Raw genomic sequence first — 115343 nt, forward strand, 5'->3', positions numbered from 1 at the left:
CCCTGGCCCGCCGGGTGCGGGACGCCGAGCTGTCCCAGGCGGCCGAGCGCGACGGGCTGAAGTCGATGCGGTCCTGGCTGGGCGGGCACTGCCGGCTATCGGCCGCCGCGGCCGCCCGGGTCGTGGGCAACGGGCGGGTGCTGGCGCATCTGCCGGCGCTGGCCGAGGCGCACGACGCCGGGCTCGTGTCGGCCGAGCAGGTCGCGGTCGCCGCCACTGCGCTGACGCCGGAGCGCCTGCAGGCCGCCGCCGAGCAGGGCGTGGAGCTCGGCGAGGTCGACGCGGTGCTCACCGGGCTGGCCGTGGAGCAGCCGCACACCGACTTCGTGCACGCGGTGCGGCACTACCTGAGCCGGCTCGATCCCGACGGCCCGGAGCCCGATCCGACCGAGGGGCGCCGGCTGAGCCTGGCCAAGCACGCCGACGGCACTCTGAGTGGGCGCTTCGAGCTCGACGCGGTGGGCGGGGAGAAGCTGCAGGCCGCGCTGGAGTCCTTCGTGCAGGCCGACCGCCCCGCCGGGCACGAGCGCAGCCGCGCGCAGCGGCTCGGCGATGCGCTGGTGCAGCTGTGCGACACCAGCCTGGCCGCCGGCCGCCTGCCCACGCTGCGCACCGTCAAGGCGCACCTGGCCGTCGTCATCGACCTCGACGACCTCGCCGGCACCGCCACCGGCCCCGAGGCCGCGCGGATGGGGTTCGGCGCGGTGATCTCCGCCGCGAGAGCCCGCTGGCTGGCCTGCGACAGCACCGTCTCCCGCGTCGTGTTCGGCCCCGACGGCGCACCGCTCGACCTCGGCCGCGAACAGCGCCTGGCCGACCGCCACCTCCGCCGCGCCGTCGAACTCCGTGACGGCGGCTGCGTCTTCGCCGGCTGCCACGCGCCGACCTGGTGGGCGGAGGTGCACCACCTCGTGCACTGGCTCGACGGCGGCGAGACCAACCTGCAGAACTCCGCGCTGCTGTGCGAGCGGCACCACACCAAGGTCCACCACGGCTTCCGCGTCGAACGACAACCCGACGGCCGGTGGCGCACCTGGCGACCCGACGGCACCGAGATCACCACCCTCGCACCGCTCGCGCCAGCCGCCTGATCCGCCGCCGCCCGGCGGCGCGGCGTCGCCCGAGCGGGTGGGTCATGCCCCTCCCCCAGACGGGTTGGTGGGGCTGATGCGGACGCACCCGTCCGGCTTACGTTCACCCCATCGCACGTGGACGTGGGCAACGGAGCCGGTCCGTGCGGTCACCCGATCGCCTCACGAGGGGGAACCCGTGCCTCCAGGTACACCCACGCTCCGCGCCCGCGCCGCCGGGGCCGCAGCACTGGCCCTGTCGGCGGCCCTGCTGGCCGGCTGCCAGCTGCCGGACGTCAGCATGAGCCCCGACCTCACGGCCCGGGAGGAGGCCGCCGCCCCGAGCCGGGCCGCGACCACCCGGGCCGCCGTCCGGACCGAGGCCGCCCCGGCCACCACCGCGGCGCCGGTCACGCCGGCCGCCCCGGCCCGCCCGGCCGGCGACCTCGACACCGGCGCGCTCACCCACGCCCTGCCGGCCGGGGACCGCACCGTCGTCATCGACTACTGGACCACCCAGCAGGCGACCACCTGGACGGCCGGGGACGACAAGACCGTCCAGCTGTCCGCGCACGTCGAGGGGGGCGACGAGGACACCGAGGTCCTGGTCACCCGCTTCGCCGTCACCGTCGACGACGGCACCACCCGGGCGCTGGCCACCGAGGACCGGGGCGAGTTCGCCCTCATGCCGCCCTACAGCTACTCGACCGCGCTCACCCTGCCCGGCACCGACTCGACCGCCGGGGCGCTGGCCCTCGAGGTCCAGTTCGACCTGCTCGTCGAGACCGAACCCGGCTCGCAGCGCTGGTTCCGCCAGACCGTGCTCGACACCCTCGCGCTCCCACTGCTCCAGGAGGACCCCTCGTGACCCAGCTCGTCGTCCCCGGCATGCGGCGCTCCACCGACCGCGTGCACCTGCTGGCGCGGGGCGGCCAGGAGGTCCCCGACATCAGCTCGCTGGTGCCGGAGGAGTTCGGCGGTCCCGCCGTCCGGGACGAACAGCGGCACGCCACGATCAGCTGCATCATCCCGGCGTACAACGAGGAGTCGACGATCGCCGACGTCCTCACCTCGCTGCTGTCGCAGACCCGCCCGCCGGACGCGATCCACGTCGTCATCAACAACACCGACGACGACACCCCGGAGATCGCCGGCCAGTACGCCGGCGAGCACACCCGCGTGGTCAAGGGCGAGACCTACACGACCGTCGTGCACGTGCACGACATCGGCGACAACCCCGACAAGAAGGTCGGGGCGCTGAACTTCGGCTACTTCGTCAGCCGCGGCTACGACTACATCCTGGGTGTCGACGGCGACACCACCCTCGACCGGCGCTGCGTCGAGTGGCTGGAGAAGGAGATGGTCACCGACCCGCGCATCGGCGGCCTGTCGGCGATCTACACCTTCGACAAGGGCCGGGTGCACGGGGCGATGGCGAAGTTCCTCGTGGCCGGCCAGCGCGCCCAGTTCGCCGGGTTCAACATGGACAACCTCGTGCGCGGCCGGAACATGGCCGTCCTCGGCGGGCAGTGCAGCCTGTTCAGCGTCCGCGCGCTCGAGGCCGTCATGTACCGCCACCACCAGACCGCGCCCTGGGTGCGCGACTCCGAGGTGGAGGACTCCAAGCTCTCGCTGCAGATCAAGGACGCCGGCTTCAACACCAAGATCAGCGCCCGGGCGCGGGCGTTCGTCGGCCCGATGACCACCCTGCGCGCGCTGCACGGCCAGCAGGTCAAGTGGAACTTCGGCGGCATCGACCTGCTGTGGCCGGGGCAGCGCGGCGACACCAAGGGCCAGCCCCTCCACCCCAACCTGCGGCTGCGCTGGTACGAGAACATCTCGATGCTGTTCAACATCAGCGCGCGGATGGGCTTCCTGCTGCTGCTGGCCGCGGCGCTGTCGATCGACGCGTTCGTGTTCAACCCGATCTGGCTGATCCCGCCGGTGGTCGCCACGCTGCTCAACCTGCGCACCGCCCTGTCGATGCACGACAAGAGCGCGGTCGACATCTTCTACGCGCTGCTGGTCGCCCCCGCCGAGCTCTACATGTGGGTCCGCATGGGGCACTTCCTCACCGCGTGGGTGCAGTTCTTCGCCCGGGTGGAGAAGGACAACTGGGCGGCCCAGGCGGCGGCCGAGCGCGGCCGCGGGTCGGCCTACGTCATGCCGGCCGTGTGCGCGGCCGTCACGTTCGCGGTGCTGATCTTCGCCTGGAGCCAGCAGAGCATCGCCGTCCAGTCGGCGATCCTGTCGATCGGCTGGCCGGTGCTGTACCTGCTGACCATCCTGCAGACGGTCTTCATGGTGAAGAAGCTGGTCCGCCGCCAGCGCGGCTTCACCGTGTGAGAAAGGACCCCCCTGCCCCCACCGCTCGCACGCTCGGGGCGGGGCCCTGCAGGGGGGGCCGGTGGAGAGGCCCGGGGCCGCCGGGGGACGACGAGGTCCCCCGGCGGCCCCGTCGTCGTCGGCTACCGGCCCGGCGGGGCCGCCGGCCGCCGCCCCTCGCCGGGCGGCCCGGCGAACGCCTGGGCGACGTCGAGCCAGTGGTCGGCGGCGGGACCGGTCGCGTCCAGCGCCAGGTCGGCGCGGTGCCGGCGCTGGGTGACCAGCAGGCAGAAGTCCAGCGCCGGGCCGGTGACCCGGTCGGCGGCGTCGGCCGGTCCCCAGGTCCAGGTGCCGCCGCCGGGCGCGGTGAGCTCCACCCGCACGGGCACGTCCGCGGGCTCCTCGCCGCGCACCCGGGAACTCCAGGCCCGGGTGGCGACGCCGAGGTGGGCGACGTGGCGCAGCCGGTCGGTGGGCCGCCGGGTGACACCGAGCGCGTCGACGACGTCCTGGCCGTGGGCCCAGGTCTCCATCAGCCGGGCGGTGACCGCGGAGGCCGGGCTCATCGGCGGGCCGTACCACGGCAGCGACGCCGCGGGGTCCAGCCCGGCGAGGACGCGCAGGCACTCCGCCCGCGTGGCCCGCCACCACGCCAGCAGGTCGGCCGGGGCGCGGCCGCGGTGGGCGGCGGTGACCACCTCGACGAACCGCTCCCCGTGGGCGGTCAGGGCCGCGGCCCCGGCCCGGAAGCCGGCGGGGTCGACGGCGGCGCGGGTGGCCGCCTCGTCGAAGAAGGCCAGGTGGGCGACCTGGTCGGCGACGTCCCAGCCGGTCGAGGGGGTGGGCGTGGCCCACGCCGCGTCGTCCAGGGCGGCGAGCACCCGGTCGAGGTCGGCGGACTCGGCGGCCAGGTCGGCCACGAGCACCGCCAGGTCCACGGCCACGAGTGGTCGCCCCCGGCGTCAGAAGAGGCGCTGCAGGCGCCAGGCGGCCAGGCCCAGCCCGCAGGCGAGCAGCAGCGTGGACACCCGCACGAACCAGTACGAGACGTCCTGCGGCTCGGTGGTGTAGCCGATCTGGCTGCCCAGGTCGTCGTAGACGGCCTCCAGCTCGGCCCGGCTGCGGGCCTCGTTGTACTGCCCGCCGGTCTCCTCGGCGATCTGCCGCAGCGCGTCGCGGTCGATGGGCACCGGCGTCACCTCCCCGCCGATCTCGATGGAGCCGTAGTCGGTCCCGAACGCGATGGTGGACACCTCGACGCCGGCCCCCTGCGCGGCCGCGATCGCCTGGGTGTTCTCCCGGCCCACGGTGTTGTAGCCGTCGGAGAGCAGCAGGATCCGCGCCGGCGGCAGCTCCTCCTCCTCGGCGACGTCCAGCGAGGACTGGAAGGTGCTGATCGTGGTGAGCGAGGTGAAGATCGCCTCGCCGATCGCGGTGGCCTCCGACAGCTCCAGGTTGGCGATCGCGCCGCTGACCTGCTCGCGGTCGGTGGTCGGCGCCACCAGCGTGGAGGCGGTGCCGGAGAACGACACCAGCCCCAGGTTGATCCGCGGCGGGAGGATGTCCACGAAGTCGGAGGCGGCGTCCTTCATCGCCTCGAACCGGCTCGGGTCGATGTCCTCGGCCTGCATCGACAGCGACACGTCCAGCGCCAGCACGACGGTGGCGGTCTCCCGCGGCACCCGCACCTCGGTGCTCGGCTGCGCGAGGGACAGCACCAGCCCGAACAGCGCCGCCAGCGTCAGGCCGAACGCGACGTGCCGCACCCAGCCGGCGCGCTTGGGCAGCAGGCTCTGCGCGAGCCCGGTCTGGGAGAACCGCGCCGCGTACACCCTCCGCCGCAGCTGCTTGACCACGTACAGCGCGCCCAGCGCCAGCGCGGGGACGAGCGCGGTCAGCCACAGCGGTGACTGGAAGCTCACGGGTGGACCTCTCTGCTCCGGCGGGTGGGGGCGCTCACCGGGACGCCCCGCCGCTGCCGGCGCGCCGCCGGTCGGCGACGAACCGCACGACGTCCATCAGCCAGTCGCGGTCGGTGCGCAGCTGCAGGTGCCCGGCGCCGGCGCGGCGCAGGCCCGCGGCGACGGCCCGGCGCTGCTCGGCCGCGCCCGCGGCGAACCGGGCGCGGAACTCGGCGTCGCCGGTCGGCACCTCGAGGGTCTGCCCGCTCTCCGGGTCGACGACGGTGAGCAGCCCGACGTCGGGCAGCTCCAGCTCGCGCGGGTCGACCACCTCGATGGCCAGCAGCTCGTGCCGGGCGCCCAGGCCGCGCAGCGGGCGCTCCCAGTCGGCGTCCCCGAGGAAGTCGCTGACCACGACGACCAGTCCCCGGCGCCGCGGCGGGCGGCGCAGCGTCTCCAGCGCGGCGGCGAGGTCACCGCGCCGTCCGGTGCCGGCGCGCGGGGTGGCCACCACGGCGCGCAGCAGCCGGTCGGCGGCCAGCCGGCCGGCCTGCGCCGGGTAGCGGTCGACCCGCTCGCCGGTGGTGACGACGGCGCCCAGCCGGTTGCCCCCGCGCACGGTGAGGTGGCTGACGGCGGCCAGCCCGGCGATCGCCAGGTCGCGCTTGTCGCACAGCCCGGTGCCGAAGTCGAGGCTGGCCGACAGGTCGACCACCGCCCACGTCTCCAGCTCGCGGTCGGCGACGGTCTCGCGGACGTGCGGCACCTGGGTGCGGGCCGTCACCGGCCAGTCCATCCGCCGGACGTCGTCGCCGGGGTGGTAGGTGCGCGAGTCGCCGGCCTCGCTGCCCGAGCCGGGCACCAGGCCGAGGTGGTCGCCCTGCAGCAGCCCGTCGAGGCGCCGCCGCACGGTGAGCTCGAGGCGCTGCAGCAGGACGTCGGCGGGGCCCTCGCCGAAGTGCGGCGGCCCGCCGTCGTCGCCGGCGCCGGGGTCGACGCCCGAGCCGGGGGTGGGCGCAGCCGCCGTCGCCGTCCCCGTCCCGCCGCCGTCGACGGGTGGTGCCGGGTCCGCGGACGCCCGGGACCGGCCGCGACGCAGGATCACGCCGGGGGGTTCCCGGGGACGTGCCCGTTGCCGCCGGCCGGGCCGGCGGGCTGGCCACCGTGCTGGCCACCGGGCTGGCCGTTGCCCACCGACGGCGGCTGCTGCAGGGCGGGCTGGCCGTTGGGTGCGGCCGGCGGCGGGTAGCCGGGGCCGTAGGGCGCGCCCGGCGGCGGGCCGTACGGCGGCGCCCCGGGCGGCGGGACGGTGGGACCGCCGGGCGCCGCGGGACCGTAGCCGCCGGCGCGCTGGCGCGGGGTGACCTGCGGCAGCGGCACGGTCTGCAGGATCCGCTTGACCACGTGGTCGGCCGGCACGCCGTCGGCCAGCGCGTCGTAGGAGAGCACCAGCCGGTGGCGCAGCACGTCGGCGGTGACGTCGAGGACGTCCTGCGGGAGCACGTAGTCGCGGCCGCGGACCAGCGCCAGCGCGCGGCCGGCGGCGACCAGGCCGAGGGAGGCGCGCGGGCTGGCGCCGTAGGACACCCACGAGGCGACGTCGTCCATGCCGTGCTCGCGCGGCTGCCGGGTGGCCACGACGAGCCGGACGACGTAGTCGACCAGCGCGTGGTGGACGAACACCTGCGAGGCGGTGCGCTGCATGCGGCGCAGGTCCTCCGGGCCCAGCACGGTCTCGGCCACCGGCGGCGTCGAGCCCATCCGGTAGATGATCTCGCGCTCCTCCTCGGGGCTCGGGTAGTCGACGAGCACCTTCATGAGGAAGCGGTCGCGCTGGGCCTCGGGCAGCGGGTAGACGCCCTCGGACTCGATCGGGTTCTGGGTGGCCAGCACGAGGAACGGGTCGGGCAGCGGGTGGGTGACCCCGCCGATGGACACCTGCCGCTCGGCCATGACCTCCAGCAGCGCCGACTGCACCTTGGCCGGCGCGCGGTTGATCTCGTCGGTGAGCACGAAGTTGGCGAACACCGGGCCGAGCTCGGTGTCGAAGGCGTCCTGGCCGGCCTTGTAGATGCGGGTGCCCAGGATGTCGGCCGGCACCAGGTCGGGGGTGAACTGCAACCGGGCGAACCTGCCGCCCACCACCGTGGCCAGCGTCTCGACCGCGAGGGTCTTCGCCACGCCGGGCACGCCCTCGAGCAGCACGTGGCCGCGGGCGAGCAGCGCGACCAGCATCCGCTCGACCAGCCTGTCCTGGCCGACGATGACCCGCTTGATCTCGAACAGCGCCCGCTCCAGCCGCGCGGCGTCCGCCGAGGGCGGGACCGGAGCGCCGGAGCCCGCCGCCGAGGAACCGGCGGTCTTCTCGAGCGGGGTGCTGGCAGCGCTGGTCACGGGGCTCCCTGTCGTGCCGGACGTGGCCCTCCGTCGGTCCACGGCGAGGCCGGGGACGGACTCACCGCCCGTCCCCCCGGCCAGTGTCCCACCACGACCTGGGGGGACGTCCGCCGTGCGGGGACGCCGCGCCGGACGCCGCGCCGGACGCCGCCCGGTGCGCTCCGCGACGACGCGAAGGGGATCGGCGAGCCGCGCGCGGCACGCTGCGTCCGGGGTGCTGCGGCTGCTAGCGTGAGCGCTGCGTCGGGCAGCTCCCCCCGTGGCTGCCCGACGCCCCACTCCTCCGGTCCACCCCCGTGCGCGGACCGGTCACGCGGTCGGCCGGACCGCCCCGAAGTAGTCCCGGCCGAACCACATCGGCGACACCCTGACCACGTCGCCGCTCTGCGGGGCCTGCACCACCGTGCCGTCGCCGAGGTAGAGCGCGACGTGGTAGATCGACGTGTACGAGCTGCCCGAGCCCCAGAAGACGAGGTCACCGGCGCGCAGGTCGGCGCGGGCGACGGTCGCGTCGCGGAAGCGCCACCACTGGTCGCGGCTGGTGCCGCCGATCCGGATGCCGGCCTGCGCGTAGGCGTACTCGGTCAGCCCCGAGCAGTCGAAGCCCCAGATCCGGGTGTCCGGCGGGATGCCGTAGCCGGGGCCGTTGCTGCCGCCACCGCCCCAGCTGTAGGGCAAGCCGCGCTGCGACAGCGCCGCGTCGATCGCCGTCTCCACGGCCGAGGCGGTCGGCGCACCGGCCGTGGTGACCGAGGGCGGGGTCGGGTCGGACTGCGGGGTGCTGGGGGCGGGCGACGGCGTGGCGGACCCGCCCGGCGACGGCGTGGCCGGCGGGGCCGGTGCCGGGGCGGGCGCCGGCGCGGCCGCGGGGGCCGGCGCGGAGGGAACCGGCCGGGCCGCGGCGGCCTCCGCGGCGGCCTGGGCAGCGATCTGGGCGGCGGCCTCGGCGGCGGCCTGCTCCTGCTGCAGGCCGGCGACCTGCTGCTCGGCGGCGGCGGCCTGCGCGGCGACGGCGTCGCGCTGCTCGGCGAGGGCGGCGGTCTGCTCCCGGGCCCGGATCTCCTGGGCCTGCGCGCCGGCGAGGCTGGCGGCGGCCTCGGCCTCCAGCGACCCGGCCCGCGCGGACGCGGCGTCGGCCTCGTCGTGGGCGGTGGCGGCCTGCGCCTGCAGCACGGTCAGCTCGGCGACGACGTCGACCCGGTGGGTGCCGGCGGCCTCGAGCAGCGCGGCGCGCTCGACCAGCTGGGCCGGGCCCGCGCTGCTGAGCAGGGCGACCGCGCCGGGGGCGGTGCTGCCCTGCACGTAGCTGTCGCGGGCGAAGGCGGCGACCTGGGAGCGGCCGGTGCCGAGGTCGGCCTCGGCCCGGGTCGCGGCGGCCGCGGCGGCGTCGGCGGCCGCGCGGGCGGCGTCGGCGGCCGCCTGCGTCTCCTCGTAGTCCTGCAGCGCGATCTGCGCGTCCTGGTGCGCGGTGGCGGCGGCCGCCTCGGCCTCGGCCAGCTGCGCGCTCAGCACGCCGACCTGCGCCGCGGCGGCGTCCCGGGTGGCCTGGGCGGCGGCGATCTCGTCGTCGCCGGGCGCGGCGGAGGCCACGCCGGGGGCCAGGCCGAGCACCATCAGCGCGGCGAGCACGGTCCCGGCCGCGCGGGCGGCCGGGCGGCCCTGTCGGTGTCGGGTGCGCCCTCGCGTGCCCACGTCCGGCCCCTCCCGGTGCGGCCGGCCGGCGCCGGCCGCACGTGCTCTCCGGGCACCCGGCGTGGGCGCCTCCGGACCGGGATCGACCCGCCGGAGGGGGCGGTTGAGGCCGCCTCCCCCGCAGGAGTGGACCGCCACCCCTGCGGAGGCGGCCGGTGGCGCTAGTTGACCTGGCGCTGGCCGGGCTCCCAGAAGGCCTCGCGGAGCTTGAACTTCTGGATCTTGCCGGTGGCGGTGCGGGCCAGCTCGTCACGGAACTCGACCCGCTTGGGCGCCTTGTAGCCGGCCAGCCGGGCCTTGCAGTGGGCGATGATCTCGTCCTCGGTGGCGCTGTGGCCCTCGGCGAGCACGACCAGCGCGGTCACCAGCTCGCCCCACTTCTCGTCGGGGATGCCGATGACGGCGACCTCGGCCACGGCGGGGTGGCTGAAGACGGCGTCCTCGACCTCGATGGAGGACACGTTCTCCCCACCGGTGATGATCACGTCCTTCTTGCGGTCGGAGATGGTGAGGTAGCCGCCGTCGTCCAGGCTGCCGCCGTCGCCGGTGTGGAACCAGCCGCCGTCGAGCGCCTCGGCCGAGGCGTCGGGGTTCTGCCAGTAGCCGGCGAGCACCGTGTTGCCCTGCGCCAGCACCTCGCCGGACTCGCTGACCTGGATGCGGGTGCCCAGCGCCGGCACGCCCGCGCGCGAGAGCAGCTTCGCCCGCTCCTCCCGGTCGAGGCCGTCCCACTCGGCGCGCGGCCGGTTGACGGTGATCAGCGGCGCTGTCTCGGTGAGGCCGTAGATCTGGTTGAACTCCCAGCCGAGCTCGGCCTCGACGCGGGCGATGGTCCGCGAGGGCGGCGGGGCGCCGGCGACCACGATGCGCACCCGGTCGCGGCCGGGGACCTCGCCGTCCCAGTCGGCGGCGGCCTCGAGGACGGCGTTCCAGACGGCCGGGGCCCCCGACATCATCGTGACGCCGTGCTGCTCGACGCGGCGCAGGATCTCCGCGCCGTCGACCTTGCGCAGCACCACCTGGCGGGCGCCGACGCCGGCCATCGTGTACGGCAGGCCCCAGCCGTTGCAGTGGAACATCGGCAGCGTGTGCAGGTAGACGTCGCGGTCGCTGACCTGCATGTGCATGCCGAAGGTCACCGCGTTGACCCAGAGGTTGCGGTGGGTCATCTGCACGCCCTTGGGCCGCGCCGTCGTCCCGCTGGTGTAGTTGATCGTGGCGGTGGCGTCCTCGTCGGGCTCGGCCCAGGGCCGCGGCTCCGCGTCGAACCGGAGCAGCTGCTCGTACTCCTCGCCGGTGCCGAACCGGTGCTCGGCCTCGACGCCCTTGAGGCCGGCCTCCAGCTCGGGGTCGACGAGGAGCACGCGGGCGCCGCTGTGGCCGACGATGTAGGAGACCTCGTCGGGGCTGAGCCGGAAGTTGACCGGCACCGCCACCCGGCCCGACGACGGGACGGCGAGCAGCACCTCCAGCAGCCGGGCGGCGTTGTGGCTGACGATCGCGACGCGCTCGCCCTCCCCCACGCCGAGCGCGTCCAGGCCGGCCTGCAGCGCACGGCCGCGGCGGGCCACCTCGCGGTAGGAGACCTCCCCCAGCGACGGCGCCGGCTGGTTCGGCTCGTCGACGATGCCGACGCGGTCGCCGTAGACCAGCTCGGCGCGGTCGAGGAAGTCGCGGGTGGTGAGGGGGACGCGCATGCCGGACTCCCGGTTGCCAGGACTGGCCGGCCCGCCCGGTCAGCCGCTCGACGTGGTCCACCTCACGCTAGCGGTGTCGGCGACGATCAGGTCACCTGATCGTGCAGCGTCCCACCCGACGGTGGGCGGTCCGGTCGGACGCGCTGCGGTCGGGTCGGACGCGCTGCGGTCGGGTCGGACGCGCTCAGCCGAGGACCAGCCACCCGGCGGCCACGGTCCCGGCGGTGGCCGCCAGTGCCCGCACGGTGTCCACCCGCAGCAGCGCGCGGAACGCGTGCTCGTCGAACCCGGCGTCCAGCCGCCGGTGCAGCGGCACGGCCAGCAGCCCGGTGACCCCGAGGACGACGGCCAGGCAGCCGGCGCCGGCGAGCACGGGCAGCAGCGGAACGCCGTCGGGGCGGGCCAGCAGCAGCCACAGCGTCGTTCCCCCCTGCCCGGCGAACAGCGGCCCGACCACCCGGCTGACCCGCCGCTGGTGCGCCCGCTCGTACCCGGGGAACGCCGCGCGCGGGACCATCGCGAACTGCGGGTACACCAGCCCGCGCACCGTCCACTGGAACCCGGCGTAGGCCGCCGTCAGCGCCAGGTGGACGACGACCAGCGTCACCGCCGCGTCGTCGGCGGCTTGGGCGGCTTCCCGCGCCAGGTGAGGCTCTGCGCGTCCAGCTCGCGCAGCAGCGGGTCCCCCTCGGCGAGCACCCGTTCGGCCAGCGCCACGGCCCCGGCCAGCTGCTCGTCGGAGAGCTGGGCGAACGCCGGCGAGCGACGCCGGTCGAGGTGGTCGTACCAGCGCCCACCGACGGCGTGGTCGAGCACGATCCGGCCGAAGCAGTGGTCGTCCGTCACCGCCCAGCGCCCGGCCCGCGCCCGCTTCGGCAGCTCGCCGAGCACCAGCTCGCGGTAGCGCCGCTCCCGCTCCGCCCGGCTCACCCGGCCGCCACCAGCCGGGGCAGCGCCGTCGAGATCGGCTCGCGGACGACGAGGTCGGCCAGCCCGTCGTACGGCGTCGGCTCGGCGTTGACGACGACCACGCGGGCGCCGTGCGCGGCGGCCACGTCGACCAGCCCGGCGACCGGGTACACCACCAGCGACGTGCCGACGGCGAGCAGGACGTCGCAGTCGGCGGCCGCGTCCGCCGCGGCGTCGAGGACGGCGGCGTCGAGGGCCTGCCCGAAGCTGACCGTCGCCGACTTGAGGATCCCGCCGCAGACGAGGCACGACGGGTCGGGGTCGCCGGCGTCGATCCGCGCCAGCGCGTCGTCCATCGTCGTCCGGTCGCCGCAGGACAGGCACGCGACGGCGTGCACGGTGCCGTGCAGCTCCAGCACCCGCTCCGGCGAGGAGCCGGCCGCCTGGTGCAGCCCGTCGACGTTCTGGGTGAGCAGCGCCCGCAGCCGGCCCTGCCGCTCGAGGTCGACCAGCGCGCGGTGCCCGGCGTTGGGGGCGACGTCGGCCGCGCGGACGTCGGCCCGCATGCGCCAGGCCTTCCGCCGGATCAGCGGGTCGGCCAGGTAGTAGGACAGCGTCACGAGCTTCTCGGCGTCGGGGTCCTTCGTCCAGACGCCGTTCGGACCGCGGTAGTCGGGGATGCCGCTGTCGGTCGAGATCCCGGCGCCGGTCAGCACGGTGACCCGCCGGGCGCCGCGGAGCCAGTCCGGCAGCGGGTCGGGGACGGCGCCGGTCACGCGCCCACGGTAGGCACGCCGCCCGCACCGGGCACGTCCGCGCAGTCGCCCGGTGCCGGCCGTGAGACGCAGCTCACCGGGTGGGGGAAGGGTCGCCTTCCCAGCGGTGCGCGCGCGCCACCTGGGATGATGGAGGGTGGCAGATCAAGCCCGATGGACACGCGAGGGTGAGGCGCACGCAGTGGCAGCCAGCAAGGACAGCTTCGGGGCCCGGTCGACGCTCAGCGTCGACGGCACCGACTACGACATCTACCGGCTCGACGCGGTCGAGGGCGCAGACCGGCTCCCCTTCAGCCTGAAGGTCCTGCTCGAGAACCTGCTGCGCACCGAGGACGGCGCGGACATCACCGCCGACCACATCCGGGCGATCGCGAACTGGGACCCGTCGGCCGAGCCCGACCAGGAGATCCAGTTCACCCCGGCCCGCGTGGTGATGCAGGACTTCACCGGCGTCCCCTGCATCGTCGACCTGGCCACCATGCGCGAGGCCATGGCCGAGATCGGCGGTGACCCGAACCGGATCAACCCGCTCGCCCCGGCCGAGCTGGTCATCGACCACTCGGTGATCGCCGACGTCTTCGGCACCCCGGAGAGCTTCGAGCGCAACGTCGAGATCGAGTACGAGCGCAACGGCGAGCGCTACCAGTTCCTCCGCTGGGGCCAGGGCGCCTTCGACGACTTCAAGGTCGTCCCCCCGGGCACCGGCATCGTCCACCAGGTCAACATCGAGCACCTCGCGCGCGTGGTGTTCCCGCGGCAGGAGGGCGACCGCGTCGTCGCCTACCCCGACACCTGCGTGGGCACCGACAGCCACACGACGATGGTCAACGGCCTGGGCGTCCTGGGCTGGGGCGTCGGCGGCATCGAGGCCGAGGCGGCCATGCTCGGCCAGCCGGTGTCGATGCTCATCCCGCGCGTGGTCGGCTTCAAGCTGACCGGCGAGCTGCCCGACGGCTCCACCGCCACCGACCTGGTGCTCACGATCACCGAGATGCTGCGCAAGCACGGCGTGGTCGGCAAGTTCGTGGAGTTCTACGGCGAGGGCGTCTCCGCCGTCCCGCTGGCCAACCGCGCCACGATCGGCAACATGAGCCCGGAGTTCGGCTCCACCGCGGCGATGTTCCCCATCGACGGCGAGACGATCGACTACCTGCGGCTGACCGGCCGCTCCGCCGAGCAGGTCGCGCTGGTCGAGGCCTACGCCAAGGAGCAGGGCCTCTGGCACGACCCGTCGCGCGAGCCGGCCTTCTCCGAGTACCTCGAGCTCGACCTGTCCACGGTCGTCCCCTCGATCGCCGGCCCGAAGCGGCCGCAGGACCGGGTCGCCATCACCGACGCCAAGCGCGCCTTCCGCGCCGCGCTGGCCGACTACGTGTCCGCCGACGAGACCGGCGGCGACGACCGCGCGCCCGGCGTCCCGCAGAACACCCAGCCCTACGGCGTGGAGTCCCGCGTCGACGAGGCCTCGGCGGAGTCCTTCCCGGCCTCCGACCCGGCCACCTCGGCCCCGGGCAGCGAGCGCGGCAACGGCAGCGCCGGGCAGCCGCACCACTACGAGGACGACGAGGTCTCCGGGCGGCCCTCGAAGCCGACCCGGGTGGTCATGGAGGACGGCACCGAGACGACCGTCGACCACGGCTCGGTGGTCATCGCGGCCATCACCTCGTGCACCAACACGTCGAACCCGTCGGTCATGATCGGCGCGGCGCTGCTCGCCAAGAACGCCGTCGAGCGGGGCCTGACCACCAAGCCGTGGGTGAAGACGACGCTGGCTCCCGGCTCCAAGGTCGTCACCGACTACTACGAGAAGGCGCAGCTCACCCCGTACCTGGAGAAGCTCGGCTTCTACCTGGTCGGCTACGGCTGCACCACCTGCATCGGCAACTCCGGCCCGCTGCCGGAGCCGGTGAGCAAGGCGGTCAACGAGGCCGACCTCGCCGTCGTCTCGGTGCTCTCGGGCAACCGCAACTTCGAGGGCCGGATCAACCCCGACGTCAAGATGAACTACCTGGCGTCCCCGCCGCTGGTCATCGCCTACGCGCTGGCCGGGTCGATGGACGTCGACCTGAACAACGACGCGCTGGGCCAGGACGCCGACGGCAACGACGTCTTCCTGCACGACATCTGGCCCTCGCCGCACGAGGTGCAGCGGGTCATCGACGAGGCCGTCTCGGCGGAGATGTTCAGCAACGACTACGCCGACGTCTTCGCCGGCACCGAGCAGTGGCAGGCGCTGCCCACGCCCACCGGCGACACGTTCGAGTGGGACCCGCAGAGCACCTACGTCCGCAAGCCCCCGTACTTCGAGGGCATGCAGGACCAGCCGGCCCCGGTGCAGGACATCGCCGGCGCCCGGACGCTGGCGGTGCTCGGCGACTCGGTGACCACCGACCACATCTCCCCCGCCGGGTCGATCAAGGCCGACAGCCCGGCCGGGAAGTACCTGTCCGAGCACGGCGTGCAGCGCCGCGACTTCAACTCCTACGGCTCCCGGCGCGGGAACCACGAGGTGATGATCCGCGGCACCTTCGCCAACATCCGGCTGCGCAACCAGCTGGTGCCCGGCACCGAGGGCGGCGTCACCAAGAACCACCTGACCGGTGAGACGACGACGATCTACGACGCCTCGCAGGCCTACCAGGAGCAGGGCATCCCCCTGGTCGTGCTGGCCGGCAAGGAGTACGGCTCGGGCTCGTCGCGCGACTGGGCGGCCAAGGGGACGGCGCTGCTCGGCGTCAAGGCGGTCATCGCCGAGAGCTACGAGCGGATCCACCGCTCCAACCTCATCGGCATGGGCGTGCTGCCGCTGCAGTTCCCGGAGGGCGAGAACCGGGAGTCGCTCGGCCTGACCGGCGACGAGGAGTTCACCATCACCGGGATCACCGCCCTGAACGACGGCGAGACCCCGCGCACGGTGAAGGTCACGGCGGGCGACGTGGAGTTCGACGCCCGCGTCCGGATCGACACCCCCGGTGAGGCGAACTACTACCGCAACGGCGGGATCATGCAGTACGTCCTCCGCTCGCTGCGGCAGGGCTGATCCGGCGATGGACCTGGGCCTGGGCGGTCGCGGGTACCTGCTCACCGGCGCGAGCCGGGGGCTGGGCCTGGCGACCGCCCGGGCCCTCGTCGCCGACGGGGCCCGGGTCCTCGTCAGCTCCCGGTCCGCCTCCTCCGTGGACGCCGCCGTCGCCGGGCTGGGCGAGGGCGCGTCCGGGGCGGTGGCCGACCTCGCCGACCCCGGTGCCGCCCAGACCCTGGTGTCGACGGCGCTGGAGCGGCTGGGCCGGGTCGACGGCCTGTTGGTCAGCGTCGGCGGGCCCGCGCCGGGCACGGTCCTGGGGACGCCGGAGGAGGCCTGGCGGGCCGGCGTCGACAGCGTGCTGCTCGGCCCGCTGCGCCTGGTCCGGGCGCTGGTGCCGCACCTGGGCGACGGCGCGGCCATCGCGTTCGTGCTCTCCACCTCCGTCCGCTCGCCCCTCGACGGCCTGGCGGTCAGCAACGGGCTGCGCCCCGGCCTGGCCATGACCGCCAAGGGCCTGTCCGACGAGCTCGGCCCGCGCGGGATCCGGGTGGTCGGGCTCATGCCGGGCACGATCGCCACCGACCGCGTCGCCGAGATCGAGGCCGCCTCCGGCGACCCCGCCGCCGCCCGCGCCCGCACCGAGGCCGGGATCCCGCTGGGCCGGGTCGGGCAGCCCGACGAGTTCGGCCGGGTGGCGGCCTTCCTGCTCTCCCCCGCCGCCTCCTACGTCACCGGCACCATGGTCGCCGTCGACGGCGGCAAGCTGCGGGTGCCGTGAAGGCACCGGTGCTCGTCGCGTGTGCCCACGGCACGCGCAACCCCGCCGGACGCCGGCTGGTCGCCGAGCTGGCGCTCGCCGCCCGCGCCCTGCGTCCCGGCCTGGTCACGACGGCGGCCTTCGTCGACGTCCAGCCGCCCACGGTGGTCGACGTCGTCGCGGGGCTGGCCGCCGAGGGCCGGCCCGCCGTCGTCGTGCCGCTGCTGCTGTCGGGCGGCTACCACGTGCACGTCGACATCGCCGGGGCCGTGGCCGCGCACGACTCCGCCGTCGCCGCCCGCCCGCTGGGACCCGACCCGCGGCTGGCCGGGGTGCTGTCCGACCGGCTCGTCGAGGCCGGCGCCGACCACCGCGACCCGCTGACCGCCGTCGTGCTGGCCGCGGCCGGGTCCAGCGACCCGCGCTCGGTGGCCGACGTCGAGGACACCGCCGACCTGCTGCAGCGCTCCTGGGCCGGCCCGGTGACCACCGGCTACGGCTCGGCCGCGCAGCCACCGGTCGCCGACGCCGTCGCCGCGGCGCGCCGGGCCGGCGCCGACCGGGTGGTGGTCGCGTCCTACCTGCTGGCGCCCGGACACTTCCACGGCAAGCTCGCCGAGGCCGGCGCCGACGTCGTCACCGCTCCCCTGCTGCCCGACGAGCGCGTGGCCGCCGTCCTGCTCGACCGCTACGACGCCGCGCTCGGCTGAGCCCACCGCCCGGCGCCCACCGGGCCCACCACGCCGTCAGCGGGCGGTGGCGAGCAGGCCGCGCAGCTCCTGGGTGAGCGCCTCGCGGGCCTCGGGGTGCTGGTGCCAGGCCGCGGGGGTGGCCTGCAGCAGCGAGATCCGCCACCGGCCGTCCTCCTCGACGGCGACCAGCGTGTGCACCGTGTGGAAGCGCGGGTCCACGTCGGCGGCGCCGGGCGGGATCATCCCGGCGTGCGCCATGAGCACCGCGACGCCGGGCGCCACAGGCCGCACGCTGCGGATCACCGCGACGTAGGTGGCCGTCTGGTGCCCGCCGAAGATCTGCCGGAAGTCGGCGGCGATGGCCAGCCGCCCGTGGTGGTGGGTGCCGTCGTAGCCGACCATGTCCCCGTCGTCGGCGAACCCGGACGCCACGGCCGCGCCGCTGCGCCGGTTCCAGCCGTCGAGGAAGGCGGCGTAGAGCGCGCGGATCGAGGTGTCGTGCGGGTGTGCGGACGTCACGGAGTTCCTCCTGGTGCTGCTGTGGCAGCAGGAACGCTAGTTGCTACGCCGCACCGACCGTTCGACGCTCGCCGTCGGCGAACTGGGTGCGGTAGAGGTCGGCGTAGCGTCGTCCGAGCGCCAGCAACTCGCTGTGAGTACCCGACTCCACGATGCGACCGTCGTCGACCACGAGGATCTGGTCGGCGCTGCGGATGGTCGACAGCCGGTGGGCGATCACCAGCGACGTCCGGCCGGCCAGCGCGGTGTCGAGCGCGTGCTGCACCGCCACCTCCGACTCGCTGTCGAGGTGCGCGGTCGCCTCGTCGAGGATGACGATGCCCGGCGCCTTGAGCAGCACCCGCGCGATGGCCAGCCGCTGCTTCTCCCCGCCGGAGAGCCGGTAGCCGCGGTCGCCCACCACCGTGTCCAGCCCGTCGGGGAGGGACGCGATCAGCGCGGCGATCCGCGCCCCGGTGAGCGCCGACCACAGCTCCTCCTCCGTGGCCTCGGGACGGGCGTAGAGGAGGTTGGCGCGGATGGTGTCGTGGAACAGGTGCGCGTCCTGGCTGACGACGCCGATCGCGTCGCGCAGCGAGGCGAGCGTCGCCTGCCGGACGTCGACGCCGCCGACGCGCACCGCGCCCGCCGTGACGTCGTAGAGCCGCGGCACGAGGTTGACGATGGTCGACTTGCCCGCGCCGGAGTGCCCGACCAGCGCCACCATCTGCCCCGGCTGCACGCGGAAGCTGACGTCGTGCAGCACCGCCGTCGGGCCGCCGTGCTCGGGCAGCGAGACGTCCTCCAGCGACGCCAGCGACACGTCGGCGGCGGCCGGGTAGCTGAAGGAGACGCCGTCGAACTCGAGGGAGCGGTCGTCGGCCGGCACCGGCACCGCGTCGGGTGCCTCGGCGATCATCGGCGGCAGGTCGAGCACCTCGAAGACCCGGTCGAAGCTGACCATCGCGCTCATCACGTCGACGCGGACGTTGGACAGCGCCGTCAGCGGGCCGTAGAGCCGCGACAGCAGCAGCGCCAGCGCCACGACGTCACCGGGTGAGAGCGAGCCGGTGAACGCCAGCCACCCGCCCAGGCCGTAGACCAGCGCCGTAGCGAGGGCGGCCACCAGGGTGAGCGCGGTGAAGAAGGTGCGGCCGTACATGGCCGACAGGACGCCGATGTCGCGCACCCGGGCGGCCCGCCCGCGGAAGGACTCCGCCTCGACGGAGGGCCGGCCGAACAGCTTGACCAGCAGCGCGCCGGCGACGTTGAACCGCTCGGTCATCGTCGCGTTCATCGACGCGTTGAGCCCGTAGGACTCCCGCGTGATCTCCTGCAGCCGCGCGCCGATGCGGCGGGCGGGCAGCACGAACAGCGGCACCATGACCAGCGACAGCAGGGTGATCTGCCAGGACAGCGTGAACATCACGCCGGCGGTGAGCACCAGGCCGATGACGTTGGAGACCACGCCGGACAGCGTCGAGGTGAACGCCTGCTGCGCGCCGACGACGTCGTTGTTGAGCCGGCTGACCAGCGCGCCGGTCTGGGTCCGGGTGAAGAAGGCGACCGGCATGCGCTGCACGTGCTCGAACACCCGGCTGCGCAGGTCGTAGATGACGCCCTCGCCGATCCGCGCCGAGTACCAGCGGGTGGCCACCGAGATGGCCGCGTCGACCACCGCGAGCCCGGCGATGAACAGCGCGATGCGGACGACGCCGCCCGCGGTGCCGTCGAGCCGGGCGATGCGGTTGACGATGTCGCCGGCCAGCAGCGGCGTCAGGACGCCGATGACCGAGGACCCGACGACCAGGGCCAGGAAGAAGCTGAGCTCGCGGCGGTAGGGCCGCGCGATGCCGAGGATCCGGCGCACCGTGCCCTTGGGCAGCTCGCGGGAGGTGACCGACGGGTCACGGCGGAACGAACGCATGGCCGCCATGGAGGTCATGGGACTGCTCACGGGACGACCTCCTCACCCGGCGACAGGGACCGGCGGCTCGGACAACAGCCACCGGTCCCCGCGTGTTCCGGTGCCGCCGGGCTGCTCAGCGCCCCGCCAGCTCGGCCAGCCGCCGCGACTGCGCGGCCCGTTCGGCCGCGTCCTGGGCCGCCGGGTCGTTGCGGACGGCGGAGCGCACCAGCGCCGCGGTCTCCCGGGTGGCCCCCACCGGCGCGGCGGTGATGGCCGCGACCAGCCCGGCCACCGCCTCGTCGAGCCCGGCCGCCGGGACCACCGCGTTGGCCAGCCCGGTGGCGAGGGCCTCGGTCGCCCCCACCGCCCGGCCGGTCAGGCAGATCTCCAGCGCCCGCGAGTAGCCGACCAGCTCGGTCAGCGTGTTCGTGCCGGTGAGGTCGGGCACCAGCCCCAGGCTCGCCTCCGGCAGCCGCAACGCGGCGTCCTCGGTGAGCACCCGCAGGTCGCAGGCCAGCGCGAGCTGCGCGCCGGCGCCGATCGCGTGGCCCTGCACCGCCGCGACCGACACGATCCCCGGAGAGCGCAGCCACCGGAAGCCCGCCTGGTAGGAGCGGATGCGCTCCTGGGTCTGCTCGGCCGGCATCGCGCCCAGCTCGCCGAGCCCGCCGGGGGTCGACGGGTCGGTGCTGAACAGGCTGCGGTCGAGCCCCGCGGAGAAGGAGCGGCCGGCGCCCCGCACGACGACCACGCGGACGTCGTCGTCGAGGGAGGCGCCGACCTCCGCCAGCGCCGCCCAGGTGGCCGGCGTCTGCGCGTTGAGCTGGTCGGGCCGGTCGAGCGTGACGGTGAGGACGGCGCCGTCCCGGCTCGTGCGGACCCGGCCGTCGACCTCCGCCACCGTCACGCGGTCTTCTTGCTGTTCCGGTTCGCCCCACCACGGCTGCGCAGGGTGGCACCCGACTCCGACAGGAGCCGGTGCACGAAGCCGTAGGACCGGTTGGTCGAGGTGGCCAGGGACCGGATGCTCTCCCCGCCGTCGTAGCGCTTCTTCAGCTCGTCGGCGAGGGACGTGCGGTCCCCGCCCGTGATGCGCTTGCCCTTGCCGAGGTCCGCCGTGCTCGAGTCGGCCATGACTCCCCTCCGTCGCCGCCGTCCGCGCCGGTCGACGCCGGCCCGTCGGGTGCTCGTCCGCGTGGTGCCGCCGTCCCCGTGACAGCGAACTCCCGCGTCGATGATCACCCAGAGGTGGCACCTCGGCCACGCGAACGGGGTAATCGCAGGTGAGCCGCAGAGCGACGGCGCACCGGTGCCGGGGCCGCAGGCTCCCGACCGGGACGCCGTGGCAGGGGCTCCACGCGTCGGTCGGCCTCGGTGCAGGGGCCCGCGCCGAGCGTGCGAGGCGTGGGGGGCACCGAGGTCTTTGTGGGCACGTGGCCGCGGTGCGGTCCGGTGGGACCGCAGTGACTACGCCAGCTCGACCAGGTCGGCGAGGTCCTCGCTCCAGGCGTCCTCGGTGCCGTCGGGCAGCAGGATGACCTTGTCGGGGTCGAGCGCGCGCACCGCGCCCTCGTCGTGGGTGACCAGCACGATCGCCCCGGCGTAGGTGCGCAGCGCGTCGAGCACCTGCTCGCGGCTGGCCGGGTCGAGGTTGTTGGTCGGCTCGTCGAGCAGCAGCACGTTGGCCCCGGACACGACCAGGGTGGCCATCGCCAGCCGGGTCTTCTCGCCGCCCGAGAGGGTGCCGGCGCGCTGGTCGGCGGCGTCGCCGGAGAAGAGGAACGCGCCGAGGATGCGGCGCAGCTCCGTGTCGGTGCTCTGCGGCGCGGCGGCGCGCATGTTCTCCAGCAGCGACCGGTCGTGGTCGAGCGTCTCGTGCTCCTGCGCGTAGTAGCCGATCCGCAGGCCGTGCCCGGGCCGCACCTCGCCGGTGTCGGGCAGCTCGGTGCCGGCCAGCATCCGCAGCAGCGTCGTCTTCCCGGCGCCGTTGAGCCCGAGGACGACGACCCGCGCGCCCCGGTCGACGGCCAGGTCGACGTCGGTGAACACCTCGAGCGAGCCGTAGCTCTTCGACAGGCCCTCCGCGGTGAGCGGCGTCCGCCCGCACGACGCCGGCGTCGGGAACCGCAGCCGGGCCACCCGGTCGGCGACGCGGACCTCGTCCAGGCCTGCGGCCAGCCGCTGGGCCCGCTTGTCCATGCTCTGCGCGGCCTTCGCCTTGGTCGCCTTGGCGCGCATCTTGTCCGCCTGCGCGGTCAGCGCGTCGATCTTGCGCTCGGTGTTGGCCCGCTCCTGCTTGCGCCGGCGCTCGTCGGTCTCGCGCTGGGCGAGGTAGGCCTTCCAGCCGAGGTTGTAGACGTCGACGGTGGCCCGGTTGGCGTCGAGGTGCCACACCTTGTTGACGACGGCGTCGAGCAGCTCGACGTCGTGGCTGATGACCACCAGCCCGCCCTTGTGCGCGGCGAGGAAGCTCTTCAGCCAGGTGATCGAGTCGGCGTCGAGGTGGTTGGTCGGCTCGTCGAGCAGCAGCGTCTCGGCGTCGGAGAACAGGATGCGGGCCAGCTCCACCCGCCGCCGCTGGCCGCCGGACAAGGTGCGCAGCGGCTGGCCCATGACCCGGTCGGGCAGGCCGAGGGCGGTGCAGATGCGCGCGGCGTCGCTCTCGGCGGCGTACCCGCCCAGCGCGGCGAACTGGTCCTCCAGCTGCCCGTAGCGGCGGACGGCGCGGTCGCGCTCGGCGTCGTCGGCGGGCTCGGCCATGGCCACCTGCGCCTTGACCAGCTGCGCCCGGAGGACGTCGAGGCCGCGGCCGGACAGCACCCGGTCGGTGGCGGTGGTGTCGAGGTCGCCGCTGCGCGGGTCCTGCGGCAGGTAGCCGAGCTCGCCGGTCACCTCCACCTTGCCCGCGTGCGGCAGCCGCTCACCGGCGAGCGTGGTGAGCGTGGTCGTCTTGCCGGCGCCGTTGCGCCCGACCAGGCCGATGCGGTCACCGGGCTGCACGCGCAGGGTGACGTCGCCGAGGAGGATGCGGGCGCCGGCGCGGAGCTCGAGGCCGGTCGTCGTGATCACTGATCCCAGGATAGGCGCTCGGCGCGCCGGATCCGAGCCGATTGCCGGGTGACGTCCACAGCAGCTCCGCGCGTCCACAGGAGGAGGGAGGGCGGTTCCGCTCCCGCCGGTCGCGCGCCACCATCCCGGTCGTGAGCACGCCGACCTGGGCCCCGCCCTGTCCCGTCTGCCGAACCCCGGCCGCAGCGCCCCCCGCGCCCTGCGGCACGTGCGGGCTGCCGGCCGTCGCGCAGGCCGCCACGGTGGTGGCCCGGCTGGGGGCGACCATCGAGGAGTTCGGCCGCGAGCGGGACGCGCTGCTCGCCACCCTCCGCGCCGCGGCGGCGGGCGGTCCCGTCCCGCTCCCCGCGCGGGCCCCGGTCCCGCCCGCCGCGCCGGCCTGGGTGCCGCTCCCGCCGGCCGTGCCCGCTCCGCCGCCGGCCCCGCCCGCGGCCGCCCCGCTCCCGCGCCGGCGGGTCAGCCCGCAGCAGGTGCTCGTGGGCCTGGGTGCGCTGCTCGTGGTGGCCGCCTCGCTGGCCTTCGTCGCGGTCGCCTGGACGCGCCTGGGGGTGGGGTTCCAGGCCGCGGTCATGGCCGCGGTCACCGCTGCGGCGGCCGGCGCGTCGGCGTGGACCGCGCGCCGCGGCCTGCGCGCCACCGAGGAGGCCCTGGCCGCCTCGGGAGCGGCGCTGCTCGCCGTCGGCCTGGGCGCCGCCCACGCGCTCGGGCTGTGGGGGCTCGACGCCGTCCCCGGCCGGCAGTGGGCGGCGGCGAGCTGCGCGGCGGTCGCCCTGGCAGGGCTGGGGCTGGGCCGGCTCACCCGCAGCACCGTCACCTGGCCGGTGGTGGCGCTGCTCGCCGCGCAGCCGGTCGGGCTGCTGCTCCTGCCGGCCGGGCAGGACGGCCGGGCCGCGGGGCTCGCCGTCCTCGCCGGGACCGCGCTGGCCGACGTCCTGCTCCTGCTCGTGCTGCGCCGGTCGCTGCACCGCCTCGCCGTCGGCCTGGCCGCGCTGTGGGCCGTGGCCGGTGCGCTGCGCGGGCTGGTGCTGGCGTGGTCGCTCGACCCGGCGCAGTCCTGGACGGCCACCGCCCTGCTCGCGGTGAGCGGCGCCGTCGCGGTGCCGCTGCTGCGCGTGCTGCGCCCGGCCGACCCGCGGCTGGTGGCCGCGGGCGCCGCCGGCCTGTCCGCGGTGGCGCTGAGCGGGTCGCTGAGCGGGGTCGGCGTGCTCGGGTCCGTGGGAGCCGTGGGGCTCGGGCTGGCGCTGCTGGCCGGCGCGGCGCCGGTCCGGTCCGCGCCGGCCGTCCTCGCCGGGCTGCTGGCCTCCGGGGCGGCCCTGGTGGGCACCGGCGCCGGGGTGGTCGCCGAGGCCGGCCGCACCGACCTGCTGGCGCTGCTGGCGCTGGCGGCCACCGCGCCGGCGGCGCTGGCCGCGGTGCTGCGCCCGGAGCTGCGCGCGGCGGCGACCGGCGCGGCCCTGGCCGCGCCCGGGCTCGCGGCGGTGCTCGCCTCCGACGCGCTGGTCCGACCGGAGACCGCCGGGCTGCTGCTGGCCGCCGTGGCCGCGGTCGCCTTCGGGGTGGCCGCGCTGCGGGCGCCGGCCCCGGAGGAGTCCGCCGCGGCCGCCGTCGGTGGCGCCACCGGCCTGGTCGCGGGCCTGCTGACCTGGCCGACGGAGGCCTACGGGCTGGTGGCCGTGGACCTCGCCGTCGCCGGCGCGGCCGCCGGCGTCTACGCGCTGGTCACCCGTCAGCGGCCGGTGGCGACACTGGCGGTGGCCGAGCTGGTGGTGGCGAGCTGGATAGCGGCCGCCGGGGCGGAGGTCCGGACGCCGGAGGTCTACACGCTGCCCGCGGCGGCGGGCCTGCTGCTGCTGGCCGTCCCGGCGCTGCGGTCGGGTGCGGCCTCCTGGGCCGCGGAGGGGGCGGCGCTCGCCGTCGCGGTGGTGCCCTCGGCCGTCGTCGTCGTGGCCGACCCGACGGCGGTCCGACTGGCCGTGGTCGTCGTCGCGGCGGCCGCGCTGACCGTCGCCGGGACGCTCACCCACCGGCAGGCGCCGTTCGTCGTGGGCGCCGGGGCGCTCGTGCTGGTCGTCGTCGGCCGGCTGGGGCCCTACGCGCCGCTGGTGCCGCGCTGGGTCACGCTCGCCACCGTCGGGCTCGTGCTGCTCGCGGTCGGCGCCACCTACGAGCGCCGCCGCCAGCAGGCGCGGGAGGCGGTCGCCTGGGTGGCCGAGATGCGCTGAGCCGGACCGCCGCCGGGCCCCTAGCGTGGGTCCCGGCGGCCGAGGGGAGGGGGACGGCGATGGCGTCTGCGCCCGTGCCTCCCCTGCCCTACCCCGGGCCGCCGCCGGTGGTCCTGGACGCGTCGCCGGTACCGGCGCTGCCGGCGGGGCTGCGGCCGCCGCAGGTGCTGCTGGCCGTCGGCGTGGTGCTCCTGGTGGCCGCCGGGGTGGCGGGGCCGGCGCTGGTGGGGGCTGGTCCGGCCCGCACCGGGGTGCTGGCGCTCGCTGCAGGAGCCGCCGTCGCCTCCGTGTGGGCCGGGCGCGCCGGCCTGAACAGCACCGAGGAGGCCTGCGCGGCCGCCGCCGCGGCGCTCGCGCTGACCGGCGCCTCGACCGGCGACCGTCCGCTCGACGGCGGGCCGCTGCCCCCGCTGCTGCTCGCGGCCGCGCTGCTGGTCCTGCGGCGGGTGCGCGCCGAGCCGCTGACCTGGCCGCTGGCCGCCTGGGTGGCGTTCCAGGTGGCCGCGCTGCGCTCGCTGGACCTGGCCGCGGCGGGGCTCCCCCGCAGCGCGCTGCTGCTCGCCGTCGCCCTCACCGGCCTCGGCACCACCGTCGTCGCGCGCCGGACGCTGGCCCGGGTGGCGCTGGTGACCGCCGCCCCGTGGTGGGGAGCCGGGGTCGCCGGCGGGCTGGCCACCGCGGCGACCGGTGCGGGTGCCGAGCGCTGGGCGGCGGCCGCGCTCGTCGTGGTCGTGGCGGCCGCCCTGCTGCCGGTGCGGCTGGTGGAGGCGGTGGAGTCGCTGGTGGGCCCGCCGCGGCTGGTGCCGGTGCTGGCGGGCCTGACCGCCGGTGGGGCGGTCGGCGCGGCGCTGTCCACCGACGGCGTGCTGGCGCTGCCCGCGGCCGGGGAGCTGGGCGTGCTGCTCGTCTCGGTCGCCGCGGCGCGGCTCACCGGCTGGCGGCGGGGCGTGCTGCTGCCCGCCGCGGAGGCCGCCGGAGGGGTGCTCGTCGTCCTGGCCGTCGTCCAGCTGGTGGCGGGCGCGCGCTGGGCGGCGCTGGTCGTGCTGCTGCTGCTCACCGCGCTGCCCGCGGCCTGGGTGGCCGCCGTCCGGCGCGACGAGCGCCCGACGGCGGCACCGACCGCGCTCGGCTGCCTGGCCGCGGCGGCGCTGCTGGCCGTGCCGGCCGGCCTGCTCCCGCCGGGCGGGTGCGCGGCGGCGCTCACCGCGCTGTACGCCGCCTCGCTGGCCGTCCGGCCCGGGACGGCCGCCGACGTCCGCGGGCCCACGGGTGCCGTCGGGGCGGTCTGCGCCGCCGCCGCACTGGTCGTCCTGGCCGCCGACCGCTCGTGGGGCCAGCTGGCGGCGCACCTGGCGGTGCAGGGGGCGCTCACCTGGGCGTGGGGCCTGCACCTCGACCGGTCCGCGGGGGACGGGGACACCGTCGGGGAGGACACCGTCGGGGAGGACACGGGCGAGGCGGACACGGGCGAGGCGGACACGTGCCGGAAGGTCGGCGCGGCCGAGGGCGTGGCCGCGGCCTGGACGTGCGCCGCGCTGGCCGGGTCGACGGTGGTGGAGGCCTGGACGCTGCCCGCCGCGGCCGGGCTGCTGCTGGCCGCCGGTCCCCGGCTGCTGGACGAGCGGGAGCCCTCGTGGCCGACGTGGGGTCCAGGGCTGCTCACCGCGGCCGTGCCCTCGACGGTCGCCGCGGTCGTGCTGCCCGGGGCGCTGCGGCCGGTGCTGGTCCTGGGTGCCGCCGCGGTGGTCCTGGCGCTGGCCGGCCGCGAGGCGCTGCGGGCGCCGCTGGTGACCGCGGCCGCCACCGCCGTCGCGCTCGCCGTGGGGCTGGCCGTGGCCGAGCTGCCGCTGCCGGTGGCCGGCGTCCTGGTCGTCGGCGGGGGGCTGCTCGCGCTGGGCGCGCTGCGGGAGTCCCGGCCGGTCGCGGGGTTCGGTGCGCGGCTGTCGGAGATGCGCTGACCGGCCCGCGCCGGGACGGGCACGGACGACGACGGCCCGCACCCCGGGGGGGGGGGGGGGGGGGGCCGGGCGAGACGCGGGACGGGCCCGGCCGCGGGGCAGCCGGGCCCTCCCTCAGACGCGGAAGCCGAGGGCGCGCAGCTGCTCGCGGCCGTCGTCGGTGATCTTGTCCGGGCCCCACGGCGGCATCCAGACCCAGTTGATCCGGATGTCGTCGACCAGGCCCGGGCCGGGGCCGCCGGTGAGGGCCTGGCGGGCCTGGTCCTCGATGACGTCGGTCAGCGGGCAGGCCGCCGAGGTCAGCGTCATGTCGATCACGGCGACGTTCTGCTCGTCGACGTCGATGCCGTAGACCAGGCCGAGGTCGACGACGTTGACGCCGAGCTCGGGGTCGACGACGTCGCGCATGGCCTCCTCGACGTCCTCGAGCAGCGCCGACTTGTACGCCGGCAGCTCGGGGGTGGCGTTCTCGGTGGTCTCGCTCATGCCTGTCCTCCAGTGGGGGTGGCGGCCAGCGCGCGGGCTGAGGCGTCCTTGAGCGCCATCCAGCTCATCAGCGCGCACTTGATGCGGGCGGGGTACTTCGACACCCCGGCGAACGCGACGGCGTCCTCCAGCTCGTCCTCGAGCTCCTCGGCCACGGCCGTGTCGCCCTTGGACTGCATCAGGGTCATGAACGACTCGCCGGTGGCCAGCGCGTCGGTCACCGAGCGGCCGACCACGAGGTCGTACATCGCCGAGACCGAGGCCTGGCTGATCGAGCAGCCCATCCCCTCGTAGGACACGTCGGCGATCGTCTCGCCGTCGAGGTGCACCCGCAGCGTCACCTCGTCCCCGCAGGTCGGGTTGACGTGGTGCACCTCGGCCTCGTACGGGTCGCGCAGTCCGCGGCCGTGGGGGTTGCGGTAGTGGTCCAGGATGATGTCCTGGTACATCGACTGCAGCTGCATCAGGCGGTGGCCTCCTCGGGCGTCACTCCGAAGAAACGCTGCGCGGCCCGCACACCTTCCACGAGCGCGTCGACGTCGTCGTAGCCGGTGTGCACGTAGAACGTGGCCCGCGTCGTCGCCGGGACGCCGTAGCGGCGCACCACCGGCCAGGCGCAGTGGTGCCCGACCCGGACGGCGATGCCGAGGTCGTCGAGGACCTGGCCGACGTCGTGCGGGTGGATGCCCTCCACGGTGAAGGAGACCGCTCCCCCGCGGGCGACGGTGTCCGGCGGGCCGATGACGGTCACGCCGGGGATCGCCTGCAGCTGCTCGAGGGCGTAGGCGGTGAGCGCCTCCTCGTGCGCCTGGACCCTGTCCATGCCGAGGGCCTGGAGGTAGTCGACGGCGGCGCCGAGACCCACCACCTGCGCGGTCATCGGCACGCCGGCCTCGAAGCGCTGCGGCGGCGGCATGAAGGTGCTGCCCTCCATCCGCACGACCTCGATCATCGAGCCGCCGGTCAGGAACGGCGGCAGCGCGTCGAGCACCTCGTAGCGGCCCCACAGGACGCCCACGCCGGTGGGCCCGAGCATCTTGTGCCCGGAGAAGACCAGGAAGTCCGCGCCGAGGGCGGTGACGTCGACCGGCTGGTGCGGCACCGACTGCGCGCCGTCGACCAGCACCAGGGCACCGACCTCCCGCGCGCGGGCGACGATCGGCTCGAGCGGGTTGATGGTGCCGAGGATGTTCGACTGCTGGGTGACCGCGACCAGCTTGGTCCGCTCGTTGACCACCGTGCCGAGGTCGGCGAGGTCGAGCCGGCCGTCGTCGGTGAGGCCGAGCCACCGCAGGGTGGCGCCGGTGCGCTCGCACAGCTGCTGCCAGGGCACCAGGTTGGCGTGGTGCTCCATCTCGGTCACGACGATCTCGTCGCCCTGCCCGACGGCGTACCGGCGGAAGGACGGCTCCTTCGCCGTGGCCGCGTTGGACAGCGCGTAGGCGACGGTGTTGACCGCGTCGGTCGTGTTGCGGGTGAACACGACCTCCTCGACGGCGGCGCCGATGAACCCCGCGATCGTCGCCCGGGCCGCCTCGTAGAGACCGGTGGCCTCCTCGGCGAGCTGGTGCGCGCCGCGGTGCGGGGCGGCGTTGTGGTTCTCGTAGAAGTCGCGCTCGGCGTCGAGGACGCTGCGCGGCTTCTGCGAGGTGGCGCCGGAGTCGAGGTAGACCAGCCGCCTCCCGTCGCGCACGGTGCGCGACAGGATCGGGAAGTCCGCCCGGATCGCCTCGACGTCCAGCGGCAGGGGCTGCTCCTGCGCCCCGGCACCGGGACGCGAGACGGTCTGGGTCATGCCTTCGCGGTCTCCTTCGAGTCCTTGACGTAGGCGGCGTAGCCCTCGTTCTCGAGCTTGTCGGCCAGCTCCTTGCCGCCCTCGTCGACGACCCGGCCGTTGACGAACACGTGCACGAAGTCGGGCGTGATGTAGCGCAGGATCCGCGTGTAGTGGGTGATCAGCAGGACGCCGACCTCCCCCTCCTCGCGGGTGCGGTTGACGCCCTCGGAGACCACCCGCAGCGCGTCGACGTCGAGGCCGGAGTCGGTCTCGTCGAGGACGGCGATGCGCGGCTTGAGCAGCCGCATCTGCAGGATCTCGTGGCGCTTCTTCTCGCCGCCGGAGAAGCCCTCGTTGACGTTGCGCTCGGCGAAGGCCGGGTCCATCTCGAGCAGGTCCATCTCGCTCTTGACGTCCTTGACCCAGGTGCGCAGCTTCGGGGCCTCGCCCTTGACCGCGGTGGCCGCAGTGCGCAGGAAGTTCGACACCGAGACGCCGGGGACCTCGACCGGGTACTGCATGGCGAGGAACAGGCCGGCGCGGGCGCGCTCGTCGACGCTCATGGCGAGGACGTCCTCGCCGTCGAGGGTCACCGTGCCGCCGGTGATCGTGTACTTGGGGTGACCGGCGATCGAGTACGCCAGGGTCGACTTGCCCGACCCGTTGGGGCCCATGATCGCGTGCGTCTCGCCCGACCGGACGGTCAGGTCGACGCCGCGGAGGATCTCCTTGGCGTCGTCACCCTCGCCGACCGTGACGTGCAGGTCGCGGATCTCCAGAACCGACACTTCTTCTCTCGCTCCTCAGTTGCCCGACGCCAGGGGCAGACGGCCGTCGCTCTCGGTGTCGACGAGCACGTCGTCGCCCTGCACGCGCACGGGGTAGACGTCGACCGGCTCGGTGGCCGGCAGGTTGGTGGGCTCGCCGGTGCGCAGGTCGAAGCACGACCCGTGCAGCCAGCACTCGATGATCGGGGCGCCGTCGAAGGTCTCGACGTCGCCCTCGGACAGCGGGACCTCGGCGTGCGAGCAGACGTCCTGCACCGCGTAGACCTCGCCCTCGTACCGGACGACGGCGACGTCGAGATCGGCGAGCTCCACCCGCAGCGCCCCGTTCTCCGGGACGTCGGAGAGCCCGCAGACCCGCTCGAAGGCCATGGGTCAGGCCACCCCGACCGGCTGCTCGACGGTCTGGTCCTCGAGGCCGGGCAGCGCGCCGAGGCGGACCTCGATGGAGCGCATCAGCCGGTCCTGCAGCTCGGGGAGCCCGATCCGCTGGACGACGTCGGCGAAGAAGCCGCGCACCACCAGGCGGCGGGCGGTCTCGGCGTCGATGCCGCGCGAGCACAGGTAGAACAGCTGCTCGTCGTCGAACCGGCCGGTGGCGCTGGCGTGGCCGGCACCCACGATCTCGCCGGTCTCGATCTCCAGGTTGGGCACCGAGTCGGCGCGGGCGCCGTCGGTGAGCACCAGGTTGCGGTTGAGCTCGTAGGTGTCGGTGCCGGTGGCCTGCGGCCGGATGCGGACGTCGCCGATCCACACCGTGCGCGCGCCCTCGCCCTGCAGCGCGCCCTTGTAGAGCACGTTGCTGGTGCAGTTGGGCACCGCGTGGTCCACCCAGAGCCGGTGCTCCTGGTGCTGGGTCTCGTCGGAGAAGTAGACGCCGAACAGCTCCGCCGTCCCGCCGGGGCCGGCGTACTGCACGTTGCTGACCAGCCGGACCAGGTCGCCGCCGAGGGTGACCACGACCTGGGTGAAGGTGGCGTCGCGGCCGACGACGGCGTCGAACTGGCCGGCGTGCACCGCGCCGGGCGCCCACTCCTGCACCGACACCAGCGTCACCTGCGCGCCGTCGCCCACGAGGACGGCGACGCCCCCGGCGTAGCGGGCCAGGCCGCTGTGGTCGAGGACGACGGTCGCCTTCGCGAAGGCGCCGACCTCGACGACGAGCTGGCCCCACACGACGTCGTCCGAGCCGGTACCGGCCAGGCCGAGGGTGACCGGGCGGTCGAGCTGGGCCTCCTTCGCCACGCGGACGACGGCGGCGCCGCCGCTGCGCCGGCGGGCCAGCGCGGCGAGCCGGTCGACCGGCTCGGGCAGGCCCTCGAGCAGCGGGTCGTCGGCGTCGACGTCGGTCAGCTCGACGCCCTCGGGCAGGTCGGTGTCCCACGCCAGGTGGGCGTCCGAGGGGGCGCCGTCGAGCAGCGGGCGGATCCGGCGCATCGGCGTGAAGCGCCACGCCTCCTCGCGCCCGGTGACGGTCCCGAAGGCCTCCGGGTCGGCGGAGGTGAACCGCTCGGCCGGCGAGCCGGTGGGGGTGGTGCCGCCGTGCGAATGCGCGCCCGGGGCGGCCTGCCCGGCGGTGCCGGTGCCGGTGGCGGGCACCGCCGGGGGGCCGGCCTGGGTGCCGACGCCCTCGCCGAACAGCTCGCCGGCGAGGGTGGCCGACTCGGTGGTGAGGCCGGTGGTGCTGGGGGCGTTCTGGTCCGGCATCAGCCGACGGCACCTTCCATCTGCAGCTCGATCAGGCGGTTGAGCTCGAGGGCGTACTCCATGGGCAGCTCGCGGGCGATCGGCTCGACGAACCCGCGGACCACCATCGCCATGGCCTCGTCCTCCGAGAGGCCGCGGCTCATCAGGTAGAAGAGCTGGTCCTCGCTGACCCGGGAGACGGTCGCCTCGTGGCCCATCGCGACGTCGTCCTCGCGGACGTCGACGTAGGGGTAGGTGTCCGACCGGCTGATCGTGTCGACCAGCAGGGCGTCGCACTTGACCGTCGACTTCGAGCCGGACGCGCCCTCGTCGATCTGCACGAGGCCGCGGTAGGAGGTCCGGCCGCCGCCGCGGGCCACCGACTTGCTCACGATGGTCGAGGAGGTGTTGGGCGCGGCGTGCACCATCTTGGCGCCGGCGTCCTGGTGCTGGCCCTCGCCGGCGAAGGCGATGGACAGCACCTCGCCCTTGGCGTGCTCGCCGGTCATCCAGACCGCCGGGTACTTCATGGTGACCTTGGAGCCGAGGTTGCCGTCGATCCACTCCATGGTCGCGCCCTCGTGGGCGATCGCCCGCTTGGTGACCAGGTTGTAGACGTTGTTCGACCAGTTCTGGATGGTCGTGTAGCGGCAGCGCGCGTTCTTCTTGACGATGATCTCGACGACCGCGGAGTGCAGCGAGTCCGACTTGTAGATCGGCGCGGTGCAGCCCTCGACGTAGTGCACGTAGGCGCCCTCGTCGACGATGATCAGCGTCCGCTCGAACTGGCCCATGTTCTCGGTGTTGATCCGGAAGTAGGCCTGCAGCGGGATCTCGACGTGCACGCCCTTCGGCACGTAGATGAACGAGCCGCCGGACCACACCGAGGTGTTCAGCGCGGCGAACTTGTTGTCGCCGGACGGGATGACCGTGCCGAAGTACTCGCGGAACAGGTCCGGGTGCTCCTTGAGGGCGGTGTCGGTGTCGAGGAAGACGACACCCTGCTCCTCGAGGTCCTCGCGGATCTTGTGGTAGACGACCTCGGACTCGTACTGGGCCGCGACACCGGCGATCAGCCGCTGCTTCTCGGCCTCCGGGATGCCCAGCTTGTCGTAGGTGTTCTTGATGTCCTCGGGCAGCTCGTCCCACGAGGCGGCCTGCGCCTCGGTGGAGCGCACGAAGTACTTGATGTTCTGGAAGTCGATGCCGGAGAGGTCCGACCCCCAGTCGGGCATGGGCTTGCGCTCGAAGAGCTTGAGGGCCTTGAGACGGCGCTCGAGCATCCACTCGGGCTCGTTCTTCCGGCGCGAGATGTCCCGGACGACGTCCTCGTCCAGGCCGCGGCGGGCGGAGGCCCCGGCGACGTCGGCGTCGGCCCAGCCGTACTGGTAGCGGCCGAGCTGCTCGATCTGCTCGTCCTGCGTCAGCGGCGTGCCGGTCACCGGCTGCTGGGTGCTGGTCATGCGGGCGTCCTCTCCCGGTCGCTCGTGGGGGTGCTGCGGGTGGTGCTGGTGGACGGGGCGGGGCGCGGGACCCGCGCCGCCCGCTCACCGGGTACAGGGCCGGCGGGGGGAGTTCTGTTCCCCGCGCCGGTGTGAGACAGGACCTCGTCCCCCTCACCCCTCGCACGCTCGGGGTGAGCCTCGGGACGAGGCCGCCACTGCCCAGGACCGCGTCGCGGGGGCCCGGGGATGTGGGTGGTGCAGACGCCGTCGCCGTGGGCGATGGTGGCCAGCCGCTGGACGTGCGTGCCCACCAGCCGGCCGATCACCGCCGTCTCGACCTCGCACAGCTGCGGGAACTCGGCCGCCACGTGCGCCACCGGACAGTGGTGCTGGCAGAGCTGGCCGCCGCTGGCGATCGCCGAGGCCGAGGCAGCGTAGCCCTCGGCGGTGAGCGCCTCGGCCAGGGCCCGGGCACGGTCGACCGGGGCGCCGGACGTGCGGGCGACGGCGTCGGAGGCGCGCTGCTCGAGCCCGGACAGCTGCGCCTCCGCGACGGCGCGGACGGCGTCCGGCCCGCCGGAGGCCGCGACGTACCGCAGCGCGGTCAGCGCCAGGTCGTCGTAGGCGTGCGCGAAGCCGGAGCGCCCGGCGTCGGTCAGGTGGAAGCGCCGGGCGGGCCGGCCCCTCCCCCGCTGGGCAGCGCTCGCGGCCCGCTCCTCGACCCGGCCGCGGGCGGCGAGGGCGTCGAGGTGCCGCCGGACGGCCGCCGGGCTGATGCCCAGCCGGCCGGCGAGCTCGCTGGCCGTCTGCGGACCGTGCTCGAGGAGCAGCGCGGTCACGCGGTCGCGGGTGCGGACGTCGTCGGCCCGCACCGCCCCCACCTGTCCCGCGCTGGTTTCCACAACACGATTGTGTCCTATTTCGGGGACCCCGCAAGGAAGGTCGCCCTAACCCACCGGGCCCCTGACCGCGCTGGTCAGGGGCCCGGTGGGCGACGTCACACCGGCGGGCTCAGGACCGGGCGGCCCCGGCCACCTCACCGGCCACCGCGAGGTCGAGCCGCCCGTCGCGGACGCCGACCTCGACCGTCCGGCCGGCACCGGCGCGGCCGTCGAGAAGCAGCCGGGCCAGCGGGTTGTCGACCTCCCGCTGGATGGCCCGGCGCAGCGGACGGGCACCGAACTGCGGCTCGAAGCCGCGCTCGGCGATCCAGGCGACGGCCTCGTCGCTGAAGCGCACCTCGATGCCCTGCGCCGACAGCCGGCGGCGGGTCTCGTCGAGCAGCAGCCGGGTGATCTGCTGCAGCTGCTCGCTCTCCAGCTGCTGGAACACCACGATCTCGTCGATCCGGTTGAGGAACTCCGGCCGGAACGACTCGCGCAGCCGCCGCAGCAGCCGGTCGCGCAGGCCGGCGTCCGCGGACGAGCCGTCCCCGGTGCCGAAGCCGAGCGGGGTGTTGCGGCCCTGGATCAGCTCCGACCCGAGGTTGCTCGTCATGATCAGCACGGTGTTCCGGAAGTCCACCGTGCGGCCCTGCGAGTCGGTGAGCCGGCCGTCGTCGAGCACCTGCAGCAGGGTGTTGAAGACGTCGGGGTGCGCCTTCTCGACCTCGTCGAGCAGCACCACCGAGTACGGCCGGCGGCGGACGGCCTCGGTGAGCTGGCCGGCGTCCTCGTAGCCGACGTACCCGGGCGGGGACCCGACGAGCCGGCTGACGGTGTGCCGCTCCTGGAACTCGCTCATGTCCAGCCGGACCATCCGGTCCTCGTCGCCGAACAGCGCCTCGGCCAGCGCGCGGGCCAGCTCGGTCTTGCCGACGCCGGTGGGGCCGAGGAACAGGAACGACCCGATCGGCCGGTCGGGGTCGCCCAGGCCGACGCGCGAGCGGCGCACCGCCTCGGCGACCACCCGCACGGCGTCGTCCTGGCCGACGACCCGGCCGTGCAGGTGCTGCTCGAGGTCCAGCAGCCGCTGCACCTCCTCCTGCGTCAGCTGCGCCACCGGGATGCCGGTCTGGCGCGACACCACCTCGGCGATGTCCTCGACGCCGACCTCCGGGACGCCGGACTGCCCGCCGCCGGTGCGCGCCTGCTCCAACCGCCCCTGCGCCTCGGCGAGCTGGTCGCGCAGCTCCGAGGCCCGCTCGTACTGCTCACCGGCGACGGCCTGGTCCTTCTCCCGCTGCAGCCGCTCGACCTCCTGCTCCAGGCCGCGCAGGTCGGTCGGCGGGGTCTTCACCCGCCGCCGCACCCGGGCGCCGGCCTGGTCGATGAGGTCGATGGCCTTGTCCGGCAGGTGCCGGTCGGTCACGTAGCGGTCGGAGAGCTCCACCGCGGCGCGGATCGCGTCGTCGGTGAACCGCACGCCGTGGTGGGCCTCGTAGCGGTCGCGCAGGCCGCAGAGGATCTGCACGGCGTCCTCGGCGTCGGGCTCGGCCACCAGGATCGGCTGGAACCGCCGCTCCAGGGCGGCGTCCTTCTCGACGTGGCGGCGGTACTCGTCCAGCGTCGTCGCGCCGATGACGTGCAGCTCGCCGCGGGCCAGCGCGGGCTTGAGCATGTCGCCCGCGCCGCTCGACCCCTCGGACGAGCCCGCGCCGACGACGGTGTGCAGCTCGTCGACGAAGACGATGACCTCGTCGGAGTGCTCGCGGATCTCGTCGATGATCTTCCTGACCCGCTCCTCGAAGTCACCGCGGTAGCGGGTGCCGGCGACCAGGCCGGTCAGGTCCAGCTCGACCAGCCGCCGTCCGCGCAGCGTCTCGGGGACGTCGCCCTCCACGATCTGCGCGGCGATGCCCTCGACGATCGCGGTCTTGCCGACGCCGGCCTCGCCGATGAGCACCGGGTTGTTCTTGCGCCGCCGGGACAGCACCTCGACGGTCTGCTCGATCTCGGACTCGCGGCCGATGACCGGGTCGATCCGGCCGTCCCGGGCCATCTGCGTCAGGTCGCGGCCGAACTCGTCGAGGGTCGGGGTGTTCGACGGGGGCTGCGCCGGCCCGCCGCGGCCGGTGCCACCGGGCTGGGGCCCGGCCGTGGCGGCCTGCTGCAGCGCCTCGGGGGTGACGCCGCGGTCGCGCAGGGCCCGCCCGCCCGGGGAGTCGGGGTGCACGGCGAGGGCGAACAGCAGGTGCTCGGGACCGATGTAGGTGGAGCCCAGGGCCCGGGAGACCCGGTGGGCGTCGAGCAGCGCCCGCTTGGCGGCGGGGGTCAGCGACGGCGGCTCGTCGCGGGGCTCGCCGCGGTGCAGCTGCGGCTCGAGCTGGCCGCGCAGCTGGTCGGGGTCGACGCCGCTGCGGGCGAGGAACTGCCGGGTCGTCTCGTCCCCGGTCATCGCCCACAGCAGGTGCCCGGTGTCGAGGTCGGTGCTGCCGGTGGCCACGGCCTGGTGCGCCGCGGCGTTGACCAGCTGGCGGGCCTGCTGGCTGAGGAACTGGGTGATGTCCACGCGCTGCCGCTGCGGCTGCTGGCCGCCGAGGAAGCGGGCGAAGAAGTCGTCGAAGGGGCTCCCGTAGGGGCCCGGGTAGTAGGGGCTGGTCATGCCTCACGTCCAAGGGGAGTCGGATCGGTCGGCGGCGCCCCTCCGGGGAGGGCTCCCGCTGGGACCCCCGTACCCGGATGCGCACACCGACACCGGGAGCGGCGCGGTGGCCGCTCGTGCCCGGTACAGCGCGGGGGGCGCCCGCGGCCTTCCGCGGTGTGATCCGCCCTGAGCGAACCGGGACCGCCCGTCCCCGCGGCTAGCATCGGGACGTGCCGGTCTCCTCCTCGCTGGTCTCGCGGGTCGCCCTGGTCAACCTGGTCGCCAACGGGGCGATCGTCGTCACCGGGGGCGCCGTCCGGCTGACCGGTTCGGGCCTGGGCTGCCCCACCTGGCCGCGGTGCACCGACGCGAGCTTCGTCGCGACGCCGGAGCTCGCCGGGCACGGCGTCATCGAGTTCGGCAACCGGCTGCTCACCTTCGTGCTCGCCGCCGCCGCCATCGCCCTGGTCGTGGTGGTGTTCCGCTCCGCACGCCGCGACCTGCGCCGGCTGGCCGTCCTCGCGTTCCTCGGCATCCCGGCGCAGGCGCTGCTGGGCGGGGTGACCGTGCTCACCGGCCTCAACCCGTGGACGGTGGCCGCGCACTTCCTGCTGTCGTCGGTGCTGGTCGCCCTCTCCACGGTGCTCTGGCTGCGCTCCCGCGAACCGGGGGTCGGCCGGCCGGTCGTGCGCCGTCCGCTCGACCTGCTGGTCGGCGGCATCGCGGCGGTGACGGCGGCGGTGCTGGTGCTGGGCACCGTGGTCACCGGCAGCGGCCCGCACAGCGGCGACCTCGACGAGTCCGGGGCGCCCTCGGGCGGGCGGATGGGCTTCGACCCCGAGACGGTCAGCCAGCTGCACGCCGACGCGGTGTTCCTGCTCGTCGGGCTGACCGTCGCGCTGCTCCTGGCGCTGTCCGCCACCGACGCCCCCGGACGGGTGCGGCGGGCCGCGCGCGACCTGCTCGTCGTCCTGCTGCTGCAGGGCGTCGTCGGGTTCGTGCAGTACGTCACGCACCTGCCGGTCGTGCTGGTGCTGCTGCACATGCTGGGCGCGGTGCTGGTGACCGCCGCCACCGCCCGGCTGGTCTGGTCGGTGCGCGGCCCGGCCAGCGAGCAGCCCCTCGACAGCCCCGCCGTCCCCACGGCCGCCGCCCGCTGACCCGCGTGGTCCTCGGCAGCCCCGGCCCCGGGCGGTGAGCGGGCGGAGGAGCGCGTCGGCGTCGGGGGTGGGGCTCCGCTCGGAGCGCGGCCCGGTCCTCGTCGGCGTGATGCTGTCGACGGCGCTGGTGGCCATCGACGCCACCGTGATCGCCACCGCCGTCCCGTCGGTGGTCGCCGAGCTCGGCGGGTTCGCCGAGTTCCCGTGGCTGTTCTCCGTCTACCTGCTCGCCCAGGCGGTCACCGTCCCCGTCTACGGCAAGCTGGCCGACCTGTTCGGCCGCAAGCCGGTCATGCTCGCCGGCATCGGGCTGTTCCTGCTCGGGTCGGTCCTCTGCGGCGCCGCCTGGAGCATGGGCTCGCTGATCGCCTTCCGGGCGGTGCAGGGTCTGGGCGCCGGAGCGGTGCAGCCGATGTCGATGACGATCGTCGGCGACCTGTACTCCCTCGAGGAGCGGGCCCGGGTGCAGGGCTACATCGCCAGTGTCTGGGCGGTGTCCTCGGTGGTGGGCCCGACGCTGGGCGGGGTCTTCTCCGAGTACGTCAGCTGGCGCTGGATCTTCTTCGTCAACGTGCCGCTGTGCCTGGTGGCCGCGGCGGCCATCGGCCTGCGCTTCGCCGAGCGGGTCGACCGGCGGCGGCCGCGCTTCGACCACACCGGCGCCGCGGTGCTCACCGTGGCCCTCACGCTGCTCGTCCTCGGCCTGCTCGAGGGTGGCCAGGCGTGGGCGTGGGGCTCGCCGCAGGGCGTCGCCGTGCTCGGGGGCGGCGCCGTCCTGCTCGGCGTCTTCGTCCTCGTCGAGCGCCGGGCGGCCGACCCCGTCGTCCCCCTGCGGCTGCTGCGCAGCCGGCTGCTCGTGGCCACCAACGTGGTGTCGGCCTGCGTCGGTGCGGTCCTGCTGGGGCTGACGTCCTACGTGCCCACGTTCGTGCAGGACGTGCTGGGCACCGGGCCCCTGGTCGCCGGGTTCGCGCTGGCCGCGTTGACCCTCGGCTGGCCGATCTCGGCGTCCCTGGCCGGCCGGGTCTACCTGCGGATCGGTCTGCGCGCCACCGCCTGCCTGGGCGCCGCCGTCGTCCTCACCGGCTCGGCCCTGCTGCTCCTGCTCGACGGCTCCTCCGGCGTCCTGCAGGTCGGCGCGACGGTGTTCGTCATCGGCCTGGGCATGGGCCTGACGGCGGCCCCCACGCTCATCGCCGCGCAGGCGGCGGTCGGCTGGCAGCAGCGCGGCGTGGTCACCGGCAGCAACATGTTCTTCCGCTCGGCGGGGAGCGCGGTCGGGGTCGCCGTCTTCGGCGCGGTGGTCAACGCGACGGTCGGCGGGTCCGGCGCGGAGGGCGAGGGGGTGACGCCGGAGGCGCTCACCACCGCGGTGCAGCACGTCTTCCTCGGGACGGCGGTCCTGGCCGCGGTGCTGCTGGCCGCCGCCCTGCTCATGCCGCGCGACCGCGGCGGGGCACCGGCCACCGTGACCGGCCCGACCGGGGCCGCCGCCGGCTGAGCCTCCGGCACCGACCGGCGGGCGCGGGCGGCCACCGCACGTCGACCTGCTGCTGCCTCACGCGTGCACGAGGCAGCAGCAGGTCGACACCGCACGGTGTCGGTGCGCCGGAGGGCGGGGCCTCAGACCAGGACGTCGACGGCGATGGCGATCGACAGCAGCGTCATGTGCGTGATCGACACCGAGAACAGCCGCATCGGCCGGTCGGGCAGCGCGCTGCGGATGCGGCCGAGCCACTGGTGGGACTCGGCCACGTACCACGCGCCGAGCAGCCCGCCGCCGATGGCGAAGGCCCAGCCCAGCACCGGGCTGACCGAGCCCATGAGCAGCGTGGCGCCCAGGGTGGCCCAGGCCCACGCGACCGACTGCCGGCCGACGCTGGCCGGGCCCGCGACCACCGACAGCATGGGGACGCCGGCGCGGGCGTAGTCCTCCCGGTACCGGCTGGCCAGGGCCCAGAAGTGCGGCATCTGCCAGCAGAAGACGACGGCGAAAAAGGCCAGCGCGGGCCAGTCGAGCGAGCCGGTCACCGCGGCCCACCCGATGAGCACCGGCGCCGCCCCGGGGAAGGCCCCGAAGACGGTGTTGTGCACGCTCCGGCGCTTGAGCACCATCGTGTAGACGACGGAGTAGGCGAGGATCGCCACCGCGGCCAGCGCCGTGGCGAGCGGCGTGGTGGCCACCCAGAGCAGGGCCAGCGACGCGGCGGCGAGGACCAGCCCGAAGACCAGGGCCGCCCGCGGCGACACCACCCCGGACGGGATCGGCCGGCCCTGCGTGCGCGACATCAGCCGGTCGATGTCGCGGTCGTACCAGCAGTTGAACGTGTTGGCCGCGCCGGCGGCGAACATCCCGCCGACCAGCGTGGCGCCCACCAGCGACCAGGAGGGCCACCCGTCGGCCGCCATCATCATCGCCGGCAGCGTCGTCACCAGCAGCAGCTCGACGAGCTTCGGCTTGGTCAGCGCGACGTAGGCGCCCACCACCTCGGTCAGGCGGCGGGCGGGGACGACCGGCCGCTCGGAGACCGCCGTCACCGGACGACCCCCCTCGCGCGCGCACTCGGGCGGCAGGGCACCACCGGGCAGGACGGCAGCACGGAGGTCCCTTCAGACCGGCGACGGAACGGCTCCCACTGTAGCCCGCGGCCCTCCGGCCGACCGGCCGGGATGACTAGGGTTCGGTCACGTTGACGCTGCGCGGACAGCGGGTAGGGCCGTCGTCGACGACGACGGAGGTCTCGGGTCGCCGACGCCCTGAGGCCCGGGCGCCCGGCCGGGCACCGCACCGCGTCACCCGCCCGGGAGCACGGGACACCGGTCCCCCGGACGGCCCCCCGACGGCCGACCTCGAGGAGCACCGCCCGACATGACCAGTCAGGCCAACGACACGAAGAGCACGGAGTCCGAGGCTCCCGCCGAGGCCGCCAGCGACTCCCCCACCGGCTCGCCCCGCCAGCCGCACCCGACGCTGCCCGAGGGCTTCGGGGACCTCGACCGCCGCGCCGTCGACACCGCCCGCGTGCTGGCGATGGACGCCGTGCAGAAGGTCGGCAACGGCCACCCGGGCACCGCGATGAGCATGGCGCCCACGGCCTACCTGCTCTTCCACAAGTGGCTGCAGCACGACCCCACCGACCCGAACTGGGTCGCCCGGGACCGCTTCGTGCTGTCGATGGGCCACTCGAGCCTGACGCTGTACGTGCAGCTCTACCTCGCCGGCTACGGCCTCGAGCTCGAGGACCTGCAGGCCCTGCGCACCTGGGGCTCGAAGACCCCCGGCCACCCCGAGGTCAACCACACCCCCGGCGTGGAGACGACGACCGGCCCGCTGGGCCAGGGCGTCGGCAACGCCGTCGGCATGGCGATGGCCGCCCGCCGCGAGCGCGGCCTGCTCGACCCCGACGCCCCCGAGGGCGAGAGCCTCTTCGACCACACCATCTGGGCCTTCGCCTCCGACGGCGACCTGGAGGAGGGCGTCAGCGGCGAGGCCTCCTCGCTGGCCGGCACCCAGCAGCTGGGCAACCTGGTGCTCGTCTACGACGACAACCGGATCTCCATCGAGGACGACACCAACGTCGCCTTCACCGAGGACGTCGGCAAGCGCTACGAGGCCTACGGCTGGCACGTGCAGCACGTCGACGACGGCGAGGACCTGGCCGCGATCGACGCCGCGTTCGCCGCCGCCAAGGCCGAGACGTCCCGCCCGTCGATCATCGTGCTGCGGACGATCATCGCCTGGCCCGCGCCGAACAAGCAGAACACCGGCGCCGCGCACGGCTCCGCCCTCGGCGACGACGAGGTCCGCGCCACCAAGGAGGTGCTCGGCTTCGACCCGGGGCAGACCTTCCAGGTCGACGACGAGGTGCTCGCCCACGCCCGCTCGGTGGTCGACCGGGGCCGCCAGGAGCACGCCGAGTGGCAGCAGCGCTTCGACGCGTGGGCCCGCGAGAACGGCGAGCGCGCCGCCCTGCTGGAGCGGATGCGGGAGCGCCGGCTGCCCGAGGGCTGGGCGCAGGACCTGCCCACCTTCGACGCCGACCCCAAGGGCGTGGCCACCCGCAAGGCGTCGGGCAAGGTGCTCGCCGCGCTGTACCCGGTGCTGCCCGAGCTGTGGGGCGGCTCGGCCGACCTCGCGGAGAGCAACAACACCGCCGTCGAGGGAGAGCCGTCGTTCCTGCCGGCCAACCGCCAGACCAAGATGTGGAGCGGTGGCCCCTACGGGCGCACGCTGCACTTCGGCGTCCGCGAGCACGCCATGGGCGCGATCATGAACGGCATCGCGCTGCACGGCGGCACCCGCGTCTACGGCGGGACCTTCCTCACCTTCTCCGACTACATGCGCGGCGCGGTGCGGCTGGCCGCGCTCATGCAGCTGCCGGTCACCTACGTGTGGACGCACGACTCGATCGGCCTCGGCGAGGACGGCCCGACCCACCAGCCGATCGAGCACTTCGCCGCGCTGCGCGCCATCCCCGGCCTCGACGTCGTCCGCCCGGCCGACGCCAACGAGGTCGCCGTCGCCTGGCGGACGGTGCTCGAGCACAACGACCGCCCGGCCGGCCTGCTGCTGTCGCGGCAGAACCTGCCGGTGTTCGACCGCTCGCAGACGGCCTCGGCCGAGGGCGTGGCGCGCGGCGCCTACGTGCTCGTGGACGCCTCGACCGGGCAGCCCGAGGCGATCCTGCTGGGCACCGGCTCGGAGGTGCAGATCGCCGTCGCCGCCCGCGAGCGGCTCGAGGCCGACGGCGTGCCCACCCGCGTGGTGTCGGTGCCGTGCGTCGAGTGGTTCGCCGAGCAGGACCAGGCGTACAAGGACGAGGTGCTCCCGCCGTCGGTCCGCGCCCGCGTCAGCGTCGAGGCCGGCGTCCCCCAGGGCTGGCGGGAGTTCGTCGGCGACGCCGGCCGCATCGTGGGCCTGACCCACTACGGCGCCAGCGCCGCCTACTCGGTGCTCTACGAGGAGTTCGGCCTCACCGACGAGGCCGTCGTCGCCGCGGCCCGCGAGTCGATCGAGGCCGCCGCCTCCGGGAACGCGGTCCCCGCGGGCCCGGTCGCCGCGACCGGCGGCCTCCCCCACCCGACCGGCGACCGCTGAGGCCCCCGGCCCAGTCACAACGGAAGGCAGAGACATGGCACAGAACGAGAAGCTCGCCGAGCTGTCGCAGGCGGGGGTCGCCGTCTGGCTCGACGACCTGTCCCGCGACCGCATCCGCAGCGGGAACCTGCAGTCGCTGGTCGACGAGCACTCCGTCGTCGGCGTCACCACCAACCCGACGATCTTCGCCGCGGCGATCAGCGGGTCGGACTCCTACGACGACCAGCTGCACGCCCTGGCCGTGCGGAAGGTGAGCGTCGAGGAGGCGCTGCGGACCATCACCGCCGCCGACGTCCGCGACGCCTGCGACCTGCTCGCGCCGGTCGCGCAGCGGCAGCCCGGCGACGGGCGGGTGTCGCTGGAGGTGGCGCCGGGCCTGGCGCACGACACCGACGCGACGGCGGCGGAGGCCGCGCACCTGTGGTGGCTGGTCGACCGGCCGAACCTGTTCATCAAGATCCCGGCGACCGAGGCCGGCCTGTCGGCGATCACCACCTCGATCGCGCGCGGGATCAGCGTCAACGTCACCCTCATCTTCAGCCTCGAGCGGTACCGCGCCGTCATGGACGCCTACCTCAGCGGGCTGGAGCAGCGGGTCGCCGACGGCGGCTCGCTGGAGGGCATCGCGTCGGTGGCGTCGTTCTTCGTCTCCCGCGTGGACAGCGAGATCGACAAGCGGCTGGAGAAGGCCGGTGCCGACCAGCTCAAGGGCAAGGCCGCGCTGGCCAACGCCCAGCTGGCCTACCAGGCCTACGAGGAGGTCTTCTCCTCCGACCGCTGGCAGGCCCTGGAGGCGAAGGGTGCCCGCCCGCAGCGGCCGCTGTGGGCCTCGACCGGCGTCAAGGACCCGGCCTACCCCGACACCCTCTACGTCAGCGAGCTCATCGCCCCCGGCACGGTCAACACCATGCCGGAGAAGACGATGAAGGCCTACGCCGACCACGGCGCGGCCGGCACCCCGGTGCAGCAGACCTACGAGGACGCCGCCTCGGTGATGAAGGCCGTCGCCGACGCCGGGGTCGACCTCGACGACGTGTTCCGCGTCCTGGAGGACGAGGGCGTGCAGAAGTTCGTCGACTCCTGGGACGAGCTCACCGCGTCGGTGAAGAGCGAGCTCGAGGACAAGGCGTGACCCTGCAGCTCCGCTGCAGCGGCCTCGACCGGCTGACGCGAGCCCTCGGCTGACCCCGCTCCGCGGGACCCCCACGCCCGGCCGGGACACCCGTCCCGGCCGGGCGTCCCGCACCCACCTCCAGGAGGGTCCATGATCCCCAACCCGCTCCGGGACCCCCGGGACCGGCGGTTGCCCCGCGTCCCCGAACCCTGCGCCCTCGTCGTCTTCGGCATCACCGGCGACCTGGCCCGCAAGAAGCTGCTGCCCGCCGTCTACGACCTGGCCAACCGCGGCCTGCTGCCCACCAACTTCGCGCTGCTGGGCTTCGCCCGCCGCGACTGGGGCGACCAGGATTTCGCCGAGCTCGCCCGCGACGCCGCCCGCAACGCCGCCCGCACCCCGTGGCGCGAGGAGGTGTGGGAGCGGCTGGCGGCCAGCGTCCGCTTCGTGCAGGGCTCCTTCGACGACGACAACGCCTTCGACGAGCTGGCCAACGCGCTCTCGGACCTGGAGAGCAGCCACGGCATCGGCGGCAACGCGGCGTTCTACCTGTCGATCCCGCCGGCGATGTTCCCGGTGGTGCTCAAGCAGATGCAGCGCACCCGCATGGCCGAGAGCACCCCGGACCGGTGGCGCCGCGTCGTCGTCGAGAAGCCCTTCGGCACCGACCTGGCCTCCAGCCGCGAGCTCAACGAGCTGGTCGACTCGGTGTTCAGCGCCGAGGACGTCTTCCGCATCGACCACTACCTGGGCAAGGAGACCGTCCAGAACCTCATGGCGCTGCGGTTCGCCAACGAGCTGTTCGAGCCGGTGTGGAACGGCCACCACGTGGACTCCGTGCAGATCACCATGGCCGAGGACGTCGGCATCGGCGGGCGGGCCGGCTTCTACGAGCGCACCGGGGCCGCGCGCGACGTGCTGCAGAACCACCTGCTGCAGCTGCTGGCGCTCACCGCGATGGAGGAGCCGGTCGAGTTCTCCGCCGACGAGATCCGCACCGAGAAGCTCAAGGTGCTGCGCGCGGTCTCGCTGCCGGAGGACCTGCGCACCTTCGCCGTCCGCGGCCAGTACGAGCAGGGCTGGTTGGCCGGGCAGCGCGCGAGGGGCTACCGGCAGGAGGAGGGCGTCGACGAGGCCTCCACCACCGAGACCTACGCCGCCGTCCGGCTCGGGGTGGAGACCCGCCGCTGGGCGGGGGTGCCGTTCTACCTGCGCACCGGCAAGCGGCTGCCCCGCCGGGTCACCGAGATCGCGCTGGTGTTCAAGCGGGCGCCGCACCTGCCCTTCGCCGACACCGACACCGAGGAGCTGGGCAACAACCAGCTCGTCGTCCGCGTCCAGCCCGACGAGGGCGTCACGCTCAAGTTCGGCTCCAAGGTGCCCGGCAGCGTGATGGAGGTCCGGGACGTGTCCATGGACTTCCTGTACGGCGAGCAGTTCACCGAGGCCAGCCCCGAGGCCTACGAGCGGCTGCTGCTCGACGTGCTGCTCGGCGACGCCACGCTCTTCCCGCGCAACGCCGAGGTCGAGGCCTCGTGGTCGGTGATCGACCCGCTCGAGGAGTTCTGGGCCGGCAGCACGCCCGAGCCCTACCGGGCCGGGGAGTGGGGCCCGCGGGCGGCCGACCAGATGCTCGCCGCCGAGGGCCGCCGGTGGCGGCGGCCGTGACCGGCAACGACCGACGGGAGGACACCCGATGACGACACTGTGGGACACCACCGGCTCGGCCGTGGTCAAGGAGCTGGCGGCGCAGCGGCGGACCGGTGGCGCGGTGCTCTCCGGCGTGGCGCTGACGCTGGTCGTGGTCGCCGACGAGGACCGCGTGACCGAGGCCGAGGACGCGGCCACCGTCGCCGCCGAGCAGCACCCCTGCCGCATCCTGGTGGTGGTGCGCCGGCAGATCGAGGCGCCGGTCCCGCGGCTGGACGCCGAGGTGGCCATCGGCGGGCGGCTCGGCCCCGGAGAGGCCGTGGTCATGCGCATGTACGGCCGGCTGGCGCTGCACGCCGAGTCCGTCGTGCTGCCGCTGCTGGCCGCCGACGCCCCCGTCGTCACCTGGTGGCACAGCCAGCCGCCGGCCCGCCTGACCACCGACGCGCTCGCCGTCATCGCCGACCGCCGGATCACCGACAGCACCTCCGCGGCCGACCAGCTCGCCGCGCTGCGCACCCGCGCGCAGGACTACGCGCCCGGGGACACCGACCTGGCCTGGACCCGCACCACCGCCTGGCGGGCGACGCTGACCTCCGCGGTCGACTCGGTCGCCGGCCGCCGCGGCGACGCCGTCGAGGTGCTCGGCGGTCGCGTCGAGGGCGACCCCGGCGCGGCCACCGCCCGGCTGCTGGCCGGCTGGCTGTCCTCCCGCTCCGGGGTGGACGTCGACGTCGTGCCGGCCACCCGCCACGTCGGCGAGACCGGCGTCGACTCCGTCGTCCTGCAGCTGGACCAGGACGAGGAGGTGCGGGTGCACACCGACCGCCGCGGCGGCGCGGTGATCAGCCAGCCCTACCGGCCCGACGCGACCCTGGCGCTGCCCGACCGGTCGCTGGGCGACCTGCTCGGCGAGGAGCTGCGGCGGCTGGACCCCGACGAGCCCTACGCCGAGGCGCTCGAGGTGACCACCGGCGTCACCGGCCTGGCCGGCCGGGCCGCGGTGCGCGCGCACGTGTGGGTCGATCCCGCGGAGCAGGACGGCGGGGGCTCGCCGGACGGCGTCGACGCGGCGTCGGTCGGCGAGCACAGCCCGCACGGCGCGGCCCCGACCGTGCCACCGGACTCCGAGGGCGCCGACGAGGTGGCCGAGCACGGCGAGCACGACACCCCCGACCCGACCGCTCCGGAGGCGGTCCGGTGACGCTGCCCCCCGGCGACCGGATCGCCGCCCGGCTGGCCGAGCGCACCGACGGGCCGGTGCCCGACGTCGTGGTCGAGCCCGACGCCGAGCAGCTGGCGCGGGCGGCCGCGGCGGCGCTGGTGGCCCGGCTGACCGCCGCGCAGGCGGTGCACGGGACGGCGTCGGTGGTGCTCACCGGCGGCGGCGTGGGCACCGCGGTGCTGCGGCACGTGGCCGGGCTGGCCGAGGAGCCCGCCCCCGGCCAGGACCTGGACTGGACGGCGGTCGACGTGTGGTGGGGCGACGAGCGCTTCGTGCCCGCCGACGACGACGAGCGCAACGAGAAGGGCGCCCGCGAGGCGCTGCTGGACCGGGTCGGCGTGCCCGCCGAGCGGGTGCACGCGATGCCGGCCGCCGACGCCGGCTTCGCCACCCCGGAGGACGCCGCGGAGTGGTACGCGGGGCAGCTCGCGGCCGCCGCGGAGGACGGCCCGCTCCCCCGCTTCGACGTGCTGCTGCTCGGGATGGGCCCGGAGGGCCACGTGGCGTCGGTCTTCCCGCGCTCACCGGCCGCCTCCGACGAGCGCCCGGTGGTCGCCGTCCGGGACTGCCCCAAGCCCCCGCCGACGCGGGTGAGCCTCGGGTTCCCCGCGATCACCAGCGCCGAGGAGGTCTGGCTGCTCGTCTCCGGCGAGGGCAAGGCCGAGGCCGTGGCGGCCGCGCTCGGCGGCGCGGACCCACTCGACCTGCCCGCCGCCGGCGCCCGCGGCCGGCGGGCCACCCGCTGGCTGCTCGACGCCGCGGCGGCCAGCGGGTTGCCCGGCGCGGAGGACTGACCGCCGGGAGGGCTCAGGCGCCGCGGCGGGCCCGGAGCTTGGCGAGGGCCTCCTCGAGGAGCGCGTCGCCGTCGGCGTCGCTGCGCCGCTCGCGCACGTAGGCCAGGTGCGTCTTGTACGGCTCGGTCCGCGGTGCCGGTGGGGGCGCCTGCTGGTCCTGACCGGCGGGCAGTCCGCACCGGGGGCAGTCCCACAGCTCGGGGACCTCGGCGTCGGTGGCGAAGGCCACCTGCGTCTCGTGCCCCTGGCTGCACCAGTAGGACATCCGGTTGCGCGGCGCCGCCTCACCGCGCTCGGCCTCACCCATCGGACCCGCACCGACCCGGGTGCCCCGGATCGCGTTGCCACCAGCCACGAGCGTCCCCTCAGAACCGACGTGCCGTCCGTGCTGCGGCGCGAGCGCACCGCTGGGGCAGTCTATGGCCTGCGACGTGTACGCCCGGTCACGATCTCGCGGCTTTTCTCCCAGTTCAGACCTGGGGAGGGCGCGTTCAGATCTTCAGCAGGATGCCCAGCGTCACGATGCACACCGTCCAGACCAGGCCGGTGAACACGGTGAGCCGGTTGAGGTTCTTCTCCACCACGGAGGAGCCCGACAGCTGCGAGGACACCGCGCCGCCGAACATCGAGGACAGGCCGCCCCCCTTGCCGCGGTGCAGCAGGATGAGCACCACGAGCAGCACGCTGGTCAGCACCAGCACCACGTTGAGGACGAGCTCGAACACGACCCCAGGGTAACTGGTGCCCGCCGGCGCCCCGGTCAGCGCACGCCGGCGGTGGCCAGGTCGTAGCCGCCGTAGGGCTGCATGACCACGCCGTTGCGCAGCCGCTGCCCGGCCAGGAGCTGCACCCGGGCCTCCACCAGCGGCACGTAGGCGTCGCTGGCCCGGGCCGCCGTGGCGAGCTCGCGCCACCCGGACACGGCGGCGGCGGGGTCGGCCGCCGCGCGGGCGGCGTCCACCAGGCCGGACAGCGCGGGGTCGGTGAGCCGGGCGTAGTTGGTGTTGCCCGGGTCGCTCACCGACCGGCCGTCGGCCAGCGGCACGAGGAACGAGCCCGGCGTCGGGAAGTCGGCCCGCCAGGTGACCAGCACGATGCCGTAGCCGTTGCGGGCCACGTTGTCCGGCGAGCCGACCTCGGTGGCGTAGAAGCTGGCGGCCGGCAGGGGGCGCACCTCCACGTCGATCCCGACGGCGCCGAGCTGGCCGGCGACCTCCTCGGCGACCTCGATGCTGGCCTGCGCGTCGGGCACGGCGAGCACCGTGCTGAACCCGTCGGGCCGGCCGCAGGCGGCCAGCGACGCCCGGGCGGCGCCGGGGTCGGCGCCGGGGTCGGGCTCCTCCGGCCCGCCGGCCACCGCCCGCGGCCACAGCTGCGAGGTGCGGACGGCGTTGTCCGCGCCGCCGACGGCCGCCTGGACGGCGGCGCGGTCGACCGCCGCGGCCACCGCGGCCCGGCAGTCCCCGTCGTCCATCGGCGCCACGTCGGTGGGCAGCGCCAGCATGCGCACCGCGCCGCTGGTCACGTCGTCGACCCGGTCGGTCAGCGGCACCTCGCCGCCGGCCTCGGCCAGCCGGGAGCTGGTGGCCGGGTGCACGCCGGTGCCGGAGATGTCGACGTCGGCCGACCCGGCCAGCAGCGCCTGGTCGCGCTCGAGCTGGGACAGCCCGGTGCGGACGACGACCCGGTCGGGGAGCGCGGTGCGCAGCCCGTCGCCGGCGGCGTCCCACTGCGGGTTGCGGTCGAGCACGATGCCGGTCTCGGGGTCGACGGTGGTGACCGCGTAGGGGCCCGAGGAGACCGGGTCGCCGCCGTAGCCCGCGCCGGTGTCGTTCTCCACCGGCACCGGGCTGCTCGCCGGCAGCGCCAGGACGTACGGGAAGTCCGGCTCGGCGTAGCGCAGCCGGAACACGATGGTCAGGTCGTCGGGCGTCTCCACCGCGGCCAGTCCGAGCCGGGCGGGGTCCTCGTCCTGGTAGGGCCCGGCGTAGGGGTTCGCGGGGTCGTCGAGCAGGCCCACGGCGTAGGTGGGGCCGCCGACGACGACGTCGGAGGCGAAGGAGCGCTCGATGCCGTACTTGACGTCGCGCGCGGTGATCGGCCGGCCGTTCTCGAAGCGGGCGCCCTCGCGGAGGGTGAACGTCCAGGTCAGCCCGCCGTCGTCGGTGGTGCCGGTGTCCGTGGCGAGGTCGGGCACCAGCTGCGCGGTGCTGCCCGGCTCCGGGGAGTAGGTGACCAGCGTGCGGGTGTAGAGCCGCATGAGGTTCCACACGCCGGGCTGGTAGGAGACCTGCGGGTCGAGGCTGTCGACGTCGCCGGTGACGACGCGCAGCGTCCCGCCGGTGCGCTCCGACGCGGCGCGCACGCCCTCGACGCCGGCGTCCGGGCCGTCGCCCAGCACCGGCACGGCGGTGGCCGACTCGCGCCCGCCGCCGCAGCTCACCGCCAGGACGACCACGAGCAGCACGACGACGGCCAGGCCGAGCACCCGGCCGGGGACGCCGCGCAGCCACGCGGGCAGCCGGCCGGACCGGGAGCGGGTGGGTCCCTGCTGCGTGCTGTCCACCCACCCGCCCCCACTGGGCCGCCGGGGCGCTAGCTGCCCTCGGCGGCGATCCGACAGATCTGTGCGAACTCGTCGGCGTCCAGGCTCGCGCCACCGACCAGTGCACCGTCGACGTCCGGCCCGGCCAGGATCCCGGCCGTGTTCGCGGCCTTCACCGACCCGCCGTAGAGGATACGGACGATGCCTGCCGTCTCCGCGCCGAAACGCTCGGCGAGCCGTGACCGGAGGGCACCGCACACCTCCTGCGCGTCGTCGGGGGTGGCGACCTCGCCGGTGCCGATGGCCCACACCGGTTCGTAGGCGACGACGACACCGGTCCCCTCGCCCGCGGCGGTCAGCTGCTCGGCCGACAGGCCCTCGAGCGCGGCGTCGAGCTGGGCGGTGCAGTGCGGCACGTGCGTGCCGGCCCGGCGCACGTCGAGCCCCTCGCCCACGCAGAGGATCGGCGTGATCCCGTGCCGCAGCGCGGCCTGCACCTTGCCGGCCACGACCGCGTCGTCCTCGGCGTGCAGGGCCCGCCGCTCGGAGTGCCCGACGACGACGTAGCGGCAGGCCAGGGCGGCGAGCATGCCGCCGCTGACCTCGCCGGTGTAGGCGCCGGAGTCCTGCGCCGAGAGGTCCTGCGCGCCGTAGCCGACGGCCAGCTGGTCGCCGGTCACCAGCGTCTGCACGCTGCGCAGCGCGGTGAACGGCGGGAGGACGACGACCTCCGCGACGTCGAGCTGCTTCTCGGTGAGGCTGAAGACGAGCTTCTGCACCAGGCCGATGGCCTCCAGGTGCGTCAGGTGCATCTTCCAGTTGCCCGCGATGAGCGGGCGCCGACCCTCGCGCGGGGCCGGCGGCTGCCTGCGTGCCATCTGCGTCTCCTCAGTCCGCGAGCACCGCGAGGCCGGGGAGCTCCCGGCCCTCGAGGAACTCCAGCGACGCGCCGCCGCCGGTGCTGATGTGCCCGTAGGCCGCCTCGTCGAGGCCGAGCACGCGGACGGCCGCCGCGGAGTCGCCCCCGCCGACGACCGACAGGCCGTCGACGGCGCCCACGGCCTCGGCCACACCCCGGGTGCCGGCCTGGAACGGCGCCAGCTCGAACACGCCCATCGGGCCGTTCCAGAACACCGTGCGGGCGTCCGCCAGCTCACGGCCGAACGCCTCGACGGTGCGCGGGCCGACGTCGAGGCCCATCTGCCCCTCGGGGATCTCCTCGGCCGGGACGACGGCGGTCTCCACGTCGGCGCTGAACTCCGGCGCCACCACGACGTCGACCGGGAGCACGATCCGCTCGCCGGCCTCGTCGAGCAGCCGCCGGCAGGTGTCGACCTGGTCGGCCTCCAGCAGCGACCTCCCGACCCCGTGGCCCTGCGCGGCGAGGAAGGTGAAGCACATGCCGCCGCCGACGAGCAGCCGGTCGACCTTGGGCAGCAGCGCCTCGATGACGGCCAGCTTGTCGCTGACCTTCGAGCCGCCGAGCACCACCACGTAGGGCCGCTCGGGGTCGGTGGTCAGCCGGGTCAGCACGTCGAGCTCGGCGGCCACCAGGCGGCCGGCCACGTGCGGCAGCCGCTGGGCGACGTCGTACACCGACGCGTGCTTCCGGTGCACCGCACCGAAGGCGTCGTCGACGTAGACGTCGGCCAGCGCGGCGAGCCGGTCGGCCAGCTCGCCGCGCTCGGCGCCGTCCTTGCTGGTCTCGGCGGCCTCGAAGCGCACGTTCTCCAGCAGCAGCAGGTCGCCGTCGGCGAGGGCCCCTGCCCGGGCGCGGGCGTCGTCGCCGGCGACGTCGGCGGCCAGCGGCACCCGGGTGCCGAGCAGCTCGCCGAGCCGCTCGGCCACCGGGGCCAGCGAGTACTGCGGGTCCGGCGCGCCCTTGGGGCGGCCCAGGTGCGCGGCCACGACGACGCGGGCGCCGGCGTCGCGCAGTGCCTGCAGCGTCGGGAGGCTGGCCCGGATGCGGCCGTCGTCGGTGATGGCGCGGGTCTGCTTGTCGAGGGGGACGTTCAGGTCGGTGCGCACGAGCACGCGCCGGCCGGACACCCCCTCGGCGAGCAGGTCGTCGAGGGAGCGCATCAGGTTACAGCGAGCGGCCGACGAGCTCGACGGAGTCGACCAGCCGGTTGGAGTAGCCCCACTCGTTGTCGTACCAGCCGAGCACCTTGGCCATCGGGCCGAAGACCTTGGTCAGCTTGCTGTCGTAGATGCAGCTGGCCGGGTCGGTGACGATGTCGGAGGAGACGATCGGCGCGTCGGTGTACTTGAGGATGCCGGCGAGCGGGCCCGAGGCGGCCTCGCGGTAGGCGGCGTCGATCTCGTCGGCCGGCACCTCGCGGGAGAGCTGCACGGTGAGGTCGGTGGCCGAGCCGGTGGGCACCGGGACGCGGACGGCGTAGCCGTCGAGCTTGCCCTGCAGCTCGGGCAGCACCAGGCCGATGGCCTTCGCGGCACCGGTGCTGGTCGGGACCATGTTGAGCGCGGCGGCGCGGGCGCGGCGCAGGTCCTTGTGCGGGCCGTCCTGCAGGTTCTGGTCGGCGGTGTAGGCGTGGATCGTGGTCATCAGGCCGCGCTCGATGCCGAAGGCGTCGTTGAGCACCTTGGCCAGCGGGGCCAGGCAGTTGGTGGTGCAGGACGCGTTGCTGATGATCGTCTGCGAGCCGTCGTACTTGTCGTGGTTGACGCCCATGACGATGGTCAGGTCGTCACCGGTGGCCGGCGCCGAGATGACCACCTTCTTGGCGCCGCCCTTGTCGACGTGCTGGCGGGCCGCCTCGGCCTTGGTGAAGAAGCCGGTGGACTCGACCACGACGTCGACCCCGAGGTCGCCCCAGGGCAGGTCGGCCGGGTCGCGCTCGGAGAGCACCTTCATCGTGCTCCCGGCGATCTTGATGCCCTCGCCGTCGGCGGCGACGTCCTCGGACAGCACGCCCAGGACGCTGTCGTACTTCAGCAGGTGGGCGAGGACCTCGGGGCTGGTCAGGTCGTTGACCGCCACGATCTCGACGTCCTTGCCGCTGGCCGCGGCCGCCCGCCAGAAGTTGCGCCCGATCCGGCCGAAGCCGTTGATGCCCACCCGTACGGTCACGGTGACCTCCTGTGCTGGTTGTCGCCTCCGGTCGACCGCGCGAGCGCGCGGCCGCGATCGGCGACGACCCTATCGGCCGCGGGCGTGGTCGTCCGGTCGAGGTCCGGCCCCGGGACGGCGACGGGGCGCCCCCCGCCGCTGCGGGAGGCGCCCCGTGGCGCACGCCGGGCCGGCCGGCTACTGGGCGAGCATGTCGTCGGTGACGACCGACTCGGTGTCGGGGATGCCGAGGTCCTTGGCCCGCTTGTCGGCCATGGCGAGCAGACGCCTTATCCGGCCGGCGACGGCGTCCTTGGTCATCGGCGGGTCGGCGCGCTGGCCCAGCTCCTCGAGCGAGGCCTGCCCGTGCTCGAGGCGCAGCCGGCCGGCGACCAGCAGGTGCTCGGGGGCGTCGCCGGCGAGGATCTCCAGCGCCCGCTCCACCCGCGCGCTGGCCGCGACCGCGGCGCGGGCCGAGCGGCGCAGGTTGGCGTCGTCGAAGTTGGCCAGCCGGTTGGCCGTGGCCCGGACCTCGCGGCGCATCCGCCGCTCCTCCCAGGCGAGGACGGCGTCGTGGGCACCCATCCGGGTGAGCAGCGCGCTGATCGCGTCGCCGTCGCGGACGACGACCCGGTCGGCGCCGCGCACCTCGCGGGCCTTGGCGGCGATGCCCAGCCGGCGGGCGGCGCCCACCAGGGCCATGGCCGCCTCCGGGCCCGGGCACGTGACCTCCAGGGAGGACGAGCGGCCGGGCTCGGTGAGCGAGCCGTGTGCGAGGAAGGCGCCCCGCCAGGCGGCCTCGGCGTCGTTGATGCTGCCCGACACCACCGACGGCGGCAGGCCGCGCACCGGGCGGCCGCGCTGGTCGACCAGCCCGGTCTGCCGGGCCAGGCCCTCGCCGTGCTTGGCGATCCGCACGAGGTAGCGCACGCCGCGGCGGATGTTGCCGCCGGCCAGCACGCTCACCCCGCTGGTGTAGCCGTACACCTCGCTGATGTCCCGCCGCAGCCGGCGGGCGACGGAGCCGGTGTCCAGCTCGGCCTCGATCACCACGCGGCCGCCCACGATGTGCAGCCCCCCGGAGAAGCGCAGCAGCGCGGTCACCTCGGCCTTGCGCTCGGAGGTCCGCGTGCACTCCACCCGGGACAGCTCGTCCTTGACCATGGCGGTCATCGCCACGACGACCACCTCCTGATCTGCGGCGCCATGCTCGGCGTCACCTCTCCCCCTCGTACCGTCCGGGCACCTCGGTCCCGGTGCACCCGCTCCGCACCCCTCCCCGTTCCCGCGGCCCGGCGACCGGTGCCAGCGCGGCTGCCAGCCGCGCGGGGTCGTGGCGCGGCTGGCCGTCGAGCTCGGCGACCGGAGCCAGCAGGAGCTCGGCGCCGCACTCACGCACTGCAGACAGCAGACCACAGCGGTCAACCACCGATTCAGCGTCGGCGATCACCGTGTGCAGCGCCACACCGTCCAGGTGGGCCTGCAGCACCCGCAGGTGCTCCTCCGGCGAGAAGCCGTCGGTCTCCCCCGGCTGCGGTTCCAGGTTGAGCACCACCACGACGCGGGCCGGGCTCTCGGCCAGCGCCCGGCGCAGCCGCGGCACCAGGAGGTGCGGCAGCACCGAGGTGTACCAGGACCCCGGGCCCAGCGACACCACGTCGGCGGCCGCGATGGCGGCGAGCACGTCGGGGTGCACGGGCGGGTCGGGCGGTGCGACGAGGATCTCCCGCACCCGGCCGGGGGTGGAGGCGATCGCCACCTGCCCGCGGATGGTGCGGGTGCGCGCCGGGTCGTCGGGGTCGGCGGTCTCCACGCGGGCGACCAGGTCCAGCGGCACGTCGGCCATGGGCAGCACCCGGCCGCACGCGCCGACCATCCCGGCCACGGCGTCGAGGGCGCGGACGGTGTCGCCGCCGTGCAGCTCCACCAGCCCGGTGAGCAGCAGGTTGCCCACCGGGTGGCCGGCGAGCACGCCGGAGCCGCCGAAGCGGTGCTGCAGCAGCCGGGCCATCTCCTGGCACGCGGGGTCCTCCCCCGCCAGCGCGGCCAGCGCCATCCGCAGGTCACCGGGCGGGAGCACCGGCATCTCGCGGCGGATCCGGCCCGACGAGCCGCCGTCGTCGGCGACGGTGACGACGGCGGTCAGCTCGTCGGTGAGCCGGCGCCAGGCCGCCAGCGCCGCGGCCAGGCCGTGGCCGCCACCGAAGGCGACCACCCGGGGACCGCCGGACCCGGGCGCCGTGGGTGCGGTGCCCACTACTCGCGCCCCAGGTCGCGGTGACGGGCGACCGCGTCGATGCCCTCGGCCCGCAGCCGCCGGGCGAACTCCTCGGCGATGGCGACGCTGCGGTGCTTGCCGCCGGTGCACCCGACCGCGAGCGTCAGGTAGCGCTTGCCCTCCCGCCGGTAGCCGGGCACCAGCAGCCGCAGCACGTCGGTGTAGCGGTCGAGGAACGGTCCGGCGTCCTCCTGGCCGAGCACGTAGTCGCGGACGTCGGGGTCCTGCCCGGTGTGCGGCCGCAGCTCGGGCAGCCAGTGCGGGTTGGGCAGGAACCGGGCGTCGACGACGAGGTCGGCGTCCAGCGGCAGGCCGTACTTGAAGCCGAAGCTGAGCACGGTCGCCGTCAGCGGCGGGGTGCGCCCCTCGCGGGCGAAGGCGTTCTCCAGCGTGGCGCGCAGCTGGTGCACGTTGAGGTCGCTGGTGTCCACCCACAGGTCGGCCTCACCGGCGATGCCGGCCACCAGGGCCCGCTCCGCGGTGATGCCGTCGAGGATGCGGCCCGAGCCCTGCAGCGGGTGCTCGCGCCGGTTGGACTCGTAGCGGCGGACCAGCACCTCGTCGCGGGCGTGCACGTACACCACCCGCGGCCGGTGCCCGGCCTCGGCGAGCACGCGGATGGCCTCCTGCAGGTCGCTGGAGAACGCCCGGCTGCGGACGTCGACCACGGCGGCGAACCGGCGGACGTCGCCGCGCGCGCCGAGCTCGACCATCGGCCGCAGCAGCGCCGGCGGCAGGTTGTCGACGACGTACCAGCCGAGGTCCTCCAGCACCCGCCCGGCGCTGTTCTTGCCCGCGCCGGACAGCCCGGTGACCACCACGACCTCGAGCGGCGGGGTCTCGGTGCCGGCGGGGTCGAGCCCGGCCGGCACGCCCGACTGGGGGCCCGCGACGCCGTCGGCCGGGGACGCGGCGGGACCGCCGGCCGCGGCGCCCGCGCCCGACTCCGGGGGTGCGCTCACGAGGCGACCCGGCCGACCTCGGCGGTCTCCCCGGCGCCGGGGCGCGGGGTGCCCCGTTCCGCCGGCCCCGTGGGCGCCGTGGTGCTCTCCACGACCTCGACGCTCTCCCCGGCCTCGCCGGCCGCCCCGTCGGCCGCGGGCTCGGCCACCGCGGCCAGCACCGCCTCCGCCGTCCGCCGGCCGATGCCGGGGACGGCCATCAGCTCGTCGACCGAGGCCGCGCGCAGCCGCTTGAGCGACCCGAACTGCTTCATCAGCGCCTTCCGCCGCGTCTCCCCGAGACCGGGGACGTCGTCCAACAGGGAGACCAGCATGCCGACCGACCGCTTCTGGCGGTGGTAGGTGATCGCGAACCGGTGGGCCTCGTCCCGCACCCGCTGCAGCAGGTACAGCGCCTCGGAGGTGCGCGGCAGGACCACCGGGTCGCTCTCCCCGGGCAGCCACACCTCCTCCATCCGCTTGGCCAGCCCGCAGACGGCGACGTCGACGATGCCGAGCTCGTCGAGGGAGCGGGCCGCGGCGGCCACCTGCGGGGCGCCGCCGTCGACGACGAGCAGGTTCGGCGGGTAGGCGAACCGGCGCGGCCGGCCCTCCTCCGCGGCGACGCCCTGCTCGTCGCGCCGGTCGGCCTCCTCCTTGAGGTGGCGGGCGAACCGGCGGCGGACCACCTCGGCCATCGCCGCGGTGTCGTCGGTGCCGTGCTGGACGGAGAAGCGGCGGTAGTCGGACTTCTTGGCCAGGCCGTCCTCGAACACGACCATCGAGGCGACCACGTTGGTCTGCTGCACGTGCGAGACGTCGATGCACTCGATGCGCAGCGGCGCCTCGGGCAGCTCGAGGGCCTCCTGCAGCTCGGAGAGGGCGAGCGACCGCGCCGTCAGGTCGCTGGAGCGCTTGACCCGGTGCCGGGCGAACGCCTCCTTGGCGTTGCGCTCGACGGTCTCCAGCAGGCTGCGCTTGTCGCCGCGCTGCGGCACCCGCAGCGACACCCGCGAGCCGCGCAGCTCCGACAGCAGGTCCTCGTACACGTCGGCGTCGTCGGGCAGCTCGGGGACCAGCACCTCCTTGGGCACCGCCTCCCCGGCCTCGCCGGTGCCGGTCTGCTCGTCGACGCCGCCGTAGACCTGCAGGAGGAACTGCTCGACGAGCTCGCCGGTACTGACCTCCTCGACCTTGTCGATGATCCAGCCGCGCTGGCCGCGGACCCGGCCGCCGCGGACGTGGAACACCTGGACGGCGGCCTCGAGCTCGTCCTGCGCGAAGGCGACGACGTCGGCGTCGGTGCCGTCACCGAGGACGACGGCCTGCTTCTCCATCGCCCGGTTGAGCGCGCCGAGGTCGTCGCGCAGCCGGGCCGCCTTCTCGTACTCCATGGCCTCGGCGGCCTCGGCCATCTCCCGCTGGAGCCGCTTGACCATGAGGTCGGTGCGGCCGGCCATGAAGTCGCAGAAGTCGTCGACGATCGCGCGGTGCTCCTCGGCGCTGACCCGGCCCACGCAAGGCGCGGCGCACTTGCCGATGTAGCCGAGCAGGCAGGGCCGGCCGATCTGCCCGGCGCGCTTGAAGACGCCGTTCGAGCAGGTCCGGGCGGGGAAGACGCGGGTGAGCGTGTCGAGCGTCTCGCGGATCGCCCAGGCGTGGGCGTAGGGGCCGAAGTAGCGGACGCCCTTCTTCTTCGGCCCGCGCATCACCTGCAGCCGCGGGTAGTCCTCGTTCAGCGTGACGGCGAGGCTGGGGTAGCTCTTGTCGTCGCGGTAGCGGACGTTGAACCGCGGGTCGAACTCCTTGATCCAGTTGTACTCGAGCTGGAGCGCCTCGACCTCGGTGCCGACGACGGTCCACTCGACGCTGGCCGCCGTCGTCACCATCTGGCGGGTGCGCGGGTGCAGGCCGGCGACGTCGGCGAAGTAGCTGTTGAGCCGCTGCCGGAGGCTCTTGGCCTTGCCGACGTAGACGACGCGGCCGTTCGGGTCGCGGAACTTGTAGACCCCGGGGTCCTCCGGGATGCTGCCGACCGCGGGGCGGTACGTGGACGGGTCGGGCATGGGTCCCAGGTTAGGTCGGGGGGACGACACCGGTGTGGTTCGCCCCCGCCCGGCCCCAGCCGCCGCTCACCCGGCCAGCCGCTGTTCGAGCCAGGCCAGCAGGTCGGCGGTCACCTCGTCGCGGTTGGTCTCGTTGAACACCTCGTGCCGGGCGTCGGGGTAGACCTGCTGCTCCACCGGCAGCCCGCGGTCGCGCAGCAGGCCGGCCAGCGCGGTGACGAACTCGGCGTCGTCGCCGCCGACCGGGTCGCGGGAGCCGGAGAGCAGCAGCACCGGCAGGCCGGCGGGCAGCCGGTCGAGGCTGTCCGGGGAGGCCGAGCCGGCGACGAGGGCGAACATGCCGGCGCCGTAGCCGTACGTGGGCGGGACGTCGTCGCCGCAGAGCGGGTCGGCGAGGTAGGCGTCGACCTCGGCCGGGTCGCGCGACAGCCAGTCGTAGGGGGTGCGCGCGGGCTCGAAGGGCGCGTTGAACGCGCCCAGGACGGCCATCGGCTCCTCCGCCGACCCCGCGGCGACGGCGGCCTGCAGGTCGGGCACGCTCGCGGCGAGCCCGGGCGCGGTGCCCAGCGGCCCGGACAGCACGAGGCCGGCCAGCCCGGCGCCGTCCCGCGCCGCGGAGGCCAGCGCGACGGCCGAGCCGAGCGAGTGGCCGAGGAGGAACCGCGGGACGCCGGGGTGGTCGGCGGCGAGCCGCTCCCCCAGGTCGCGGACGTCGTCCAGCACCGCGTCGCCGCCCGCCCCGTCGCCGAAGCGGCCGGGCCCGGTCGACTCCGCGGTCCGCCCGTGCCCGCGCTGGTCGAGCGCGCCGACGGCGACGCCGCGGGCGGTGAGCGCGGCGGCCAGCCGGCCGTAGCGGCCGGCGTGCTCGGAGAGCCCGTGGACGACCTGCAGGACGGCCCGCACCTCGCCGTCGGGCGTCCAGCGGCGCTCGGCGAGCCGGGCACCGTCGGCGGCGGGGACGAAGGTGGGGTCGGTCATGGGGCTGGCCTCCTCGGACGGCGTCGTCGGAGGTCACCCTGCCGCGTCGTGGGGCCGGCCGCACGGCCGGCCCGGCCGGTCAGCCGGCGGGACGGGACCGGTGCACCCCGGCCAGGCCGGTCAGGTGCACCGCCGCGACGGCACGCTGCCCGAGGCGGACGCCGCGCGCACCGAGCACGAGCGCCGCGACCGCTCCCACGCCCCCGGCCAGGAACGCAACGGCTCCGGGCACGGCGTCGCCGGTGACGGCGAGCACCGCGACGGTCACCAGCGCGACCAGCACGAGGGTCGACCGGACGCCGCCACCGGAGGGCGGCTTGCCGCAGTGGGACAGGTCGGGGTCGCAGTCGGGCGTGAGCGCGCTCATCGGCGTCTCCTCCATCGCAGGACCCGTCACACCGGCACGCGGCGTGACGTCCGTCACACGGGACGATACGGGCCCCGGCCGGTTCCGCTCAAGTGCTGCCCGGCGGCCCTCAGCCGCCCGCCGGCGGCCCCGTCACCGGGGGCGGTCCGTGGCGTCTCACCCGCCGCGGGACCGCCGGACCCCCGCCCTGCTGAGCAGCGGGCGCAGGGCCGGCGGGGTGTCCCGCGAGCGTTGACGGTCGCCCGTCCCGCAGACACCATGGCGCCGCGCGCTGGTCCCGGGCGACAGGAGCGACCATGGGGAACACGGAGACGATCACGGTGCCCCACCTCGGCACCTCCACCATCGGCTACCGCTTCGGCCGGCCCTACGACCCCTCGCTCCCGACGCTGGTCCTGGTCAACTCCTTCAGCACGTCCGCCGAGCTCTACGGGCCGCAGTTCGCCGACGAGGAGCTGGCCACCACCGCCAACCTGCTCGCCATCGAGCCCTACGGCCACGGCCGCACCCGCGCCTCGTACGAGCAGTTCACCTACTGGGACTCGGCGATCGCCGACCTGCAGGTCCTCGACGCGCTCGGCATCCCCCAGGCCTTCGTCCTGGGCACGTCGCAGGGCGGGTGGGTGGCGGCCCGCATGGCGGTGCTGGCGCCGCGCGCCGTCCAGGGCATCGTCCTGCTGGGCACCTCGATGGACTCCGAGAGCCCGCGCAGCCGGGACCTCGGCTGCTGGGACGGCGTCGCCTTCTGCACGCCCGCCATCGACGCGCTCGCCGAGGAGGTCGGCGACGACTGGGTGATCCCGGTGGAGCTGGTCGATGCCGTCCTCGCCGAGGGACTCGGCGACGACGTCCCACCGGCCGAGCGCTCCTTCTGGCACGAGACGCACCAGCGGAACTACACCGGCGACGACGGCCGCCGCCGGCTCCGGCTGTGCAGCATCAACCTGCGCGACCGCGACGGCCTGCACGGCCGCCTGGACGCCGTGCGCTGCCCCGTCCTGTGGATGCAGGGCACCGAGGACCCGGTCTACTCGGTCGCCAACGCCGAGGAGGAGATCCGGCTCTTTCCGCACAGCGCGGGTGCGGAGCTGCGCGTCGTCGAGGGCGGCCGGCACTTCCTCAGCGCCTCGCACCCCGCCGAGGTCGACCGCGCCACCGTCGACTTCATCCGGCGCTGGGCGTAGCGGCGCCGGTCTCGGAGCCCGGGACCGGCGCCGCCGGGTGAGCCGTCAGCTGGCGCGCTTGCGGGTGGCGCGCTTCTTCGGGCCGGCCGCGGCGGCCTCGACCGCCGCCGGGTCGAGCAGCGGCACCAGGTAGCGCCCGGTGTGCGACTCGGGCACCGACGCCACGAACTCCGGCGGCCCCTCGGCCACCACCGTGCCACCGCGGAACCCGCCCTCGGGACCCATGTCGATCAGCCAGTCGGCGCTCTTGATGACGTCGAGGTTGTGCTCGATGACGATCACCGAGTTCCCCTTGTCGACCAGGCCCTGCAACACCATCAGCAGCTTGCGGATGTCCTCGAAGTGCAGGCCGGTGGTCGGCTCGTCGAGCACGTAGACGCTGCGCCCGTTGGACCGCTTCTGCAGCTCGCTGGCCAGCTTCACCCGCTGCGCCTCGCCGCCGGACAGCGTCGTCGCCGGCTGGCCGAGCCGCACGTACCCCAGGCCGACGTCGGTGAGCGTGCGCAGGTAGCGCGCGATCGACGGGATCGCGGCGAAGAAGTCCGCGGCCTCCTCGATCGGCATGTCGAGCACCTCGGCGACCGTCCTGCCCTTGTAGTGCACCTCGAGGGTCTCCCGGTTGAACCGGGCGCCCTTGCACACCTCGCACGGGACGTAGACGTCCGGCAGGAAGTTCATCTCGATCTTCAGCGTGCCGTCGCCGGAGCACGCCTCGCAGCGCCCGCCCTTGACGTTGAAGGAGAACCGCCCGGGCTGGTAGCCGCGGATCTTGGCCTCCGACGTCTGGGCGAACAGCTTGCGGATCTGGTCCCAGACCCCGGTGTAGGTGGCGGGGTTGGACCGCGGCGTCCGCCCGATCGGCGACTGGTCGACGTGCACGACCTTGTCCAGGTGCTCCAGGCCGGTGACCGTCCGGTGCCGGCCGGGCACCATCCGGGCGCGGTTGAGCTGGTTGGCCAGCACCGTGTAGAGGATGTCGTTGACCAGGCTGGACTTGCCGGAGCCCGACACCCCGGTGACGCCGACCAGCACGCCCAGCGGGAACGTCACGTCGACGCCCTTGAGGTTGTGCTCGCGGGCGCCCTTGACCACCAGCTCGCGCCCCGGCTGCGGCTGGCGCCGCACCTTCGGCACGGTGATCTCCATCCGCCCCGACAGGTACTGCCCGGTCAGCGACCGCTCGCTGCCCAGCAGGTCCTCGACCGTGCCGCTGACGATCACCTCGCCGCCGTGCTCGCCGGCGCCCGGGCCGATGTCGACCACCCAGTCGGCGGTCTTGATCGTGTCCTCGTCGTGCTCGACGACGATGAGCGTGTTGCCCATGTCGCGCAGCCGCACCAGGGTCTCGATCAGCCGGGTGTTGTCGCGCTGGTGCAGCCCGATCGAGGGCTCGTCGAGCACGTAGAGGACGCCGACCAGCCCGGACCCGATCTGCGTGGCCAGCCGGATCCGCTGCGCCTCGCCGCCGGCGAGCGTGGCCGCGGGCCGGTCGAGGGACAGGTAGTCCAGGCCGACGTCGACCAGGAACGACAACCGCGCCTGGATCTCCTTGAGCACCCGGTCGGCGATGGCCCGCTCGCGCTCCCCCAGCTCCAGCGCGCCGAGCCACTCGGCGGCCTCGCCGATCGACAGGCCGGTGACCTCGGCGATCGAGCGGTCGTTGAGCTTGACGGCGAGGATCTCCGGCTTGAGCCGGGTGCCGTGGCAGACGGGACAGGGCACGTCGCGCATGTAGCCCTCGTACTTGTCCCGCATGTACTCGCTGTCGGTGTCCTCGTGCCGGCGCTCGAGGAAGGGCAGCACGCCCTCGAAGGCGGCGTAGTAGCTGCGCTCGCGGCCGTAGCGGTTCTTGTAGCGGACGTGCACCTGGTCGGGCGAGCCGTGCAGCACCGCCTTCTGCACCTTGGCCGGCAGCTTCTCCCAGGCGGTGTCCATGGAGAAGCCGAGCTGGTCGGACAGCCCGGACAGCAGCCGCTGGAAGTACTCGTTGCTCATCGAGCCGGCCCACGGGGCGATCGCGCCGTCGGCCAGGGACTTCTCCGGGTCGGGCACGACGAGGTCGGGGTCGACCTCCTTGCGGGTGCCGATGCCGGTGCACTCCGGGCAGGCGCCGAACGGCGAGTTGAACGAGAAGCTGCGCGGCTCGAGGGCCTCGAACGACAGCCCGTCGTCGACGCAGGCGAGGTGCTCGGAGAAGGTCCGCTCGCGCTCGGGGTCGCCCTCGGGCAGGTCGACGAAGTCGAGGACGACGAGACCACCCGCCAGGCCGAGCGCGGTCTCGACCGAGTCGGTGAGCCGCCGCTTGGCGCTCTCCTTGACCGTCAGCCGGTCGACGATGACCTCGATGGTGTGCTTCTCCTGCTTCTTGAGCTTCGGCGGCTCGGTCAGCGGGTGCACGGTGCCGTCGACCCGGACGCGGGAGAAGCCCTGGGTCTGCAGCGAGCTGAACAGGTCAACGTACTCGCCCTTGCGCGCCCGCACGACCGGGGCGAGCACCTGGAAGCGGGTGCCCTCCTCCATGGCGAGCACCTGGTCGACGATCTGCTGCGGCGTCTGCCGCGAGATCGGCTTGCCGCAGTTGGGGCAGTGCGGCTGGCCGGCGCGGGCGTAGAGCAGCCGCAGGTAGTCGTAGACCTCGGTGATCGTGCCGACGGTCGACCGCGGGTTGCGGTTGGTCGACTTCTGGTCGATCGACACCGCCGGGGACAGGCCCTCGATGAAGTCGACGTCGGGCTTGTCCATCTGCCCGAGGAACTGGCGGGCGTAGGCCGACAGCGACTCGACGTAGCGCCGCTGGCCCTCGGCGAAGATCGTGTCGAAGGCCAGGCTGGACTTGCCCGACCCCGACAGCCCGGTGAAGACGATCAGGGCGTCGCGGGGCAGGTCGAGGTGGACGTCCTTGAGGTTGTGCTCACGGGCGCCGCGGACGACGAGACGGTCCAATGTGATCCCTGTCGGTCAGCCGGGCCGGCCGGTCTCGCCGGGCCCTGCGGGGTGGTGTCGAGGTGTCGATGCGGACAACGCCGTCACCGCCCGGGCGCAATCCGTGACGACGGTGACGTCGTGCCTGCTGCGGGGTGTGCTCAGACGGCAGCCGGGGACGGCGCGCCCGCACCGGCCCCGCCGGCGGCGGGGTCGAAGACCGGCGCGTGCCGACGCCAGGGCTGCCGGCGCTCCAGCTCCCCGGCCAGCCAGAGTAGTCGCGTCTCGCTGCCCGGGGGGCCGACCAGCTGGACCGCCAGCGGGGCCCCCTCGGCGCGCGTGCCGGCCGGGAGGACGAGCGCCGGCACCCCCGCGAGGTTCCAGGCCGGGGCCCACGCCGCCCAGCGCGAGGCGGCGCCGGCGTTGACCAGGAAGCCGCGCTCGTGCCACGGCCGCGCGGGCAGCGGCGGGCCGTTCGTGATCGGCGAGAGCAGCACGTCGAGGTCGGCGTCGGCGAAGAAGGCCGCCGTCCGCTCCCGGAACCGCTCGGCGGTCGCCGGGCGGACCAGGCCGGCCCGGCGGGCCAGCCGGCCCAGCCGGGCGTGCGTGCGGCTGCGCGGCAGCAGGGCCGACCGGTCGACGCCCAGGGCTGCCGCGTCGTCCTCCGCGCCGGCGAACCAGCGGACCAGCCCGCCGAGCGCGGCACCCGGCGGGACCACCGGGTCGCGCTCGACGACGACGTGCCCGGCGCCGCGCAGCAGCCGCGCCGTCCGCTCGACCGCGTCGCGGGCGGGCCCGTCGGGCCGCACGCCGGGCAGCGGCGAGCGCCGGGCGACGGCGATCCGCAGCGGCCGGCCCGGGTCCGGGAGCGGTGCCGGCGCCTCCCCCGCCAGGACGGCGGTGCCCAGCGCGACGTCGGCGACCGTGGTGGCCAGCACGCCGTTGGCCACCATGCCCGACCAGTCGTCGGCGCCCACCCCGCCGGGCAGCACGCCGCGGCCGGGCTTGAGCGTGACCAGTCCGCACGCGGCGGCCGGCAGGCGCAGCGAGCCCAGCCCGTCGTTGCCGTGGGCGAGGGGGACGACGCCGGCGGCCACCGCGGCGGCGCTGCCCCCGGAGCTCCCGCCCGGCGACAGCGCGGTGTCCCAGGGGTTGCGGGTGACCGTGCCCGGGCCGTCCGTCGTCGGGTAGAGGCCCAGCTCCGGCATCCGGGTGATCCCGACGACGACCGCGCCGGCGGCCCGGAGCCGGGCGACGACGGGGTGGTCGGCCGCGGCCGGCCGCGCCCCGGTCACCGCGCCGCCGTCGGTGGCGGTCTCGCCGGTCAGGGCGACGTTGTCCTTGACCGCGACCGGGACGCCGGCCAGCGGCAGCGACGCGCGGTCGGGGCGCGCGTCGACCGCGGCCGCCTCGGCCAGCGCCGCCTCCGCCCGGACCACGCGGAACGCGCCGATCCGCGGCTCGACGTCGGCCAGGTGGGCCAGGTGCGCGCGCACGACCGCGACGGCGGACAGCTCGCCGGAGCGGACCCGGGCGGCGAGCTCGGTGGCGGGCAGGCCGACGAGCCGGGCGCCGCCCGGACCTCCGCTAGCGTCCATGACCGCGACCGTAACCACGGCCGGCGACATTTCTCGAACGGAGGCCCCATGAGCTACACCGGCGACGTCGAGGTGGGCGGCGCGGCCGACGTCCGCGAGCTGCCCGGGCTGACGATCGCCAAGGTCGCGGTCAGCGAGATGGCCAACAACGCCTACCTGCTGCGCTGCACCGCGACCGGCCAGGCGCTGCTGGTGGACGCGGCCGCCGAGCCCGACACCCTGCGCGGCCTCGTCGGCGACGCCGACCTGCGCACCGTCGTCACCACGCACGGGCACTGGGACCACCACCGCGCGCTGCCCGACGTCGTCGCGGCCACCGGCGCGCGGACCGTCGCGCACGCCGCCGACGCCGGCGACCTGCCCGTGCCGGTGGACCGCACCGTCGCCCACGGCGACACCGTGGAGGTCGGCGAGCAGGTGCTCGAGGTGGTGCACCTGCGCGGACACACGCCCGGCAGCATCGCCCTGGTCTGGCGCGGCTCCGGCGACGCCGGCACGCACGTCCTCACGGGTGACAGCCTCTTCCCCGGCGGCGTGGGCAAGACCTGGTCGGCCGCCGACTTCACCAGCCTGCTCGCCGACGTCGAGGAGCGGCTGTTCGGCGCGCTGCCCGACGACACGTGGGTCTACCCGGGCCACGGGAAGGACACGACGCTGGGCGCCGAGCGGCCGTCCCTGCCGGAGTGGCGCGCCCGCGGCTGGTGAGCAGCTAGCGCGCGAGAGCCCGACACTCCGGACACCATGACGCGGCCAGTCCGACGCCGGGCGTCCAGTCGCCTTCCACCTCGTACACCTCGGTGCCGCACACCGCCCGGATTGGGTTGCTGATCGGTCCCGCCACCACCGCATGCAGCGGTCCAACCTGCTCGGCGAAGTTGTAGGAGTCCGCCATGGTGGGCGCCGGGACAAGACGGCGAACACGCCCTGTGTAAAGAGTCATGTACGGAGAGTAAGGACCGGCGCGGGCCTTCGGCAACCTCGACCGAGCGGGATGTCTCCTTGGAGAGACAAGGGCTGAGGACGTCAGCGGCGCCGGTCCGGGTCGATCCGCAGGTGGTCGATGGGCAGCATGTGCTCGGCGGGGACATCCGGGCGGTCAGTGATCCACCGCGTGTGCCTCAGGTTCAACTCCGCCAGGACCCGGCGCCCCTCCTCGGCGTCGCGCAGGTCCTGCCGGTCGGCGTCGGTGAACCACCGGATCGTCATGCCGATAAGGGTCCTGGGTCCGGTTGCCCCACGCTGCCACGCCGGTGCCGCTCGGCGCGGTGATGGTCAGCCGCCATCTCGATGGCGCCGTCGCCGGAGCCGACGGTCACGAGGTACCCGCACTCATGGCAGTGCCACGAGCGCAGCCACGCCATGTGCCATTCGGAGGTGGGGTCGTCGGGGTCACCCGACGTCGCCTGCGCCTCGCTGAACCCCCGGTTGCCGAACCTGGCCGCCAGGCGGCCCCGGGACGTCAGCCGACGGTTGGAACCAGTGCGGTTCGCCATGCGCCGAGGCTCCTCGGATCGACGGCCGTCTGCAACGCAGCCAGGGAGCCGCCCTGCCGTCTGTCAAGGCGCCTGCCCCTCAAGGCGGCATGTGGACATCATCGCGAGGTGGATGGACATGACTGCGGCGAGTGGCCAGAGTGGCCGCACGCGTGTCGCAGGGTGATCAAGGGTGGTTTGCTCGACCGTCTTGAAGGCGAAGATGACCGCCGCACCTCCTTCAGAAGCGGACTGGGAGGATCAAGTGCTTGGAGAGGCGGCCGCAGCAACGAATAGCGCCTCCGCGATCTTCGCACTGCTGGGGGTGGGAGTCACTGCCACGGCCACCTTGGTGGGCGTCGTGTTGAAGCACAGATGGGACGTGGCCGCCGAGAAGCGACAGCACGAACGCGACCGAGCGGCAAAGCAGGAAGAATACAAGCGCGAAGTCGAAAAACTTCAACTGCAAGTCGCGGAGGAGCGCCGACGCTCCGATCGTACGGAACGCCGGATACTGTACGCCCGAGCCTTGAACGACCTCAACGGGTTAATCACTGCCCTGAACCATTGGAGACGCGATAGCCCTGACGAGAAACGACGGGAAATCTACGACTCTTGGTCCTTGCTCCAGAGCATCGGTAACGAGATGAGCCTATTGTCCACACCGCCGGTGCGGAATGCAGCGGTCGACGTGATAAGGATGCTGGACGATTTGCGAGTTGCTTGCCTAGAGGGGCGACCCATTCCACCCAACTGGCAGGTCGAAGTCGGCGATCTGTACGTGACCTTGACCCGGAACATGAGACAGGAGCTTCGCGACTAGGACGATCGGAGTAAGCAGATCCGGGCAGGCCAGTCTGGCACCCCTGCGTCAGCGCAAGGGCTCACCGTATGCCCGAATTTGCGCCGACTCCACGAGCCTGCTGGCCGACGTCGAGGAGCGGCTGTTCGGCGCGCTGCCCGACGACACGTGGTTCTACCCGGGCCACGGGAAGGACACGACGCTGGGCGCCGAGCGGCCGTCCCTGCCGGAGTGGCGCGCCCGCGGCTGGTGACGCCGGCCCGCGCGCCTAGGGGCGGCCCGGCTGCACGACGACCGTCGTCACGGTGACGAAGTCGCCGAAGAAGGTGCCCGTGCCCGTGATCACGATCTCGTGCGTCCCGGGCGGCAGCGGGTGCAGGAGCGCGACGTACCCGGCGGCGACGGAGAGCGCCTGCTGAGGGGCCACCCCGAGGATGTTCTCCGCGGGCAGGTCGAGCGTCAGCAGCGGTGTCTCCACCAGGCTCAGCGGGACGGGTCGCCCGTCCACGGTCACGGTGAGGGTCTGCCCCGGCACGTCCACCGCCCGGGCGCAGGCCCGCAGCTCGGCCTCGGTGCTGCCGGAGAAGGGTGGCGGCTCGACGGTGCTGCACTCGATGGTCACCGCCGCGACGAGGACCTTCGTGCCCGGCCGGACGGTGCACGTCGGCGGGGCCGCGGGGTCCAGCGTGAACGGTGCGACCACCCCGTCCAGGTCGACGCACCACGGCTCGCCCGCGGCCAGCGGGTTCTCCGGCACAGGCGTCTCGAGGACGGTCTCCCAGAGCTCCCCGAGCAGGGCCTCCGGACGATCCGGCGCGGCGGACGCCGCCGGGGCGGTGACCACCCCACCCACCACGACACCCACCAGGACGGCCAGCAGGGCACGCGCGAGACGCCACATCGGACTCCCCCTCCTCCGGTCGGGCGATCCTCCGCGCGTCCGGCCGGCCGCGGTCGGGACGGCGACCGGCGGGACCCCGGGGGCGTGCCCTCAGGCGGTGGTTCGGCGCGCCCCGGTCACAACTGGATGCCGCGGGTGAGCGCGCCGTCCACGACCAGGTTGGTGCCGGTGGTGAAGCTCGACACCGGGCTGGAGAGGAAGACCACGGCGCGGGCCATCTCCTCCGCCGTCCCCATCCGGCCGGTCGGGTTGAGCGCCAGCGACGCGGCGAACAGCTCCGGGTCGCCGTTCTCGATGCCCTGCCAGAAGCCGCCCTCGAAGTACGTGTTGCCCGGCGAGACGACGTTGGCCCGCACCCCGCGACCGGCCAGCTGGAAGGCCAGCCCGGAGACGTAGCCGACGATCGCGGTCTTCATCGTCCCGTACGGGCCGGCGGCGAAGTCGGCCTCGCGGCCGGAGACGCTGGAGACGGCGACGATCGAGCCGTTGCCGCCGGCCTCCAGGTGCGGCAGCGCGGCGGTGGCCAGCCGGACCGTGTGCATGAGGTCCACCTCGAAGGAGGCGTACCAGTTCTCCTCCCCCGGCCCCGCCGCCAGGGCGCTCACGTTGGCGACGACGGCGTCCAGCCCGCCGAGCCGGCCGGCGGCCGCCTCGACCCAGGCGGTCAGCGCCGGCCCGTCCCGGACGTCGAGCCGCACGCCGGTGGCCCGGCCACCGCGGTCGGCGACCGCCTTCTCCGTCGCCTCGATCTCGGCGGCGTCGCGGGCGCAGAACTCCACGACGGCGCCCTCGTCGGCGAAGGTCTCGACGATCGCGCGGCCGATGCCGCGGGTGCCGCCGGTGACGAGCACGCGCGAGCCGGTCAGCTGCAGGTCCACGGGGGTCCTCCTGGGGTCAGAGCAGGGACGCCGCGCGGCGGCGCAGGTCGTCGTGCAGCCCGCCGTACGCGGCCGCCCGGGGCAGCAGCGACTTGCGGGCCTTCACCACGGTGCTGTAGTTCGCGTCGACCACGTTCGCGATCGGCACCTCGGTGATCTGGGACAGCAGCTGGTAGGCGTCCATCGGGTGCAGCCCGTACAGCTCGCCGAACCACCGCACCAGCTCGACCTGGCCGATCCGCCACGCGTCCTCCAGCGGCCGGCTCGAGCCGACGGTCATCCAGTGCGTGTCGTCCTCCAGGCGCGGCCACAGCGGCGCCCCGCCCTTGACCAGCTCGACGACGAGCGTGGTGGTCATCGCGCCCTCGACGGCGGTGCCGCAGGCCTCGCCCTCGCCCTGCCGGTAGTGCCCGTCGCCGATCGAGAACAGCGCGCCCTCGACGTTGACCCCGAGGAAGCAGGTGGTGCCGGGCCGCATCTGCGGGGTGTCCATGTTGCCGCCGAACCGCTCGGGCACCAGCGAGCTGCGCACCTCGCCGCCGGGCGGCGCGACGCCGACCGTGCCGAGCATCGGCTCGACGGGGAGGGCGATCTCCAGGTCGGTGTGCCGGGCCGCGAAGGTCACCGTGTTGCGCGCGCGGTCGAGCTCGTAGATCCAGGTGGTGTCCGGCAGCGGTTCCTGCAGCGTCGCCGTCCGGTCGGTGCTGGTCAGCCCGCCGAAGAACGGGATCGCCGCCGAGGCCCCCCAGTCGCGCGCCGGCTCCATCGCGACGAAGTGGAGCGCGAGGGTGTCCCCCGGCTCGGCGCCCTCCACGAAGAACGGGCCGGTCTGCGGGTTGACGAAGCGGAGGTCGACCTTCTCGCTGGAGAGGTCGGTGGGCTTCTGCAGCGCCCCGCAGAACGCGTCGTCGGACCAGACTCGCAGCGCCGTGCCGGGCCGGATCCGCACCAGCGGGGCCACCCCGCCGAAGGTGAACGCGTACTGCTCGAACGTGGGAACGACCTCGACGACGTCCATCGCCGCACCCTAGGAACTCGCAGGTGGGGAGGGCAACCGGCAGGCTCAGGGGCGCAGGCGCACCCGGTCCGGGGTCAGCTCGGCCACCGACGTCACGCCGAGCAGCTGCAGGGTCCGGGTGACCTCCCGGGCCAGGATGTCGGTGGCCCGCTGCACCCCGCGCTCGCCGCCGGCCATGAGCCCGTACAGGTAGGCCCGGCCCACCAGGCAGCCGCGCGCGCCGAGGGCGACGGCGGCCACCACGTCGGCGCCGTCGAGGATGCCGCCGTCGAGGTACACCTCCGCGCGGTCGCCGACCGCCCGCACCACCGCGGGCAGCTCCTCCAGCGGCGTGGGGGCCCGGTCGAGCTGGCGGCCGCCGTGGTTGGAGACGACGACCGCGTCCGCGCCGGCGTCCACGACCGCCCGCGCGTCCTCCGCCGTCTGCACCCCCTTGACCACCAGCGCCCCCGCCCACGTCCCCCGCAGCGCCCGGACGTCGTCCAGCGTCGCGGCCGGCTCGAAGACGCGGTCGGCCAGCTCGGCGACGGTGCCGCCCCACGAGCGCAGCGAGGCGAACTGCAGCGGCTCGGTGGTGAGCAGGTCGATCCACCAGCGCGGGTGGACGGCGGCGTTGGCGACGGTCCGCGCCGTCAGGGCCGGCGGGATGGTGAAGCCGTTGCGGACGTCGCGCAGCCGCGGCCCGGCCACCGGGGTGTCCACGGTGAGGACCAGCGCCTCGTACCCCGCGGCCGCGGCCCGCTCGACCAGCGCGGCGCTGGCCTCCCGGTCGCGCCACAGGTAGAGCTGGAACCAGCGGCGCACCCCGGGCGCGGCGGCGGCCAGCTCCTCGATCGTCGTCGTCCCCATGGTCGACAGGGCGTGCGGGATGCCGACCCGCTCGGCCACCCGGCCGACCGCCCGCTCGCCCTCGGTGTGCATGAGCCGGGTGAACCCGGTCGGCGCGAACGCCAGCGGCAGCGCCGACGGGCGGCCCAGCAGCACGGTCGAGGGGTCGACGACGGAGACGTCGCGCAGCACGCTGGGGCGGAACTCGACCCGCTGGAACGCCTCGCGGGCGCGCCGCAGGGCGATCTCCGCCCCGGCGGCGCCGTCGGTGTAGTCGAAGACGGCCCGCGGCACCCGCCGCCGGGCGACCTCGCGGAGGTCGCCGATGCTGGCCGCGCCGGCCAGCCGGCGGTCGGTGGCGTCGCCCGCGCGGGGGCGTGGGCGGGCCAGCTCCCTCAGCTCGGACCAGCGGGGCAGCCGGCGCTCGACCACGGGGACCTCCTCACTTGCGGCCGGGCGTCCAGTCCATGCCCCAGCCGTAGGTGCGGTCGAGGACGTCCTGGCCGCCGTGCACGTAGCGCACCTCGCGGTTCACGACGAGCTCCCCGCCGCGGTTCTCCAGCAGCGCGATGGCGCAGATCCGGGCGCGGGGGTCGTGCTCGTCGAGGCGCACCTCGATCTGCGGCCCGCTCGCGGGGTACATCGTCACGACGGCGTCGGCCTGGCCCCAGTTCGGCACGCCCTCATAGATGAGCGCGAACACCAGGATGCGGCGGATCAGCGCGGTGTGCTGCAGGTCGATGAGCAGGTTCTCGCCGCCGCTGACGGCCCCCGAGCGGTCGTCGCCGTCGAGCCACGCGACCGACCGGCCGTCGCCCAGCGAGTGCTGCCCGCGGAAGGCGTTGCCGAGCGCCTGGATGACGCCCTTGGACCCGTCGGCGTACTCGTAGAGGCAGCCGAGGTCCAGGTCGATCGCGCCGCCGCCGGCCGCCGAGGCCAGCCGCTTGAGGAAGCCGCCGCCCCCGCCGCCCGCGGGCCTGGAGTTCCAGTTGAGGTTGACCCTCAGCACGCCGGTGGTGCCGGCCGTCTTGGTGAGCGAGACCGACGGGGCCGCCTTGGTCAGCGACACCTTGCCCAGGTTGACGCCGCCACCCTGCGGCGGGGCCGGGGGCGGGGGCGCCTGCGGCGGCGGCTGCTGGGGCGGCGGTGCCGGGGACTTGGGGCGCTTCGTGTAGTCGACCAAGGGGAGCCCTCCTCGCAGCTGACCCCGCGGCGGGGTCGCTGCACTCCGAGCTGCGGACGTGTCCCCCCGACCCTAGGGGGCGCCGCCGGCGGCGGGCAGCCAGCGGTCCCACCAGCGCAGCAGGTGCCCGAGCCGGGCCGCGCGGTCGCCGGGCCGGTCCCCCGGCAGGAGCAGCAGCTCGCTGGGCACACCGTGCCGCTGCAGCGCGGCGAACAGCCGCGGCCCCTCCCCCGGCGGGCAGTCCCGGTCGACCTCGGCGGCGACGACGAGCAGCGGCGTGCGCAGCGCGTCGAGGTCGCCGGGCAGGCTGCCGGCCGGGAGGTGCTCGACCACGGCGGCGGCCACCCGGCCGGCCCCGGCGAGCAGCCGCAGCGCGGTGCCGGCGGCGTCCCCGGCGGCCAGGACGCCGACCCGGTCGGCGTCGAGCGGGCGACCGGCCAGGGCCGCGTCGAGCAGGGCCGTCGCGGCGGGGACGTCGTCCGGGTCGCCCTGCACGACGGCGTACCCGGCCGACACCAGCGCCTGGACGTCCTCGCGCAGGCACCACCCGCCGCCGGGCAGCACCAGCAGCACCGGGTGCGGCCCCGCGCCGGGGGGCACGGTGACCCGCCCGCCGGCCGGCGCGTCGAGGCCGCCCGCGCGGTGCAGCCGCCCGGTGGCGCCCAGCGCGCGCCCGAAGCCGGTGAGCAGCCGCCGCCGGCCGGGGGTGAGCGCCACCAGCTCCCCGGCCGACCGGTCGTGCGCGACGGTGGCGACGACGACCCCGCCGCCGGCCGCCACCCCGCGGACGGTGAACGGCCCCTCGACCAGCGTCTCGGCCGGCCCGCCGTCCAGCGGCACCCGCAGCAGCTCCACGGCGCCGTGCCGGGCGACGCCGAGCAGCGCCGCCCCTCCGGCCAGCACGGTCGCGGGCGTCTCGTCGGCGCGGGCGTCGGCCAGCAGCGGCTCGAGCGACCCGCCGGAGAGGGGCACGCGGCACAGCACCGGCCCCCCGGCGCCCCGGTCGAGACCGGCCGGGCCCAGGTCGGGGTGGGCGGTGGCGTAGAGGGTGCGGCCGTCCGGCGCGAAGGCGGGCAGCCGGCACTCGCCGCGGCCCCGGGTGACCCGCCGCGGCTCCCCGCCGGCGGCCGGGACGACGTAGACGTCGCGGACGAGGTCGCGCCCCGCGCGCGCGTGCCGGGCGGAGACGAAGGCCAGCGTGCCGCCGTCGGGCGACCACGCGACGTCGGCGTCGTCCCCGGTGCCGTCGGTCACCGCGCGCGGCGCGGGCAGGGGCACCGCGTCGTCGTCGGGGTCGCCGGGCAGGTCGACGACGAACACCCGCCGCGGCGGCCCCCCGTCCGGCCGCAGGGGCAGGCGGGTGAGCAGCCGCGGACCCGCGGCGTCCGGCGGCGGCACCCGGGCGGAGAAGGCCAGCCGGCGGGAGTCGGGTGACCAGACGGGGGCGCCCGCGCCGAGCGGCAGGTCCGTGAGCCGCCGGGGCGCGCCGCCGGCGGTGGGCAGCAGGTGCAGCTGCGCGGGCTCGCCGGGCCGCGCGGAGAGGTGGGCCAGCCACCGGCCGTCGGGCGAGAACGCGGGGGCGGAGTCGCGGGCGCCGGAGGTGAGCGGCCGGGCCGGCGCGGACCCGTCGGTGGGCACGGCCCACAGCTGGGCGCGGTACCCGTCGGCGTCGGGGTCGGGCCGCTCGACGGCGACCACGGCGATGCGCCCGTCCGGGGAGACGGCCGGCACGCCCGGGGTGCGCAGCAGGGCGAGGTCGGCGGGCCGCATGGGCCCCCCAGGGTAGTGGAGCGGTGACTCCCCGCCCCGGGACGCGCGCCGGGGCGGGAGCCCGCTCAGTGCTGCTCGGTCAGTGCTGCTGTTGCTGCGCCCGCGCGACCAGCCGCTGGCCCAGCGACCCGGCCTGGGCGTTGGTCAGCAGCTGGGTCTGCGACTCCACCAGCCGCAGCACCGCCGGGTCCTCCCGGGCGACCTCGGAGGACTGCAGCAGGATCGTGCCGCTCCCGGTGAAGTCGTACTGCCGCTCCTCGCCCGAGGCCCGGCCCAGCGCGCCGGAGATCATCCCGCGGATGTTCTGCGTCATCCACTGCGCGTCGTGGTGCACCGACGGCGAGGGGCAGTCGGCCCACCCCAGCAGCGCGTCGGGGTCGGCCCGGAACGGCGGCTCGACGAAGATCACCGGCCCGTTGGACGAGGCGATGAACTTCCCCGTGCCGATGAGCGTGACGAAGCCCGGCACGATCGACTGCTTGAGCTCCAGCTGCGGGGAGAACGCGCAGAGGTTGTTCGCCTTGATCGTCAGGTTGCCGGCGTCGAGGTCGTAGGCGTTGAGGTCGAAGCCGCGGTCGCCGATGAGCACCTTGCCGCGCCCGGTGGCCACCACCCAGTCCTGCACGTAGACGGGGCTGGAGAAGCGGGCGGCCACCCACGCCTGCACCGAGGTGTACTCGGTCACGGCCTCGAAGCGCACGTCGCCGTAGTAGGCGAGCATCGCGCCCTTGCTCATGAACCAGTCGCCGGCGAGCGAGACGCAGAAGACGTAGGGGTTGACGTTGTCGTCGTCCGGGAGGGTGTGCGGGTTGAGCGTCGTCCCGGTGGGGGCGGGCGGCGGCGGCCCGTAGCCGGGCGGGGGCTGGCCGTACCCGGGCTGCGGCGGCTGCCCGTAGCCGGGCGGGGGCTGGCCGTAGCCGGGCTGCGGCTGGCCGCCGTAGGGGCCGGGCTGCGGCTCGCCGTAGGGGGTGCCGGGCGGGTACGTCATGTCGCCGTCCTCAGAACTTCTGCTCGCTGGCCTGCACGTACACGGTGCCGTAGCCGCTGATCCGCAGCTGGAAGGCCTCACCGGAGCCGCGGCCCACCACGTCGCGGAGGCCCACCTTGGCGGCGAGGTCCACGGTGAGCTGGCCGACGTGCCCGACGTAGGCCTGCGGGTCGACGCCGACCTGGGTGCCGCTCAACTGCAGGGGGAAGGCGCCGCCGTGCGACAGCAGCGCCACCGACCCGCGGCCGTGCACGTTGGTGGTGAACAGCCCCTGCCCGGTCATGGCGCCGCCGATCGCCTGCTTGATGCCGCCCGAGCCGAGGAACTGGACGCTGGTCTGCAGGGCGGCGTCGTGCACCAGGAGCCGGTCGGCCTCGCACACCAGCGGCGCGCCGCCGTCGAGCTCGAGCACGGTGACGTGCAGGCCCTTGTAGCCGTAGAGCACCTCGCCCTGGCCCTCGGTGGCCATCATCGGGTTGGACTCCCCCGACATCGCGGCGCCCACCATGCCGCCGATGCCGCGGCCCTGGCCGTGCACCGGGCGGAAGGTGACCTGCCCGGAGTAGCCGAGCATCGCGCCCCGCCGGGCGAGCACCGGTGACGCGGGGCCCACCCGCGCGCGCACGACCTTGCTGTTGACCTGCTCGAACGGCACGGCTCAGCGCTCCGAGGACTGGACGAGCACCAGGCCGTGCCCGGTGAAGCGGAGGGAGAACGGCTCGCCGGAGCCCTCGCCCACGAGGGACTTCCAGGAGACGCCGCTGACCAGGTTCATCGAGAGCTGGCCGCGGGAGCCGACGTAGGCGTCGGGGTCGACGACGAGGTCCTGGCCGGGCGCGACCTCCAGCGCCATCACCGGGCCCTCGGACACCAGCGCCACCTGGCCGTGACCGGTGACGGTGGTGGTGGCCAGGCCCTGGCCGCTGGTGACGCCGCGCAGGCCGGCGAACTGGACGTCGAGGCGCAGCTGCTCGGTGTGCGCCAGGACGTGCTCGCTCTCCACGGTGAGCGTGTCACCGGCCAGGTCGACGACCAGCACGTCCATGGCGTCGCGGGCGAGGTACACCCGGCCGTGACCGGTGCAGTCCATCAGCGAGAGGCTCTCCCCGGCGACGGCGCGCTTGAGCGCCGCCCGCATGCCCCCGCCCCCGCCCATGCCGGCGTTCTTGAAGTCCACGGTGCCCTCGACGGCGACCATCGAGCCGCTGGCGGCCCGGATGCGGTCGCCCTGGAGGTCGGCGTGCAGGACGCGCTTGTGCGCGGTGAGCAGGGCCACGGGTTCCTCTCGCGGACGGGTCGGGGGGACGGCGCGGGACCGTATCGGGACCCGCGGCGCGGCGGTAGCCCCCACGCCGTGGCCCGGACGGCAGCGGCCCCGGGGCGGGGTGCCCCGGGGCCGCGTCGTGCGGGAGGTGCGCCGGTCAGCGGCCGACGGTCACCTCGTCGCGCTCCCGCTCGGCGGCCGGCACCTCGGCCCGCTCCCGCCGGGACTCCACGATGCTGCTGATGACCGCGGCGACGATGAACAGCAGGCCGGTCAGGCCGGTGACGTACTCGCTGATGTGGAACCGCAGCTCGAGGATCATGATCGCGGCGAGGAAGCCGATGGCCCACATCGCGCCGTGCTCGAGGTAGCGGTACTCGTCGAGGGTGCCCTTGTCGACCATGTAGATGGTCAGCGACCGCACCCAGAAGGCGCCGATGCCCAGGCCCAGCGCGATGATGAAGATGTCGCTGCTGATCGCGAACGCGCCGATGACGCCGTCGAAGGAGAACGACGCGTCGAGCACCTCCAGGTACAGGAACGCCGCGGCGCCGGCCCCGGCCACCGCCTTGGTCGCCGTCCCGACGTCGCTGCGGGTCGTCGAGCCGCCGGTCGCGGTGACGTCGTCGGCGTCGTCGTCCTCCTCCGGCGCCTCCATGAGCTCGTTGAGCCCGCCGATGAGCAGGTAGGTGAACAGGCCGGCGATGCCGGAGACCAGCACGGTGGAGTACTTGTCGTCGTCGGCGATCTGCGACCCGACGTAGATGACGGCCAGGGCGATGACGATCGCGAGGTAGGGCAGCTTGCCGGCCTTTGCCAGCGGCCGCTCCAGCCACGACAGCCAGTGGATCTCCCGGTCCTCGTCGAAGAGGAAGTTCAGGAAGATCATCAGCAGGAAGATGCCGCCGAAGGTGTAGATGGCCTCCGCGGCCGCCTCGACGTTCTCGCCGTAGGCCTGCTGGTCGGTGAGCGCCAGGTCCCACACCTCGGGGATCGACAGACCGGCGGTGACCGACACCAGCACGATCGGCAGCAGCAGCCGCATGCCGAACACGGCGATGAAGATGCCGACGTAGAGGAAGAGCTTGCGCCACAGCGGGCTCATCCGGCGGAGCACCTTGGCGTTGACCACGGCGTTGTCGAACGACAGGCAGACCTCGAGCACGCCGAGGACGGCGACGGCCAGGAGGGCCGCCGGGCCGCCGAAGAACACGGCGGTGACGAGCGCGGCCACCGTCAGGAGGACGGAGAAGCCGAAGTAGCGGAGCATCAGGGGGTTCCTCTCCACCGCCGGGAGGTCGGGCGGTGACGACTGGGGGGTCGACCGGGCCGGGGTCGGCCGGGAACCCGGGTCGGGGTGTCAACGCGACCCGGGGAGGCGGTGTTCCCCGCTCCCCCGCGGGGGCGGGCACCGGGTCAGCGGCCGGGGCGCCTCCCGCCGTCCGCGCGGCCGGGCGCCGCACCGACGCGGGGCCGCCCGGCGTGGTATCCATCGGCCCCCGGGGCGTGGACGCCCCCGGCGGGCGGCGACGACGGCAGCGGCGACGGGAGGCGTGGATGGCCGGGCTCGGTTCCGGTGCGGCTCCGCGCTGGTGGCGCCGCGACGCGGACGCCGCCCGGCGCCGGGCCGCCGCGGCGCGCGAGGCGGCCGCCGCGGCCATGCTGGAGCTCGACGCCGCCCTCAGCGACCTGCCCGACGCGGTGGCCGTCGCCGAGGAGCGCGCGGAGGAGGCGGCCGCGGCGGGCGCGCGCGGAGGACGGGGCTCGCACTCCGCATCCGCCCCCGACTCGTTGACCCGTGACTGGCGGGACCTCTCCGCCCACGCCGACGCGGTCATTGGACACTATCTGCAGGCGCTTTCCAACCACGACGCGGACGCCGCGACGGAGTCGGGACCGGCCCGCCAGGCCACCGCCGAGCTCGGCCGGGCGGCCGACGCGCTGCGCGAGGTGCTCGCCCAGGTGGTGCGCTTCCGCGAGCAGTACGGCGCGGCGCTGACCGCCGCCTCGAGCGCCCGCGCCGGGGCGGCGCGCACGGTGTCCGCGGCCCGGGACGCCGTCGCCACCGCCGGGGCCGCGCTGGCGGAGGCGACCGTCGCCGGGCTGGCCGACCCCGCGCTGGACGCCGCCCTCGCCGAGGCCCGCACCGCGGCCGCGACGGCGGAGGCCGAGCTCGCCGCGCGCCACCCGGGTGCCGCCGGCGCCGCCGCCGAACGGGCGCGGCGCACCGCCGCCTCGGTCACCGAGCGGGCGCGGGCGCTGCCCGGCCGCGCCGCCGACGTGCGCCGCGGCGAGGCCTCGGTGCGCACCCGGCGGGAGGCGCTGGGCACCCGGCACGAGCGGCTGGCGCCGGTGATGAGCGAGCTGCGGCGGCGCTACCCGCTCTCGGCCTGGGCCGACGTCGAGCGGGCACCCCAGCGGGCGGCCGAGGCGCTGGCCGAGGTGGACGCCGCGCTCACCGGCCTGCACGCCGCGCTCACCGCGCCGGTGCTCGACGTCCCCGCCGCGGCCGCGCTGCTCGCCCGGGTGCGGGCGGCCGCCGGCCGGGTCGACGACGAGGTGCGTGCGGCCACCGGGCGCCTCGAGCAGCTGGACGCCGTGGCCGCGGACCCGCGGGCGCTGCTGGGCGACGTGCAGCGCGCGCTGGTCGACGCCCGCCGCTTCCTCGCCGGCCTGCCCGAGGAGCGGGCCCGCCGCTTCCGGCGCACCTTCGAGGAGCTGGCCCGCCGGCTGCCCCCGCTGGAGGAGGCGGCCCGGGCCGAGCGGCCCGACGTCGGCGCGGTGCTGCGCGAGGCGACCTCGATCGAGCGGGGGCTGGCCGGCCTGGTGCGCACCGCCCGGGCCGACTAGGCCCGGGCGAGCAGCCAGCGGACGATCTCCTCGCCGGCCGCCGCGCCGGTGGCCGCGGTGACCGCCACCCGCGCGCCGGTCCAGCCCTGCTCGTGCAGCTCGCCGTGCGCGGGCCGCACGGCGGCGTCGGCGGCCAGCAGCATCGGCGCGTCGAGCAGGCTGTCACCGGCGCACAGCAGCCGCGGCGCGGGGCCGCCGGCGGTGAGCAGGCGCCGCAGCCGCAGCAGCCCCGCCGCCTTCGACAGCCCGGCCGGGACGAGGTAGACCTTGCGGCCCTGCACCGACAGCGTCGCCCCGGCGGCGGACGCGGCGGCCGCGGTGCCGGCCAGCCAACCGGCCGGGATCGCGTCACGGGAGTGCGCCACGAGGTAGCAGAACAGCCCCTCGGCTGCGCGGACGGTGCGCACCCACGGCTCCCCGGCGACCGCCTCGAGCAGGCCGAGCAGCTCCGGCAGCGGCGCCGCGCGCGCGGCCACGCCGGCCGCCCAGTCGTCCCAGCCCGGGTCGCGGACGCCGTCGGCGAGCAGCACCCCGCCGTTGCCGCACAGCGCGTACCGGGGCACCACGGGCAGCCGCACCCGCTCGTACTGGGCCACCGTGCGGGTGGTCACCGGGACCAGCAGCGCCCGTCCGGCCAGCTCGGCGAGCAGCGCCCACGAGGCCGGGGTGGCGTGCGACAGGGGGGCGCCGTCGAGGTGCTCGACGACCTCGAGGCCCGCGGTGCCGCCGGCCGCGGCCGCGGAGTAGATGAGCGTGCGGTCGAGGTCGACGGCGGCCACGGTCGTGGGCACGGTCGCCGGCAGCACCGCCGTCACCGGTCCACCGGCCGGATCAGCCCCACGCAGGAGTAGGGCAGGTCGGGGACGTCGACCAGCGGCACCCCGCGGGCGCGGGCCAGCGCGGCGACGTGCCGCAGGTCGGCGGCGCGGTCGGGCCGCACCAGCACCTGCCAGGGCACCCGGCGCAGCAGCACCCGCGTCGTCTCCCCCACCCCGGGCTTGACCAGGTGGACGTCGGCGATGCCGTGCGCGGCGGCGATCCGCTCCACCGCCGCCCACCCGGCCCAGGTGGGCGTGCGGGCGCCGGCGGGCACGTCGTCGGCGGGCGGGACGGCGGGGAAGGCGGCGGCCACGGTGTCGACGAACCGCGCGGACACGTCGGCGGGGGCGAGCTCGGCGTAGTACTTCGCGCCGTGGAACATGCCGGGGCCGATGAGGTCGTCGCGCAGCACCGTGCGCGACACCAGCCCCGACACCGTGCTGTTGAGGCAGGCGCTCGGGATGAGGAAGTCGTCGCGGGTGCCGTGCAGCTCGGTGCACGAGCCGGGGTCGGCGAGGACGGCGAGCCGGTCGTCGAGGGCGGCGTCCTCCGGGTGCGCGGCGACCCACCCGGCGACGGCCGCGGTGAGCTGGCGCTGGATGGCGCCCTTACCGGTCCAGCCGTCGACGAAGCGCACCGCCGACGCCGGGTGGCGGGCGAGCACGTGGGCCAGGGCCACCTCGTCGATCCCGCGGCCGCGGATGATCGAGATCGTGTAGTGCGGCACGTCGACGCCGCGGGAGGCCCGGAACCAGCGGCGCAGCAGCACCCCGACCGGGGTGCCGGCGCGGGCCAGGGAGACGAGCACCGGCGTCTCGCCCTGCGCGGCGGCGGCGTCCCACACCAGCTCGCCGACCCGGGCGACGGCGTCGGCCAGCCGGCCCGCGGACGCCTCGAGCGCCGCGTCGAAGAGCGCGAGGTAGGCCGCGTCGGGCTGGTACTCGACCGGCAGCATCTCCGAGTAGTGGGTGCCCGACTGGATGGCCTCCTCGCGGTCCTCGGTGCCGCGCTCCAGCGCCACCGCCGACAGGTCGGTGAGCAGCCAGGTCACCTCCTCCGGCGGGTAGGAGCCGAACCGCCCGGGGACGGCGGGCGCGAGGGCCTGCACGGCGGTCACGGGGCCGGCTCCGCGACCGGCACGGGGACCAGGTGCACCGTGCGGGCGGCGTACGGGCGCAGCGCCTGCACCAGCGGCGCGCAGTCGGCGGCCGGGGCGTCCACGACCACGACGACGTCGTCGGCGCGCAGGTCGGCCCAGCGACCACCGGCGGGGACGGCGGCCGGGTCGGTGAGGTTGTGCACCCGGGAGAGCCGCTCGGGGTCGTCGGGCGCGGGGAAGGCGAGGCTGCGGCGCAGGGCGTAGCCGGGGTCGTCGGCGGCGTGCACGGGGCTCCGGGTGGTCGACTGGGTGGTCACGGGGACGCCGGGCAGCCGGCCGGCCACCCGCGCGGCGACCACGGTGGGCGCGTGCATGAGCTCCTCCGTGCCGAGCACGAGGACGCCGCGGCTGTCGGCCAGCGCGGGGGCGAGGGCGGCGGCCACGGTGTCGGCCGCGGCGTGCACGGCGGCGGTGCCGGCCGGGGTGAGGCCGTGCCGCGCGGTGGTGGGCACGCCGGCCGGCCACAGGCCCTCGTGCACCACGACGGCCCCCGGCGCACCGGCGGGCGCGGGCGCCGGCGGGGGCAGCGCGGCGCGGGCGGCGGCGGCCCGCCCGAGGACGTCCGCGGGCAGCACCAGCTCGGCGGTGAGCACCGCGGCGACGTCGACGCGCACGTCCAGCGCGGCGGCCCGCTCGGCGAACGCCCGCCGGGCGGCCGCGGTCCGCGCGTCGAGCAGGGTGGCGACGACGTAGCGCTCCCGCGGCCAGCGCGCCTGCAGCTCGGCGACCGTGTTCAGCGCGGTGCGCCCGCTGGTCAGCTCGTCGTCGACCAGCACCAGCGCGCCGGGCACGTCGAGGGTGACCGGCCCCGAGGGCTGGAGGGCGTGCGCGACGGCGTGCGAGTGCTCCTCCTCGAACGCGGCGGCCACCGGGACGCCCGGGTGCAGCCGGCGGGTCGTGTGCAGGTAGGCCGCGCCGAGCCGGGCGGCGGCCGCGTGGCCGAGGCCGGTCGCCGTCTCGCAGTAGCCGACGACCAGGCCGGGGACGGCGCCGCCGAGGACGGCGGCCACCGCGTCGCCCACCGCCGCCCCGGCGCCGAGGACCTCCTCCGGCGCGACCGGCACGTGCTTGCCCAGCACGCGGGAGACCACGAGGTGGGCGCGGCGCGGGTTGTCCCGCAGCGCCAGGCCGCACAGCGCGGCGAAGCCGGCGGGGTCGCCGGCCACGCCGACGCCGAGCAGCGCTCCGACACGTCCGCCGAGGCCCGCGGCACCCTGCAGGGTCGCCGTCACGAGCGCCGGGCCTCCCCGGCCGCGAACACCTCGGCCAGCCGGCGCTGGCCGGCCGACAGCAGGTCGACCAGCGCGGCCTCGTCAGCGACGACGCCGTAGACGGCGGCCCGGCGGCTGACCAGCTCGGCCCACAGCGCGTGCGGCCCGATCTCGTTCATCCGGCCGCGGCCGGACACCGCGATGCCGCCGCGGCCGCGGGCCGTGAGCACCTCGAGGGCGTCGTCGTACTCGTCGCGGGAGACGGTGAGCAGCGCGTTGACCACCGACACGTGCGACGGGTGGATCACCGTCTTGCCGAGCACGCCGTTGGCCTTGTCCAGCGCCACCTCGCGCATCAGGCCGTCGAGGTCGCCGTCGATCATCCGCTGCCGCAGCGGGCCCTCGTGCTGGTCGCTGAACGGTGTGGAGCGCAGCTGCGGCTTGAAGAGCCGGGGGCCGGGGATGTGCTCCCACACCGCGCCGGTGACCACGTGCTCGCCGCCGCGGGTGAAGCGGTTGACCACGTCGGCCAGGCAGTCGCGGACGACGGCGACGTCCCAGATGGTCGTGTCGCGGTCCCGGCGCAGCCCGAACAGCCCCGACAGGTCGGTGCCGCCGACCCGCAGGCACAGCACGTGCTCGCGGTGCGCGGCCACCACCGCGGCGAGCGCGGCCAGCGCCCCGGCGCGGGTCTCCCGCCAGGCCAGGTCGGCGGTCTCGAGGATCGGCATGCCGTAGAGCGGGTGGCCCGACGCGGCGCTGACCTCCGCGACCGCCGCCAGCATCGGGCCGAGGGTGGCCGCGGTGGCCTTGGGCAGGCTGAAGCCGGTGAGCCGGGCGAGCGCCGGGCCCGCGGCCAGCGCGATCGAGCGGATCTGCTCGGGGGTGCGCACCCGGACGAACAGCAGCGGCAGGTCCGCGCCGTCGGCGGCCCGCTCGTCGACCCGCTGCAGCGCGGCCACCACGTTGGCCTCCGCGGCGGGGACCTCGGCGTGCGGGATGGCGTCCTCCAGGCACCACACCACGCTGGTGGCGCCGACCGAGGCCGCCCGCGCGGCGTCGGCGTCGAGCGCCGGCCGGGTGCCCGGGCTGTAGAGCGTGGCGCCGAGGGCCAGCGCGAGCATGCCGCGCGGGGTGGCCGGGCCCACCTCCCCCGGGGGGACGGCGAACAGCCGCTCGCGGTCGTCGTCGGTCAGGTACGCGAAGTGGCGCACGGTCGTTCCCTTCCACCCGCTGCTGGATGTGGGTCCTGGGGTGCCGGCGGGCCGGCGGGTCAGCGGAGCAGCAGCCCCTGGGCGCGCGCCCGGCGCAGCCAGTCGGGGTACTCGGTCATCAGCCGGTCGAACAGCGCGTCGTCGCTGATCGGGCGGCGCCCCATCAGGTCGTCCTGGTCGACGGCGAAGAAGTCGGCGTTGTCGGTGTAGCGGCCCTCGAGGTCGTCGAGGCGCTGCAGGTAGGAGAACTGCCGCTCCGGGCCGATCCCCATGAACTGCCAGAACACCGGCTCGTACGACGCCGACCGGATCTGCCGGGTCGCCACCGACTTGTCGCTGGGCGCGCCGTCGGTGAGGAACATGACGTAGACCGGCACCTGCGCCGGCTGCGGCTCCACCCGCTCCCGGCTGTCGCCGAAGTACGCCTGCCGGACGGCGGCCATCGCCGCGCCGTAGCGGGTGTCGTACTCCAGCGGGTACTGCCGCGACAGGTCGGCGATGTACTGCTGGTGGCCCTCCAGGCGCAGCCCGGGCTCGGGGCGGTGCACGTCCTTGCCGAACAGGAAGACGTCGACGACGCCGTCGTCGTCGAAGCGCAGCCCCAGTGCGAGCACCCGCTCGGCCAGCCGCTGCACGGCGCCGGCGCGATAGAGGGCGGCCATCGAGCCGGAGATGTCCAGGACCAGGGCGACCCGCGCGGTGTGCTCGCCCAGGCCCCGCTTCTCCAGGCTGACGCCGGCGGTCTTGACCAGGCTGAGCATCCGCGGCGCGGAGGTCGCGAGCCTCTTCTCCAGGTCGACCAGCCGGCGCTTCTCCGTGCTGACCGGCGGGGTGCTGGGCGCGGGCGGGGCCGGCGGAGCGGCGGGCGCGGGCTCGTCGTCGATGCTGACGCCGACGTCGGTGGCCATCCCGGCCAGGCCGGTGGTGAACCCCTGGCCGACCGCGCGCACCTTCCACTCCGTCCCGCGGCGGTACACCTCGGCGAAGACCAGCGCGGTCTCCGGGCCCGCGGCCAGCTCGCAGCGGACGGCGGCCGCGCCGCCCTCGGCGCCCACCTCCACGGCGAGGCCGGAGAGCCCCCCGAAGGTGCCCGGCCCGTCGAGGGAGGCGCCGATGACGACCTTCTCCACGTCGGCCGGCAGCGCGGCGGGGTCGATGCGCACCTGGTCGACGGTGGCGCCGCCGCGGGCGGACTTGCCCAGGTGGCGCACCGCCCCGCCGGCGCCGGAGGGCTGGTTGTAGAAGACGAAGTCGTCGTCGCTGCGGACCCGGCCGGCGCCGGTGGTGAGGAACGCCGAGAGGTCGGCGTCGACCCCGGGGGCCGGGGTCCAGGTGAGGGTGACGACGACGGGGCCGGTCAGGCCGGCCTGGGCCAGGCCGACGTTGCCGCCCGGGGTGAGGACGTGGACCACGCGGCGGCCGCTCAGCCGCGGGGGCGGGGGGTGGACGGGCGGCCGGGCTCGGCCATGGGGACCTCCGGGTCTCGGGGGCTGGTGCAGCGCAGGACGGCGGCCCCGGCCGGGCGGTGCCGCCCGGCCGGGGTGCCGGGCCCGGACGCGCGGTCCGGGCCCGGCGGGGCTCAGCCGACGTTGACGCCGAAGTCCTGGGCGATGCCGCGCAGGCCGGAGGCGTAGCCCTGGCCCACCGCGCGGAACTTCCAGTCGGCGCCGTTGCGGTAGAGCTCGCCGAAGACCATGGCGGTCTCCACCGAGGCGTCCTCGGTGAGGTCGTAGCGGGCGATCTCCGAGCCGTTGGCCTGGTTGACCACGCGGATGAAGGCGTTGCGGACGGCGCCGAAGTTCTGCTTGCGGCTGTCGGCGTCGTAGATGGACACCGGGAAGACGATCTTCTGGCAGTTCGGCGGGACCGAGGCCAGGTCCACCTGGATGACCTCGTCGTCGCCCTCGCCCTGGCCGGTGAGGTTGTCACCGACGTGCACCACCGAGCCGTCGGGGCTGCGCAGGTTGTTGAAGAAGACGAAGCCCGAGTCGTCCGGGGTGACCTTGCCCTCGGGACCGATCATGATCGCCGACGCGTCGAGGTCGAAGTCACCACCGGAGAACGTGTTGACGTCCCAGCCGAGGCCGACGTTCACCGCGGTCAGACCCGGGGCCTCCTTGGTCAGCGAGACGTTCCCGCCCTTGGAGAGGCTGACACCCATCTGTTTGGACTCCCATGTCGCGTGCGGATGCGGGCCGGCGGTCGCCGCCCCGCCGAGACGCCGGCCGGGCCGGCGCTGCCGGGCGACGGCGCGGGCGCGGAGCGCCCGGGCGTGGCCCCCGGCACCGCTCCGCGGGACGCCGGTCGGGCGCCCCGCGGAGCGGACGTGTCTCGGATACTGCCCGACGAGCACGGGCGGCAACAGGTTCCCCGGCCTCCTGGCCAGGGCGGCGGTCAGACGCCGCCGCGGCCGTCCCCGGGGTCGCGGGAGCCGGCCGGCGCCGGGGTGACCGCGCGGTCGCCGCGGTCGCCGCGGTCGGTGCCGTCGACCGGGACGCCGTCCCCGCGGACCTCGCCGGCGACGCCGGGGCCGGTGCTGCCGACCGTCGGGGTGCCGGTGCTGCCGGCGCGGGCCGCGGCCTCCCGCTCGTCGCGGCGGCTGCGGGCGAGGCTCGCGACCGTGGTGACCAGCAGGGTGAGCACGATGACCGCCAGCGACAGCCAGGTCGGCACCTCGGGGATCACCGTGACGTGCTCGCCGCCGTTGATGAACGGCAGCTCGTTCTCGTGCAGGGCGTGGATGAGCAGCTTGACGCCGATGAAGCCGAGGATGACCGCCAGGCCGTAGTGCAGGTAGACCAGCCGGTCGAGCAGTCCGTCGATGAGGAAGAACAGCTGGCGCAGGCCCAGCAGCGAGAAGGCGTTGGCGGCGAAGACGAGGAAGGTCTCCTCGGTCAGGCCGAAGATGGCCGGGATCGAGTCGACGGCGAAGAGGATGTCGGCGCTGCCGATGGCGACCAGGGCGATGGCCAGCGGGGTGATGTACCGCCTGCCGTCGAGCTTCGTCGTCATCCGGTCGGAGTGGTACTCCTCGGTGGTCGGGACGATGCGGCGGACCAGCCGGAGGAAGCCGTTCTCCTTGAACTCCTCGTCCTCGTCACCGCTGGCCCGCGCCTGGGCGACGGCGGTGTAGATGAGGAAGGCACCGAAGAGGTAGAAGACCCAGCTGAAGTTCTCGATCGCCGCGGCACCGAGGAAGATGAAGACGGTCCGCAGGATGAGCGCGAAGGCGATGCCGAACAGCAGCACCTTCTGCTGCAGCTCGCGGGGCACCGCGAAGCTCGCCATGATCAGGACGAAGACGAACAGGTTGTCCACCGAGAGGCTCTTCTCGGTGATGTAGCCGGCGAAGTACTCACCGCCGTACTGGCCGCCGGCGAAGACCCACACGCCGATGCCGAACACGATGGCGATGGCGACGTAGATCGTCGACCAGGTGGCCGCCTCGCGCAGCGACGGGGCGTGCGGGGTGCGCACGTGGCCGACGAAGTCGAAGACGATCATGGCGACGATCGCGCCGACCGTGATCGCCCAGACCCAGAAGGGGACGTCCAAGGCAGGTACCTCCGGTGACTCTGCGGCGCGTCCGCGCCGCGTGTCGGGCCTGAGGTCTCTCCCGCCGCCTCGGTCGAGGTGGCCGGCGGTACCGGAGGCCCTCGGGGACCTCGTGTTGACGACACCGCCGCGTGGGGATACTCCCCTCCACGGATGACCCCCCGAGGCGGACCTGCTGACGGACCGCGGTCGGGGGGTTCCTTCCCCACAGACGCCCTCGGGATGCGCGGTGTTCCGGCGATGAGAGAACTCTCATCGCCGGCGCCGCCCGTCGGTCGTCCGCCGGCCGCCCGGCCCCGGGGTCGACCTTGGTCCCTGGCCGCCGTCGTCGGACGGCGCTAGCTTGCAGGCTCCTGGGCTGCGGACGACGGGTCCCGACCGGGACGCACGCCGCTCGCCCGCGGGCCGGGACCGTGGGGTTGGGGCTCCCCCACGGGCCCGGGCAGCCGCCGGGCTGCCCCTCTCCGAGGGAGGTCGTCATGGCGAAGAGCAGGGCCGAGGTCGAGGCCGACATCAAGGAGACGCTGGGTCTCGTCCCGCACTTCTTCTCCCGGATCCCGGACGCGTTCATGGAACCGGAGTGGGAGGTCTTCAAGCGGATGGAGCTCGGGGAGACGCTGATCCCCAACAAGTACAAGGAGCTCATGGGCGTCGCCCTGCACGCGGAGACCAAGTGCGGGTACTGCACGCTCTTCCACACCGAGGCCGCCAAGCTCTTCGGGGCCACGGACGAGGAGATCCAGGAGGCCGTCCACTACGCCAAGACCAGTCTCGGCTGGAGCGCGTACCTCAACGGGATCCGCGAGGACTACGACGCGTTCGCCGCCGAGCTGGCCCAGATCGGTGACCACATGAGCGCCCGGGCCTGACGTGGAGCTCGAGCGGCTCCGGCCGACGGTGCTCCGGGTGACGCTGCACACCTACGAGCTCGCCGCCGTGATGGCCGCCGCCCGGTACGTCGTGACGGCGGCGCCCGGCGACGTGCCGGACGCCGCCCGCGACCAGCTGGGCGAGGTCCTGCGGGACTACGACGCGAAGCTGCGGCGGCTCGCCGCGCCGACCGGCCGGGCGCAGCCCGGCCGGTCCCGGCCGCTCGCCTGAGGCCCGGCCCGGGACGCGGCCTCAGGCGTGGGCGGCGTCGAGCTGGCGCAGCTCCTTCTTCAGCTCGGTCAGCTCGTCGCGCAGCCGGGCGGCCACCTCGAACTGGAGCTCGCGGGCCGCGGCCAGCATCTGGTCGTTCATCTGGGTGATCAGGTCGGCCAGCTCGGCGCGCGGCAGGCCCTGCACGTCGATCGCCCCCGCCTTGCCCTTCTTGCCGGCCTTCGACGACAGCCCGGGCACCGGTGCCTTGCCGCGGGACTGCTGGCGGCCCGAGCCGCCGACCAGCTCGACGCTCTCGGCGTCCTCGGCGGCGCGGTAGATGCCGTCGAGGATGTCGACGATCTTCTTGCGCAGCGGCTGCGGGTCGATGCCGCGCTCGCGGTTGTAGGCGATCTGCTTCTCGCGGCGCCGGTTGGTCTCGTCGATCGCCTGGGCCATCGACGGGGTGACCGTGTCGGCGTACATGTGCACCTGGCCCGACACGTTGCGCGCGGCGCGGCCGATCGTCTGGATCAGCGACTTGCCGGAGCGGAGGAAGCCCTCCTTGTCGGCGTCGAGGATGGCCACCAGCGACACCTCGGGCAGGTCGAGGCCCTCGCGCAGCAGGTTGATGCCGACCAGCACGTCGTACTCGCCCTGCCGCAGCTCCCGCAGCAGCTCGACCCGGCGCAGGGTGTCGACCTCGGAGTGCAGGTAGCGCACCTTGATGCCGAGCTCGAGCAGGTAGTCGGTGAGGTCCTCGGCCATCTTCTTGGTCAGCGTGGTGACCAGGACGCGCTCGTCCTTCTCCACCCGCAGTCGGATCTCGTGCACCAGGTCGTCGATCTGCCCCTTGGTCGGCTTGACGACGACCTCCGGGTCGACCAGGCCGGTGGGGCGGATGACCTGCTCGACGACCTCGCCGCCGGTGCGGCCGAGCTCGTAGTCGCCCGGGGTGGCCGACAGGTAGACGGTCTGGCCGATCCGGTCGGTGAACTCCTCCCACCGCAGCGGGCGGTTGTCCATCGCCGAGGGCAGCCGGAAGCCGTGGTCGACCAGCGTGCGCTTGCGGCTCATGTCGCCCTCGTACATGCCGCCGATCTGCGGCACGGTCACGTGCGACTCGTCGATGACGAGCAGGAAGTCCTCGGGGAAGTAGTCGAGCAGGCAGGCGCCGGCGGTGCCGGGGGCGCGGCCGTCGATGTGCCGCGAGTAGTTCTCGATGCCGGAGCAGAAGCCGACCTGGCGCATCATCTCGATGTCGTAGGTGGTGCGCATGCGCAGCCGCTGGGCCTCCAGCAGCTTGCCCTGCCGCTCCAGCTCGGCCAGCCGCTGCTCCAGCTCGGCCTCGATGGTGGCGATCGCGCGCTCCATCCGCTCGGGGCCGGCGACGTAGTGGGTGGCCGGGAAGACGAACAGCTCCTGCACCTCGCGGACGACCTCGCCGGTGAGCGGGTGCAGGTAGTAGAGCCGCTCCACCTCGTCGCCGAACATCTCGATCCGGACGGCGAGCTCCTCGTAGACCGGGAAGACCTCGATGGTGTCGCCGCGCACCCGGAACGTGCCGCGGGTGAAGGACAGGTCGTTGCGGGTGTACTGCTCGGTGACCAGCGTGCGCAGCAGCTCGTCGCGGTCGCGCTCCTCCCCCACCGAGATCTTCAGCGCCCGGTCGACGTACTCCTGGGGCGTGCCCAGGCCGTAGATGCAGGAGACGGTGGCGACCACCACGACGTCGCGCCGGGTGAGCAGCGCCTGGGTGGCCGAGTGCCGGAGCCGCTCGACCTCGTCGTTGACCGAGCTGTCCTTCTCGATGTAGGTGTCGGTCTGCGGGACGTAGGCCTCGGGCTGGTAGTAGTCGTAGTACGAGACGAAGTACTCGACGGCGTTGTCGGGCAGCAGCTCGCGGAACTCGTTGGCCAGCTGCGCGGCCAGCGTCTTGTTCGGCGCCATGACCAGCGTGGGCCGCTGCACCTGCTCGACGAGCCAGGCGGTGGTGGCCGACTTCCCGGTGCCGGTGGCGCCCAGCAGCACGGTGTCCCGCTCTCCCGCGGTCACCTTCTCCGCCAGCGCCCGGATGGCCGCCGGCTGGTCGCCCGCCGGCTGGAACTCGCTGACGACGCGGAAGCGCCCCTGGGTGGGCCGGATGTCGGTGGTCGTGCGCACGGGACGACGGTACGACCGCGCGGTGACAGAACGGCGGGTGTGACGGGAGCGCAGGGCGGGACGCCTGGGCCGCGCCGGTTGCGCGCCGGTGTCCCGCTGTGCTCGTGCCGCGCCCCGGCCTGCGCTAGCGTGCGTCCTCGCAGGCGCGGTGCCGCGCCGGGGACCAGTGCCACCCGGGATGCCCGGACGAGGTCGGACCCCGGCGCCCCGCGACTCGGTACCAGGTGTCCCGGCCCGCACCGGAGCGCCCGGGACCTGCGCACGACGCCCTCCGCGGCCCCGGCCGCGGAGGGCGTCGCCGTCCCCGCGTCGCCGTCTCCAGTGCCCGGGCGTGACCTCCGCCGCGTCACGTGTGGACCCGCCCGGATCGGGCACAGGGACCCGCGGGCGCCAGCTGCCCAGACCCCTCGCCGACGGCCGCGGCGAGGGGCCGTCGCGTCCCTGAGGTGTGGGACGCCCGTGCAGGAGGAAACACTCGAATGACCCAGGTGTGGCCCGGAACCGCCTACCCGCTGGGTGCCACGTACGACGGCACCGGGACGAACTTCGCGCTGTTCAGCGAGGTCGCGGAGAAGGTGGAGCTCTGCCTGTTCGACGAGGCGGGCAACGAGGAGCGCATCCGGCTCCCCGAGATGGACGGCTACGTCTGGCACGCCTTCCTGCCCGGCATCCAGCCCGGGCAGCGCTACGGCTACCGCGTGCACGGTCCCTACGACCCGGAGAACGGGCACCGCTGCAACCCGAACAAGCTGCTGCTCGACCCGTACGCCAAGGCGGTCGACGGGTCGATCGACTGGGACGAGGCCTGCTTCGGCTACCGGTTCGGCAGCGCCGAGCGCAACGACGACGACTCGGCGCCGCACATGCCGAAGTCGGTCGTGATCAACCCCTACTTCGACTGGGGCGTGGACCGGCCGCCGAAGACGCCGTACAACAAGACCGTCATCTACGAGGCCCACGTCAAGGGGCTGACGATGACCCACCCGCGCATCCCCGAGGAGCTGCGCGGCACCTACGCCGGCATCGCCCACCCCGCGGTCATCGAGCACCTGCAGTCGCTGGGCATCACGGCGATCGAGCTCATGCCGGTGCACCAGTTCGTGCAGGACGACACGCTGCTGCAGAAGGGCCTGCGCAACTACTGGGGCTACAACACGATCGGTTTCTTCGCGCCGCACAACGAGTACGCGCAGGCCACCGACGGCCAGCAGGTGCAGGAGTTCAAGGGCATGGTCCGGACCCTGCACGAGGCGGGCATCGAGGTCATCCTCGACGTCGTCTACAACCACACCGCCGAGGGCAACCACATGGGCCCGACGCTGTCGTTCAAGGGCATCGACAACCGGTCCTACTACCGGCTGGTCGAGGGCGACGAGCAGTACTACATGGACACCACGGGCACCGGGAACTCGCTCAACGTCCGCAACCCGCAGTCGCTGCAGCTGATCATGGACTCGCTGCGCTACTGGGTGACCGAGATGCACGTCGACGGCTTCCGCTTCGACCTCGCCTCCACCCTGGCCCGCCAGTTCCACGAGGTGGACCGGCTGTCGGCGTTCTTCGACCTCGTGCACCAGGACCCGATCGTCAGCCAGGTGAAGCTCATCGCCGAGCCGTGGGACGTCGGCGACGGCGGCTACCAGGTGGGCAACTTCCCCGCGCTGTGGACGGAGTGGAACGGCAAGTACCGCGACACCGTCCGCGACTTCTGGCGCGGCGAGGACGCCACCACCGGCGAGTTCGCCAGCCGGATCTCCGGCTCGGCCGACCTCTACAAGCACTCCGGGCGCCGGCCGGTGGCCAGCATCAACTTCGTCACCGCGCACGACGGCTTCACGCTCAACGACCTGGTCTCCTACAACGAGAAGCACAACGAGGCCAACGGCGAGGGCAACAACGACGGCGAGAGCCACAACCGCAGCTGGAACTGCGGCGTCGAGGGCGAGAGCGACGACCGCGAGGTGCTCGAGCTGCGCGCACGGCAGCGGCGCAATTTCATCACCACGCTGATGCTGTCCCAGGGCGTGCCGATGCTGCTGCACGGCGACGAGCTGGGCCGCACGCAGCGGGGCAACAACAACGGCTACTGCCAGGACTCCGAGCTGACCTGGATCGACTGGGAGGACGTCGACGAGGGGCTGCTGGAGTTCACCAAGCTGGTCACCCGGCTGCGCACCGAGCACCCGACGTTCCGCCGCCGCCGGTTCTTCCACGGCCGGCCGGTGCGCCGGGAGGAGGGCGACCCGGTGCAGGACGTCGCCTGGTTCACCCCGTCCGGTGAGCTGATGAGCGACGAGGACTGGGACGCCGGCTTCGCCAAGTCGCTGGCCATGTACCTCAACGGCCACGGCATCCGGGAGACCGACGAGCGCGGCGAGGACGTCGTCGACGACTGCTTCTACCTGGCGTTCAACGCCCACCACGAGCCGATCGACTACACCGTGCCGTCGTCGGACTACGCCGAGGGCTGGACGGTCGTCGTCGACACCGCCGAGCTCGGCGAGGTCGAGCCCGTGCAGGTCAAGGCCGGGGACGTCGTCCGCGTGGCCGCCCGCGCCACGGTCGTCCTGCAGGCGGCGCCGTGAGCGAGGCGACCGAGCGCAGGCGGGCCGTCCCGACGGCCACCTACCGGCTGCAGGTCACGGCCGACCACACCCTGGACGACGCCGCGGCCGTGGCCGGCTACCTCGCCGACCTGGGCGTCAGCCACGCGTACTCCTCGCCGCTGCTGCGCGCGGCGGCGGGCAGCACGCACGGCTACGACACCGTCGACCACGCGCACGTCGACGAGTCGCGGGGCGGGCAGGAGGGCCTGGACCGGTTCGTGGCCGCGCTGCACGAGCACGGCCTGGGTCTGGTCCTCGACCTGGTGCCCAACCACATGGGCGTGGCCGACCCGGCCGAGGCGCCCTGGTGGTGGGACGTGCTGCAGCACGGCCGCGACAGCGCGCACGCGTCGGCGTTCGACGTCGACTGGGACTTCGGCGGCGGGCGCATCCGCATCCCCGTGCTGGGGTCGGCCGACGACGTCGAGAAGCTCGAGGTGGTGGACGGGGAGCTGCGGTACTACGACAACCGCTTCCCCCTCGCGCCGGGCACGGGCGATCCCGACGGGGACCCGCCCACCCCGCAGGAGGTGCACGACCGGCAGCACTACGAGCTGGTCGACTGGCGGCGCGCCGACGCCGACCTCAACTACCGCCGGTTCTTCGCGATCAACACCCTCGCCGGGCTGCGGGTGGAGGACCCGGCGGTCTTCGACGCGACCCACGCGCTGGTGCTGCGGCTGGTCGAGCAGGGCGTGGTCGACGGGCTGCGCATCGACCACCCCGACGGCCTGGCCGACCCGAAGGGCTACCTCGACCGGCTGGCCGAGGCCTCCGGCGGGCGCTGGACGGTGGTCGAGAAGATCCTCGAGCCCGGCGAGGACCTCCCGGAGAGCTGGCGGACGGCGGGCACCACCGGCTACGACGCCCTCGCCGAGGTCGACGGCGTGCTCGTGGACCCGGCCGGCGAGGCGGCGATGACCGCGCTGGACACCGAGCTGTCCGGCCGCGAGGTCGACTACGCGCAGCTGGTGCACGACTGCAAGCGCGAGGTCACCGACGGCAGCCTCGGCTCGGAGGTCGCCCGGCTGGTGCGGGTGATCGGCGAGCTGCCCGGCACCGACCGCGAGCAGCAGGTCGAGGCGCTCGCCGAGCTGCTGGCCACCTTCGCCGTCTACCGCACCTACCTGCCCGACGGCCGCGAGCACCTCGACGCCGCGGTGGCCGCCGTCCGCGACCGCCGGCCCGACCTGGTCGCGGCGGTCGACGCGCTGCACCCGGTGCTGGCGCAGGCCGGCACGGAGGCGGCCACCCGCTTCGAGCAGACCAGCGGCCCGGTGATGGCCAAGGGCGTCGAGGACAGCGCCTACTACCGCTGGGCGCGGTTCGTGGTGCTCAACGAGGTCGGCGGCGACCCGGCGCGCTTCGGCACCACCGTCGGGGAGTGGCACGAGGCGCAGGGCCGGCGGCTGGAGCGCAAGCCGGAGTCGATGACCACGCTGACCACGCACGACACCAAGCGCAGCGAGGACACCCGGGCCCGCCTGGCCGTCCTGGCCGAGGTGCCCACCGAGTGGGCCGACCTGGTGCGCGGCTGGCTGTCGCGGCACCCGCTGCCGGACCGGCCGCTGGCGCACCTGGTGTGGCAGAACCTGGTCGGCGCGTGGCCGCTGTCGCGGGAGCGGGCGCACGCCTACGCGGAGAAGGCGGCGCGCGAGGCCGGCCTGTCGACGACGTGGACCGACGTGGACGAGGCCTTCGAGACGGCGCTGCACGCGGTGGTCGACGCCGCCTGGGACGACGCGGACACCCACCGCGAGATCGAGGCGTTCGTCGCGCGGATCGCGCCGGCGGGGCGGTCCAACGGGCTGGCCCAGAAGCTGCTGCAGCTGACGATGCCGGGCGTGCCCGACGTCTACCAGGGCAGCGAGCTGTGGGACCACTCGCTGGTCGACCCGGACAACCGCCGCCCGGTCGACTACGACGAGCGGCGCGCGCTGCTGGCCCGGCTCGACGCGGGCGAGGTGCCCGCGGTCGACGAGGGCGGGGCGGCCAAGCTGCTGGTCACCTCCCGGGCGCTGCGGCTGCGGCGGGACCGCCCGGAGCTGTTCACCGGCTACACGCCGGTGGAGGCCACCGGCGCCGCCGCCGACCACGTGGTCGCCTTCGACCGCGGGTCCGGGGAGCAGAGCGGTGCGGTGACCGTGGCCACCCGGCTGCCCGTCGGCCTGGCGGCCACCGGCTGGGGCGACACCGCGCTGGCGCTGCCGACCGGCGCCTGGCTCGACGTGCTCACCGGCACGCGGGTGGTCTCCGACGCCGGCGGCGCGCCGGTCGGCGAGCTGCTCGCCCGGCTCCCCGTGGCGCTGCTGGTCCGCGACTGAGGCAGAGGTCACGTCCCCGTCGACGGCGGGGACGTGACCTGCGCGGACGCCGCGCGCCGCGCGGGTCCCCCGGCCCGACACGCCTGGGACCCCTGGGGCACGACGTGCCGTGCCGTGATCCGGTCGTTATGTTGGCCCGCGCACCCGGTCGACAGAGAGCCGGGCGTCGGAGCCGGTCCGCCCAACCCCGTCCGCCGGTGTCCGTTCCTCCTGCACCGCCAGGACGGGGGTGGGGGACCCACTTCGACGGGCGCCGCCGTGGTCACGGGGGCCGCGCGCACCGTCTCGGGGTGAAGCCGCACGTCGTGCGGCCGGGGCACCGATCGCTCCGAACCCGACAGCTCACCTCGCAGGCGGAGGATCGGAGTCCCTCCATGCGCACGTCCACGTCCCTGCTCCGCCGTGCCCTCCTCACCTCCGGCGTGGCCGCTGCCGCGCTCGGCGTGGTGGCCGGCCCCGCCTCGGCCGCCGCCCCCAACGACTGGGACGCCGTCGCCCAGTGCGAGTCCAGCGGCAACTGGTCGATCAACACCGGCAACGGCTACTACGGCGGCCTGCAGTTCAGCGCCAGCACCTGGGCGGCCTTCGGCGGCACCGACTACGCCTCGCGGGCCGACCTGGCCACCAAGGACCAGCAGATCGCCGTCGCCGAGCGCACGCTCGACGCGCAGGGCCCCGGCGCCTGGCCGGTCTGCGGCAAGGGCCTCGACCCGAGCGCCCCCGAGGCCGGCGCCGCCGTCGCCCCGGCCCCGGCCCCGGCCGCCGCCCCGGTGGAGCGGGAGCCGGAGGCCGCCGCCTCGCGCGCCGACCGCCCCGCGGGCGAGAGCTACACGGTCGTCGCCGGCGACACGCTGTCGACGATCGCCGCGGCCCACGGCACCACCTGGGAGGCCCTGTTCGCCGCGAACACGGGCACGCTCAGCGACCCCGACCGCATCGCCGTCGGCCAGGTCCTGCAGCTCGCGTGAGCCGCGCGGCCGCCGGGGGGCTCCCCCGGCGGCCGCCGGCCCCGGGGGTTGACGGGACTCCCCACGGGCAAGACGGTCCGGTCACCCGCACGACCCCTGGAGGCCCCCGCATGTCCGCACCCGTCGAGTTCGCCGTCTGGGCGCCGGTCCCCGAGCGGGTCCGGCTGCAGGTCGACGGCGCGGTGCACGAGATGCGCCGCGACGACGCCGGCTGGTGGCGGGCGGAGGTCGAGGCCACGCCGGAGGCCGACTACGGCTACCTGCTCGGCGACGACGACACCCCCCGGCCCGACCCGCGCTCGCGGCGCCAGCCCGACGGCGTGCACGGGCTGTCCCGCCGCTTCGACCCCTCGGCGCACGCCTGGGGCGACCGCGCCTGGACCGGCCGCCCGCTGGCCGGCGGCGTCGTCTACGAGCTGCACGTCGGCACCTTCACGCCCGAGGGCACGCTGGACGCGGCGGTCGAGCGGCTCGACCACCTCGTCGACCTCGGCGTCGACTTCGTCGAGCTGCTGCCGGTCAACGGCTTCGACGGCACCCACAACTGGGGCTACGACGGCGTCCTCTGGTACACGGTCCAGGAGAGCTACGGCGGTCCCGCGGCCTACCAGCGCTTCGTCGACGCCTGCCACCAGCGCGGCCTCGGCGTGGTCCAGGACGTCGTCTACAACCACCTCGGGCCCTCGGGCAACTACCTGCCGCTGTTCATGCCGGTCTTCTCCGAGGGCGGCGCGAACACCTGGGGCGAGTCGGTCAACCTGTCCGGCCCCGACTCCGACGAGGTCCGCCGCTACGTCCTGGACAACGCGCTGATGTGGCTGCGCGACATGCACGTCGACGGGCTGCGCCTGGACGCCGTCCACGCGCTGGTCGACGAGCGGGCCACCCACGTGCTCGAGGAGCTGGCGCAGGAGGTCGACCGGCTGTCGGTCGCCGTCGGCCGGCCGCTGACGCTGATCGCCGAGAGCGACCTCAACGACCCCCGCACGGTCACGCCCCGCATCGCCGGCGGCCTGGGCATCTCCGCCCAGTGGAGCGACGACTTCCACCACGCGCTGCACGCCACGCTCACCGGCGAGGGGCAGGGCTACTACGCCGACTTCGCGGCGGCCGGCCTCGGCGGGCTGGCCAAGACCCTCACCGGCGCCTTCTTCCACGACGGCGCCTGGTCGAGCTTCCGCCGCCGCCACCACGGCCGGCCGGTGGACACCGCCGCGCTGCCCGGCTGGAAGTTCCTCGGTTACCTGCAGGACCACGACCAGATCGGCAACCGCGCCGTCGGCGACCGCGTCTCGGCGTCGGTGTCGCCCGGCCTGCTCGCCGTGGGCGCGACGCTGGTGCTCACCAGTCCCTTCACGCCGATGCTGTTCATGGGCGAGGAGTGGGGCGCCGCCACGCCGTGGCAGTTCTTCACCAGCCACACCGACCCGGAGATCGGCCGGGCCACCGCCGAGGGGCGCAAGGGCGAGTTCGCCGAGCACGGGTGGGACGCCGACGAGGTGCCCGACCCGCAGGACCCCGAGACGTTCCGGCGCTCGAAGCTGGACTGGTCGGAGCCCGGGCGGGAGCCGCACGCCCGGCTGCTCGAGGTGCACCGGACGCTGCTGCGGCTGCGCCGGCAGCACCCCGACCTCGTCGACCCCGACCTGTCGGCCGTGGAGGTCGGCTGGGACGACGACGACCGGCTGCTGGTCGTGCACCGCGGCGCACTGCGGGTGGTGGCCAACCTGGCGGGCGAGCCGCGGGAGGTCGACCTCGACCGGGCGGCGACCGGCGTGCTGTTCGCCACCGGGGACGCCCCCGGGCTCGACGGGACGACGGTGACCCTGCCGGCGGAGAGCGCCGCCGTCCTGACCACCTGATGCGCCGGCTGCACCCCGCCCCCGCGGAGGACCTCTCCGACGACGACCTGGCGGCCGCGTACGCGCTGCCGCCGGGCCGGTCGGTGCGGGTCGACTTCGTGACCTCGCTGGACGGCGCGATCACCGTGGACGGCCGCAGCGCGGGGCTCGGCTCCCCCGGCGACGAGCGGGTGTTCCGGGTGCTGCGGGCGCTGGCCGACGCCGTGCTGGTCGGGCACGGGACGGCCGCCGCCGAGGGCTACCGGCCGGTGGCGGCCGACTCCGCGGTCGGGCGGCTGCGGGCGGCGCTCGGCCGGCCGGCCACGGCGCCGGTCGTGGTCGTCTCGCGGCGGGCGTCGCCGGCGCCGGGCGACCGGCTGGCCGTCCCCTCGACGGTGCTGGTGACGTGCGCGGCGGCCGACCCCGACCGCCGCGCCGCGCTGGCCGACGCCGGCGTCGACGTCCTCGTCTGCGGGGACGACGACGTCGACCTGCCGCTGGCGCTCGACCGGCTGGCCGAGCGGGGCCTGGCGCAGCTGGTCTGCGAGGGCGGCCCGGCGCTGCTCACCTCGGCACTGGCCGCCGGGGTGGTCGACGAGCTGGACCTCACCGTCTCCCCCGCCCTGGTCGGCGGGGAGAGCCGGCTGGTGACCGCGGCGCTGCCCGGCGTCGTCCGCCCGCGGCTGCTGCAGGTGCTCGAGGAGGACGGCGTCCTGTTCACCCGCTACGCCGTCGACCGCTAGCGGCTCCCTCGTCCCCCGCGGTGGCTCAGCCGAGCAGCCGGACCACGTCGCCGTAGCCGAGCAGCCGCTGGTCCGCGGTCAGCAGGACGGCGCCCTCCGCCACCGCCTGGGCCACCAGCAGCCGGTCGAACGGGTCGCGGTGCACGTCGGGCAGCTGCTCGACCGCGGCGGCGTGCTCGGCGGTGACCGGCAGGTGGTCGAGCGCGAGCTCGCGGGTCACCCGTCGCGTCCAGGTCCGGACGTCGGCGCCCACCGACACCTTCCCGAGCCGCTGCTTGATCGCCAGCTCCCAGAAGCACACCGCCGACGCCAGCCGGCTGTCCGCGTCGGTGAGGAGGCCGGTGTCCGCTCCCAGCCTCTCGGGGGTGGCGGCGGCCCACAGCAGCACGTGGGTGTCGAGGAGGACCCTCACTCCTCTCCCTCGAAGGCGCGCTGCAGGTCCCCGGGGAGGTCGTCGAAGTCGTCGGCGACCCAGACGTTGCCGCGGTCGAACCCGAGGTCCGGCGTCCGCGGGGTCGGACCGACCAGCCGGGCGACCACGCGGCCGCGGTTGGTGATCTCGACCTCCTCACCGGCGGCCACCTGCTCGAGGAGACGTGACAGGTGCGTCTTCGCCTCGTGCACCCCGACCGACACCGTCATGCCACTTAGTCTACTGAGCTGGTCATCTCCTCGGCGCCTCGTCGCGACGCAGGACTCCCGTGGGGGTGGCCGGGGGCTCAGATGGGGGTCGGCGCCCCATGTCCGCGGGCCGGGCCGTCCCTAGCGTCGTCGCCGTGCCCGCCGACGAGGCGGGCCGGCGCTCCAGGAGGAGACATGAGCAAGGCCGTCGTCAGTCTGGCCACCGGTCTGGAGGACCCCGAGAAGGTCACCGTCGCGATGCTCATGGCGGTCGGCGCCGCCGAGACCGGCCGGGAGACCGTGGTGTTCGCCGCCAAGGAGGCGGTGCGCCTCGCCGTGGAGGGCACCGCCGTCGGGACCGCCTGCACCGGCTGCCCACCGCTGGCCTCGCTGCTGGACCGCTTCACCGCCGCGGGCGGGCGCTGGTTCGTCTGCCCCATCTGCTTCGAGGCCAAGCAGCTCGACGCCGGGCAGCTCGTGAAGGGCGCCGAGCTCGCCGGCACCGTCCCGCTGTGGAACTGGATCGGCGACGAGGGCGCCACGACCTTCAGCTACTGAGCAGCCCCAGCTCGCCGGCCCGGCGGACCGCCTCCCGTCGGCCGTCGACCCCGAGCCGGCCGAGGACCGCGGTGACGTGGTGCTCGGCCGTCCGCGGGGAGACCACCAGGCGCGCCGCGATCTCGGCGTTGGTGAGCCCCTCGGCGAGCAGCCGCAGGACCTGCTCCTGGCGGGCGGTCAGCCCGGCCGGGTGCGCGCGGGTGGTGCCGCGGCGGCCGTGCCGGACGGGCAGGCCGAGGGCCCGCATCCGCCGGGCGACCCGCGCGGCCAGCGGCGCGGCGCCGAGCAGGCGGGCGGTCTCCAGCGCCTCGGCCAGCGCGGCGGGGTCGTCGAGGGCGGACAGGCACAGCGCGCGGTCGTAGGACCAGCCGACGGCGCCGAACGCGTCGGCGGCGGCGCGCCAGTCGCCGGCGAGCACCGCCCGGTGCGGGGCCGCGGCCCGGGTGCGCCGCTCGACCGGGCAGCCGGCCACCGCGGCCCAGGCGGTCATCCGCACGCCGCCCCACCCGGCCCAGTCGGTGGCCCGGGCGAGCGCGTCCACCCGGCGGACCCGGGCCACCGGCATCGGCGCCCCGTGCAGCAGCGCGTGCTCCACCTCCAGCTCGAGCACCGGCTCGATGCGCTGCATCTCGGCAGTGGCCCAGGCCTGCGCGGCGACGTCGGCCAGGCGGGTGGCCGCGTCGTCGTCGCCCCGGCGGACGGCGATCTCGGCGAGCACGGTCTTGGCCAGGATCTGGTTCACCGTCACGCCCCGGTCCAGCTGGGCCCGGGCGACCCGCTCGGCGGCCGCCCAGTCCCCCGCGCGCCCCCGCAGCCAGGCGAGCGTGACCTCCGCGTACTCGCCCAGGGCGTCGACCTCGTGCTGCCGGGCGTGGGCCAGCGCCCGCTCCGCCGCGCGCCGTGCCTCCGCGGGACGCACCCACAGCAGCTCCGACCACGCCCAGCAGATGAGCGCGCGCACCGCCTCGTGGGCGTCGCCGGCGGCGTCGGCGGCCGCGAACGCCTGCTCGAGGGTGGCGGTGTCGTCGGGGTCCCGGGTCGCCCGGACCTTGCCGGTGTTGACCAGCGCGTGCGCGTGGGTGGACCGGTCGCCGACCCGCAGCGCCAGGTCCGCCGCCCGGCCCGACCACGCCAGCGCCTCCTCCGAGCGGCCGGCGAGCATCGCGAGCTGCCCGACGACGCTGCACGCCCGGGCCAGCTCGGCGGTCTGCCCCAGCGGCTCGAGCAGCGCGACGGCCGCGCGGGCCTCCCGCTCGGCGGCCGCGCCGTCCCCGGCGTACCAGTGCAGCCGGGAGCGGACCCGCGCGCACCGCCCGAGCCCCTCGCGGTCGCCGGTGTCCCGGTGGGCCGCGGTCGCCGCGTCGACGGCCTCCCGCGCCTCGGGTATCCGCCCGGCCAGGTACGCCGTCCCCGCCAGCTCCTCGTACAGCGCCGCCCGCTGTGCGACGGGCAGCGAGCCGGCCAGCGGCAGCGCCCGCCGGAAGTGGGCCAGCGCCTCCCGGTTCGCCCCGGCCGCCGCCGCGCTGCGGGCCGCCGGCAGCGCGGCCGCGGCGAGGGCCGCGGCATCGCCGGCGGCCTCGGCGTGGTGCACCAGGTCGGCCGGGTCCGCACCGAGCCGCTGCAGGGCGGCGAGCACGGTGGCGTGCAGCCGCCGGCGGTCGGCGGCGGTGAGCCCGTCGGCGACGGCGGTGCGGGCGAGCTCGTGCCGGAAGGCGACCCACCCGCGCTCCACGCGCAGCAGCCCGGCCCGCTCGGGCTCGGCCGCGGCCGCCGCCCACCCGGGCAGGGCCGCGTCGAGCACGTCGGTGCCGGTGCGACCGGGGACGACCGAGACCAGCTCGACCAGCGCCCGGGCGCCGGGTCGCAGGGCGGCCACCCGGCCGGCGACGGCGTCGCGCACCGACGGCGGCACCCCGTCCGCCGCCGCGCCGGCCAGCTCGGTGACGAGGAACGGGTTGCCGCCGGTCAGCGCGTGCACCCGGTCGGCGCGCTCGCCCACGAGCTCGGCCACCGCCGCCCGGGACAGCGGGACGAGCGGCACCCGGGTCACCGAGCGCGGGGGCAGCACGGCCAGCGCCCGGCGCAGCGGCGCCCCGGCGTCGACCTCGCCGTCCCGGTAGGTCAGCACGAGGACGGCGGGCAGGGCGGGCACCCTCCGGCCGACGGTGCGGACGGCGTCCACCGTGGCGTCGTCCGCCCAGTGCACGTCCTCGAGCACCAGCACCGTGGGCGCGGGCCCGGCCAGCTCGGCGAGCAGGTGGTCGTGCACCGCCGGGGCGGCCCGGTCGGCGAGCGCCTCGGCCAGCGGGCCGCCGACGGCGCCGGCGACGTCGCGCAGGGCGCCGAAGGGGCGGGGGGTGGTCAGGTCGTCGCACTGGCCGGTCAGCACCCGGACGCCCGGCAGCCGTCCGGCCAGACCGCCCACGAGCGCGGTCTTGCCGATGCCAGGCTCGCCGGTCACCAGCACGACGCTCCCCCGGCCGCCCGCTGCCGCGCGGGCGGCCGCGGCGAGCAGGGCCAGCGGCTCCTCCCGCTCGAGCAGGCGCACGGGACGGACGCTAGTGACCCGCGGCCCGTCCGGGGACCCCGCGCCGCGCCACCCGTCCGGTCGACGCCGTCGTGTCCGCCCCCTCCCCCGCTGGTTCACTGACCGGCATGGACCTGCCCCTCCTGCCGCCGGTGAAGCCGATGCTGGCGAAGGCCGTCACGCGGCTGCCCACCGACGACGGCCTGTTCTACGAGCCCAAGTGGGACGGGTTCCGCTGCATCGTCTTCCGCGACGGCGACGAGGTGGAGCTGGGCAGCCGCAACGAGCGCCCGCTGACCCGCTACTTCCCGGAGGTCGTCGCCGCGGTCAAGGAGGCGCTGCCCGAGCGCTGCGTCGTCGACGGCGAGATCGTCGTCCCGCAGGGCGACCGGTTGCACTTCGAGTCGCTGCTGCAGCGCATCCACCCCGCGAAGTCGCGGGTCGACCTGCTGGCCGAGCAGACGCCGGCGCACTTCGTCGCCTTCGACCTGCTGGCGCTGGGCGACGAGTCGCTGCTGGAGACGCCCTTCGCCGAGCGGCAGGCCCGGCTGCACGACGCGGTCCGGTCCACCGAGCGGGTGCACGTCACCGCCGTGACCCGCGACGTGGCGACGGCGCAGCGCTGGTTCGAGGAGTTCGAGGGCGCGGGCCTCGACGGCGTCGTCGCCAAGGCCCCCGACCTGCCCTACGGCCCCGACCAGCGGCTGATGGTCAAGGTCAAGCACGTCCGCACCGCCGACTGCGTGGTCGCCGGGTTCCGCTGGCACAAGAGCGGGCCGGTCGTCGGCTCGCTGCTGCTGGGCCTCTACGACGACGGCGGGCTGCAGCACATCGGCGTCGCGGCGTCCTTCCCGATGGCCCGGCGCGCCGAGCTGGTCGAGCAGCTCGCGCCCTACCGCGCCGACGCGCTCGACGGGCACCCGTGGCAGGACTGGGCCAACGCTGAGGTGCAGGAGAACGGCGAGCACCGGATGCCGGGCGCGCAGAGCCGCTGGAACGCGAAGAAGGACCTGTCCTGGGTGCCGCTGCGGCCCGAGCTCGTCGTCGAGGTCAAGTACGACCAGCTGGAGGGGCGGCGGCTGCGGCACACCGGCCAGTTCCTGCGCTGGCGGCCCGACCGCGAGCCGCGCAGCTGCACCTACGACCAGCTCGAGGTGCCGGTCCGCTACGACCTCGCCGAGGTGTTCTCCGGGTGAGAGGCCTGCCACGACGGCGGCACGCGCGGAGCGGGCCTTCTAGCCTCGGGATCATGCGTCTGCGCCGCGGCCTGTTCGCCGCCTCGACCGGACTGCTCCTCGCGGTCACCGGCTGCACCTCCTTCTCCTCCTCCTTCTCCGGGTCGACGTCGTCCTCGGGGTCGTCGTCCGCGGAGAGCGCCCCGGCCGAGGCGGAGGCCGCGCCGATCACCTGGACCGACTGCGACGCCCAGATCACCGAGCTCATCGCCGGGACGCCGGGCAGCGAGCGCGACCTCGCCTTCGAGTGCGGCCGCACCGAGGTGCCCATCGACCACGACGAGCCCGAGGGCGACGCGCTGCCGCTGTTCCTGGTCCGCGCGAAGCTGGCCGGCCAGACCGACCGGATCGGGTCGCTGCTGGTGAACCCGGGTGGGCCCGGCAGCTCGGGCGCCGACGCCGCGCTGAGCCTGGCGCTGTCGCTGCCCGAGGACGTGCTGCGCCGCTTCGACCTGGTCGGCTTCGACCCGCGCGGGGTGGGCCTGTCGACGCCGGTCGAGTGCATCCCCGACGAGCTCAAGGACCGCTCGCTGGCCACCGAGCCGCGGCCGACGACGCAGGAGCAGATGGACGAGGTGCTGGCGCTGACCGACGAGGTCGCCGCCGGCTGCGAGGACGAGTACGGCGAGGCGCTGGGCACCTTCAACACCGTCGACACCGCCCGCGACATGGACCTGCTGCGCGAGTCGCTCGGCGACGAGCAGCTGACCTACCTCGGCTACTCCTACGGCACCACCCTGGGCTCGACCTACGCCGAGCTCTTCCCCGACCGGGTGCGCGCGCTGGTGCTCGACGCCGCGGTCGACCCCGACAGCGACGAGCAGGCCGACGCCGAGGCCTCGGCCGCGGGCCTGGAGGCCGGCTTCGACGCCTTCGCGGCCAACTGCACCGGCCTGGTCTCCGGCTGCCCCCTCGGCGGCGACCCGCGGCGCTTCGTCGAGGACCTGCTCGCCGCGACCGCCGCGAACCCGATCGCCAGCAGCGTCCCGGGCGAGACCCGGACCGCGACGCCGGGCGTCGTGCTGACCGCCGTGCTGTCGGCGATGTACGACCCGGGCTCGTGGCCGCAGCTGTCCCAGGGCCTGGCCGCGGCCAGCACCGGCGACGCCGCCGGCCTGTTCTCCCTCGCCGACGCCTACAACGGCCGGCTCGACGACGGCACCTACACGAACCTGCAGGACGCCAACCTGGCGATCAACTGCGCCGACCTGCCCGAGGACGAGGCGTTCTCCGAGGAGCAGGTGCTGCAGCTGGCGCAGGACTGGGGGCAGCGCTACCCGCTGTTCGGGGCCGGCGCGGCCGCCGGCCTCTACACGTGCGGCGCGTGGGACGCCCCGCGCACCCCGCTGCCGGAGCGGGACGCCGACGGCAGCGCGCCGGTGCTCGTCGTCGGCAACCAGGGAGACCCGGTGACGCCGCTGCCCGGCGCCGTCGACCTGGCCGAGGACCTCGACGCCGGCGTGCTGCTGACCTGGCAGGGCCAGGGGCACACCGCCTACCCCAAGACGCCGTGCGTCACCGACGCGGTCAACGCCTACCTGATCGACCTGGTGGTGCCGCAGGACGGGCTGACCTGCCCCGCCGCCTGATCCCCTGCCCCCCTGACCCCCTCCCGACCCGCCGTGCCCGAGACGAGGAGCCCATGGCCAGCAGCAAGGACGCCGTCGTCCTGACCGTCGACGGGCACGAGGTGCGGGTCTCCAACCCGGAGAAGCCGTACTTCGCCGAGCGCGGCATCCGCAAGATCGACGTCGTCGAGTACTTCCTCGCCGTCGGCGAGGGGATCCTGTTCGCGCTGCGGGACCGGCCGACGACGCTCGAGCGCTGGCCCGGCGGGGTGTTCGAGGGGGCCCGGCTGTCGACGCGGGTGGACAACACCGGCGACGCCTTCTACCAGAAGCGGGTGCCCAAGAACGCGCCCGAGTGGGTGCCGACGGCGCACATCACCTTCCCCAGCGGGCGGACCGCGGACGAGATCGCGCCGGACTCGGTCGCGGTGGTCGCCTGGTGCGCCAACCTCGGCACGCTGACGTTCCACCCGTGGCCGGTGGACAAGACCGACGTCGAGTCGCCGAACCAGATCCGCATCGACCTCGACCCGCAGCCGGGCACCGACTTCTCCGACGCCGTGTGGGTGGCGCCGCACGTGCGCGAGCTGCTGCACGAGCTCGGCATGGAGGGCTGGCCGAAGACCTCCGGCGGGCGCGGCGTGCACGTGTACGTGCCGATCCAGCCGCGGTGGACCTTCACCGACGTGCGGCGGGGGGTGATCGCGTTCGGCCGCGAGCTGGAACGGCGCCTGCCCGACCGCGTGACGATGTCGTGGTGGAAGGAGGAGCGCGGCGAGAAGATCTTCATCGACTACAACCAGATGGCCCGGGACCGCACGATCGCCAGCGCCTACTCCATCCGGCCCAAGCCGCACGCCCCGGTGTCCGCGCCGCTGGACTGGGACGAGCTGCCCGACGTCCACCCCACCGACTTCACCGTGCTCACCATGCCGGAGCGGTTCCGGGCGGTCGGTGACAAGCACGCCGGGCTCGCCGGGCACGCCTTCTCCATCGAGCCGCTGCTCGAGCTCGCCGAGCGCCAGGCCGCCGACCAGGGGCTGGGCGACCTGCCCTATCCCCCCGACTACCCGAAGATGCCGGGCGAGCCGATGCGGGTCCAGCCGAGCCGGGCCAGGCACTCGGCCGGGGCGGACGGCTGAGCTGGTCCCTGGCGGTGCTCCTTGAGCATCGCCCGTAGGCTGACCAGGATCCAGGCCATGACGACGCAGTCGCTGGCGGCGGTCAAGGCGCACTTCAGCCAGGTGATCGACGAGGTCGCCGGCACGCACGAGCGCGTCACCGTCACCAGGAACGGCAGCCCGGTCGCGGTCATCCTCGCCGTCGAGGACTACGAGTCCCTGATGGAGACCCTGGAGATCCTCTCCGATCCCCGAGCGCGCTCGCAGATCAGGCAGGCCGAGGAAGCGATGGCCGCCGGCGAGGTCCACGGTGAGGCCGAGGTGCGGGCCGCACTCGCGGCCCGCCGGCGGTGACCGGTCCTCCTCGGTACACCGTCGTCCTCTCCGCAGCGGCCGAGCGGGCCATCGAGCGCGACCGCCCCGAGCCGGTGGCCGTCGCGGTCGTCGACTTCCTCTACGGGCCGCTGGCCGCGGACCCGCACCGCGTCGGGAAGCCGCTGCGCTTCGAACTCGAGGGCTACTGGTCCGCCCGACGAGGCCAGTACCGCGTCGTCTACTCGATCCACGACGACGAGGTCCTCGTCAGGGTCGTGCGCATCTCGCACCGCGCCGACGTCCACGGCTGACCGCCCCTCCGTGCCGGTCCGGACGCGACAACTCGCCCGATGACCCACCCGCTCACGCTCGACGCCGACCTGCGGTTCTGCCGCTCTGAACAGCGCTCTCGTGGTTCGCTCCCCGACGATGCCGGGCGCGCCGATGCGGGCGAAACCCAGCCGCGCCCGGCGCCCGGCCGGCGAGGACGCCTGATCCGGGCGCTCGCACCGGGGTGGTCACCGACCGGCGAGCCTCCGCTCGACCACCGCGACCTGCTCGGGAGAGCCGATCAGCTCCCCGATGGCGTCCTGCTCGGCCTGGAGGCCCTCCGCGAGACCGACCCGCCCGGCGATGTCCACGAGCCGCTTGACGTGGCGTGTCGCCCGGCGGCTGTGCCCGGCGATCTCACCGGCCAGCGCGAGTGCCGCGGCGAGCGGATCGGCGGCCTGCCGGGTCGCCAGCCCGAGCGCCACGGCCTCCTCCCCGCTCACCTCGCGGCCGGTGAGCGCCAGCTCCTTGGCCACGTCCCGGCCCACCAGCTCGGGCAGGACCTGCGTGCCGGTCATGTCCGGGACGAGCCCCCAGAGGATCTCCCGCACCGACAGCCGCGCGTCCGGGGCGACGATCCGGATGTCGGCGCCCAGGGCGATCTGCAGCCCACCGCCGAAGGCGACCCCGTGGACCGCCGCCACGACCGGCGCCGGCACCAGCGACCACACGTGCGCGGCCTGCTGCCCGCGGGTCCGTGCCGCGCCCACCTGCGCCCGCGGGGCGTCGACGCGCGGCCCCTGCCGGTCGCGCATGGCGGCGAACTCGGCGAAGTCGAGGCCGGCGCAGAACGCCCGCCCCTCGCCGCTGAGCACCACGGCACCGACGTCCTCGCGGTGCACCAGTTCCGAGCCCGCGGCGACCAGGGCCTCGAACATCGCCGAGTCCAGGGCGTTGAGCTTCTCCGGGCGGTCCAGCCGGACGTGGGCGAGCCCGTCGGTCACGTCCCAGCTCACCCGCCGCTGTCCGTCGTCCATGGACCTCTCCTCCCCTTGTGGCGGCCCCTGCCGCACGCGACCCGTCCCGGGTCCCCCGAGGGTGCCCGGCGGCCGCTGGTCGACAGGACGGTCAGATCGAGATGCCGACGAGCTTGGTGTCGAGGTACTCGTCGATCCCCTCGTACCCGCCCTCGCGTCCCAGGCCGCTGGCCTTGACCCCGCCGAAGGGCGCGGCGGCGGAGGTGGGGTTGATGTCGTTGACCCCGACCATCCCGAACCGCAGCTTCTCGGTCACCCGGATCGCCGTCGACAGGTCGTTGGTGTAGACGTACGCGGCCAGGCCGTACTCGGTGTCGTTGGCCCGGGCGACGACCTCGTCCTCGTCGTCGAACGGCGTCACCGCGGCGATCGGCCCGAAGGTCTCCTCGCGGGAGACGAGCATCTCCGGCGTCACGTCCGCCAGCAGCGTCGGCGCGAAGAACGTCGTGCCGGCCAGCCCCTCGACCTGCACCCGCTCCCCTCCGGCCACGACCCGGGCGCCCCGGGTGCGGGCGTCGTCGACCTGCGCCTCCATCTTCGCCACGGCCCGGTCGTCGATCAGCGGACCGATGGAGATCCCCTCCTGGTCCCCCCGACCGACGCGCAGGGCCGCGATGCGCTGCTCGAGGGTGGCGACGAAGGTGTCGTAGAGGGAGCGGTGCACGTAGATGCGGTTCGGGCTGATGCAGGCCTGGCCGGTGTTGAGGAACTTGACCAGCGCCGCTCCCTTGGCCGCGCGGACCGGGTCCGCGTCCCCGAAGACGAGGAACGGCGCGTGGCCGCCCAGCTCCACCGAGACGCGCTTGAGCGTGGCGGCGGCCTTGGCCGCCAGCACCTTCCCGACCGCGGTGGAGCCGGTGAAGGTCAGCTTCCGGACCACCGGGGAGTCCAGCAGCGCGTCGCCGACCTCGGCGGCGCGCGTGGTGGTGACCATGTTGACCACGCCGGCGGGCAGCCCGGCGTCGGCGAGCAGCTGCACCGTCGCCACCGCGCACAGCGGGGTCTGGTCGGCGGGCTTGAGCACCGAGGTGCAGCCGGCCGCGATGGCCGGCGCCAGCTTGCGGGTCAGCATCGAGATCGGGTAGTTCCACGGGGTGATCGCCGCGACCACGCCCACGGGCTGGCGCATCGTCACGAACCGCTGGTCGGCCCGCGCCGAGGGGATCGTGACGCCGCCGATGCGCTTGGCCTCCTCGGCGAACCACGCCAGGAAGTCCGCGGCGTAGGCCACCTCGTTCATCGACGCCTTGAGCGGCTTGCCCTGCTCGCGGGTCATCAGCGCGGCCAGCTCGCGCCGGCGCTCGCGCATCAGCGCGTCCGCCCTCGCGAGGACGGCCGCGCGCTGGTACGCGGTCGTGCCCGACCAGGCCGGCAGCGCGCGGGCGGCCGCCTCGATCGCCGCCTCGGCGTCGACCCGGCCCCCGTCGGCGGCCTCCCCGATGACCTCACCCGTGGCCGGGTCGGTGACGGCGAAGGTGGCCCGCGCGTCGGCGGCACACCACTGCCCGCCGGTGTAGATGGTGTGTCCGCGTTCGGCGGTCATGGCGTCGTCCTCACTGGGTCGCGGTCGGGCCGGTCGGTCGGGGGGACGGGAGCACCACGGCCCCGCCGGCGCTCCACGTTGCCAGGAGTCCGACGACGCGGGGCGACCCCGGTCCCCCCGGCGACACCTCAGGGGCGGCCCGGGATCGGCGGCGGCGGCGTCACCAGGTCGCCGGGCACCGCCGACAGCACGCGGTCGACGTAGTCCCGCACCGCGGCCGGCATCCCGACGTCCCGGCCGGCCGCCTCGGACAGGAACCACCGGTGCTCGAGGATCTCGTGGAACACCTCGGCGGCGTCCAGCCGGCTGCGCAGGTGCGCGGGGACGGCGGCGATCGCCGGCTCGTAGCTCTCCGTCAGCCAGCGGATGGCGGCCGCCGTCTCGGAGACCGGGCCGCCCGCCGCCTGTTCGAGGCCGGCCCGGTAGCGCGCGATGTCGGCGAGGAGTCGGCGGGCCTGCTTCTCCTGCACGTCCAGCCCGGTCCGGGTGAACAGCGCCCGCCGGGAGTCGCCGGGTTCGGCGACGCGGGTGGTGAGGCGCAGCCGGCTGCCGCCGGCCGGGTCCTCGACGAGCTCCACCTCGTCGACGTCGAACCCCAGGTCCTGCAGTCTGCGGATGCGCTCGGCGACGCGGAGCTGCTGCTCCTCGCGTGGCATGACCTCCTCGCTGGTCAGCTCGGCCCACAGCCGCTCGTACCGCGCCACGAGGTCGGCCGCCGCGAGGGTCGGGTCGAGGTCCTCGGCCAGGGAGCCGCTCGCCCGCAGGTCCGTCAGCTCGCCGACGACCCGCGCGTAGGCGACGTCCGTGTCGTGGTCCCGCTGGCCCTGGGTGAGCCGCTGGTGCACCTCCCCCGTCTCGGCGTCGACGAGGTAGGCGGCCAGCGTCCCGGCGTCGAACCGGAACAGGGTGTTGGCCAGCGAGCAGTCGCCCCACACGACGCCGGCCAGGTGCAGCCGGACCAGCAGCTCGACCTGCGCGTTCATCACCCGGTCGACCAGGTGCGCACCCCGCGGGTTCGCGAACAGCGCGAGGAAGGACGACGAGTAGTCCAGGAAGCGGGTGACCAGCACCGCCTGCTGGTCACCGGGCCGGTCGACGACGGCGCCGACCACCTCGACCGCCGGGATGCCGAGCTCGTGCAGCCGGCGCAGCACCTCGTACTCGCGGCGGGCGGACGGCTCGGGCAGCTCCTTGAGCGCGAACACGCCGCCGGCCTCGGCCACGAACCGGACGACGTGGCGCGAGCGCCCGTGCTGCGGGATCTCGACGATCCGGTCGTCGGTCCACTGCGCGAGCGGCAGGTCCCACGGCAGGGTCAGCAGGTCGGCCGCCGCCTCGGCGGGAGGGCTGAACACGAAGCGCACCCGCACCTCCGGTCCTCGGACCCGGTTCCCCCGCGAGGCTAGCGCGTGGCGGTGCCGCGCCCCCTCGGCGAGGACGTCCACCGAGGGGACGGGGTCCTACGACCGCAGACACGTCCCGTCCGGCGCCCTACGGTCCCTCCGTCGGACAGCGGAGCGCAGTTCGCGGAGGCAGAGCGATGACCGACGACGACACCCGCACCGTCATGGAGGCCTACCTGGGGGCGTTGCTCGGGAACGCGGACTTCGAGCGGTTCCTCGCCCCGGACGTCGTGTGGACGACCATGGAGACCGGTCAGGAGACCCACGGGCGGCACGCGGTCCGGGACCTGATCACCAGTCTGCACACCCAGGTCTTCGACGCCCGTCCGGAGCTCGTGAGCCTGGTCTGCGGCGACGGGACCGCGACGATCGAGGCGGTCTTCGACGGCAGGCAGACCGGCGAGTTCGCCGGCGTACCGGCCCGCGGAGCGCACGTCCGCATCCCGTACGCCGTGTGCTACGACGTGGCCGACGGGCTCATCACCGCACTCCGGGCGTACTTCCCGATGGCGGCCCTCCGTGACCGGCTCGCCGGAGGCGACCGGCCGGTGAGCGCGATCCCCACCACCTGAGCGCCGCACGCGGCCGGGGTCGGCACGGTGTCCGGAGGCGCCCCGTGACCACCGCAGGGGTGCGTGACGGCCACGAGACCGGGCAGGGACCTTCGCCCGTGGGGGTGCACCTCCGGGAGCGCTACGGTCGGCCCGTGCCCGGACCCGCGACCTCGTTCGTCCGCCCCCGGCTGCCGAGCAGCCGTGCGGGCGCCGAGGTCTGCCGGTAGTCCGATCACGGAGCCGTCGGCCGGGGGGTCGAACCACCACCCACCGACACCCCGAGGGGGACTCCGTGACCACCCTGCTCTCCGCCCGCGACCTGCACGCCGCGCTCGAGCTGCGCGACCTGTCCGACCCGGCCGACGGCCCGCACGCCATGCAGCTGCTGCTCGAGGAGCTGCTCACCGCGCTGACCGGCGCGTGGCCGTGCACGCTCGAGCTCCAGCGGCGGCGGCCGCTGGTGAGCGTCGAGGACAACTACGACCGCCTCGGCTACGCCGCCGAGGACGTCACCCGGGACGCCCGCTACAGCCGGTACGCCGCCGAGACCGTCATGCTGCGCAGCCACACCAGTGCCGGCGTCCCGCCCGCCCTGCGCGCGCTCGCGGCCACCGCCACCGCCACCGCCACCGCCGGGGCCGACGTCCTGCTGGCGCTGCCCGGCCTGTGCCACCGGCGGGACGGCATCGACCGCCTGCACGTGGGCACCCCGCACCAGGTCGACCTGTGGCGCATCCGCTCCGGCCCCGCCACGGGCCCGCTGGACGAGGACGACCTGCAGCAGATGGTCGAGCTCCTCGTGGGCGTCGTCCTCCCCGGCGCGCTGTGGCGCACCCAGCCCGCCCGGCACCCCTACACCCGCAGCGGCCGGCAGGTCGACGTCCACACGGCCAGAGGCTGGGTCGAGCTGGCCGAGTGCGGGCTGGCCGCCGAGCACGTCCTCGCCGGCGCCGGCCTGGACCCCGGGCGCTGGAGCGGGCTGGCGCTGGGGCTGGGCCTGGACCGGGCGCTCATGCTGCGCAAGGGCATCGACGACATCCGCCTGCTGCGCTCCGCCGAGCCGCGCATCGCCGCGCAGCTGTGCGACCTGCGCCCGTGGCGGCCGGTGTCGTCCCAGCCGCCCGTGCGCCGGGACCTCTCGGTCGTCGTCGACACCCCCGTCGACGACGAGCTGCTCGGCGACACGGTCCGTGCCGCGCTCGGACCCGCGGCCGACGACCTGGAGTCGGTGCACGTCGTGACCAGCACCGGCTGGGCCGACCTGCCACCGGCCGCCCGCGACCGGCTGGGTCTGCGCCCCGACCAGGTCAACGTGCTGCTGCGCCTGGTGCTGCGCCCGCTGTCGGGCACCCTGACCGACCGGCGGGCCAACGAGCTCCGCGACGAGGTGTACGCCGCCGTGCACCGGGGCCGGCACCGGGAGTGGGCCGCCCGGTGAGCGGCCCGTTCCTCCGGAGCGACCCCGCGGCCCACCCGTGCCCGCGTCCGGCCGGGGGTCACCCCCCGCCCGGGCCGCCCCCTGCCGGCACCGGGGCCGCCACCGCCGGCCGCCGGTCCAGGGCGACGACCAGGGCGGGGAACAGCAGCACGGTCAGCACGCCGGCACCGACCAGCGCGGCGGCGTTCTCCGGCAGCATCGTGCCGCTGCGCACGCCGATCTCGGCCAGCGCCACCAGCACCGGCAGCGCCGTCGCGCTGACCAGCGCGGTCTGCACCCGCTGCCGCGCCGGGAGCACCCGGCGGTAGACCAGCAGGGCGGGGCCGCCCCGGACCGCGAGCATGAGCACGAGGAACAGCAGCAGCCGCAGCGGGGTGTCGGCGATCGAGGCCAGGTCGAGCGCCATGCCGGAGGAGACGAAGAAGACGGGGACGAAGAAGCCGTAGCCGACCGCGTCGAGCTTGGCCTCCAGCTGCGGCGCGGCGGCGCCGACCCACTGCCGCAGGACGACGCCGGCGAGGAAGGCGCCGAGCACCGCGTCGAGGTGGAACCGGTCGGTGACGGCGATGAGCGCGACCAGCAGCAGCACCGTGGCGCGCAGGGTGGTCTGCCCGGTGTCGTCCTGACCCGCCCGCACAACTGCGGCCAGCCGGCCGCCCTCCCGGACACCGCGGCGCAGCAGGCCGAGGACCACGGACAGGACGGCGACGGCGCCCAGCGAGGCGAGCGCGGCCAGCCGGCCCTGGCTGCCCAGGAACACCGCGATGGCGAGGACGGGGAAGAGCTCCCCCACGCCGCCGGTGGCCAGCAGGTACCGGCCGAGCCGGCCTCCGAGCAGGCCCTTCTCCCGCAGCACGGGCAGCAGGGTGCCGAGCGCGGTGGTGGTCAGCCCGAGCGCCACCGGCAGGAAGGCCCGGACCACGCCCGTGGCGGCCAGGACCCCCACCACCCCCAGCGCCAGCCCCACCGAGACCGACCACGCCAGCACCGCCCGCCGGCCGGCGTCCTCGCGGAAGAGGCGGGGGTCCAGCTCGTAGCCGGCGAGCAGGAAGACGAAGCCGAGCCCCACGTCGGCGAGCACCCGCACGTCCGCCGCCGTCCCGAGGTCGAGGACGTGCGGGCCGAGCACCATCCCGCCGGCGAGGAGCAGCACCACCTGGGGCACCAGCAGGCGCGGGAACAGCCCGACGACGACGGCCGCCAGCAGCGAGACGGCAGCGACGGCGGCCAGGGTGTCGATCGACACGACGTCGTCCACCCGGATCTCCCCTCGCCCGGCGCGCAGCGATCCTCGCCGGTCCCGCAGCGCGGTGGAAGGCACGCGTGCGCGACCCCACGGCGACCGCAGCGACGGCACACGCGCGGTTCGATCTCCCCTGTGGGTGCGACGCCGCGGCCTCGACGGACCGGGTCAGCGGCGCGCCCGCTCCGGCGGCAGCTCCGCCCGGGAGCAGCCGAGCACGTGCACGCCGAACGGCGCGTCGGCGGGCGCGGTCACGAGGCCACCTCCACCACGGCCTCCTCGGGCACCAGCACTCCCCACAGCGCCCGGGCGAGCGCGTCGTTCTGCCGGAAGAAGGGGGCGTTGGTGCCCGGCCGGGCGAAGGCGGCGACCTGGGCGCCGGAGGTCCAGTAGCCGGCGGCGAACAGTCGCGGGTGCGGCGTGCCCGCGGCGTCCACCACGCGCTGCGCGGCGTCGACGTGCAGCCGGCCCCCACGACCCCGGCCGGCCGCCTCCCCCCGCTGCAGCAGGCCGCCGACCAGCGGGTCCGGCGTGACCGCGACGTCGGGCGCCGGCAGCCGCGCCTCGACCAGGGCGCGGGCCTCGGTGACGCCGTCGACGGTCGCCGAACGGGCGCGGAACAGGCCGGTGGCGCCGTCGAGGTCGATCTGCACGTCGCCGCCGAGGAACCGGACGACGCCGG

General features: G+C 75.1%; 99 protein-coding genes and 1 riboswitch (1 of these 100 running past the window's edge). Of the genes, 34 read left to right on the plus strand and 65 right to left on the minus strand.

Going from position 1 to position 115343, the window contains the following annotated elements:
- From BLQ97_RS10520 to BLQ97_RS10530, 3 genes are all read left to right on the plus strand, one after another.
- The coding region (locus BLQ97_RS10520; protein WP_139173571.1) for an HNH endonuclease signature motif containing protein at positions 1-1091 on the plus strand (1091 nt) is incomplete at its 5' end.
- 178 nt (positions 1092-1269) lie between these two features.
- Positions 1270-1938 (plus strand): hypothetical protein, encoded by a 669-nt coding sequence (locus BLQ97_RS10525; protein WP_139173573.1) that lies wholly within the window; start codon positions 1270-1272, stop codon positions 1936-1938.
- A complete protein-coding gene (locus tag BLQ97_RS10530; RefSeq protein ID WP_091365852.1) occupies positions 1935-3416 on the plus strand; it encodes a glycosyltransferase family 2 protein in 1482 nt (493 codons plus the stop codon). Before BLQ97_RS10525 ends, BLQ97_RS10530 begins: the two co-directional genes overlap by 4 nt.
- Positions 3417-3538: 122 nt before the next feature.
- Here BLQ97_RS10530 and BLQ97_RS10535 read toward each other — a convergent pair whose 3' ends face one another.
- The 9 genes from BLQ97_RS10535 to BLQ97_RS10575 all read right to left on the minus strand — a co-directional run bounded on the left by BLQ97_RS10535 (position 3539) and on the right by BLQ97_RS10575 (position 12767).
- The gene (locus BLQ97_RS10535; RefSeq protein ID WP_091365853.1) at positions 3539-4339 is read right to left on the minus strand and encodes a TIGR03084 family metal-binding protein; all 801 of its coding nucleotides are present in this window, start codon (positions 4337-4339) and stop codon (positions 3539-3541) included.
- Between the two features lie 18 nt (positions 4340-4357).
- Positions 4358-5317, minus strand: coding sequence for a VWA domain-containing protein (locus BLQ97_RS10540; RefSeq protein WP_091365854.1), 960 nt, complete (start codon positions 5315-5317; stop codon positions 4358-4360).
- Between the two features lie 34 nt (positions 5318-5351).
- Positions 5352-6401 (minus strand): DUF58 domain-containing protein, encoded by a 1050-nt coding sequence (locus BLQ97_RS10545; protein WP_245692065.1) that lies wholly within the window; start codon positions 6399-6401, stop codon positions 5352-5354.
- Positions 6398-7690: an AAA family ATPase gene (locus BLQ97_RS10550; RefSeq protein WP_217637145.1), complete on the minus strand. Its 1293-nt coding sequence runs from the start codon at positions 7688-7690 to the stop codon at positions 6398-6400. Before BLQ97_RS10550 ends, BLQ97_RS10545 begins: the two co-directional genes overlap by 4 nt.
- 312 nt (positions 7691-8002) lie before the next feature.
- A complete protein-coding gene (locus BLQ97_RS10555; protein WP_245692067.1) occupies positions 8003-9385 on the minus strand; it encodes a C40 family peptidase in 1383 nt (460 codons plus the stop codon).
- A gap of 161 nt (positions 9386-9546) precedes the next feature.
- Complete coding sequence (locus BLQ97_RS10560; protein WP_091365855.1) at positions 9547-11082, minus strand: AMP-binding protein; 1536 nt, start codon at positions 11080-11082, stop codon at positions 9547-9549.
- 184 nt (positions 11083-11266) lie between these two features.
- Positions 11267-11689 carry a DUF1772 domain-containing protein gene (locus tag BLQ97_RS10565; protein ID WP_091365856.1) on the minus strand — a complete coding sequence of 141 codons (423 nt, stop codon included), beginning with the start codon at positions 11687-11689 and terminating at the stop codon, positions 11267-11269.
- Positions 11686-12012, minus strand: a complete 327-nt coding sequence (locus tag BLQ97_RS10570) for a hypothetical protein (RefSeq protein WP_091365857.1) — start codon at positions 12010-12012, stop codon at positions 11686-11688. The genes BLQ97_RS10565 and BLQ97_RS10570 overlap by 4 nt, the downstream gene beginning before the upstream one ends.
- Entirely contained in the window at positions 12009-12767 is a 759-nt protein-coding gene (locus BLQ97_RS10575) for an SIR2 family NAD-dependent protein deacylase (protein ID WP_091365858.1), read from the minus strand. Before BLQ97_RS10575 ends, BLQ97_RS10570 begins: the two co-directional genes overlap by 4 nt.
- A 181-nt stretch (positions 12768-12948) precedes the next feature.
- Here BLQ97_RS10575 and BLQ97_RS10580 point away from each other — a divergent pair, with 181 nt between their 5' ends.
- From BLQ97_RS10580 to BLQ97_RS10590, 3 genes are read left to right on the plus strand one after another with little or no spacing between them, the layout of a single operon-like run.
- Complete coding sequence (locus BLQ97_RS10580) at positions 12949-15807, plus strand: aconitate hydratase (protein ID WP_091365859.1); 2859 nt, start codon at positions 12949-12951, stop codon at positions 15805-15807.
- Positions 15808-15814: 7 nt separating this feature from the next.
- Positions 15815-16570 (plus strand): SDR family oxidoreductase, encoded by a 756-nt coding sequence (locus BLQ97_RS10585; protein WP_091365860.1) that lies wholly within the window; start codon positions 15815-15817, stop codon positions 16568-16570.
- 8 nt (positions 16571-16578) lie between these two features.
- Positions 16579-17259, plus strand: coding sequence for a sirohydrochlorin chelatase (locus BLQ97_RS10590; RefSeq protein ID WP_091366376.1), 681 nt, complete (start codon positions 16579-16581; stop codon positions 17257-17259).
- Positions 17260-17295: 36 nt separating this feature from the next.
- On the opposite strand, the gene BLQ97_RS10595 is transcribed toward BLQ97_RS10590, so the two are convergent.
- From BLQ97_RS10595 to BLQ97_RS10615, 5 genes are all read right to left on the minus strand, one after another.
- The gene (locus BLQ97_RS10595; protein ID WP_091365861.1) at positions 17296-17760 is read right to left on the minus strand and encodes an SgcJ/EcaC family oxidoreductase; all 465 of its coding nucleotides are present in this window, start codon (positions 17758-17760) and stop codon (positions 17296-17298) included.
- Positions 17761-17803: 43 nt separating this feature from the next.
- Positions 17804-19696: an ABC transporter ATP-binding protein gene (locus BLQ97_RS10600; RefSeq protein ID WP_245692070.1), complete on the minus strand. Its 1893-nt coding sequence runs from the start codon at positions 19694-19696 to the stop codon at positions 17804-17806.
- An 85-nt stretch (positions 19697-19781) separates the two neighbouring features.
- Entirely contained in the window at positions 19782-20555 is a 774-nt protein-coding gene (locus tag BLQ97_RS10605) for an enoyl-CoA hydratase/isomerase family protein (RefSeq protein ID WP_091365863.1), read from the minus strand.
- A complete protein-coding gene (locus BLQ97_RS10610) occupies positions 20552-20782 on the minus strand; it encodes a helix-turn-helix domain-containing protein (RefSeq protein ID WP_073420258.1) in 231 nt (76 codons plus the stop codon). The genes BLQ97_RS10605 and BLQ97_RS10610 overlap by 4 nt, the downstream gene beginning before the upstream one ends.
- 333 nt (positions 20783-21115) lie before the next feature.
- A complete protein-coding gene (locus BLQ97_RS10615) occupies positions 21116-22717 on the minus strand; it encodes an ABC-F family ATP-binding cassette domain-containing protein (protein ID WP_091365864.1) in 1602 nt (533 codons plus the stop codon).
- Positions 22718-22848: 131 nt separating this feature from the next.
- Between BLQ97_RS10615 and BLQ97_RS10620 the strand changes: the two genes are divergently transcribed.
- Entirely contained in the window at positions 22849-24939 is a 2091-nt protein-coding gene (locus BLQ97_RS10620) for an SCO7613 C-terminal domain-containing membrane protein (protein ID WP_091365865.1), read from the plus strand.
- Positions 24940-24998: 59 nt separating this feature from the next.
- Positions 24999-26897 carry an SCO7613 C-terminal domain-containing membrane protein gene (locus BLQ97_RS10625; RefSeq protein WP_139173575.1) on the plus strand — a complete coding sequence of 633 codons (1899 nt, stop codon included), beginning with the start codon at positions 24999-25001 and terminating at the stop codon, positions 26895-26897.
- Positions 26898-27011: 114 nt separating this feature from the next.
- Here BLQ97_RS10625 and BLQ97_RS10630 read toward each other — a convergent pair whose 3' ends face one another.
- The 9 genes from BLQ97_RS10630 to BLQ97_RS10670 form a co-directional block, all read right to left on the minus strand.
- Entirely contained in the window at positions 27012-27383 is a 372-nt protein-coding gene (locus tag BLQ97_RS10630; RefSeq protein ID WP_091365867.1) for a metal-sulfur cluster assembly factor, read from the minus strand.
- A complete protein-coding gene (sufU, locus tag BLQ97_RS10635; protein ID WP_091365868.1) occupies positions 27380-27847 on the minus strand; it encodes a Fe-S cluster assembly sulfur transfer protein SufU in 468 nt (155 codons plus the stop codon). Before sufU ends, BLQ97_RS10630 begins: the two co-directional genes overlap by 4 nt.
- On the minus strand, positions 27847-29178 hold the full coding sequence (locus BLQ97_RS10640; protein ID WP_091365869.1) for a cysteine desulfurase: 1332 nt from the start codon (positions 29176-29178) through the stop codon (positions 27847-27849). The genes sufU and BLQ97_RS10640 overlap by 1 nt, the downstream gene beginning before the upstream one ends.
- Entirely contained in the window at positions 29175-29948 is a 774-nt protein-coding gene (gene sufC, locus BLQ97_RS10645) for a Fe-S cluster assembly ATPase SufC (protein ID WP_091365870.1), read from the minus strand. Before sufC ends, BLQ97_RS10640 begins: the two co-directional genes overlap by 4 nt.
- Before the next feature lie 15 nt (positions 29949-29963).
- Entirely contained in the window at positions 29964-30317 is a 354-nt protein-coding gene (locus BLQ97_RS10650; protein ID WP_091365871.1) for a non-heme iron oxygenase ferredoxin subunit, read from the minus strand.
- Between the two features lie 3 nt (positions 30318-30320).
- Entirely contained in the window at positions 30321-31652 is a 1332-nt protein-coding gene (gene sufD, locus BLQ97_RS10655) for a Fe-S cluster assembly protein SufD (RefSeq protein WP_091365872.1), read from the minus strand.
- The gene (sufB, locus tag BLQ97_RS10660) at positions 31652-33094 is read right to left on the minus strand and encodes a Fe-S cluster assembly protein SufB (RefSeq protein WP_091365873.1); all 1443 of its coding nucleotides are present in this window, start codon (positions 33092-33094) and stop codon (positions 31652-31654) included. Before sufB ends, sufD begins: the two co-directional genes overlap by 1 nt.
- Positions 33091-33978 (minus strand): helix-turn-helix transcriptional regulator, encoded by an 888-nt coding sequence (locus BLQ97_RS10665; RefSeq protein ID WP_175471683.1) that lies wholly within the window; start codon positions 33976-33978, stop codon positions 33091-33093. Before BLQ97_RS10665 ends, sufB begins: the two co-directional genes overlap by 4 nt.
- Before the next feature lie 109 nt (positions 33979-34087).
- Positions 34088-36619 carry an ATP-dependent Clp protease ATP-binding subunit gene (locus tag BLQ97_RS10670; RefSeq protein WP_091365875.1) on the minus strand — a complete coding sequence of 844 codons (2532 nt, stop codon included), beginning with the start codon at positions 36617-36619 and terminating at the stop codon, positions 34088-34090.
- A gap of 212 nt (positions 36620-36831) precedes the next feature.
- Between BLQ97_RS10670 and BLQ97_RS10675 the strand changes: the two genes are divergently transcribed.
- Both BLQ97_RS10675 and BLQ97_RS10680 read left to right on the plus strand, forming a co-directional pair.
- A complete protein-coding gene (locus tag BLQ97_RS10675; protein ID WP_091365876.1) occupies positions 36832-37761 on the plus strand; it encodes a COX15/CtaA family protein in 930 nt (309 codons plus the stop codon).
- Between the two features lie 67 nt (positions 37762-37828).
- A complete protein-coding gene (locus tag BLQ97_RS10680) occupies positions 37829-39262 on the plus strand; it encodes an MDR family MFS transporter (protein ID WP_245692072.1) in 1434 nt (477 codons plus the stop codon).
- A 122-nt stretch (positions 39263-39384) separates the two neighbouring features.
- Here BLQ97_RS10680 and BLQ97_RS10685 read toward each other — a convergent pair whose 3' ends face one another.
- Positions 39385-40299 carry a heme o synthase gene (locus BLQ97_RS10685; protein WP_091365877.1) on the minus strand — a complete coding sequence of 305 codons (915 nt, stop codon included), beginning with the start codon at positions 40297-40299 and terminating at the stop codon, positions 39385-39387.
- 331 nt (positions 40300-40630) lie between these two features.
- On the opposite strand from BLQ97_RS10685, the gene tkt reads away from it, so the two are divergent.
- From tkt to pgl, 5 genes are all read left to right on the plus strand, one after another.
- Positions 40631-42859, plus strand: coding sequence for a transketolase (tkt, locus tag BLQ97_RS10690; RefSeq protein WP_091365878.1), 2229 nt, complete (start codon positions 40631-40633; stop codon positions 42857-42859).
- Between the two features lie 34 nt (positions 42860-42893).
- Positions 42894-43991, plus strand: a complete 1098-nt coding sequence (gene tal, locus BLQ97_RS10695) for a transaldolase (protein WP_091365879.1) — start codon at positions 42894-42896, stop codon at positions 43989-43991.
- 132 nt (positions 43992-44123) lie between these two features.
- Positions 44124-45641, plus strand: coding sequence for a glucose-6-phosphate dehydrogenase (zwf, locus tag BLQ97_RS10700; RefSeq protein WP_091365880.1), 1518 nt, complete (start codon positions 44124-44126; stop codon positions 45639-45641).
- 28 nt (positions 45642-45669) lie between these two features.
- The gene (locus BLQ97_RS10705; protein ID WP_091365881.1) at positions 45670-46827 is read left to right on the plus strand and encodes a glucose-6-phosphate dehydrogenase assembly protein OpcA; all 1158 of its coding nucleotides are present in this window, start codon (positions 45670-45672) and stop codon (positions 46825-46827) included.
- Positions 46824-47642, plus strand: coding sequence for a 6-phosphogluconolactonase (gene pgl / locus BLQ97_RS10710; RefSeq protein ID WP_091365882.1), 819 nt, complete (start codon positions 46824-46826; stop codon positions 47640-47642). The genes BLQ97_RS10705 and pgl overlap by 4 nt, the downstream gene beginning before the upstream one ends.
- 13 nt (positions 47643-47655) lie before the next feature.
- On the opposite strand, the gene BLQ97_RS10715 is transcribed toward pgl, so the two are convergent.
- From BLQ97_RS10715 to BLQ97_RS10770, 12 genes are all read right to left on the minus strand, one after another.
- Complete coding sequence (locus tag BLQ97_RS10715) at positions 47656-47997, minus strand: RNA polymerase-binding protein RbpA (RefSeq protein ID WP_091365883.1); 342 nt, start codon at positions 47995-47997, stop codon at positions 47656-47658.
- A gap of 136 nt (positions 47998-48133) precedes the next feature.
- On the minus strand, positions 48134-48367 hold the full coding sequence (secG, locus tag BLQ97_RS10720; protein ID WP_091365884.1) for a preprotein translocase subunit SecG: 234 nt from the start codon (positions 48365-48367) through the stop codon (positions 48134-48136).
- A gap of 35 nt (positions 48368-48402) precedes the next feature.
- On the minus strand, positions 48403-50208 hold the full coding sequence (locus BLQ97_RS10725; RefSeq protein WP_091365885.1) for an ABC transporter substrate-binding protein: 1806 nt from the start codon (positions 50206-50208) through the stop codon (positions 48403-48405).
- A 29-nt stretch (positions 50209-50237) separates the two neighbouring features.
- Positions 50238-51065, minus strand: coding sequence for a triose-phosphate isomerase (gene tpiA, locus BLQ97_RS10730; RefSeq protein WP_091365886.1), 828 nt, complete (start codon positions 51063-51065; stop codon positions 50238-50240).
- 10 nt (positions 51066-51075) lie between these two features.
- A complete protein-coding gene (locus BLQ97_RS10735; RefSeq protein ID WP_091365887.1) occupies positions 51076-52269 on the minus strand; it encodes a phosphoglycerate kinase in 1194 nt (397 codons plus the stop codon).
- Between the two features lie 4 nt (positions 52270-52273).
- Positions 52274-53278, minus strand: a complete 1005-nt coding sequence (gene gap / locus BLQ97_RS10740) for a type I glyceraldehyde-3-phosphate dehydrogenase (RefSeq protein ID WP_091365888.1) — start codon at positions 53276-53278, stop codon at positions 52274-52276.
- Between the two features lie 177 nt (positions 53279-53455).
- On the minus strand, positions 53456-54430 hold the full coding sequence (gene whiA / locus BLQ97_RS10745) for a DNA-binding protein WhiA (RefSeq protein WP_425283686.1): 975 nt from the start codon (positions 54428-54430) through the stop codon (positions 53456-53458).
- Between the two features lie 43 nt (positions 54431-54473).
- Positions 54474-55514, minus strand: coding sequence for a gluconeogenesis factor YvcK family protein (locus BLQ97_RS10750; protein WP_091365889.1), 1041 nt, complete (start codon positions 55512-55514; stop codon positions 54474-54476).
- A complete protein-coding gene (gene rapZ, locus BLQ97_RS10755) occupies positions 55514-56497 on the minus strand; it encodes an RNase adapter RapZ (RefSeq protein WP_245692075.1) in 984 nt (327 codons plus the stop codon). The genes BLQ97_RS10750 and rapZ overlap by 1 nt, the downstream gene beginning before the upstream one ends.
- Positions 56494-58542, minus strand: a complete 2049-nt coding sequence (gene uvrC / locus BLQ97_RS10760) for an excinuclease ABC subunit UvrC (protein ID WP_091365890.1) — start codon at positions 58540-58542, stop codon at positions 56494-56496. Before uvrC ends, rapZ begins: the two co-directional genes overlap by 4 nt.
- Positions 58543-58608: 66 nt before the next feature.
- The gene (locus BLQ97_RS10765; protein ID WP_091365891.1) at positions 58609-59520 is read right to left on the minus strand and encodes an alpha/beta fold hydrolase; all 912 of its coding nucleotides are present in this window, start codon (positions 59518-59520) and stop codon (positions 58609-58611) included.
- A gap of 79 nt (positions 59521-59599) precedes the next feature.
- Complete coding sequence (locus tag BLQ97_RS10770; RefSeq protein WP_091365892.1) at positions 59600-59887, minus strand: hypothetical protein; 288 nt, start codon at positions 59885-59887, stop codon at positions 59600-59602.
- Positions 59888-60183: 296 nt separating this feature from the next.
- Between BLQ97_RS10770 and BLQ97_RS10775 the strand changes: the two genes are divergently transcribed.
- Positions 60184-61071 carry an alpha/beta fold hydrolase gene (locus BLQ97_RS10775; protein WP_091365893.1) on the plus strand — a complete coding sequence of 296 codons (888 nt, stop codon included), beginning with the start codon at positions 60184-60186 and terminating at the stop codon, positions 61069-61071.
- Between the two features lie 45 nt (positions 61072-61116).
- Here BLQ97_RS10775 and uvrA read toward each other — a convergent pair whose 3' ends face one another.
- A complete protein-coding gene (uvrA, locus tag BLQ97_RS10780; protein WP_091365894.1) occupies positions 61117-64014 on the minus strand; it encodes an excinuclease ABC subunit UvrA in 2898 nt (965 codons plus the stop codon).
- Between the two features lie 140 nt (positions 64015-64154).
- Entirely contained in the window at positions 64155-65591 is a 1437-nt protein-coding gene (locus BLQ97_RS10785) for an amidase (protein WP_091366381.1), read from the minus strand.
- Between the two features lie 48 nt (positions 65592-65639).
- Between BLQ97_RS10785 and BLQ97_RS10790 the strand changes: the two genes are divergently transcribed.
- Positions 65640-66296, plus strand: coding sequence for an MBL fold metallo-hydrolase (locus BLQ97_RS10790; RefSeq protein ID WP_091365895.1), 657 nt, complete (start codon positions 65640-65642; stop codon positions 66294-66296).
- A gap of 318 nt (positions 66297-66614) precedes the next feature.
- Here BLQ97_RS10790 and BLQ97_RS10795 read toward each other — a convergent pair whose 3' ends face one another.
- On the minus strand, positions 66615-66797 hold the full coding sequence (locus tag BLQ97_RS10795) for a hypothetical protein (RefSeq protein ID WP_091365896.1): 183 nt from the start codon (positions 66795-66797) through the stop codon (positions 66615-66617).
- Positions 66798-67274: 477 nt separating this feature from the next.
- Here BLQ97_RS10795 and BLQ97_RS10805 point away from each other — a divergent pair, with 477 nt between their 5' ends.
- Positions 67275-67886 carry a hypothetical protein gene (locus BLQ97_RS10805; RefSeq protein WP_139173577.1) on the plus strand — a complete coding sequence of 204 codons (612 nt, stop codon included), beginning with the start codon at positions 67275-67277 and terminating at the stop codon, positions 67884-67886.
- Positions 67887-68133: 247 nt separating this feature from the next.
- Here BLQ97_RS10805 and BLQ97_RS10815 read toward each other — a convergent pair whose 3' ends face one another.
- The 10 genes from BLQ97_RS10815 to BLQ97_RS10860 all read right to left on the minus strand — a co-directional run bounded on the left by BLQ97_RS10815 (position 68134) and on the right by BLQ97_RS10860 (position 77965).
- Positions 68134-68766, minus strand: a complete 633-nt coding sequence (locus BLQ97_RS10815; protein ID WP_091365899.1) for a hypothetical protein — start codon at positions 68764-68766, stop codon at positions 68134-68136.
- Between the two features lie 116 nt (positions 68767-68882).
- Positions 68883-69644 carry an SDR family NAD(P)-dependent oxidoreductase gene (locus BLQ97_RS10820; RefSeq protein ID WP_091365900.1) on the minus strand — a complete coding sequence of 254 codons (762 nt, stop codon included), beginning with the start codon at positions 69642-69644 and terminating at the stop codon, positions 68883-68885.
- 16 nt (positions 69645-69660) lie between these two features.
- A complete protein-coding gene (locus tag BLQ97_RS10825) occupies positions 69661-70662 on the minus strand; it encodes an acetamidase/formamidase family protein (RefSeq protein ID WP_091365901.1) in 1002 nt (333 codons plus the stop codon).
- Positions 70663-70707: 45 nt separating this feature from the next.
- Positions 70708-71922, minus strand: coding sequence for an alpha-hydroxy acid oxidase (locus BLQ97_RS10830; RefSeq protein ID WP_091365902.1), 1215 nt, complete (start codon positions 71920-71922; stop codon positions 70708-70710).
- A gap of 10 nt (positions 71923-71932) precedes the next feature.
- The gene (locus BLQ97_RS10835; protein ID WP_091365903.1) at positions 71933-72673 is read right to left on the minus strand and encodes a TerD family protein; all 741 of its coding nucleotides are present in this window, start codon (positions 72671-72673) and stop codon (positions 71933-71935) included.
- A gap of 72 nt (positions 72674-72745) precedes the next feature.
- The gene (locus BLQ97_RS10840; protein ID WP_091365904.1) at positions 72746-74443 is read right to left on the minus strand and encodes a S9 family peptidase; all 1698 of its coding nucleotides are present in this window, start codon (positions 74441-74443) and stop codon (positions 72746-72748) included.
- Positions 74444-74522: 79 nt separating this feature from the next.
- Positions 74523-75431 (minus strand): AIM24 family protein, encoded by a 909-nt coding sequence (locus BLQ97_RS10845; protein WP_091365905.1) that lies wholly within the window; start codon positions 75429-75431, stop codon positions 74523-74525.
- 10 nt (positions 75432-75441) lie between these two features.
- Positions 75442-76086, minus strand: a complete 645-nt coding sequence (locus BLQ97_RS10850) for an AIM24 family protein (RefSeq protein ID WP_091365906.1) — start codon at positions 76084-76086, stop codon at positions 75442-75444.
- 3 nt (positions 76087-76089) lie between these two features.
- Positions 76090-76707, minus strand: a complete 618-nt coding sequence (locus tag BLQ97_RS10855; RefSeq protein ID WP_091365907.1) for an AIM24 family protein — start codon at positions 76705-76707, stop codon at positions 76090-76092.
- Positions 76708-76852: 145 nt separating this feature from the next.
- Positions 76853-77965, minus strand: a complete 1113-nt coding sequence (locus BLQ97_RS10860) for a DUF475 domain-containing protein (protein WP_217637146.1) — start codon at positions 77963-77965, stop codon at positions 76853-76855.
- A gap of 287 nt (positions 77966-78252) precedes the next feature.
- Between BLQ97_RS10860 and BLQ97_RS10865 the strand changes: the two genes are divergently transcribed.
- Entirely contained in the window at positions 78253-79545 is a 1293-nt protein-coding gene (locus BLQ97_RS10865; RefSeq protein WP_091365908.1) for a hypothetical protein, read from the plus strand.
- Here the strand turns inward: BLQ97_RS10865 and BLQ97_RS10870 are convergent.
- The 7 genes from BLQ97_RS10870 to BLQ97_RS10900 all read right to left on the minus strand — a co-directional run bounded on the left by BLQ97_RS10870 (position 79542) and on the right by BLQ97_RS10900 (position 87503).
- Entirely contained in the window at positions 79542-80360 is an 819-nt protein-coding gene (locus BLQ97_RS10870) for an HAD family hydrolase (protein WP_217637147.1), read from the minus strand. The genes BLQ97_RS10865 and BLQ97_RS10870 overlap by 4 nt on opposite strands.
- Positions 80357-81481: a cysteine protease StiP family protein gene (locus BLQ97_RS23600; protein ID WP_217637148.1), complete on the minus strand. Its 1125-nt coding sequence runs from the start codon at positions 81479-81481 to the stop codon at positions 80357-80359. The genes BLQ97_RS10870 and BLQ97_RS23600 overlap by 4 nt, the downstream gene beginning before the upstream one ends.
- Complete coding sequence (locus BLQ97_RS23605) at positions 81478-82755, minus strand: phosphoribosyltransferase domain-containing protein (protein ID WP_091365909.1); 1278 nt, start codon at positions 82753-82755, stop codon at positions 81478-81480. The genes BLQ97_RS23600 and BLQ97_RS23605 overlap by 4 nt, the downstream gene beginning before the upstream one ends.
- On the minus strand, positions 82752-83948 hold the full coding sequence (locus BLQ97_RS10885; protein ID WP_091365910.1) for an HpcH/HpaI aldolase/citrate lyase family protein: 1197 nt from the start codon (positions 83946-83948) through the stop codon (positions 82752-82754). Before BLQ97_RS10885 ends, BLQ97_RS23605 begins: the two co-directional genes overlap by 4 nt.
- A 59-nt stretch (positions 83949-84007) precedes the next feature.
- Entirely contained in the window at positions 84008-85360 is a 1353-nt protein-coding gene (locus BLQ97_RS10890) for a VWA domain-containing protein (RefSeq protein ID WP_091365911.1), read from the minus strand.
- Positions 85361-85527: 167 nt separating this feature from the next.
- Positions 85528-86109 (minus strand): TerD family protein, encoded by a 582-nt coding sequence (locus BLQ97_RS10895; protein WP_091365912.1) that lies wholly within the window; start codon positions 86107-86109, stop codon positions 85528-85530.
- 233 nt (positions 86110-86342) lie between these two features.
- Positions 86343-87503 (minus strand): TerC family protein, encoded by a 1161-nt coding sequence (locus tag BLQ97_RS10900; protein WP_091365913.1) that lies wholly within the window; start codon positions 87501-87503, stop codon positions 86343-86345.
- Positions 87504-87982: 479 nt separating this feature from the next.
- Here BLQ97_RS10900 and BLQ97_RS10905 point away from each other — a divergent pair, with 479 nt between their 5' ends.
- Together BLQ97_RS10905 and BLQ97_RS10910 are read left to right on the plus strand one after the other, a co-directional pair.
- Positions 87983-88372, plus strand: a complete 390-nt coding sequence (locus BLQ97_RS10905) for a carboxymuconolactone decarboxylase family protein (protein WP_091365914.1) — start codon at positions 87983-87985, stop codon at positions 88370-88372.
- 37 nt (positions 88373-88409) lie between these two features.
- Positions 88410-88604, plus strand: coding sequence for a hypothetical protein (locus BLQ97_RS10910; protein WP_139173579.1), 195 nt, complete (start codon positions 88410-88412; stop codon positions 88602-88604).
- A 21-nt stretch (positions 88605-88625) separates the two neighbouring features.
- On the opposite strand, the gene uvrB is transcribed toward BLQ97_RS10910, so the two are convergent.
- Entirely contained in the window at positions 88626-90746 is a 2121-nt protein-coding gene (gene uvrB / locus BLQ97_RS10915) for an excinuclease ABC subunit UvrB (protein ID WP_091365916.1), read from the minus strand.
- A gap of 479 nt (positions 90747-91225) precedes the next feature.
- Between uvrB and glgX the strand changes: the two genes are divergently transcribed.
- The 5 genes from glgX (at position 91226) to BLQ97_RS10940 (ending at position 99228) form a co-directional block, all read left to right on the plus strand.
- Positions 91226-93331 (plus strand): glycogen debranching protein GlgX, encoded by a 2106-nt coding sequence (gene glgX / locus BLQ97_RS10920; protein WP_091365917.1) that lies wholly within the window; start codon positions 91226-91228, stop codon positions 93329-93331.
- Positions 93328-95676, plus strand: a complete 2349-nt coding sequence (treY, locus tag BLQ97_RS10925) for a malto-oligosyltrehalose synthase (RefSeq protein ID WP_091365918.1) — start codon at positions 93328-93330, stop codon at positions 95674-95676. Before glgX ends, treY begins: the two co-directional genes overlap by 4 nt.
- A 241-nt stretch (positions 95677-95917) precedes the next feature.
- A riboswitch (cyclic di-AMP (ydaO/yuaA leader) is annotated at positions 95918-96045 on the plus strand.
- A 5-nt stretch (positions 96046-96050) separates the two neighbouring features.
- Positions 96051-96644 (plus strand): LysM peptidoglycan-binding domain-containing protein, encoded by a 594-nt coding sequence (locus BLQ97_RS24210; protein ID WP_091365919.1) that lies wholly within the window; start codon positions 96051-96053, stop codon positions 96642-96644.
- Between the two features lie 110 nt (positions 96645-96754).
- Positions 96755-98506, plus strand: a complete 1752-nt coding sequence (gene treZ, locus BLQ97_RS10935) for a malto-oligosyltrehalose trehalohydrolase (protein ID WP_091365920.1) — start codon at positions 96755-96757, stop codon at positions 98504-98506.
- The gene (locus BLQ97_RS10940) at positions 98506-99228 is read left to right on the plus strand and encodes a dihydrofolate reductase family protein (protein WP_091365921.1); all 723 of its coding nucleotides are present in this window, start codon (positions 98506-98508) and stop codon (positions 99226-99228) included. The genes treZ and BLQ97_RS10940 overlap by 1 nt, the downstream gene beginning before the upstream one ends.
- Before the next feature lie 25 nt (positions 99229-99253).
- Here BLQ97_RS10940 and BLQ97_RS10945 read toward each other — a convergent pair whose 3' ends face one another.
- Positions 99254-99640, minus strand: coding sequence for a type II toxin-antitoxin system VapC family toxin (locus tag BLQ97_RS10945; protein WP_091365922.1), 387 nt, complete (start codon positions 99638-99640; stop codon positions 99254-99256).
- Positions 99637-99870, minus strand: a complete 234-nt coding sequence (locus BLQ97_RS10950) for a type II toxin-antitoxin system Phd/YefM family antitoxin (protein ID WP_091365923.1) — start codon at positions 99868-99870, stop codon at positions 99637-99639. The genes BLQ97_RS10945 and BLQ97_RS10950 overlap by 4 nt, the downstream gene beginning before the upstream one ends.
- Before the next feature lie 174 nt (positions 99871-100044).
- Between BLQ97_RS10950 and BLQ97_RS10955 the strand changes: the two genes are divergently transcribed.
- A complete protein-coding gene (locus BLQ97_RS10955; RefSeq protein ID WP_091365924.1) occupies positions 100045-100407 on the plus strand; it encodes a DsrE family protein in 363 nt (120 codons plus the stop codon).
- Here the strand turns inward: BLQ97_RS10955 and BLQ97_RS10960 are convergent.
- Positions 100397-102955 (minus strand): ATP-binding protein, encoded by a 2559-nt coding sequence (locus tag BLQ97_RS10960; RefSeq protein ID WP_175471684.1) that lies wholly within the window; start codon positions 102953-102955, stop codon positions 100397-100399. The genes BLQ97_RS10955 and BLQ97_RS10960 overlap by 11 nt on opposite strands.
- Positions 102956-103062: 107 nt before the next feature.
- Between BLQ97_RS10960 and BLQ97_RS10965 the strand changes: the two genes are divergently transcribed.
- The 5 genes from BLQ97_RS10965 to BLQ97_RS10985 are packed head-to-tail and all read left to right on the plus strand — an operon-like array spanning position 103063 to position 107484.
- Positions 103063-104130: an ATP-dependent DNA ligase gene (locus tag BLQ97_RS10965; RefSeq protein ID WP_091365926.1), complete on the plus strand. Its 1068-nt coding sequence runs from the start codon at positions 103063-103065 to the stop codon at positions 104128-104130.
- Between the two features lie 53 nt (positions 104131-104183).
- The gene (locus tag BLQ97_RS10970; protein ID WP_091365927.1) at positions 104184-105758 is read left to right on the plus strand and encodes an alpha/beta hydrolase; all 1575 of its coding nucleotides are present in this window, start codon (positions 104184-104186) and stop codon (positions 105756-105758) included.
- Between the two features lie 53 nt (positions 105759-105811).
- Positions 105812-106879: a DNA polymerase domain-containing protein gene (locus BLQ97_RS10975; RefSeq protein WP_091365928.1), complete on the plus strand. Its 1068-nt coding sequence runs from the start codon at positions 105812-105814 to the stop codon at positions 106877-106879.
- A 57-nt stretch (positions 106880-106936) separates the two neighbouring features.
- Positions 106937-107212: a type II toxin-antitoxin system Phd/YefM family antitoxin gene (locus tag BLQ97_RS10980; RefSeq protein ID WP_091365929.1), complete on the plus strand. Its 276-nt coding sequence runs from the start codon at positions 106937-106939 to the stop codon at positions 107210-107212.
- Positions 107209-107484 (plus strand): type II toxin-antitoxin system RelE family toxin, encoded by a 276-nt coding sequence (locus BLQ97_RS10985; protein WP_091365930.1) that lies wholly within the window; start codon positions 107209-107211, stop codon positions 107482-107484. The genes BLQ97_RS10980 and BLQ97_RS10985 overlap by 4 nt, the downstream gene beginning before the upstream one ends.
- Positions 107485-107691: 207 nt before the next feature.
- On the opposite strand, the gene BLQ97_RS10990 is transcribed toward BLQ97_RS10985, so the two are convergent.
- The 3 genes from BLQ97_RS10990 to BLQ97_RS11000 form a co-directional block, all read right to left on the minus strand.
- Positions 107692-108480 (minus strand): crotonase/enoyl-CoA hydratase family protein, encoded by a 789-nt coding sequence (locus tag BLQ97_RS10990; protein ID WP_091365931.1) that lies wholly within the window; start codon positions 108478-108480, stop codon positions 107692-107694.
- Between the two features lie 91 nt (positions 108481-108571).
- Positions 108572-110023, minus strand: coding sequence for an NAD-dependent succinate-semialdehyde dehydrogenase (locus BLQ97_RS10995; protein WP_091365932.1), 1452 nt, complete (start codon positions 110021-110023; stop codon positions 108572-108574).
- A 128-nt stretch (positions 110024-110151) separates the two neighbouring features.
- Positions 110152-111387 carry a DUF4032 domain-containing protein gene (locus tag BLQ97_RS11000; protein WP_091366387.1) on the minus strand — a complete coding sequence of 412 codons (1236 nt, stop codon included), beginning with the start codon at positions 111385-111387 and terminating at the stop codon, positions 110152-110154.
- A 176-nt stretch (positions 111388-111563) separates the two neighbouring features.
- On the opposite strand from BLQ97_RS11000, the gene BLQ97_RS11005 reads away from it, so the two are divergent.
- Both BLQ97_RS11005 and srmL read left to right on the plus strand, forming a co-directional pair.
- Complete coding sequence (locus BLQ97_RS11005; RefSeq protein WP_091365933.1) at positions 111564-111998, plus strand: ester cyclase; 435 nt, start codon at positions 111564-111566, stop codon at positions 111996-111998.
- 274 nt (positions 111999-112272) lie between these two features.
- Positions 112273-113418, plus strand: coding sequence for a PheS-related mystery ligase SrmL (srmL, locus tag BLQ97_RS11010; protein WP_091365934.1), 1146 nt, complete (start codon positions 112273-112275; stop codon positions 113416-113418).
- Between the two features lie 58 nt (positions 113419-113476).
- On the opposite strand, the gene BLQ97_RS11015 is transcribed toward srmL, so the two are convergent.
- The gene (locus tag BLQ97_RS11015) at positions 113477-114676 is read right to left on the minus strand and encodes a cation:proton antiporter (protein ID WP_091365935.1); all 1200 of its coding nucleotides are present in this window, start codon (positions 114674-114676) and stop codon (positions 113477-113479) included.
- A 236-nt stretch (positions 114677-114912) separates the two neighbouring features.
- Positions 114913-115343 carry the 3' end of an FAD/NAD(P)-binding protein gene (locus BLQ97_RS11020; protein ID WP_091365936.1) on the minus strand. Its footprint extends 1444 nt past the window's final position, so 431 of the gene's 1875 nt are visible here — the last part of the coding sequence; its start codon lies beyond the right edge, outside the window; it ends in the stop codon at positions 114913-114915.

This window comes from Geodermatophilus telluris (assembly GCF_900102745.1).
Taxonomy (GTDB): Bacteria; Actinomycetota; Actinomycetes; order Mycobacteriales; family Geodermatophilaceae; genus Geodermatophilus; species Geodermatophilus telluris.

What these genes read in the sequence shown, in the direction of transcription:
- BLQ97_RS10950 (WP_091365923.1), bottom strand. Translation starts at nt 99,870, where the DNA reads ATGACGGTGTCGGTCGGGGTGCACGAGGCGAAGACGCACCTGTCACGT.
- BLQ97_RS10865 (WP_091365908.1), top strand. Translation starts at nt 78,253, where the DNA reads ATGGCCGGGCTCGGTTCCGGTGCGGCTCCGCGCTGGTGGCGCCGCGAC.
- BLQ97_RS10980 (WP_091365929.1), top strand. Translation starts at nt 106,937, where the DNA reads ATGACGACGCAGTCGCTGGCGGCGGTCAAGGCGCACTTCAGCCAGGTG.
- sufB (WP_091365873.1), bottom strand. Translation starts at nt 33,094, where the DNA reads ATGACCAGCACCCAGCAGCCGGTGACCGGCACGCCGCTGACGCAGGAC.
- BLQ97_RS24210 (WP_091365919.1), top strand. Translation starts at nt 96,051, where the DNA reads ATGCGCACGTCCACGTCCCTGCTCCGCCGTGCCCTCCTCACCTCCGGC.
- BLQ97_RS10785 (WP_091366381.1), bottom strand. Translation starts at nt 65,591, where the DNA reads ATGGACGCTAGCGGAGGTCCGGGCGGCGCCCGGCTCGTCGGCCTGCCC.
- BLQ97_RS10585 (WP_091365860.1), top strand. Translation starts at nt 15,815, where the DNA reads ATGGACCTGGGCCTGGGCGGTCGCGGGTACCTGCTCACCGGCGCGAGC.
- BLQ97_RS10860 (WP_217637146.1), bottom strand. Translation starts at nt 77,965, where the DNA reads ATGCTCCGCTACTTCGGCTTCTCCGTCCTCCTGACGGTGGCCGCGCTC.
- uvrC (WP_091365890.1), bottom strand. Translation starts at nt 58,542, where the DNA reads ATGCCCGACCCGTCCACGTACCGCCCCGCGGTCGGCAGCATCCCGGAG.
- sufD (WP_091365872.1), bottom strand. Translation starts at nt 31,652, where the DNA reads ATGCCGGACCAGAACGCCCCCAGCACCACCGGCCTCACCACCGAGTCG.
- glgX (WP_091365917.1), top strand. Translation starts at nt 91,226, where the DNA reads ATGACCCAGGTGTGGCCCGGAACCGCCTACCCGCTGGGTGCCACGTAC.
- BLQ97_RS10975 (WP_091365928.1), top strand. Translation starts at nt 105,812, where the DNA reads ATGGCCAGCAGCAAGGACGCCGTCGTCCTGACCGTCGACGGGCACGAG.
- BLQ97_RS10845 (WP_091365905.1), bottom strand. Translation starts at nt 75,431, where the DNA reads ATGACGTACCCGCCCGGCACCCCCTACGGCGAGCCGCAGCCCGGCCCC.
- tal (WP_091365879.1), top strand. Translation starts at nt 42,894, where the DNA reads ATGGCACAGAACGAGAAGCTCGCCGAGCTGTCGCAGGCGGGGGTCGCC.
- BLQ97_RS10955 (WP_091365924.1), top strand. Translation starts at nt 100,045, where the DNA reads ATGAGCAAGGCCGTCGTCAGTCTGGCCACCGGTCTGGAGGACCCCGAG.
- BLQ97_RS10825 (WP_091365901.1), bottom strand. Translation starts at nt 70,662, where the DNA reads ATGGACGTCGTCGAGGTCGTTCCCACGTTCGAGCAGTACGCGTTCACC.
- zwf (WP_091365880.1), top strand. Translation starts at nt 44,124, where the DNA reads ATGATCCCCAACCCGCTCCGGGACCCCCGGGACCGGCGGTTGCCCCGC.
- BLQ97_RS10770 (WP_091365892.1), bottom strand. Translation starts at nt 59,887, where the DNA reads ATGAGCGCGCTCACGCCCGACTGCGACCCCGACCTGTCCCACTGCGGC.
- BLQ97_RS10815 (WP_091365899.1), bottom strand. Translation starts at nt 68,766, where the DNA reads ATGTGGCGTCTCGCGCGTGCCCTGCTGGCCGTCCTGGTGGGTGTCGTG.
- BLQ97_RS10735 (WP_091365887.1), bottom strand. Translation starts at nt 52,269, where the DNA reads ATGCGCTCCCTCGACGACCTGCTCGCCGAGGGGGTGTCCGGCCGGCGC.
- BLQ97_RS10650 (WP_091365871.1), bottom strand. Translation starts at nt 30,317, where the DNA reads ATGGCCTTCGAGCGGGTCTGCGGGCTCTCCGACGTCCCGGAGAACGGG.
- BLQ97_RS10840 (WP_091365904.1), bottom strand. Translation starts at nt 74,443, where the DNA reads ATGCGGCCCGCCGACCTCGCCCTGCTGCGCACCCCGGGCGTGCCGGCC.
- BLQ97_RS10940 (WP_091365921.1), top strand. Translation starts at nt 98,506, where the DNA reads ATGCGCCGGCTGCACCCCGCCCCCGCGGAGGACCTCTCCGACGACGAC.
- BLQ97_RS10965 (WP_091365926.1), top strand. Translation starts at nt 103,063, where the DNA reads ATGGACCTGCCCCTCCTGCCGCCGGTGAAGCCGATGCTGGCGAAGGCC.
- BLQ97_RS10775 (WP_091365893.1), top strand. Translation starts at nt 60,184, where the DNA reads ATGGGGAACACGGAGACGATCACGGTGCCCCACCTCGGCACCTCCACC.
- BLQ97_RS10630 (WP_091365867.1), bottom strand. Translation starts at nt 27,383, where the DNA reads ATGAGCGAGACCACCGAGAACGCCACCCCCGAGCTGCCGGCGTACAAG.
- BLQ97_RS11005 (WP_091365933.1), top strand. Translation starts at nt 111,564, where the DNA reads ATGACCGACGACGACACCCGCACCGTCATGGAGGCCTACCTGGGGGCG.
- BLQ97_RS10560 (WP_091365855.1), bottom strand. Translation starts at nt 11,082, where the DNA reads ATGCGCGTCCCCCTCACCACCCGCGACTTCCTCGACCGCGCCGAGCTG.
- BLQ97_RS10610 (WP_073420258.1), bottom strand. Translation starts at nt 20,782, where the DNA reads ATGGCCGACTCGAGCACGGCGGACCTCGGCAAGGGCAAGCGCATCACG.
- BLQ97_RS10970 (WP_091365927.1), top strand. Translation starts at nt 104,184, where the DNA reads ATGCGTCTGCGCCGCGGCCTGTTCGCCGCCTCGACCGGACTGCTCCTC.
- BLQ97_RS10990 (WP_091365931.1), bottom strand. Translation starts at nt 108,480, where the DNA reads ATGGACGACGGACAGCGGCGGGTGAGCTGGGACGTGACCGACGGGCTC.
- tpiA (WP_091365886.1), bottom strand. Translation starts at nt 51,065, where the DNA reads ATGGCACGCAGGCAGCCGCCGGCCCCGCGCGAGGGTCGGCGCCCGCTC.
- BLQ97_RS10895 (WP_091365912.1), bottom strand. Translation starts at nt 86,109, where the DNA reads ATGGGTGTCAGCCTCTCCAAGGGCGGGAACGTCTCGCTGACCAAGGAG.
- BLQ97_RS10995 (WP_091365932.1), bottom strand. Translation starts at nt 110,023, where the DNA reads ATGACCGCCGAACGCGGACACACCATCTACACCGGCGGGCAGTGGTGT.
- sufU (WP_091365868.1), bottom strand. Translation starts at nt 27,847, where the DNA reads ATGCAGCTGCAGTCGATGTACCAGGACATCATCCTGGACCACTACCGC.
- BLQ97_RS10640 (WP_091365869.1), bottom strand. Translation starts at nt 29,178, where the DNA reads ATGACCCAGACCGTCTCGCGTCCCGGTGCCGGGGCGCAGGAGCAGCCC.
- BLQ97_RS10705 (WP_091365881.1), top strand. Translation starts at nt 45,670, where the DNA reads ATGACGACACTGTGGGACACCACCGGCTCGGCCGTGGTCAAGGAGCTG.
- BLQ97_RS10795 (WP_091365896.1), bottom strand. Translation starts at nt 66,797, where the DNA reads ATGACGATCCGGTGGTTCACCGACGCCGACCGGCAGGACCTGCGCGAC.
- treZ (WP_091365920.1), top strand. Translation starts at nt 96,755, where the DNA reads ATGTCCGCACCCGTCGAGTTCGCCGTCTGGGCGCCGGTCCCCGAGCGG.
- BLQ97_RS10670 (WP_091365875.1), bottom strand. Translation starts at nt 36,619, where the DNA reads ATGACCAGCCCCTACTACCCGGGCCCCTACGGGAGCCCCTTCGACGAC.
- BLQ97_RS10625 (WP_139173575.1), top strand. Translation starts at nt 24,999, where the DNA reads ATGGCGTCTGCGCCCGTGCCTCCCCTGCCCTACCCCGGGCCGCCGCCG.
- whiA (WP_425283686.1), bottom strand. Translation starts at nt 54,430, where the DNA reads ATGACCGCCATGGTCAAGGACGAGCTGTCCCGGGTGGAGTGCACGCGG.
- BLQ97_RS10905 (WP_091365914.1), top strand. Translation starts at nt 87,983, where the DNA reads ATGGCGAAGAGCAGGGCCGAGGTCGAGGCCGACATCAAGGAGACGCTG.
- BLQ97_RS10765 (WP_091365891.1), bottom strand. Translation starts at nt 59,520, where the DNA reads ATGACCGACCCCACCTTCGTCCCCGCCGCCGACGGTGCCCGGCTCGCC.
- BLQ97_RS10790 (WP_091365895.1), top strand. Translation starts at nt 65,640, where the DNA reads ATGAGCTACACCGGCGACGTCGAGGTGGGCGGCGCGGCCGACGTCCGC.
- tkt (WP_091365878.1), top strand. Translation starts at nt 40,631, where the DNA reads ATGACCAGTCAGGCCAACGACACGAAGAGCACGGAGTCCGAGGCTCCC.